We start from the raw sequence: 115343 nt of genomic DNA on the forward strand, positions 1-115343 counted from the left end.
GTGCTCTCGCTGGAGCTGGCCGCGGGACTGGTGAGCGCCGGCGTGCAGGGCTCGCGCCCGGACCCGTACGAGGTGGCGGTCAGGGTCGAGGTGTACGCCGAGGCGCTGTGGGCCGAACTGGAGGCGGCGATCGCCGGGCAGGCGGTGCACCGGGCCAAGCTGCTGGCCGGGGAGATGCCGGCGGAGATCGAGGAGGTCTTCGCCGCGATGGGCGTCGACCTGTTCCCGCGCGATCTGGACATGGAGTGCTCGTGCCCGGACTGGGGGTTTCCGTGCAAGCACCTGTCGGCGGTGCTCTACCTGCTGGCCGAATCGTTCGACGACGACCCGTTCCTGGTACTGGCGTGGCGGGGCCGTACCAAGGAGCAGTTGCTGGGGTCGCTGGCCGATGACGGCGGGACGGGCGGCGACCCGCTCGCGGTGACGGACGTGCCGTTCGCCGACCGGCCGGCCGACTTCTACGCGGCGGGCGCGAGCGTGCGGCGGCCCGAGCGGCGGGCGGCCGGCGCGCCCGATCTGCTGCTGCGGTTGTTCCCGCCGCCGGAAGGGCTGGCGCACCAGCTCGGACCGGCCTATATCGGCATGGCCGCAGATCTTGAGGCACCCGCCGGCGAGACCTAATATGAGGGCCCTCTCGCCCCGAACCGGAGAGGACTCCTCGTGAGCTCACCCGCGTTAACGGCAAAGGTCTCCGGCGGTTGGACGGCACGGCTCGCCCTTGCCCAGCTCGGGCTGATGATGGGCTGGTTCACGCTCATCCAGATCGTGCTCCCCCAGCACATGGTGGTGGTGGACGACGCGAACAAGGAGGCGTCGCTGGCGGTGGTGTTCGCCGTGGGAGCGGCGGTGTCGATGGTGTCGAACGTGGCGTTCGGCGCGCTGTCGGACCGCACCCGCGGCCGCTTCGGCAGGCGCCGCCCGTGGATCATGTTCGGCGCGCTGACCGGCGCCGCGGCCCTGGTGCTGCTCGGCACCCAGCAGACGGTGCTGGGCATGACGATCGGCTGGAGCCTGGTGCAGCTGACGTTCAACGCGGCGTACGCCTCGACGGTCGCGGTGGTGCCGGACCGGGTGCCGGAGTGGCAGCGCGGCCGGGTGCTGGCGGTGGCGGGCGCGGCGCAGGCGGCGGGACCGCTGCTGGGCGGGCTGGTGGTGGCGCTGGTCGTCACCGGCGTGCTGCCGTCCTATCTGGCGATGGCGCTGCTGCTGCCGGCGACCGTGCTGCCGTTCGCGCTCGCGACCGGCGAGGGGCCGGTGCCGGACGCGGCCAAGGCCCGCTTCGACTGGCGCACGCTCTGGGTCAGCCCGCGCCGCCACCCCGACTTCGCGTGGGCGTGGGTGACACGTTTCCTGCTGAACCTGTCGATCTCGATGGGCACCGGCTACCTGCTCTACTACCTGCGTGACGCGATCGGCTACGAGCGGCTGTTCCCCGGGCACGGTGTGGACGAGGGCGTGCTCATCCTGCTGGCGGTCTCCACGGTGGCCGGCATCGCGCCCACGCTGCTGTCCGGCTGGCTGTCGGACAAGATAGGCAAGCGGCGCCCGATCGTCAGCGTGGCGGCGCTGCTGACCGCCTCGGCGGGGGTGCTGCTGGCGTTCACCACGTCCTGGCCGACGGTGATCGTGGCGGCGGTGATACTCGGGGCGGGCAGCGGCGCGTTCCTGGCCGTGGACCAGGCGCTGCTGACCCAGGTGCTGCCCACCGACCTCGACCGGGGCAAGGACCTCGGCGTGCTCAACCTGGCCTCTGCCGGGCCGCAGGTGCTCGCGCCGGTGCTGGCCGCGCCGCTGGTCACGCAGCTGGGCGGCTATCCGGCCCTCTACACGGTCACGGCCGCCGTGGGCATCGCGGGCGCCCTTCTGGTGTGGAAGATCCGCGGGGTGCCGTAGCGTCGGCGCATGCTGATCGAGACGGCCGAGCGGGTGGCGCGGGAGTTCGGGCTGGGCGAGGTGGCGGCGGAGCCGGTCTACGCGGCACGCGGCGAGCTGGGCCTGATCTGGCGGGTGGACACCGACCGGGGTTCGTGGGCGGTCAAGGAGTCGCTCATCGACGTGGCCGAGCACGACGCCGCCGCCGACGTGGCCTTCCAGCGCGCCGCCGCCGCGGCCGGAGTGGTGCTCCCGGCTCCGGTCGTGGACCGCGGCGGGCGGGTGATCCTGCGGGCGCGGCCGTACGACCTGAGGGTCTATGAGTGGGCCGATCTCGCCGCCGGCGAGATCACCGCCGCCCAGCTCGGCGCGGCGACCGCGAGCGTCCACCGGGTACGGCACGCCGCCCGCGGCCCGGTGCCCGCCTGGTTCGCCGCCCCGCTGGGCGCGGAGGGGTGGGCGGGGATCGCCGCGAGGTCGCGGCGCCAGGAGTGGGAGGACGCGCTGCGCACCTGGCTGGACGACCTCGTCGCGGTGGAGGCGATCGTCGTCGCGCCGGATCCGGCACGGGTGACGACCTGCCATCGCGACCTCAACGAGGAGAACCTGCGCATGTCGGCCGCGGGCCTGCTCACCGTCCTGGACTGGGAGAACTGCGGCCCGGCCGTGCCCGCCTGGGAGCTGGCCGCGATCGTGGCCCGCGATCCCGAGGTCTACCCCGCCTACGTGGCGGCTGGCGGTCCGGCCCGGGTGACCCGGCCGGAGGACTTCTCGATGCGCGTGGCCGTACAGGGGCATCTGCTGGAGTTCTACGCACGGCGGGCGAGCGACCCCGCGGAGGGCGAGGAGAACCGGGCGCGCTCGCGCGCCCGCCTGCGCGAAATGCTGACGCGGCCGCTCACGCTGGAGCGGATCTCAGCGGTCCTCGAAGGTCTCCGGGACCATCACGCGCACCCCGTTGGGCACCACGCGCAGCCTGATGGGGGTGCGTAGGCGCACCTCGCCGTCGACGTCGGCGGCCATCGGCGGGTCGGTCTCCAGGAGCATCTCGCGGCCGGTCACGAACGGCCCGCCCGCCATGCTGCGCCAGCGGCCGGACGCCGCCCGCACGAGCGTCTCGCCGAGCAGCCGCAGTTTCTTGCCGGAGCCGAGCTGGTAGGCGACGAGCTGGCCGTTGTCGATGCTGATGTCCTTGGCCACCTGCCAGCCGCCGTGGAAGCGGCCGTTGGCGATGTTGAGCTGGTGGGTGAGGAGCTCGTGGCGCTGGCCGTCGACGGTGATGAAGGCGCGGAACGGCCGGTGGCCCGGCAGGATCGTCAGCGCGGTCAGCGGGTAGGCGGGGCGGCCGATGATGCGCTTGAGCCACGGCTTGACCTTGCCGGCCACCTCGACGGAGACGCCGAAGCTGGCCAGGTTCGCGAACGGGCGGTCGTCGGCCATGCCGAGGTCGATGTCGGCGACCTTGCCGGTGGCGAAGACGTTGATCGCGCCGGCCAGGTCGAGCGGCAGGCCGAGGCTGCGGGCGAAGTTGTTGGTGGTGCCGAGCGGGAGCACGCCGAGCGCGACGTCGCGGTGGGCGATGTGGCGCACGGCCGACGACAGGGTGCCGTCACCGCCCCCGACGATCAGCAGGTCGGGCTGGGTGGCCAGCGCCCTGTCGAGATGCTCACGCAACCGCTTGGGCTTGAGCACCGAGAACTCGGCGAGCGGTTCGAAGCCCAGACCGTGGATGAGGTCGAGTGCCTCGAAGTAGTGGCGGCGACCGCGGCGCGAGCGTGTGTTGATCACCACGGCCACCCGGCGCTCACGCCGGATGGCCGCGGTGTGCTCCGCCTTGGTCCTAAGGTCCGTCATGGTCCCTCATCGTAGGGCCGCCGGAGCGGCCCCTACGATCACTTCTTGGGCGCGATGACCTGGACGATGGCTCCGAGGTTGCCGGGCAGGGGGCTGACCAGCTTGAACTGGACGCCCAGCGCCTTGCCCTCGTCACCCGGGTTGCCGGTGCCGAGCTTGTGGCCGTGGCCCATGTCGGTCCCGTACAGGTCGGGGGCGGGGGTGCCGTCGAAGTTGACGACGCGCGTGCTGTACTGCTGGTCGCCCTTGGCGGGGACGACCGCCGAGGCGTCGAAGTCGCGGTAGAACAGCGAGCCGTTCTGCAGCTCGAAGCCCGGGTACCAGGTCTTCGCGTCGGTGAAGTTCGGCACGCCCTTCAGCGCGGCGATGTCCGAGCAGTACTCGCTGAACGGCTCGTCCGGCGCCTCCAGGCACTCCTTGAACGGGTAGGTCTTGTTGAAGGAGAACGCGGCGTTGGAGGTCTGGGAGCGGCCTTCCAGGTTCTTGTTGCGGCTCGGGTCCTTGGCCGCCGCGGTCCCGGTACGGCGCAGCGGCTCGTAATGGGAGTCCACGACCAGCAGGCTGCCCTTGGCTCCGATGCTGGGCAGCTGCTCCAGGCTCGGGATGATCACGTTGTTGGTGTAGGTCGAGTCGCGGAGCCAGACCAGCAGGCCGGGCGCGTTGTACTTGACCTTCTGCACCTTCCAGGCGCCGTCGCGCGAGTAGGTGGTGTCGTAGGCGTACTGCAGGCCCTTGTCGAAGCCGTCGAAGTTACGCCACTCGGCGAGGTAGAAGCGGGAGATCTCGCGCGAGCCGTTGTTCACGGTCCAGCCCTGGCCGCTGGTGTTGGTGAACGTGCCGCCGGTGGCCTTCCAGCCGTTCTCGCCGCCCTCGACGTCGTCGCTCCAGACGGCGGTGCCGCCGTTGGTGAGCTGGAAGTCGTCGGCGTGCCAGCCGCGCGGGGTGGAGGCGGCGTCGGTGTTGTAGGCCAGGCGCAGCTTGACGGTCTGGCCGGCGAACGGGGTCAGGTTGACGTAGTCGTGCCGCCAGCCGTCGGTGTTGCCGGTGAGGCCGTACTTCTTGTTGCCGAAGGTCTTGAGGTTCTTGTTCGGGTCCGGGTAGTCGTCCGGGGTGGTGACTTCCTGGCCGGCCTCGTTGAAGACCTTCTGCTGGGTCCAGGTGTTGCCGCCGTCGGTGGAGACCTCGACGAAGCCGTAGTCCCAGTCGGCCTCGATCTCGTAGTTGTTCCACATCCAGAAGCGCAGGTCGCTTCCGGCGGGCACCTGCACGTCGCGGGTGACCTTGACGTTGGCCCACTCCTGGTCCATGCCGGACCACCAGGCGTTGGTGCCGCTGTGGGCGTCGATCATCTTCAGCGGCTGGCTGGCCAGGTTGACCCGGATGCCGTCGGCGGTGAGCTTGGGCGTGCGCGAGGACTGGCCGACGGTGACGAGCTTGCTCGCGTCACCGGGGTTGAGCGTCTTGGGGTTGGCCCAGCCGAGGACCCACTTGTCCCACAGGCCCATGTGCGTCGGCATCGACTGGAAGATCGGGCCGGAGTGCGAGCCGCTGGACATCAGGTCCCAGAAGTCGACGGCGGAGCTGCCCGCGCCGCTGGTGTCGTACAGGTCGGGCAGGCCGAGGTCGTGGCCGTACTCGTGGGCGAAGACGCCGACGCCGGAGTCCTCGGGCTGCACGATGTAGTTCGAGATCTTCTTGTCCGTGCCGGGGACCTGGTAGCCGCCGGCGACCGCGCTGGAGTGCGCCCAGATCGCGTAGGTGCCCTCCTTGCCGCCGTCGGAGGACTTGTCCTTGCCGGCGTGGACGAGCACGAGGTGGTCGATCACGCCGTCGGGCTCGGCGAAGTTACCGTCTCCGTCGGCGTCGGAGGTGTCCTCCTGGTCGTACTCGGCCCAGTTGAAGCCGGGCTGCGTCTGCGCCAGGACGTTGACCGCGTCGATGGCGAGCTGGCCGGCGCCCAGCGGGTTGTCCGGGTGGCCGGACATGTCCTGGGGAGCGCCACCGCAGGCGGCCGCGCCGTACCACGCCTCGGAATGCGGGGCCTTGATCCAGCCGACGGCGGAGCCGGTGACGGAGTAGGCGCCCTTGGACATCTCCTCGTACATCTTCTTCATGGTGTGGCCGGAGATGTCGATGCCGGGCCGGCCGTCGCGCGGGTCCTTGAGGTCCTTGCGCACGCGCTCGGTGATGCCCTTGTCGGTGTAGAGCATCTTGTTGAAGTGCGCGGGGCTGAAGTCGGGAACCCAGAAGGAGTTGTTGTCCTTCTGGGGCAGGCTCGCCGGGTCGGGGATGTTGTTGTGGAGCGGGCCGTTCATCTTGGTGCCCGGAGGCTCCACGACGCAGTCGTCGGGGGCGCTGTCGGGAGTGCGCAGGCGGTTGTAGCCGGAGAAGTCGTCGTTGGCGTTCTCGTTGAACTCCACGAGCAGGGTCAGCAGCTTGGCCGTCTTGGTCTGCTTCGACTTCTTGAAGATCCAGTCGGCGGGGTTGCGGCCGGTTCTGATGGCCTCGTTCTCCCGGGCGGCCAGGACACGGCCGGCGACCGGGTTGCCGCTGGTGAACTTCTGGTCGAACTTCTGCGCGGGGGAGAGGCTGCGGGCGGCGGGCGAGCCCGGCGCCGGCGGCTCCGAGAGGGGCTTCTCCACCCGGGGCGGCGCGTAGTTGATGTAGGCGTCTGCCGCGCTGGGGACGTACCTCGCGATAGAGGCGTCCGCGGGTGCGACGGCGAGTCCCGTGGCGATGAGGGTGAGCGCGGGGACTGTGGCTAAGTAGCGTCTGCTTGGCACAAAGCGGACGCTAAGCCCAAGGTCAAGTGATCGTAAAGCCCTTTCGGGAAATGTGATGTATCAGTGGGGTATTTCAGAACAGCAGAAGCACGGCTAGTGTGCCGCCCGCAATAGCGCCGCCATAACAGAGCAGCGCGATGAACACGTCGAATCTGGCCACGCCCAGAAGTTCTTCACTGGTGTGCCGGATCCGGTGCGCCGCGTGAAACAGGCACAGGACGATGACGGCCACCAGGGCCAGCCGTACCGGAACCGGGTCAAGAAGCGCGGTCAGATGCGGCGTGGACGGCCAGTCGAGCACGCCGAGCGGCATGAGCACCCCGAACAGCAGCACCAGCACGGGCAGCAGGAGCGCGGCCACCACTCCCCCGCCGCTGAACAACAGCCACAGATAGGGCTCGGCCGTGCGCCGCCGGCTCATGGCGTCCTCAGCACGAAGTAGGCGATGACCGCCGAGATCAGCAGCCAGGCGGAGTGGTTGCCGCCCTGGATCATCCAGGCGGGCAGGCGGTAGCCGTCCAGCCGGACGACGGTGGCCTTGGGGGCCAGGTTCAGGAACGTCACCGCGTGGAAGGTCGTGGCTGCCAGCGCGACCACGTTGAGCGCGATCACCCACGGCTGCCCGGCGAAGGCGGCCGGGTCGCCGCCGTTCAGCACGGCGTCGATGACGACCATCAGGAAGACGATCGCCCACGCCACGAACACACTGGTCAGCTCGCGCGCCACGAACAAGGCGCAGGTGCGGTTGCGCAGGAACCACGCGTGGTCGCGCGGCGGCCGGTACGCCGTCGTCATCGCCTGCTCCACGGGAGGATGGACCGCATCGCGGCCGTGACCTTGTAGCGCTGGATCGCCTCGGCCGGATCGACGTGCTTGGGGCAGACCCGGGTGCATTCGCCGACGAACGTGCACCCCCACACCGCCTCGTTCAGGTTGAGCAGGTCGAAGCGGTCGCCCATGTCACGCGAGTCGAGCTCGTAGCGCTGGGCCAGCGCGATCGCGGCCGGGCCGAGGAAGTCGGGGTCGAGCACGTAGACCGGGCAGGCCGAGTAGCAGAGCATGCAGTTGATGCACATCGAGTACTGCTTGTACGCCTCCAGCTGCGCCGGGGTCTGCGCGTGCTCGGTCGTCAGCGGCAGCTCCTCACCCTCCCTGATCAGCCACGGCTTCACGTGCCGCAGCTTGTCGAGGAAGTCGTCGACCTCGACCACCAGGTCGCGGATGATCGGGAAGCCCTTGAGCGGCTCGATCCTGATCGGCCCGTCGCCGAACTCGGTGAAGAACGTGCCGCAGGTCAGCCGGGGCTCGCCGTTGACGTTCATGCCGCACGAGCCGCAGATGCCCATCCGGCACGACCATCGGAACGACAGCGTCCCGTCGAGCTGGTCCTTGATGTAGTTGAGCCCGTCGAGCACCGCCCAGTCGTCCATGAGCGGCACGTCGAAGCTCTCCGGCACGGGCACGCTGTCCTGCCCCGGCCGGTATCGGGTGACTTCGAGCGTGATCGTGCGCGTGGTGGCCTGGCGCGCCTCGTGGTGTTTCGCCTCAGTCACGGCCATATACCCTTTCGCCGGGAGGCCAGCGGGTGATCGTCACGGGCAGCAGCCCGACGGACGGCGCGCCGTCGGGCGCGCGGTAGACGAGCGAGTGCGCCAGGAACTCCGTGTCGTCGCGCGCCTCGTAGTCGGTGCGCTGGTGCGCCCCGCGCGACTCGCGCCGGTTGAGCGCGCAGGCGGCGATCGTCTGGGCCACGTCCAGCATCGTGTGCAGTTCCTGCAGGTTGATCAGCTCGGTGTTGAAGGTGGCGCTGGTGTCCTCCATCCGCGCGCCGTCCGCCCGCTCGCGCAGCTCGGCCAGCGTGTCCACCGCCTTGGCCAGCTCGGCGCCGGTGCGGTAGATCCCGGCCGCGCCCTCCAGCGTGTGCTGCATCCGCTCCCGCAGGTCCGCGATGCGATCGCCGCCGTGGTTGCCCTCCCGCGCGCGCTCCAGCCGCCGTCGCTCGTCCTCCCCCTGCGCGCGTACGGCGGGCGGCTCCGCCTGCCGGTGCGCACGGGCGAAGGCGGCGGCGGCCGTACCGGCTCTGCGGCCGAAGACGAGGATCTCGGGCAGCGAGTTGGAGCCGAGCCGGTTGGCGCCGTTGATGCTGACGCAGGCGGTCTCACCCGCGGCGTACAGGCCGGCGATCGGGGTGGCGCCGTCCAGGTCGGTGTGGACGCCGCCCATCACGTAGTGCACGACCGGGCGGACCGGGATGAGGTCGGTGGCCGGGTCGAGGTTCTGGTAGCTGCGGCACAGCTCGCGCACGAACGGGATCCTGGCGTCGATCCTGCCCTCGCCCAGGTGGCGCAGGTCCAGGTAGACGACGGGGCCGTAGGGCGTCTCGACGGTGCGGCCGCGCTGCTGCTCGTGCACGAACGCCTGCGAGAGGCGGTCGCGTGGGCCCAGCTCCATGCTGCGCAGCCTGGGCTTCTCCGTCGGCTTGCCCAGGTCGTAGTCCTGCAGGTAGCGGTAGCCGTCCTTGTTGATCAGCCAGCCGCCCTCGGCGCGGGCCGCCTCGGTGATGAGGATGCCGGTGAACGGCAGGCCCGTCGGGTGGTACTGGATGAACTCCATGTCCTTCAGCGGCGCCCCGGCCCGGTAGGCCAGGGCCATGCCGTCGCCGGTCTTGATGGCGGCGTTGGTGGTGAAGGGGAAGACCCGGCCGCAGCCGCCGGTGGCCAGGATGACGGTGCGGGCGGCGATGGTCTCGATGCGCCCGGTCCTGATCTCGACGGCCACGACGCCGTGGACGCGGCCGTCGTCGACGATCAGCCGGGTGACGTACCACTCGTCGTAGCGCCGGATCTCCCCGTACTTCATGGTGGTCTGGAACAGGGTGTGGAGCAGGTGGAAGCCGGTCTTGTCGGCGGCGTACCAGGTGCGCTCGCGCTTCATCCCGCCGAACGGCCGCACGGCCACCCGCCCGTCGCCCTCCCGGCTCCACGGGCAGCCCCAGTGCTCCAGCTGGATCAGCTCCCGGGGCGCCTCGGCCACGAAGGCCTCGACGGCGTCCTGGTCGCAGAGCCAGTCACCGCCGGAGACGGTGTCGTAGCAGTGCTCGTCCAGGGAGTCCCCCGCCGCGATCACCGCGGCGGCGCCGCCCTCGGCCGAGACGGTGTGGCTGCGCATCGGGTAGACCTTCGACACGACCGCCACGCTCAGCTCCGGGTCGGCCTCGGCGACCGCGATGGCCGCGCGGAGCCCGGCGCCGCCCCCTCCGACGATGAGCACATCGATCATGGGCGTCACTTCCCGTGGTCGGGTTCGATGGGGTCCTTCACCCGCTTGCCGTCGTGCCGGATGGCGGACAGATGGATGCTGCCGTCGTGGTACTCGTGGCGGATCCTGCGGCAGCCGCACTCGAAGAACTGATCCCTGATGACCAGGCCGTAGCCGTCGTCGTCGACGAGGCGCTCACCGCCGGATCGTTTCCCGCAGGGGGCCTGTTCTGGAGTGAAGGGGATTTTGGTGCCCGTCATCGCCGATCTCCCTAGAAAGGCGAAATGTCATCTCCACACAAGCACCACGAGGACCTCCTGAATAGGTCAGATGTCTCTCCCGGTTTGCGGCTGCTCGACCGCCGGGGGCTGGGCCGGCGCCGGCTCGCGGGGATAGTGCAGGTCGAAGGCGGGACGCTCGGAGCGGATCGGCGGGATGCTGACGAAGTTGTGGCGCGGCGGCGGGCAGGACGTCGCCCACTCCAGCGAGTTGCAGTAGCCCCACGGGTCGTCCAGGGTGACCTTCGCCCCGTGCCTGGCGGTCTTCCAGACGTTGTAGAGGAACGGCAGCGTCGATGCGCCGAGCAGGAACGCGCCCACCGAGGAGATCTCGTTGAGCGTGGTGAAGCCGTCGGCGGCGCCGAAGTCGGCGTAGCGGCGCGGCATCCCGAGCGTCCCCAGCCAGTGCTGGATCAGGAACGTCGTGTGGAAGCCGGCGAAGAGCGTCCAGAAGTGCACCTTGCCGAGCCGGTCGTCGAGCATCCTGCCGGTCATCTTCGGCCACCAGAAGTAGAAGCCGGAGAACATCGCGAACACCACCGTGCCGAAGACCACGTAGTGGAAGTGGGCCACGACGAAGTAGGTGTCGGAGATGTGGAAGTCCAGCGGCGGCGCGGCCAGGATGACGCCGGTCAGCCCGCCGAGCAGGAACGTCACCAGGAACCCGACGGCGAACAGCATCGGCGTCTCGAAGCTGAGATGGCCCCGCCACATCGTGCCGATCCAGTTGAAGAACTTCACGCCGGTCGGCACCGCGATGAGGAACGTCATGAAGGCGAAGAACGGCAGCAGCACCTGCCCGGTCGGGAACATGTGGTGTGCCCACACGGTCATCGACAGCCCGGCGATCGCGATCGTCGCCCCGACCAGTCCCATGTAGCCGAAGATCGGCTTGCGGCTGAAGACCGGGATGACCTCGGTGATGATGCCGAAGAACGGCAGCGCGATGATGTACACCTCGGGGTGGCCGAAGAACCAGAACAGGTGCTGCCAGAGCATCGCCCCGCCGTTCTCCGCCGCGAACACCTGGGTGCCGAGCTTGCGGTCCGACTCCAGCACCAGCAGCGCCGCCGCCAGCACCGGGAAGGCCATCAGCACGAGCATGCTGGTCAGCAGCGTGTTCCAGGTGAACAGCGGCATCCGGAACATGGTCATGCCGGGCGCCCGCATGCCGATGATCGTGGTGATGAAGTTGACCGAGCCGAGGATCGTCCCGAGCCCCGACAGCGCGAGACCCATGATCCACAGGTCGCCGCCGAGCCCCGGCGAGTACGTGGCGGTCGACAGCGGCGTGTAGGCGAACCAGCCGAAGTCGGCCGCGCCACCCGGCGAGACGAACCCGGCCAGCACCATGATCCCGCCGAACAGGAACAGCCAGTACGCGACCGCGTTCAGCCTCGGGAACGCCACGTCCGGAGCCCCGATCTGCAGCGGCATCACGACGTTGGCGAACCCGGCGAACAGCGGCGTCGCGAACAGCAGCAGCATGACCGTGCCGTGGATGGTGAACAGCTGGTTGTACTGCTGCTGGCTGACCAGTTGCATCCCCGGCTGGGCCAGCTCGGCCCGCATCACCATGGCCATCAGCCCGGCCACGAGGAAGAACACGAACGAGGTGATCAGGTACAGGTACCCGATGACCTTGTGGTCGGTGGTCGACATCCAGGAGACGATCACGGTGCCCGTACGGCGGCGCCGTACATGCTCGATAGAGGTCTCGCGGACGGTCGTCACGGCAGCTCCCTCCGACGCGGTGCCCCCGATGACCCCATTCCACGCCAACCGCAGCATTGGCGCAATTACCCTTGCGAAGATCGGATTACGGAAGGGCAGAAGATGAAGCGGGTCGCGCTGGTGTGCGCCGGGGTTGTGCTGGCGGGGTTGTTCACGGGGCAGGCGGCGCAGGCGAAGCCGTCCATTCCGAAGAACTTCCTCCTTTATGAGAAGCAGGCGCGCGCCGGCGCGGGCGGCGAGCACTGGATCCTCGTCGAGGGCGGCAAGCACGAGGACGTCTGGAACGCGCAGTGCCGCCCCGCGACCCTCAAGGGCTGGTCGGCGCGGCGTGACCTGACCTATGACACCGAGATCGGCGGCGGCGAGAAGACCAACGCGATCCGCGGCGAGCAGGTGTTCGTCTACACCAAGGCGAGCGGGGCGCGGGCGATGATGGCCGGGATGCGCAAGCTGATGAAGGGGTGCGCGCAGATCAGGGCGAGCGCGCCGCGGATCGGCGACGAGGCCGTGGGCGGGGTGCTGAAGGTCAGGGGCAAGATCCCGCAGACGCAGCAGTTCGTGGCGGTACGGCGGGGCGCGGCCGTGGCCCTCTACTGGGACCTGGCCAACGCCGCCAAGCCCCTGCGGACCATGGCGTGGCACGAGCGGGACGCCAGGCGGATGGCGGCCAAGTTGTGCGCGATCGGCGGCTGCTGACCCGCGCGGACCCGGCGTCTTCTATCCTTCGTAGCGACTCGATCGGAGGAGATCACGTGAACGCACAGCGCGACTACGACACCCTGGTCAGCCGGGGCCTCAAGCTTGACCTCACCAGGGGGAAGCCGTCGCCGCGCCAGCTCGATCTCGCCGACGCGATGCTGACGCTGCCCACGTCCCACGTCGCCAGGGACGGCATGGACGGGCGTAACTACGGCAACCTGCAGGGGCTGGCCGAGCTGCGGGAGCTGTTCGGGCCGCTGCTGCAGGTCCCGGCGGAGCAACTGGTGGTGGGCGGCAACTCGAGCCTCACGATGATGCACGACACGGTGGTGCACGCGCTGCTGAGCCCGGTGCCGGGCGCGCCGGTGCGGTGGGTGGAGGCCGGCGAGATCACCTTCCTCTGCCCCGTTCCCGGATATGACCGGCATTTCACGATCTGCGAGCGGTTCGGGATCAAGATGGTCGCGGTGCCCATGAACGCCGACGGGCCGGACATGGACGTCGTCGAGCGGCTCGTGGCCGAGGACGCGAGCGTCAAGGGCATGTGGTGTGTGCCGAAGTACAGCAACCCCTCGGGGATCGTCTACGGCGACGAGACGGTGCGGAGGTTGGCGTCGATGCGCACCGCCGCCCCCGATTTCCGGATTTTTTGGGACAACGCCTATGCGGTGCATCATCTGACCGAGGACCACGCCGAGATCGCCGACCTGCTGGCCCTGTGCGCCGCGCACGGCAACGCCGACCGGGTGTTCGTCTACGGCTCGACGTCGAAGGTGACGATGGCGGGGAGCGGGGTGTCGTTCTTCGGCTCGTCGCCGGCGAACGTCGCGTGGTTCCTGGCCAACACGGCCAAGCAGTCGATCGGGCCCGACAAGATCAACCAGCTGCGGCACGTGGAGTTTCTGCGCGACGGCGCCGGGGTGGCGGCGCACATGCGCAAGCACGCCGAGCTGATCGGGCCGAAGTTCGCGATCGTGGACCAGATCCTGTCGAAGGAGCTGGACGAACTCGCCTCCTGGACCAGCGCCAAGGGCGGGTACTTCATCACTCTCGAGGTGCCGAACGCGGGGCGGGTGGTGGAACTGGCCAAGAACGCCGGCATCGCCCTGACGCCCGCGGGCGCCACCCACCCGTACGGCCACGACCCGTCCGACCGGTTCATCCGGATCGCCCCCACGTTCCCGAGCCTGGACGAACTCGAACAAGCCATGCAGGGCCTCGTCACCTGCATCCGCCTGGCCGCGACCCCGGCCACCTGACTCGTAAGTCCGCCCCAATCCACGCCGCACGGGCCTGCTGCGCCGCTGTCCCGTGCCGCCGTGAGCCTGGCGCCGCACGAGTCTGCTGCGCCCTTATCCGTTACGGCGCAGCCCAGTGGGCGCCTCCCGCCGTCTCGGCGCGGAAGAGCGACAAGCATGGGTACACCCGCAAGGATCTGACGCTCCGCAGACACCCCACCGCCGGCCCACCCCCGGCGCCGCCCCTGCCCTCATCCCCGCGCCGCGTGGATTCCGCCGACACGCGTGCCCGTGGCCGGATGGGTGTCAGCGGCGGAAGCCGAAGATGTATTCGCGGGTTTCGCTGGGGTGGAAGGACACGCCCACTCCGGGTTCGAAGGCGGCGTTGTCGCGGGTGCAGTAGTACAGGCCGTGCCACACTTCTATCGCGCGTTCCCTGGCCGGGGTTTCGGCGTCGTCGCGTTTGCGGGCGCCGTATGAGCCGACCACGAAGAACGTGCCGAAGATCCAGAAGAGGCCGGTCAGGCAGAACGGCGCCAGCAGTACCTCGCCCCAGGACGCGTTTCCGCCCATCGCGATGACCAGCGCGACCACCAGGTGCACCAGTGCGGCGCCCAGCAGCATCAGGTAGCCCTGGTTGCGGGCCCATGGCGTGTAGTGGCGGCTGGGGAAGGAGAGCCACACCGCGAGCTGGGTCCGGCTCATCGCGCGCTTGGAGACGCCCAGCGCGGGGGCGGTGGGCAGATCATGGACTTGTTTGTCGCCCGGCAGGCGTACCCGTCCGATTTTGTACGTCGTGCCGGCGGCGACGACCCCCGGCACCGAGGCCACCTGATCAGCCTGGGAACACACCGGGCACGTCACATCCACCTGGTGCAGTCTGGCCGGAAGCCGTGGCCAGCGCAAACCGTAAGGTTCTCCTGTGAGCGTGATTGATACCTTGATCGACCGCCTTCCGGACGGACGCGTACTTACCGACCCTGATGTGATCGACTCCTACGCCCGTGACAAGACGTTCTGTGAGCCCGGCAAGGCTCTTGGCGTGGTTCTCGCCGGGTCGCGTGAGGACGTGGTGACCACGCTCCGGTGGGCCAGTGAGCACCGGGTGCCCGTGGTGCCGCGCGGTGCCGGGACGGGGCTGGCCGGGGCGGCGACGGCGGGCGACGGTTCGATCGTGCTCTCCCTGGCCAGGATGACGGCCATCCGCGAGCTGTCGCCGGCCGACGAGATCGCCGTGGTCGAGCCGGGGGTGATCACCGCGGATCTGGACCGGGCGGCGCGCGCGCACGGCCTCATGTACGCGCCCGACCCCTCCTCCTACGAGATCTCCACCATCGGCGGCAACCTGGCCACGAATGCCGGCGGGCTGCGCTGCGTCAAGTACGGCGTGACCCGCGACTCCGCGCTCGGCCTGGAAGTCGTGCTGGCCGACGGCCGGGTGCTGAACACCGGCCGCCGCACGATGAAGGGCGTCACCGGCTACGACCTGACCGGCCTGTTCGTCGGCTCCGAAGGGACGCTCGGGGTGATCACCGCGGCGACCGTACGCCTGCGCAGGGCACCGGAGGCGCCGCCGGCGACGTTCGCGGCCGAGTTCGGCTCGCTGCGCGAGGCGGGCGCCGCGGTGTCGGCCATCATGGCGGCCGGTTGCCAGCCGTCCCTGCTGGAACTGCTCGACCGCGCCACGCTGGAGGCCATCGACGACATGCGCAGCATCGGCCTGGAGGCGGCGACGATGGCGATGCTGATCGGCCAGTCCGACGCCACCGACTCGGCCGCGGCCGTCGCGCGCATGCAGGAGGTCTGCGAGGCGCACGGCGCGGCCTTCGTGGCGGTCTCGTCGTCGCCGGCCGAGGCCGAGGAGCTGATCGGCGTGCGCCGCATGGCCTACCACGCCAAGGAACGCCTGGGCGCCTGCCTCGTGGAGGACGTGTGCGTGCCGCGCTCGGTCCTGCCCGACATGATCGGCGCGATCGAGGCGGCGGCCGTACGGCATGGCGTGAAGATCTGCACCGTCGCCCACGCGGGGGACGGCAACCTGCACCCGGTCTTCATCTTCGACCGCGGCGCCGCGGAACCCCCGCCCGAGGTGTGGGCGGCGGCCGACGAGGTGTTCACCCGCGCGCTCGCGCTCGGCGGCACGCTGACCGGTGAGCACGGCGTGGGACTGCTGAAGAGGCGATGGCTGGCGCTGGAGACGGGCGAGGTCGTGGAGGAGATCCATCACGGCATCAAGGCGGTTTTCGACCCGCTGGGCATCCTCAACCCCGGCAAGGCCATCTGATCTTTTTCCGGTACGGCCACGCCTGGCCGGCCCCCGGATTCGCGGTTGTCCGGCTCGCCGGAGTGATCGGGTAAACGGCTTCTTGACTGGCAGGTGGGGTGCGTTGGCGCCGGGTTAAAACGTGAAAGATCTCTCAGGTCGGCAGACGCACCAACTAGCACACTGGTAGCGTTTTGCCCCATCTATTGATGACTTATGGGGGTCCGACGTGAATCAGTACCAGCCGTTGGCGGCGGACGACCCGCGACGGCTGGGTGCGTACGACATCGTCGCCCGGCTCGGCGAGGGTGGCCAAGGCATTGTTTACCTGGGCAAATCTGACTCGGGTGAGCAGGTCGCGGTCAAGCTGCTGCATCATGCCCTGGCCGCCGATCCGACCGCTCGTGACCGGTTCCTCCGGGAGGTCGCGGTCGCGCAGCGGGTGGCCCGGTTCTGTACCGCTCCGGTGCTTCATGCCGATCTGGAGGGCAGCCGGCCGTACATCGTGAGCGAGTTCGTGGCCGGGCCGTCGTTGCGTCAGCTCGTCGACCAGGAGGGGCCGCGGCGCGGCGCGGCGCTCGAACGGCTCGCCATCAGTACGGCCACCGCGCTCGCGGCCATCCACCGCGCCGGGATCCTGCACCGGGACTTCAAGCCCGCGAACGTCCTCATGGGGCCCGAAGGTCCTGTCGTGATCGACTTCGGTATCGCGCGTGCTCTGGACTCTCCCGGCGCCACGGCAACGGGGATGGCCATGGGGACGCCGTCGTACCTGGCTCCCGAGCAGTTGAGCGGCGCTCCGGTGTCCGAGGCGGCGGACGTGTTCGCGTGGGGCGTCACCATGGTGTTCGCCGCGTCCGGGCGGCCCGCGTTCGGGTCCGACTCGATCCCCGTGGTCATGAACCGGATCCTCCACCAGGAGCCCGAGATCGTCGGGCTGGACGGGACGATGGCCGAGCTTGTGGCCGCCTGTCTCTCCAAGGACCCCGCCGTCCGGCCGACCGCGGACCAGATCATCGTCCGCCTCACCGGCCAGCCGGTCCCCAGCGCCGCCGTCGAGCCCGTCACCGGCCCCACGGCCCAGGTCCGCCCCAACCCACCCGCCCCCGGCCCCCAGCCCGGCCCGCAGCCTGTGGCCGGTATGCAGCCCATGCCCGGCCCTCAGCCCATGCCCGGCCCTCAGCCCGTGGCGGGCCCGCAGCCCATCTCCGGCCCTCAGCCTGTGGCCGGTATGCCCGCTTCCGGGCCCAGCGCTCCTTCCGGCCCTCAGGCCGTGCCAGGGGCCGTCGCCGGTGCTCAGGCGGCGTCCGGTACGGCACCTGGCCCCGGTGCGGCGCCTGGGCCGAACACCCCGGGCCCGCATGCCTCCGGGCCACACGCTCCCTCCGGCCCACACGCTCCCTCCGGCCCACACGCTCCCTCCGGCCCACACGCTCCCTCCGGGCCGCAGGGTCCCGGGCAGGCGCATCCTCAAGGCGGGCAGTTCGGGCCGCCCGGAGTACCCCCGCAGGGTCACCCCACCGCACCTGGACAGCGCGGGGGGCCCGGACCCGGTGTGCCCGCGCAGGGTGGGCCCATGGCGGCCGCGGTCGCCGGGCAGCAGGGGCGCGACGGCGGCAAGGCCGACCCCGCCTCCCGCGGCCGCCGGACGCTGACCTACGCGCTGTCCGGCGTGGCCGCGGTGGCGCTGCTCGTCGTGGGCGGTGTCGTCATCGCCGCGCAGAACGGCCAGACGCCGGTCACGCTGGTCAACGCCCTCGGTTCCGACGAGTCGCCGACCCCGGCGGGCGACGGTTCCGGAGATGCCGGGCAGCAGCAGCCGCCGGTGGTGACGGATCTGCCCGCCGTACCCTCGAATGACCCCACGCAGGGCGAGCCCACCGAGTTGCTCCCGAGCGAGGACCCGACGTTCGAGGAGCCGTCGCTGGAGACGCTGCCGGAACCGGTGCAGTCCAGGAACCAGCAGCCCAACCCGACGAACCCGCCCAAGCACGAGACGCGCCCGTCGGACAAGCCCTCCTCGAAGAAGCCCACCACCACGCCCAGCAAGTCCGAGAACCAGGTGGATCCCGGCGGCGAGACCACCGACCCGCCGTCCGACCAGCCCAAGCCGACCACGAAACCCACGACCAAACCGACGACCAAACCGACGGCCAAGCCCAAGCCGACTCCGAAGCCGACGACCAAGCCCAAGCCGACCCCCAAGCCGACTCCGAAGCCCAGCACCAAGCCGAACCCGTACACGGTCGGCCAGGTCTGCGGCTCCGGCTTCAAGACGGTCAACTCCCACGCGCTGGGCGACAAGGCGACCATCTACCTGATGTACAACTCGGCCCAGGGCAAGAACTGCGTCGTCACGATGTCGCGCCTGCAGTACCCGGGCAAGATGGCGATGAACGCCATCCTCCAGGTCAAGGGCGGCGCCTCCGGCTCGAACCCGGGCTCGTTCACCGCCTACGCCGGCCCGGTCCGCCTGGCCGCGCTCAAGAAGTGCGTCATCTGGGGCGGTTCCTGGGGCAACCTGTCCTGGAAGTCCGGCTGGAGCCACTGCGGTTAGACCCCCTCCCGGCGGCGCCGCTCCCCTCTCCGGGGTGCGGCGCCGCCGTTATTTCCGCCCAGGTGGTACGGCGAGCGGTGTCTTGTTCGTGCTGGTTGGGTCTTCCGCCGGCCAGGACGGCGAGCGGTGTCTTGTTTGCGCTGGTTGGGTCTTCCGCCGGCCAGGACGGCGGCCGTAGGGTAGTTGACGTGATCGTCAAGTCTGAGGTGCTGACCGCCCGTGGCCGCAGGACCAGGGCCGCCCTGGTCGACGCCGGCCGGGAGGCGTTCGCCGCGCAGCCGCTCGACGCCGTCCGCATCGACGACGTGTGCGCCCGCGCGGGCGTCTCCCACGGCACCTTCTACACGTACTTCGACTCCAAGGAGGCCCTGTTCAGGGAGGTCGCCGGGGTGGTGGTGGGCGAGATGTTCACCGCCAGCGTCGTCGGCCCGTCGGCCTCCGGCGCGCCGTACGAACGGATAGAGGCGGCCAACCGCCTCTACCTGCGCGCCTGGGCGGCCAACTCCCGCCTGGTCAGGATGCTCGAACAGGCCGCCACCACCGACGAGAGCTTCGCCGGCCTGCTGCTGGAACTGCGCGAGGTGTTCGTCCGGCGGGGCGCCGAGGGCCTGCGGCGTCTCCAGGACCAGGGACTGGCCGACCCCACGCTCGACCCCAGGCTGACCGCGATCATGCTGGGCGGCATGGTGGAGCATTTCGCCCACGTATGGCTGGACCTGGGTGAGCACGCCGACGAGGCGGCCGCCGTGGACCTGCTGACCAAACTCTGGGCCCGCGCCATCGGCTTGACGCCAACGTCAACTTCACCGCCCTTCCACCCCGGCACGTCCGCCGGACGTCATCCCGCCGAGCCGCTTTCGCCTCCCGGCGCAGACACCCTGGAGCCGCCCCGATGATCACGAGCAAGCTGGACACGGGCGGCGCGGAATACCGGGAGCGGCGCGCGGCGATGCTCGCCAAGCTGGCCGATCTGGACGCCGAGCACGCCAAGGCCGTCGCGGGCGGGGGTGAGAAGTACGTCGACCGGCACCGCGAACGCGGCAAGCTCCTCGCCAGGGAACGCATCGAACTCCTCGTCGACCCCGACTCACCGTTCCTGGAGCTGTCGCCGCTGGCCGCCTGGGGCAGCGACTTCCCGGTGGGCGCGAGCGTGGTGACCGGGATCGGGGTGATCGAGGGTGTCGAGTGCGTGATCACGGCCAGCGATCCGACGGTCCGGGGCGGGGCGTCGAACCCGTGGACGCTGAGGAAGACGCTGCGCGCGTCGGAGATCGCCCTCCGCAACCGCCTGCCGTACGTGAATCTGGTGGAGTCGGGCGGGGCGGACCTCCCGACGCAGAAGGAGATCTTCATCCCGGGCGGGCAGATCTTCAGGGAGCTGACGCGGCTGAGTGCGGCGGGCATCCCGACGATCGCGCTGGTGTTCGGCAACTCCACGGCGGGCGGCGCCTACGTGCCCGGGATGAGCGACCACGTGGTGATGGTGAAGGAGCGCGCGAAGGTCTTCCTCGGCGGTCCGCCGCTGGTCAAGATGGCGACCGGCGAGGAATCCGACGACGAGTCGCTCGGCGGGGCGGAGATGCACGCCCGCACGAGCGGCCTGGCCGACTATCTGGCGGTGGACGAGCATGACGCCCTCCGCATCGGCCGAAATATCGTGAAATCGCTGCGCTGGCGCAAGCTCGGCGCCACCCCCGGAACCACCCACGACCCGAAATATCCGGCCGACGAGCTTCTCGGCATCGTCCCCGAGGACCTCAAGATCCCGTTCGACCCCCGCGAGGTCATCGCCAGGATCGTGGACGGCAGCGCCTTCGAGGAGTTCAAGCCCCTCTACGGCCCCTCCCTCGTCACCGGCTGGGCCACCCTCCACGGATACCCGGTCGGCATCCTCGCCAACGCCCGCGGCGTGCTGTTCAGCGAGGAGTCGCAGAAGGCGACGCAGTTCATCCAGCTCGCCGACCAGTCGCGCACCCCGCTCCTCTTCCTCCAGAACACCACCGGCTACATGGTCGGCAAGGAGTACGAGCAGGGCGGCATCATCAAACACGGCGCCATGATGATCAACGCGGTGTCCAACTCCAGCGTGCCGCACCTGACCGTCACCATGGGCGCCTCCTACGGCGCCGGCAACTACGGCATGTGCGGCCGCGCCTACGACCCGCGCTTCCTGTTCACCTGGCCGAGCGCCAAGTCGGCGGTCATGGGACCGGCCCAGCTCGCCGGAGTGCTGTCCATCGTGGGGCGGGCCTCGGCGACGGCGCGCGGCCTGCCGTACGACGAGGAACAGGACGCGGCCATGCGTGCCATGGTCGAGGCGCAGATCGAGGCGGAGTCGCTGCCGTTCTTCCTGTCGGGCCGCCTCTACGACGACGGCGTCATCGACCCCCGCGACACCAGGACCGTGCTGGGACTGTGCCTGTCGGCGATCAACAACGCGCCGGAGCCGGAACCGCAGAGATATGGGGTGTTCCGTCCATGACCGTGATCACGCGCCTGCTCGTCGCCAATCGCGGGGAGATCGCCCGCCGCGTCTTCCGCACCTGCCGCGAGCTCGGCATCGAGACCGTCGCGGTCTTCTCCGACGCCGACGCGGACGCGCCGCACGTGGCGGAAGCCGATCACGCGGTACGGCTGAGCGGCGTCACCCCCGGCGCCACCTATCTCGACATCTCCCGGATCATCGAGGCGGCCCGGGTGTCCGGCGCCGACGCGATCCACCCCGGCTACGGCTTCCTTTCGGAGAACGCCGCCTTCGCCCGTGCGGTCCTGGACGCGGGCCTGACCTGGGTGGGCCCCTCCCCCGAGTCGATCGCCGCCATGGGCTCCAAGGTCGGGGCCAAACGCCTGATGACCGAAGCGGGCGTCCCCGTCCTGCCCTCCCTGCCTCTGCCCACCCCGAAAGCGACACACCCCGGCCCGCCGGATGGCACGGCGGGCATCGACGCGGCAAAGGCGGAACCAGCGGACGAGACCGGGGCGTACACCGCCGGGGCGGATACGGCGGCCTTGGACATCGGCGCCCTTGGCACGGATGTGCCGGCGGAGGCGCACGTGGGCGTGGCCGACACGGTGACGGCCGGGGCGGACGCGGTGGGCCTGCGCGCAGGGGGCCCTGGCGTCGAGGCGGCGGGGGTGCGGTATCCGCTGCTGGTCAAGGCGTCGGCCGGGGGCGGCGGCCGGGGGATGCGGGTGGTGCGCTCTGCCGGCGAGCTTGAGCGGGAGGTGGCCTCGGCGCGGCGGGAGGCGGAGGCGGCCTTCGGCGATGGCACGGTGTTCGTGGAGCCGTTGCTGGAAGGCGCCCGGCACATCGAGGTACAGATCCTGGCCGACACCCACGGCACCGTCTGGACCCTGGGCGAGCGCGAGTGCAGCGTCCAGCGCCGCCACCAGAAGGTGCTGGAGGAATGCCCGTCCCCCGCGATCTCCGGCGAGATGCGGGACAGGCTCCAGCAGGCAGCCGTCAGCGCCGCCCGCGCCATCGGCTACACCGGCGCCGGCACCGTGGAGTTCCTGGTCAAGGACGACACCGTGGCATTCCTGGAGATGAACACCCGCCTTCAGGTGGAGCACCCGGTCACCGAACTGGTCTACGGCGTCGACCTGGTCAGGCTTCAGTTGCGGGTCGCGGAGGGTGCCGCGCTGCCCGAAGCGGCCCCGGAACCGGCGGGCCACGCGGTCGAGGTCCGTCTGTACGCCGAGGACGCCCACTATGTCCCGCAGTCCGGCACCCTGCACAGGTTCGAGATCGACGGCCCGGTCCGGGTGGATTCGGGGGTCGAATCGGGCTCCGTGGTCTCCACCCACTACGACGCCATGCTGGCCAAGGTGATCGCTCACGGAGACACCCGGATCGAGGCGATCAGGAAGCTGACCGGCGCCCTGAAACACGCCAAAATCCACGGCCTCACCACTAACCGCGATCTTCTCCTCAATATCCTGAAAAATCGGGACTACATCGCAGGCGCCACCCACACCGGCTTCCTCGACCAGCACGATCTCACCGCCACCCCGGAACCCACCGAGCTGGAAGCCCTGGCCGCCGCCCTCGCCCTCGCCGCCGCCAACCGGGCCGGGGCCAAGGTCCTGGCCACGCTGCCCGCCGGCTGGCGCAATGTCCGTTCGCAGGAGGAACGCGCGAGGTTCGCCGAGATCGAGGTGGTCTATCGGCCCTTGCCGGAGGGGGTCACGGTCGTGACGGCGACGCCGTACCGCGTGGTGCTGGAGCGGGACGGGATCAGGCACGCCCACGACGTCGCCCGCTACGGCGACGCCGTCTACGTCGGCTCCGCCCGCCTGACGCCGCTGCCGCGGCTGCCCGAGCCGGTCGAGCACGTGGCCCCGGGATCACTGCTCGCGCCCATGCCCGGTAGCGTGCTGCGCGTGGAGGTCGAGCCCGGCGACCACGTGACCAAGGGTCAGGTGGTGCTGGTGCTGGAGGCCATGAAGATGGAGCATCAGATCGCCGCACCCGCCGACGGCGTCGTCGCCGGCCTGCGCGTGGAAAAGGGGCAGCAGGTGGAGGCGGGCAGCGTGCTGGCGATCATCCAGGAGGGGGACGAGTGAGCAGTCTGGTCCACAAGGAGCTCGACGGCGGCATCGCCACGATCACGCTGGACTCTCCGCCGAACCGCAACGCCCTGTCGGTGCGCCTGCTCGGCGACCTTGAGGCCAGGCTCAACTGGGCGCTGGCCGAGCCGGAGGTACGCCTGATCGTGCTGACCGGCACCGGCCCGGTCTTCTGCTCGGGCGCCGACCTGAAGGAGCAGCGCATCGAACCGGCCGCCGGGGCGGGGGACGCGCCGGTGACGGCGTCCTTCCCGGAGATCCTGGGGCTGATCTGGGAAAGTCCCAAACCGGTCATCTGCCGCCTCAACGGCACCGCGCGGGCGGGCGGACTCGGGCTGGTCGCCGCGTGCGACTTCGCGATCGCCCCGGACACCGCCTCGTTCGCCTTCACGGAGGTACGGCTCGGCGTCGTACCGGCGATGATCTCGGTGCCGGTGCTGCGCAGGATGGACCCCCGGGCCGCCGCCGAGTACTTCCTGACCGGTGAGGTCTTCGACGCCGCCCGTGCCGCGGAGATCGGGCTGCTGACGCGGGCCGTACCCGGGGACAGGCTGGACGCCGAGGTGGCGCGCTACGCCGAGATGCTCCTCAGGGGCGGGCCCGAGGCGCTCGCGATCACCAAGCGGATGGTCCGCGACATCCCGCAGGTGTCGTTCGAGGAGGGCCTGCGGCAGATGACTGCGTTGTCCGCGCAGCGCTTCACCTCGGAGGAGGGCCAGGAGGGCATCGCCGCCTTCGTGGACAAGCGCCCGCCGAAGTGGGTGCCGTGACCCTGCGGGTGGCCAACTGCAGCGGCTTCTACGGCGACCGCCTGTCCGCGGCCCGCGAGATGGTCGAGGGCGGCCCGATCGACGTGCTGACCGGCGACTGGCTGGCCGAGCTGACCATGCTCATCCTGGCCGGCAACCGCCTGAAGGGCCGCCCCGGTTACGCCCCGACCTTCCTCAGGCAACTGGAGGAGGTGCTGGGCACCTGCCTGGACCGAGGCATCAAGATCGTCTCGAACGCCGGCGGACTCGACCCGGAGGGCTGCGCCGCCGCCGTCACCGACCTGGCCGATCGCCTGGGGCTACACGCCTCCGTGGCCGCGGTCAGCGGCGACGACCTCACCGGCCGCGACCTCGACCTCACGAACGCCGACACCGGCGAGAAGCTCGACGCCACCCCGCTGACCGCCAACGCCTACCTCGGCGGGCGCCCCATCGCCGCCGCCCTCACGGCCGGCGCCGACGTGGTGGTGACCGGCCGCGTCACCGACGCCGCCCTGGTCACGGGCCCCGGCATCTGGCGGTACGGCTGGCGCCCCACCGACTACGACGCGCTCGCCGGTTCGGTGGCGGCCGGGCACGTCATCGAGTGCGGCTGCCAGGCCACCGGCGGCAACTACGCGTTCTTCACCGAGATCCCCGGCCTGGCGCACTGCGGCTTCCCGATCGCCGAACTGGAGCCCGACGGCTCCTCGGTGATCACCAAGCACCCGGGCACCGGCGGCGCCGTCACGGTCGGCACCGTGACCGCACAGCTCCTGTACGAGATCGCCGCCCCCCGCTACCTCGGCCCCGACGTCACCGCCCACTTCGACACCATCACGCTGGAGCAGGAGGCGCCCGACCGGGTCCGCGTCAGCGGCGTACGCGGCTCGGCGCCGCCGGACACGCTGAAGGTGGCCGTCAACTACCTGGGCGGCTACCGCAACACGATGACACTGATGCTCACCGGCCTGGACCTGGAGGAGAAGGCGCGGGTGGCGCAGGAGGCGATCTGGGCCCGGGTGCCGCGCGAGGCGTTCGACGACGTGGACGTGAGCGTCGATCCGCCACTGCTGCGGATCACCGTCATGTCGGCCGACGCGCGGGTGGCCGGGCGCGCGTTCTCCTCGGCGGTGGTGGAGACGGGGCTGGCCAGCTATCCGGGCTTCTACGGCCTCACTCCGCCGGGGAACGCCTCGCCCTATGGGGTGTACTGGCCCGTTCTCGTGCCCGCCGATTCGGTACGGGCGCGGGTGACGGTGAACGGGACACCGGTGGAGGTACCCGTCGCCGAGCACGCGGCGGGCGGGTACGACGGGGTCGTGGCCGGGACGCCCGCCTACTCCGGTGGTGCGACCGTGCGGGCGCCGCTGGGCAGGGTGGCCGGGGCGCGATCGGGTGACAAGGGCGGGAACGCGAACCTGGGTGTGTGGGTACGATCCGCCGACCGGTACGGCTGGCTGGCGGCGTACCTGACGGCCGACCGGCTCCGGGAGTTGCTCCCCCGGCTGGCCGGATACCGCCTCGACCGGTACGAACTGCCCAACCTGAACGCGGTCAACTTCGTCGTCCACGGGCTGCTGGGGCGAGGCGTGGCGGCCAGCCCGCGGCTCGACCCGCAGGCCAAGGCGCTGGGCGAGGAGCTCCGGGCGCAGCTGGCCGACATCCCGGCGGAGTACCTGACCTGACCGGACACCACGCACTCCGCGACCCGGCATGATCGCCCCCGCCCGGTCAGGGCATCATGTCCGGATGCACGTCCGGCGACTCACCCACGACGACCTTCCCGCCTGCTCCCGCCTGGCCGTCTCCCGCCATTGGGGCGCGGAGGAGCACAAGTGGCGCTTCCTGTTCGACGTCGGCGAGGTCTACGGCATCGACGCCCCCGGCGGCGGCCTGGCCTCCACCGCGCTCCTGGTCCCCTACGGGCCGGACGCCGCCGCGGTCAGCATGGTCCTGACCGCGGCGGGACACGAGCGCCAGGGCCTGGCCGGCCGCGTCGTCCGCCACCTCCTCGACGTCGCGGGCGAGCGCACCGTCTGGCTCTACTCCACCGCCAACGGCCGCCCCGTCTACGAGCGCCTCGGCTTCCGCGCCGTGGGCCGCGTGGAGTCCCACCGCGGCCCGTTCACGGGCGCGCCGTCCGGCGCGACCCGCCCCGCCACCGAGCGCGACCTGGACGACATCCTCGCGCTGGACGCGAAGGTGTTCGGCGCCGACCGCTCCGGCCTGCTGCGCCGCATGCCCTCCTTCCACGGGCGGGTCAGGGTGCTGGAGGCGGGCGGCAGGATCGAGGGGTACGGCGGCGCGTGGCGCAACGACACCCAGATCGTCATCGGCCCCCTCATCGCCCGGGACACCGGGCAGGCCACGGCGCTCATCGGCGACCTGGCCGCGGGCTGGGACCTGCCGGTCAGGCTCGACCTCGACATGAGCCGTCCCGAACTGGTCGCGTGGGCGGTGGAGCGTGGGCTCGGCTCGCCGTTCCCGAACACGGTGATGGTGCGGGGCGGCGAGCTGCCGGGCGACCACGCGCGCCGGTTCCTGCCGCTGATGGTCTCGCTGGGTTGACCTTCGGCGAAGGGCGGCCGTAGATTCACGACTAGAATTTGATTCTGATCTGGGTCCGAAGGGTGCCATGACCTCCACGCACATCGACGTCGGCACGATCGACTTCGACGCGCTCGGGGCCTGGATGGACGGGCAGGGCCTGCCCGGCGGGCCCATCGGGGACGTCGCGCCGGTGCTCGGCGGCACGCAGAACGTGATGGTGCGCTTCTCGCGGGGCGGCCGGCCGTACATCCTGAGAAGGCCGCCGCTGCGGCCGCGGCGCAAGAGCAACGAGGTGCTGCGGCGTGAGGCGAGGGTGCTCGCGGTGCTGCGCGACACCGCGGTGCCCGCGCCGCGGCTGATCGCCGCGCAGACCGCGGACGAGCCGGTCTACTACCTGATGGAGCCGGTCGACGGCTTCAACCCCTCGACCGGGCTGCCGCAGCCGCACGCCTCGGACGCGGCGATCCGGCACCGGATGGGGCTGGAGGCCGCGGTCGCGCTGGCCGAGCTCGGGCGGGTGGATCCCGGGCGGCTGCCGGGGTTCGGCAGGCCGGAGGGGTTCCTGGAACGGCAGGTGCCGCGCTGGACGGCCGAGCTGGAGTCCTACGGCGGGCTCGACGGCTACCCGGGCCCCGAGATCCCGCTGCTGCGCGAGACCGCCACCTGGCTGGAGCGCCACCGGCCGGCGTCGTTCACGCCGGGGGTGATGCACGGCGACTACCACTTCGCGAACCTGATGTTCGCCCACGACGGCCCGCGCGTGGCGGCCATCGTGGACTGGGAGATGTGCACGGTCGGCGACCCGCTGCTCGACCTCGGCTGGCTCCTGGCGACCTGGCCGTCGAACGCCGGGCACGTGCCGGGACTGCCGTCCGAGGACGAGATCGTCGCCTGCTACGCGGCGCTGACCGACCGGGACATGTCGGCGATCGACTGGTACGCGGTCATGGCCTGCTTCAAGCTCGGCATCGTGCTCGAAGGCAGCCACGCCCGCGCCTGCGCCGGGAAGGCGCCCAAGGACATCGGGGACCTCCTCCACCAGACCACCCTGGACCTTTTTGCGAGGGCACAGACATGGATTTCGCGGTAGAGCCGGAGTTCCAGGCCAAGCTCGACTGGATGGACACGTTCATCCGCGAGGAGGTGGAGCCGCTCGACCTGGTCTTCCCAGGCCAGGCGTACGGCACGCCGGACGAGCGGCTGCGCAAGATCGTGGATCCGCTCAAGGAGCGGGTCAGGGCGCAGGGCCTGTGGGCCTGCCACCTCGGCGCCGAACTCGGCGGCCAGGGCTTCGGCCAGCTCAGGCTGGCCCTGATGAACGAGCTGATCGGCCGCTCCACCTGGGCCCCGGTCATCTTCGGCTGCCAGGCGCCCGACACCGGCAACGCCGAGATCATCGCCATGTACGGCACCGCCGCCCAGAAGGAGCGCTATCTGCGTCCCCTGCTGGACGGCGAGGTGTTCTCCGCGTACTCGATGACCGAGCCGCAAAGCGGATCGGACCCGAGGCTGTTCACGATGAGCGCGGCCAGGGACGGCGAGGAGTGGGTCCTGGACGGCGAGAAGTACTTCACCTCCAACGCCCACAACGCCGCCTTCTTCATCGTGATGGCGGTGACCGACCCCGAGGCGCACCCGTACAAGCGGATGTCGATGTTCCTGGTGCCGTCGGACACCCCGGGCGTGGAGATCGTCCGCAACATCGGCACGATGGGCGACCGCTCCGGCCACCACGCGCACCTGCGCTACACCGGCGTGCGGGTGGGCGCGGACGCGCTGCTCGGCGAGGAGGGCGGGGCGTTCGCGGTGGCGCAGGCCCGGCTGGGTGGCGGCCGGGTGCACCACGCGATGCGCACGGTCGCGGCGGTCAAGCGGGCCTTCGACATGATGTGCGAGCGGGCGCTGTCGCGGGCCACCCATGACGGGGTGCTGGCCGGCAAGCAGCTCGTGCAGGCGGCGATCGCCGACTCCTACCTGCAGATCCAGCAGTTCCGGCTGCTCGTGCTGCACACGGCGTGGCTGATCGACCAGTCGTCGACGCGGGAGGCGCGCACGCAGATCGCGGCCTGCAAGGTGGCGGCGGCCCGGGTCTTCCACGACGTGGTCTACCGGGCGATGCATCTGCACGGCGCGCTCGGCGTCTCCAACGACACGCCGCTGGCGCGGCTGTGGCAGGCGGCGCCGCTGATGGGCATCATGGACGGTCCGACGGAGGTGCACCAGGCCTCGATCGCGCGCCGCGTGCTGAAGGACTACGAGCCCGCGCCGGGTTTGTGGCCCACGGAGTACCTGCCGGACAAGATTGCGGCCGCTCGGGCGAAATACGCCGATATCTAGCTGATCGAGGCACTACGGTGGGACGTCATGAGACTCGTCCTCGCAGCGTCCCTGGCCGTCCTCCTGTCCGGATGCGGCGGTACGGCAGGCGGCACCGCCGCCCGGGAGCAGCTCAAGCCCGCGGCCGAGTCTCCCACCACCAAGCCCCAGGGCACCTCCCAGAACGCGCCCGGCAACGTCCCCGCTCCCGGCACGCCCATCCCGGCGGATCCCGCCAAGCTGGCCGCCGACCTGAAGGCCACCACCACCGCCCTCTACGCCGGCATCGACGCCTGGACCAGGAGCAAGGCCGCCCAGCCGCCACCGGAGGTCGTCCTGTACGCCCTCCACCACCAGCGCGTCTACCGCAAGCTGGCCAGGAACGCCACGCTGGCCCGCGCCGTCATCGCCAAGCTGCCCAGGCCGATGGCCGCCGAGGCCCGCGACAACGCCAAGGCCGTGGGCAAACTGCTGGCGATGGCCCGCCCGATCACCGCGGCCCGGCGCGCGAAGATGCGCCTGGCGCAGGCCGAGCCGGCCGGGACGCTGCGCGGCCACATGGTCAAGGCGGAGAAGCGCTTCGGCGTCGAGTGGGAGGTGCTGGCGGCGATCATGCTGGTGGAGACGAAGTTCGGCCGCGTGCGCTCGGCCAGTTCCACGGGCGCGCAGGGGCCGATGCAGTTCATGCCGGGCACCTGGAAGATGTACGGCATGGGCGGCGACGTCCACAAGTCCAGGGACTCGATCATGGCCGCCGCCAACTACCTGAAGGCCACCGGCGCTCCCGGGAACTACCGCCGCGCCGTCTTCGCCTACAACCACGACGTGCGGTACGTGGACGCGGTGCTGGCCCACGCCGCCCAGATCAAGCGCGACCCGCGCAGCTTCTACGCGTACTACAACTGGCAGGTCTTCGTCCTGTCGGCGAAGGGCGACGTCCGCCTGACCGGCCCCCGGTGACCGACTCATACCAATTTGAACTAAAACGATCACATAAATCCCTGGAGCTCCTACAATTGCTCGCAATTGCAGGATTGATCGGGGAAGGATCGTCATGCGTATGCGGTTTCTCGGCTCCACTTCGGAAGCCGGGGCCTGTCCCACTCTCTACGAGACCGACCGCGGCACCATCGTGGTGCAGGGCCTCCAGCTCACCGACCCCGAGGCGCTCGCCGATCTGCGCGACGTCCTCGACGGCGAGACGGCGGTCGAAGTACCACGCGAGCTGCTCGTAGACATCGCCCGCCGAGTCCTCTGACCCCTTACGGACGCTCGCCCGCCCCGGAGCGCCCCTCCTGCCCGCGTCACCCCTCGGCGCGGGCATTCCGCTTTCCGGCCGACGGAAAGCCACGCGCCGCGACCGATTGATCACAATTGCGAAACCGGGCCTGGCATGATCCATGCCCACAGGTCTAGCCTCTAGCGGCGTGACGTCCTTTCAGCAGGCGCGCATCGACCTCGGCGCCCAGCTTCGCCATCTGCGCGAGGCGGTGCACCTGTCCGGCAAGGATCTGGCCGAGCGGCTTGGCTGGCAACCGTCCAAGGTCTCCCGGCTGGAGAACGCCCGCCAGACCGCGACGGAGGACGACGTGGTGGTGTGGGCGACCGCCGTACAGGCTGCTCCGGAGGTGACGGACCAGTTGATCGGCCAGGCGATCTCGCTGCTGGAGCGGCACGACGACTGGAAGCAGCGGCACCGCAGCGGGCTGGCCGCCATCCAGGAGGACATCCGCGACCTGGAGGCGCGCACCCGCCTGTTCCGCGTGTTCGAGCCGGGCATCGTGGTGGGCCTGCTGCAGACCACCGAGTACGCCCGGCACGTCTTCCGCAAGGTCAAGCGCCTCTACAGCGCCCCCGACCAGATCGACGCGGCGGTACGCGTGCGGATGCAACGCCAGGAGATCCTCTACGACCCGACGCGCACCTTCCGCTTCGTGGTGCCCGAGGCCGTGCTCCACACCAGGCTCGCCCCGATCGACGTGATGCGCGGCCAGCTCGACCGCCTGCTGGCCGTCAGCACGCTGCCGAACGTCGAGTTCGGCGTGATCCCCTACACCGCCGAGCTGCCGTCCTCGCCGATCAACGGCTTCTGGATCTACAACGAGGCCATGGTCGGGGTCGCCACGATGACCAAGGACCTGGTCCTCCGCGATCCCGATGACATCGCCTTCTACGTGAGCGCGTTCGACGAGTACTGCAAGGTCGCCCATTTCGACGAATCCGGAAGGGCCCTCATCATCCGGATTCTTCACGAATACGGGAAACAATCCTCACTTTAATCCCTGCAATTGCTTGCCCCGCGAGCGAAGATCGTGCAATTCTGTGGCGCGAGACGTTGCGGAGGTGACGCCTGATGCTGGACACCACGCTCTGCCTGGAGCGCTTCGCCTGGTACGCGGGTCGCCACGCCGACCTCTCGGTCCAAAGCGTGGCGCTGGCCTGCGATCCCGCCTATGTGTCGGTCCGTAACCGCTTCTCCACCACGCTCACCGAGACCGTCACGTGCTCCGACGAGGGCGCCTTCGTCACCTCCTGGGGCTACCGCCTGGGCAGCACCGACGACGTGGAAGCCGCCGCCGCCCGCCTCGCCTTCCTCCTCGCCGCGCTCCCCGCGTAAATCCCCACATAATCTCCTCCCCCGCGCATCTCTCCCGCGCGCACCCCTTCCCCGCGCATCTCCTCCCCGCGCATCTCCTCCCCGCGCATCTCCTCCCCGCGCAATTTTCCCCGCGAGGACTTTCTCCTCCACAGGCTTTCTCGCAACAAAGCGCCTCGCCTTTCCCTTCTCTCCGCGCGGCCATCCACCTTCCCTCCCTACGCGCGGGCATCCCGCCTCCTGCCCCACCGCGCGGGCACCCCGCCGTCTCCCCCGTCGTGCGGGTGTCTCGCGGGTGCTTGGGGTTTCCCGCTCGTGTCCGGCCTTCCGGGGTTACGGCAAGCCGCCCCCACCCCACCCGCCGCACGTGGCTGGGCCCTGCCCAGGGGGACGGTCGTCCGGCGCGCGGGGCCGCCGCCGTGACGACTCCGAAGCCGGCCCGCTGAGCGGGAAACCCCGTGACAACCTGGCCTGACGAACGTAACGTTGGCGCGTCAAGCACAGCACAATGAGTGGTCATGCGAACACCAAGAGTGCTGTTCGGCGGATCCAGCGAGGGTGAGGTGCCCATTGGCTAGCGAAGGCATTCTTCGGTTCATCACCGTCCGGCCGGCCAAGGCGCGTGTCCAGCCCCCGCCCAATGTGCTGATCCCGGCGGCCGGGCTCTTCCAGCAGCTCGCCGCGGCCGTGGCGAGCGGGGCGGACCGGGCCGGGCTGCGGGAGATCGCCCGCGGATACAGCGCCGCCGCCGACCATCCCGAGCCGCTCGACACCGCCGCCCTGCGCGAATGGTTCTACGCCAACCAGGACCGCCCACTCGAAGACGCCGACCTGGACGCGCTGGTACGCCATGCCTACGGGACGGCGCTGCCGGAGCTGGTGGCCGGGGAGCGGTTCGCCGCCACACGGGCCCGGGTCACCGACCAGGTACTGACCACCGCGCTGCTCGGCGACCCGGCGGGCGACGGCCAGCGCCATCTGCTCGACGCCAAGCTCCTCGCCCTCGCCGCCACCCTCTCCGCCACCCCGGGCCAAGGCACCCCAGACCGGAGCGCCTCGGACCGGAGCACCCCGGGCCAGAGCACCCCGGGCCAGAGCACCTCGGGCCAAAGCACCTCGGATCAGGCCGTCCCTGATCGGGCCATCCCGGATCTGACCGCCCCGGGACATGCGATACCGGGGCGTGCGATCCCGGAGCAGGCGATCCCCCGCCAGGCCGCCCATGGGGACGTAGGTCCGGGGGACGCGGCCGACGGGGGTGTGGATCATGGGCAGGCGGAGCACGGGCATCCGGGTCAGGGCCAGGACACAGCGGGCGAAGGTGCCGTCGGGGGTGGAGACGTGGCGGCCCGGAGCGGGGGTGTGGAGGGTCGCGGCGTGGGAGGTGGGCGCAGGACGCTGGGGGACGTGATGGGTGGGGTCGTCGTGGTGTTGCCCGGGTTCCTGGGGCGGGCCCGGCAGGAACCCCTCCCGGTGCCGCCGTCCCTGCCCTCCGGCGACGCGGATCAGGAGGCGCGTGACTGGCTGGCGAGCCTGGAGGAGGCTCGGCGGGAGCTGGTGCGCATGGTCACCGACGGGCGGCATGTCGAGTATCCCGACGTGCTGGCCCCCGTCGTGCCGGACGGCGATGTCGAGCGGCAGCTGGCCGAACTGCGGGCGGCCGATGCCGGGCGGCCCCGGCTGTCGGCCTCCGGGATGGAACGGCTGAGCGGCACCACCACCGGCGTCCTGGAACGGCTGGGTCAGCTCGACGGCGAGGTCCTGCCGTTGCGGGCGGTTCCGGTCATCGAGGAGGAGATGCGGCGGGCCGGCGCCCAGGTGGGGACGCGGGCCGTACCCGATGGGGTGCTCGCCTTCGACGGCGGCGAGATCGACCTCGGACGCTACCACCGCGCCCTCGGCGACTCCCCTGCCGTCACCGACCCGCCGCCGGTTCCCCAGCACTCGCAGGCGGGCGTCGCCGACCTGCTGGTGGTCCGGCAGAAGATCAAGGCCTACGAGCTGGGCGAGTACGCCCACATCGAGAACGTCATGGCCGGCGAGTCCCGCGAACGCTCCACCCGCCGCCTCACCCAGGTCGAGGAGATCATCGAACGGGAGACCGAGACGGAGACGGAAACGGAGAAGGACCTGCAGTCCACGACCCGCAACGAGCTGCAGAACGAGGCGGAGAAGCACGTCAAGAGCCAGCTCGACATCGAGGCGGGCCTGCAGGTCAGCGGCAGTTACGGCCCCGCGGTCTCCTTCACCTCCAGCCTCAAGGCGGGCTTCTCCACGACCACCGAGGAGTCGCAGCGCAAGGCGTCGTCGTTCTCGCAGGAGGTCACCCAGCGCACGGTGGAGAAGGTGCGCGAGAAGGTACGCACGCTGGTGCGCAAGCGCACGCTGGAGGAGTTCGAGGAGAACAACCGGCACGGCTTCAGCAACAACCTGGCCCGCCACGTCCGGGGCGTCTACCGCTGGCTGAACAAGGTCTACGACGCCCAGGTCTTCAACTACGGCCAGCGCATGATGTTCGACTTCGTGGTGCCGGAGCCGGCGGCGTTCTATCTGTACGGCCTGGTGGAGAACCCGCCGCAGGACAGCGAGCTGGTCAAACCGGCCCCGCCGACCGTCGCGGGCAACCCGCTGACCCCCGGGCAGATCGACGCAGGCACCTACGGCCCGCTGCTGGCCCGCTACCGGGTGACCGACGCGCCCCCGCAGCCGCCGGAGCTGCGCACGGCGAGCTTCTTCGCCAAGTACGACGGCGGCAACTACACCTCCACCGGCGCCGCGGGCAAGGTCGAGATCCCCGACGGCTACCGCGCCTACCGGGCGACCGTGCAGGCCACCCACATCTGGGCCGCCGACATCCAGCTGCACCCGTTCCAGATCGTCTTCGACGGCAAGATGTACGACTTCCACGACACCTGGGGATCGCAGGGCGGGCCGACGAGCTGGCTGGAGAAGGACGCGTCGGTCTCGATCTCGGTGGCGGCGAACGCGTGGGCGGTGGCGATCGACGTCGACTGCAAGCTCTCCCCCGAGGCGTATGCGAGCTGGCAGCACGCCGCCTTCGACGCCATCATCGCCGCCTACCAGCAGCAGCTCGCCGAGTACAACGAGCGCAAGGCGCAGCGCGAGCTCGAACGCAGCAACACGCGGCAGTTCGGCCGCAACCCGCTGGCCAACCGGCGGGTGGAGCGCGACGAGCTGAAGAAGTGGGTCATCATGATGCTGGCCAGGCAGCCCGAGCTCAACCTCGACTCGTTCAAGAGCCCGACCGGCGCGCCCGTCCTCGATCTCGACAAGGCCAACGCCAACGGCCGCTACATCCGGTTCCTGGAGAACGCCTTCGAGTGGCAGAACATGCTCTACGTCTTCTATCCGCACCTGTGGGGGCGGCGGGCGCGCTGGGTGCCTGCGCTGAACGTCACCGACCCCGACCCGGACTTCGCCGCCTTCCTGCGGGCCGGGGCGGCGCGTGTGCAGGTGCCGGTGCGGCCGGGGTTCGAGCGCGCGGTGGCCTACTTCGTGCACACCGGCAACGTGTGGGACGGCAACGACGTGCCCACGGTCGAGGACGAGCTGTACGTGCCGATCATCGACGAGATCACCACCAACCTCGGCAGGATCGACGGCGGCGTCCCCTACCCGGCCGGGTCCAGGCCGTGGGAGGTGGTGGTGCCGACGGACCTGGTGCTGGTCCAGGACCTGTCCGAGGTGCCGCCGCTGCGGGACGCGCTGCGCCCCGGCGCCCACGTCACCCTCGACGCCGGCGAAGGCTGAGGTGTGCGCCTACCGCCTGCACGCCGACTACGACCGCACCGGGCGGCTGAGCGGGGACGCGGCGGAGTGGGCCGGCAGGAAGCGCGAGCCCGGCGCGCTGGTGCGCGCCAACCTGGACGCCGACGCCAGGAGGCTGCCCGCGTCGGTCGCCAGGTCGGGCCCCGCCACCCCCGACCGGGAACGGCAGGCCAAGACGGCCGGGGACGACGAGCCGATCAGGATGCAGGTGCAGGAGGTGAGCCACGAGCCAGGCCCGCTGTTCGTGGTCCTGCAAGGGGCCGATCCGCAGCGGATCGCGGTCGTGGACTCGACCGGGGTGCGGATCCGGCCGGTGCCGAAGCGGAACCTGGCCCGCTATCCGCTGCCGGCGGGGCCGTTCCCGAAGAGGCTGGCCCTGGAGGCGGTGGACCTGGCGGCCAGTCCCGCGACCAACAGGCTGCTGGTCCCCGGAGCGGGTCCGCCGACCGGCGCCAGGATCGTGGTGCGGCTGGAGCGCGACGGCGCGGGCGGCACCGTGGTCGAGGACGAGGCGGTGGTGACGCTGGCGCCGTTCGTGCTGATCGGCAACGCGGGGCGGCTGGAGCGGCTCTACATGTGCGCGGTGCGCGAGGACGACCCGGCCAGGTCGCTGGACGACAACGGGCCCGCCGTCGCCGACGTGCGTGCCGCGCTCGCCCCGCTGCGCGTGCCGCTGGTGCTCATCCCGCAGGAGGTGCACGGCGGGGACAGCTGGATCCAGGACCAGTATCAGCTCGGCTACACGCGAACCCCGGACGGGGTGCAGCGGGTGCTCCTGCACACGCCGCGCACCCGCTCGGACGCCTCCAGGACCGGTGGCCCGAACCTGGGCGGCGTGCTGGCCGGGCATTTCCTGAGCAAGGACATCGGGGTCTGCCAGGCGTTCTGGGACCGCGAGCTCACCGTCCCCGGCCCGGACGGCGCACCCGCGCGGATGGGCTTCGCCGAGAGCGACCGCCTGCTGACCGTGCTGACGAAGGTCCTGGTCCTGCGCCGCCACATGGTGGAGATGGTGTCCAGGATCGGCACCGCGGAAGACCTCGCCCGCATGCGCAGGGCGATCGGCCCGGCGCGGGCTGACGTGTGGAAGTCCCGCTCGGAGCTGGAGCTGCTGCTGAGCCTGTTGCGCGGTACGGCACGCGCGGCGCTGACCCGCCCGGACACCCCGTGGAAGAAGGATCTGATCGACCCGCTGCTCGACGACGCGAGCCGGCAGGTCGCCGCCGTGACGGCCGAAATGCCGGTGGCGGGCGGTCGGGCCCGGCTGCGGCTGCCCGCCACCGGCCCGCGCCCGGCCCGGGAGTTCGTCCTGAGCGCCGACGAGCTGGTCACGCTCGACCGGCAGCTCGGCAACTGGCACTCCGGGCACAACTACGGCGGCAACATCGAGGTCGGCCCGCCCTCCAAGAACGGCTCCGCCGGAGTGGTCGTCGTCGGCAACACCACCCAGCGGGCCGACGACGGCTCCACGCTCACCGACATGGACCCGGACCTGCTGGCCTTCCTGCGCGGGCAGGCGCACGGCCACCAGAGCGTGGTGGAGGTGGACACGAGCTGGCTGGACGTGGGCCACGTGGACGAGATGCTGGCGTTCGTGCCGGACCCGCGCGACCCGCGCGGCCTGGGCACGGTGCTGCGCGCCGCCCCCGCCATGGCACTGCTGATCATCACCGAGGCCAAGCGGGAGTTCCTGAGCGGGCTGAACGCCCGCGACCTCGCCGAGTACACGAACTGGCAGTACATCAGCTCCAGGAGCCGCCACACGATCCAGGGCACCAAGCCGATCACCCACCTGCTGCGGGGCCTGCGCTGGCTGCAGCATCACGAACCGGGCCAGACGCTGCCCACCGAACCCCCGGAGATCTACCAGCGCCTCGCCCGGCAGAACGCCTCGGGCCCGACCGCACACGACATCCCGCTGCCCGTCTCGCCCTGGAGCACCCGGCCCGCGCCGGTCTATCCGGCGGGCATCTCGGTCTACGAGATGTACTACTTCAGCGACAACCTCAACGAGGACCTGGAGGCGGCGCCGGCACCCGCCAGGAGCGGCCCGGACGGGACGGAGATCCCCGCGGCGGGCCAGCTCACCGAGGCGGTGGAGCGCATCACCACGGAGTACGACGGCAGGATGCCGATCCACGGCCTCCCGGTCTTCTTCGACCGCCGCTCCCCCGCGAGCGGCCGCAGCACCGCCTTCACCCCGAACCTCGCCAACCTGCAGGTGGCCGGAGACCGCCTGCTCATCCCCCGCCCGCACGGGCCGCGCATGTCACCGGAGTCGGCGGCCCGGGTGCTGCGCGCGGTGGCCGCGCGCTTCCCCGAGGCCGTGCGCGCCGCGCGTCTCACGCCGCAGTGGCTACGCGCCCGCGGCCTGCACCGGACCACGTTCTGGGCCCGCCACCAGTCAGTGGGCAAGCCGACCGCCACCGACCTCGCCAACCTGGCGTTCGCCTTCGCCGACGGCTTCCCCCGCGGCATGCCGGAGGCTCAGATCCGCCGGCACATCCTGCGGGCCAACGCGAACGCCTTCGACGCCGCCGGGCGGCTGAAGGGCGGCGGCTGGCGCCAACTGGTGATCCCGGAGAACAAGGTGGACCTGTTCGAGGCCTGGACCGAAGCGGTCGCCGACAAGCTCGGCTACCGCGTGCAGTGGGTGGAGGCGTGGTATTACCACGTCCGCCTGGGCTCGATCCACTGCGGGACGAACGTGCTGCGCACCGCCCCCGCCGACCGGCCGTGGTGGCGTTAGGCGGGCCGCCAGGCGGCCGCGGTGTGGCCGTCGCGGCCCCGGGTGGGCACCGCGGCCAGGAGGCTGTTGAGCACCGACTCCTCCACCGCGTCGAGGGTGGCCTCGAACAGCGGGCTGAGGTGCCGGTCGGCGACGTGCCCGCCGGTGGCGGCGGTGGAGAAGGCGAGGCCGTAGTCGCCGCTGCCGTTGGAGTAGGAGGCGCCGACCCGGCCGAGGGCGTAGACGCCGCGCTTGGCGACCCGGGTCAGCTGACGGCCGTCCAGGCGGGCGTCGGTGGCCACGACGATCATGCAGGAGCCGTCGTCGGGCGGCGTCTCCAGGCCGAGGAGCTCCAGCTCGGAGGCGGATTCGGCCTCGTGTGTACGCGCCCCGGTGCGCAGCGTGCCGCCGAAGTTGGCCTGGACCAGCGCGCCGACGGTCACCTGACCGGCCCCGGCCAGGTCGAGGGTGCGCGAGGCGGTGCCGATGCCGGCCTTGAAACCCAGGGCGACGGTGCCGGTGCCCGCGCCCACGCAGCCCTCCTCGACCGGCCCCGGGCGGGCGCCGTCGAGCGCGGCGAAGACATGCTCGGCGGTGATCGGGCGCGCGGGCATGTCGGACAGCCAGCCGTCGTTGCACTCGCCCACGACCGGGTTGACCGACGGCAGGCCGGGGTCGCGGGCCAGCATCCAGCTGATCAGCGCGTCGGCCACACGGAAGGTGGACAGGGTCGCGGTCAGCAGGATCGGCGTCTCGATCACGCCGAGCTCGGCGATCTGGGTGGTGCCGACGAGCTTGCCGTAGCCGTTGCCCGCGTAGACGCCGGCGCTGAGCGGCAGCCGGTCGGGGACGACCGCGGTCACGCCGGTGTGGATCGCGGGCTCGCGCCGCAGCGTGGTGTGGCCGACGCGCACGCCGGGCACGTCGGTGATCGCGTTGTGCTCCCCCGTCCGGTACGGCCCGCCGGCCAGACCGTGCTCACGCGCGCGCATGGCCGTCATGCGGAGAACGCCTCGGGAGACAGCCCGACCTCGCGGGCGGCGGCGGTACGGGCGTGGGCGAGCAGGCGCTCCTGGGTGAGCACGTCGGGGTGGAGCGTGTAGCGGATGGCCAGCCCGTCGAGCATGGCGTCGAGGCGTTCGGCCGCTCCGGCCGGGTCGTCGCAGGCGAACTCGCCGCCGTCCACCCCGTCGGTGATCACCCGCTCGATCGCGCGCAGCCACGTCGCCTCCAGCTCCAGGACGATCGCGTTGACCGCGGGCTCGCGCAGGGCGGTGTTCCAGGCGTCGAGCCACAGCAGCCAGCTCTGGTCGGCGCGCGACTGGGGGATGTAGTAGTCCAGGACCCGGTCGAAGCGGCGCACGGCGGTGCCGGGCCCGCGCACGATCTCCTCCAGCCGGGCGCTCTCCACGTCGAGCGTGGCCCTGAGCATCGCGGTGATGAGTTCGTCCTTGGTGGCGAAGTGGTAGTGGATGAGGCCGCCGCTGACGTTGACCGCCTTGGCGATGTCGGCGATCCGGGTGTTGGCCAGCCCTTTTTCGAGGACGACGCGCCGGGTGGCGGCCAGCAGCTCGGCCCGGCGCTGGTCGGCCTGTTCGGCTCGGGAGGAAGCACTTCGCACCACGAAATCCTATCGCCGGGCCGTACGCCGGTATCCGTCAGCATCCTGCCTTGTACAAGACCTTCCGCACGTCGGGGGTGTCGACGTTCTCGCGGGTCACGATGGTGGCGTCGGTCGGGATCGAGGCGGTCACCTGCTGTCCCTTGACCGCGGCGAACGCCTGCTCCACGCCTTTCGCGCCGATCTCGCCGGGCAACTGGGCGATGAGCGCCTGCACGACGCCGTCCCTGAGCTGCTTGACCTGGGCCGGGCCCGCGTCGAAGCCGACCATCTTGACCTGGCCGAGCTTGCCCGCCTGCTGCAGCGCCGTGCCCGCGCCGGTCGCGGAGTTGAGGTTGGTGGCGAAGACGCCGGCCAGGTCGGGGTCCTTCGCCAGCGCGGCGTTGACGATCTTTGAGGCTTCGCCGACGTCGTTGTGCGAGTACTGCACGCCCAGCGAGCTCACGCCGGGATGGGCCGCCTTGATCTCCTCCTCGAAGCCCTTGATCCGGGCGTCCACCGTGCTCACGCCGGGGTCGGTGGAGATGACGAGCACCTTGCCCTTGCCGCCGATCTGCTCCGACAGCGCCTTGGCCGCCGCCGCGCCGCCCTTGACGTTGTCGGTGCTGATCCTGGACAGGCCGATCGAGGCGTCCTCGACCACCGTGTCCACCAGGATGATCTTGATGTTGCGCTGCTTGGCCTGGGTGAGTGGAGCGATCATCGCCTTGACGTCGGTGGGCGCGATGAGCAGGGCGTCGGGCTGGGCGGCCACGACCGAGTTCACGATCGGTGTCTGCAGGGTCGGGTCGAACTTCTGCGGTCCCTGCACCTCCAGCTCGACCCCGAGCTCCTTGGCCTTGGCCCGCGCGCCGCAGGCCATCGTCTCGTAGAACTCCTCCCCCGCCAGCCCCTGCACGAGCGTCACCCTGACGGCGCCACCGGCGCCGGGCTGGCCGCAGGCGGCGAGGGCGAGCAGGAGGGCGGCGGCGAGGGCTTTGCGCATGTCGAGTCTCCTCATGGGTCGCGGCGGGCGCGTTGCCGCTGGTCGACGTAGACGGCGGCGACCAGCACGGCGCCGACCACCACCTGCTGCCAGAAGGGCCGCACGCCGAGGATCTGGAAGCCGTTCTGCAGCACCGCCGGGATGAACACGCCGATGACGGTGCCTGCCACGGTGCCGACGCCGCCGAACAGCGACGTGCCGCCGATCACGACGGCGGCGATGGCCTGCAGGTTGTCGGTGGAATGAGCCGACACGCCGGTGATGCCGTACTTCGCCAGTGACAGGTAGCCGGCAAGACCGGCCAGCAGTCCGGCGAGGCCGTACACCGTGACCAGGTGCCTGGCGACGCGCACGCCGGCGCGGCGGGCGGCCTCGGCGTTGGAGCCGATCGCGTAGGTGTGGCGGCCGAAGCGGGTGCGGGCGAGGGCGAAGCCGAGCACGGCGGTGATGGCGCCACAGATCCACACGAGGTGCGGCACGCCGAGCCAGCGTGCCAGGCCGAGGCCGAGGTTCAGCTCGCCGGGCGCGCGCAGGTCCACGCCGCCGGTCAGCAGCAGCGCGGCGCCGAGCGACATGCCGAGCGTGCCGAGGGTGACGATCAGCGCGGGGATCCGCCCGTGCGCGACGAGCACGCCGTTGAGCAGACCCCACCCCAGCCCCGACAGTACGGCTGCCGCCGCCCCCACCAGCAGCGACCCGGTGGCCTCGGCCGTCAGGGCGGCGGCCACGGCCGAGAAGACCAGCACGCCGCCGACCGACAGGTCGATCCCGGCGGTGATGATCACGTAGGTCATGCCGGTGGCCAGGAGCAGGAGGATGGCGGCGTCGCTGACCAGGTTCAGGAGGTTGAAGGGGGTGGCGAAGCTGCCGGGCCGCAGGAGGGCGAAGGTGGCGAGCAGGCCCGCGAGCACGAGCCCGATCCAGAACACCTGCGCCGACGGCAGCCGTCCGCTCATCCGATGGCTCCCGTCATCGCGCCGACCAGTTCTTCCATGGAGACCTGCGCGGTGTCGAAGCGGGCCACCCTGCGGCCGAGCCTGAGCACCTCGACCCGGTCGGAGACGGCCTTGACGTCCTGCATGTTGTGGCTGATCAGCAGCACGGTCACGCCGGAGTCGCGCACGCCGCGGATGAGGTCGAGCACGCGGCGGGTCTGGACGACGCCGAGCGCCGCGGTCGGCTCGTCCATGAACACCACGCGGCGCGCCCAGGTGACCGCCCTGGCCACGGCGACGGCCTGCCGCTGTCCGCCGGAGAGCGTGGAGACCGGCGCGGCCGGCGACTTCAGCTCGATCCCGAGGCGCTCGCAGGCCTGCCGGGCGCGCTCGCGCATGGCGGTGTCGTCGAGCAGGCCGAGGCGGCCGAGCAGGCCGGGCCTGAGCAGCTCGCGGCCGAGGAAGAAGTTGGCGGCGGGGGTGAGGTCGGCGCAGAGGGCGAGGTCCTGGTAGACGGTCTCGATCCCGGCGGCCCTGGCGTCCTCGGCGGAGGAGAAGGCCATGGGCCTGCCGTCGAGCAGGATCTCGCCGTCGTCGGGCGGTTCGACGCCGGACAAGATCTTGGCGAGGGTCGACTTGCCCGCGCCGTTGTCCCCGATCAGCGCGACGACCTCGCCGGGCGGCAGCGCGAGGTCGGCTCCGCGCAGCGCCTCGACGTGGCCGTAGCTCTTGACGATGCCGCGGGCTTCGAGCAGCGGTCCGGCCATAGATCTATCAAGAGCGGGGTTGACATCGTTGTCAACCCCCGATCAAGAACAGTCGTGGAGGCCGTCCTGGCCCTGCACGGCCACGCAGTTCTCCTGGACCCACGAGGTGGCCTGGCCGCCGCCCCTGCCGCCACCGGTCATCACGTAGCGCAGGCGGCCGGAGGAGGTCAGCTCCTCCAGGCGAGCGGTGGTCATGGCCGGGTCGGAGCCGGTGAAGCCGCCCATGGCGATGACGGGCCGGCCGGTGGACAGGATCAGCGAGGCGGCCTGCTGGGCACTGCCCACGGCGACCAGCCACTCGGCGTTCCCCCGGTTGGCCAGCAGATGGTTGGTGAGCTCCGCGCTGACCCCGCGCCCGCCGGGACCGCCGGAAAGGCCCTGGTTCCCGCGACCGCCTGTGGGTGTCCCCTGATCCCTGGGCGGGCGATCACCTGTAGGCGGGCGACCGCCTGGCATGCCCGTCGGGCCGCCGAAGCCTCCCCTTCCGGTATTGGGTCCCGCGGTCGGGTTGGTGCCGTTCACCGGGGACTGGAGCGGGGTGACCGCGTACGCGGCCGGTCCGGCCAGACCCGCGACCAGGGCAAGGATGAGGCCGGTGACGGTGAGCGCGGCGCCGCGCCGTACCCGGGCCAGGACCAGCGCGAGCCCGGCCAGGACGGTGGCGGCGAGCACGGCCCAGGCCAGCCACGGAGTCCACTCCGGCGTACGGCGCAGCACCGCGAACGCCCACCCGCCGGTCACCACGACCGCGAGGGGCAGCGCCCAGCCCAGCGCGTGTCCCTCACGGTAGAGCCGCCACATGAGCACGCCGCCCATCCCGGTCAGCGCCGCCACCGCCGGTGCCATGGCCGTGCTGTAGTAGGGGTGGAAGGTGCCGCTGGAGAAGCTGAAGACCACCACGTGCACGGCCAGCCAGCCGCCCCACACCAGCCACGGCCCCCAGGTCCACGTCCGCTCGGGCCCACGGGCGCGCAGCCCCGCCGCGAGCGCCACGAGCAGGGCGATCGCGCAGAGCGGGAGCAGCCACGAGATCTGCCCGGCCATCACCTCGTTGAACAGCCGCCCGGCCCCCGGCTCCCCGCCGAACGTCGGCCCACGCCCGCCGCCCTGCCCGAAGATCCGGCCGAGGCCGTTGTAGCCGACAACCAGGTCCCGGACGGTGTTGTCGGTGGACCCGCCGACGTAGGGACGGGATGCGGCGGGCCACAGGTCGACGATCAGCATCCACCAGGCGCTCGACACCACGAGCACCGCCCCGGCGGCCAGCAGGTGGCCGATCCGCCGGACGAGGCCGGTGCGGGCGCAGAGCAGGTAGGCGAGGGCGAAGGCGGGCAGCACCAGGTACGCCTGGAGCATCTTGGTGGTGAACCCGAGGCCGACGAAGACCGCGCAGAGCAGCAACCAGCGCGCCCGGCCGGTGCGCAGCGCCTCCAGGCAGAACCAGGCGGCCGCGGTGAGCAGCAGCACCAGGAGCGTGTCCGGGTTGTTGTCGCGGTTGATGGCCACGGTGATCGGGGTCAGCGTCATCGCGACTGCCGCGACGAGCCCGGCCGCTTCCGCCCGCCGTTCACCGAAATATCCGGACATGTTGCGGCGGACCGCCGAGGAGACCACCGCGATCGCCGCCACGCCCGCCAGCGCCTGCGGCACCAGCATGCTCCACGTCGAGAACCCGAAGATCCGCGCCGACAGCGCCATCACCCACAGCGCCAGCGGCGGCTTGTCCACGGTGATGAACGATCCGGCGTCCAGCGCGCCGAAGAAGAACGCCTTCCAGCTCTGGGTGGCCGACAGGACGGCGGCCGAGTAATAGGTGTTGGCCATCCCGCTCAGCGCCCACGTGTACAGCACCAAGGCGAGTGCCAGCACCCCGGCGAGCGCCCATCGTGTGCGCGTCACCGGCCCGCCCTCCGCGGGTTGAACACCCACACGCGCAGCAGCAGGAAGCGCACCAGCGTGGCCAGCGCGTTGGCGAGCACCACCGCGGCCAGCTCGACGCCGTGCGAGACCCCGCCGGGCAGCAGCGCGAGACCTCCGGTGGTGAGGGCCAGCCCCACGAGGAAGGCGATCAGGCCCTCGAACTGGTGGCGGACGACCCCCGCTGACCCGCTGATCCCGAACGTGAAGCGCCGGTTGGCCGCGGTGTTGGCCACGGCGGTGACCAGCAACGCGATCGTGTTGGCCGGCATGGGGGCGAGCGCCCCGCGCAGCAGCGTGTACAGCCCGAGATAGGCCAGCGTGCTGACGACGCCCACGACCGCGAACCGCGGGAGCTGCCTGGCCAGCCCGCGCGGCACCTCCCGCGAGGGGATCGGCGCGCGCAGCGCGTGCGCGCGGGCCAGCCTGGCCATGCCGCGCAGGTCGTCCAGCGCGGTGCGCACGACGTCGACCCGGCTGTCCGGGTCGTCGACCCAGTCGACCGGCACCTCATGGATGCGCAGCCCGTGCCGCTGGGCCAGCAGGAGCAGCTCGGTGTCGAAGAACCACTGCTCGTCCTCGACCGCGGGCAGCAGCGCCTGGGCCACCTCGGTACGCGCCGCCTTGAAGCCGCACTGGGCGTCGGTGAAGCGGGCCCCGAGCAGGGCGCGCAGGAGCAGGTTGTAGCAGCGGGAGATGACCTCACGCCTGGGCCCGCGCTCCACGCGCGCCGCCGGTGCCAGCCGGGTGCCGATGGCCAGGTCGCTGTGGCCCGACAGCAGCGGCGCGACCAGGGGCAGGAAGGCGTCCAGGTCCGTGGACAGGTCCACGTCCATGTAGCTGACGACGTCCGCGTTACTCCGCGACCACACCCGGCGCAACGCCCTGCCGCGCCCCTTCTCCTCCAGGTGTACGGCCCGCACGTGCGGCAGCTCGGCCGCCAGCTCCCTGGCCAGCGGCCAGGTACCGTCCGTGCTGGCGTTGTCGGCGATCGTGATGCGGAAGCCGTACGGGAAGGTGGCCAGCAGATAGCCGTGCAGCCGGGTCACGCTCGCGCGCAGGGCACGCTGCTCGTTGTGGACCGGGACGACCACCTCGACCAGCCGCGTCTTGATGGATGTTGGCATGCTCCCCAGATCACCGGCCCGGTCTTTAGCCGGACTTAGCCGATGATGAGAGTGGGGTGAGACTTCCCGGCAGCCGCACCGTGGCGATCACTCCGCCGCCCTGCGCGTTGTCCAGCCGGACGCTCCCGCCCGCCTCCGCCACGGCCTGCGCCACGATCGCCAGCCCCAGGCCCGAGCCGGGCAGCGCGCGCGCCGACGGGGAGCGCCAGAACCGCTCGAAGACGTGCGGCAGTTCCTCGCGCGGGATGCCGGGCCCGTGGTCGCGCACGGTCAGCACGCCTGCGCGCAGCTTCACCTCGATGCCGTTCTCGCTGAACTTGCGGGCGTTGTCGATGAGGTTGAGCACCGCCCGTTCCAGTGAGGCGGCGTTGCCGACGGTGTACCACCGGCCGAGGTCGGTGCTCAGCTCCGCGCCGCGCAGCCTGGCCCGCTCGGCGGCGGCCCTCACCACCTCGTGCAGGGCCAGCTCCACGTGCGGCTCGTGGTCGGTGTCGCCCCTGGCCAGCATGAGCAGGTCGCCCACCAGCGCCGACAACTCGGCGAACTGGGCCTTCACGTTGACCAGCAGCCGCTCCTTGGCGGCCGGATCGAGCTGCCTGCCGGTCTGCTCACTGCGCAGCAGCAGGTCGATGTTGGTGCGCAGTGTGGTCAGCGGGGTGCGCAGCTCGTGGCCGGCGTCGGCGACGAGCTGGCGCTGGCGGTCGCGGGAGCCGGCCAGGGCGGCCGTCATCGCGTTGAAGGAGGCGCTCAGGCGGGCGATCTCGTCGTCGCCCTTGACGGGGATGGAGGTGTCGAGGTCCTCGGTGGTGGCGATGTGCTCGACCGCCCTGGTCAGCTCGCCGACCGGGCGCAGGGCCGTACGGGAGACGAACAGGCCCGCCGAGGCGGCGCCGAGCACGCCGAGGCCGGCCACGCCCGCGAGCAGGGCGGCCAGCGTGCTGAGGGAGTTCTGCAGGCGGTCGAGGCGGCGGGCGCTCATGACCGCCACGCCGGGCGCGACCCACTTGGTGACGACGCGGACCTGCGCCCCGTCGCTGGTGGCGCTCGTGTGCAGGCACTGGCCGCCGGAGCGGGCCACGCGCAGGTCGTCCTCGGTCACGCGGATCGGCGTGCCGAACGAGCAGGTCGGGCTCCGGTCGGCGTAGATGATCTGCTCGGAGTACGGCGGCGCGTAGGCGTCCGCGCGCGGCGGCTCGGTCGAGCACCTGACCAGGAGCTTGCTCAGGTCGGGCCGCTTGCCCGGCGGACCCTCCAGCTCATGGTCGAGCTGGCTGAGCAGCTCCATGCGCACGATGGAGAAGCACAGGACCGCCGAAAGCGCGACCGCCAGCGCCACCGCCGCCGTGACCAGCAACGTCATCCGGGCGCGCAGGCTGCTCCATCTCACGGCGCGTTCCGCAGCACGTAGCCGACGCCGCGCACGGTGTGGATCAGCCGGGGCTCGCCGCCCGCCTCGGTCTTGCGCCTCAGGTACATCACGTAGACGTCGAGGGAGTTGGAGGTCGGCTCGAAGTCGAAGCCCCACACCTCGCCGAGGATCTGGTCGCGGGTCAGCACCTGGCGCGGGTGGCTGAGCAGCAGTTCGAGCAACTGGTACTCGGTCCTGGTCAGGTCGAGCCTGCGGGCGCCGCGGGTGACCTCGCGGGTGGCCGGGTCCATGCGCAGGTCGGCGTAGGCGAGCAAGCCGTCCTGCGGCACGGCGCCGAGCGCGCTGCGCCGCAGCAGCGCCCGGACCCTGGCCAGCAGCTCGTCCAGCTCGAACGGCTTGACCAGGTAGTCGTCCGCGCCCGCGTCCAGGCCGGAGACGCGGTCGCCGACGGCGTCACGGGCGGTCAGCATCAGCACCGGCACGTGGTTGCCGCCCTGCCGCAGCCGCCGGCACGCGGTCAGCCCGTCGAGCCTGGGCATCATGACGTCCAGCAGCACCGCGTCGTACGCCTCGCGGGCCAGCTCCTCCAGCGCGGCCTGCCCGTCCACGGCCGTGGCCACCCGGTAGCCCTCGAACTCCAGGCTCGACTGCAGCGCCTCGCGCAGCGCCGGCTCGTCGTCCACCACCAGGAGTCTCATGGGCTCACTCATGGGCCAACGCTATGCCGCCATCATGAGAACTCGCTGAAGGTCAGGTCAGCAGCGACATGGCGGCGTTGTGGCCGGGGATGCCGCTGACCCCGCCGCCGCGCCGGGCCCCGGCCCCGCACAGCAGCAGCCTCGGGTGCCCGGTCTCGACACCCCAGCCGCCCTCGTCGGCGTACGGCCAGCTCAGGTCGCGGTGGAAGATGTGCCCGCCGGGCAACCCGGCCTCGTTCTCCAGATCGACGGGCGTCTTGGCCTCCAGGCAGGGCTCGCCCGCTGGGGTGGTGGCCAGGCAGTCCTCGATGGGCTCGGCCAGGACGGAGTTGATCGAGCGGAGCGTGGCGTCCAGGGCGTCGCGCCGCGACTTCTCCGGGTCGTCGCGGAAGAGGCGGGCGGGCATGTGCAGCCCGAACAACGTCATCGTCTCCCCGTCCTGGCCGAGGATGGACCGGTCGGTCAGCGAGTGGCAGTAGACCTCCGCGGGCGGCAGCTCCGGGATCTCGCCCCGCGCCGCCTGGGCGAAGGCCCGCGCGAGCTGCTCCCGGCTCTCGTTGATGTGGAAGGTGCCGCTGAAGGCCGCGTACGGCTCCACGCCGGTGTCCTTCAGCCGCGGCAGCCGCCGCAGCACCATGTTGACCTTGAGCTGGGCTCCCTCGGGCGTGTCCGGCTCGCGTCCCAGCAGCCGATCCAGTACGGCCGGCGGCACGTTGGCCAGCACCCGCTCCGCGGACACCACGTGCTCGGCCTCCCCCAGCCGGAAGGTCACCTCCCCGGCCTCCGGGTCGATCCCGATCACCTCGGCCCCGGTCCTGATCTCCGCCCCTGCCTCGCGGGCCGCCGTGGCCAGCGCGCCGGACACCGCGCCCATGCCGCCGACGGGGACGTTCCACTCCCCTGTCCCGTCCCCGACCACGTGGTAGAGGAAGCACCGGTTGGCCAGCAGGTCGGCGGCGGGGTCGGCGAACGTGCCGATGAGCGCGTCGGTCAGCACCACGCCGCGCACGGTGTCGTCGCCAAAGCGTGCCTCCACCGCCCGCCCGATCGGCTCGGCGAACATCTCCCCCCAGGCCCGCGCCCCGACCCGCCGCTCGACCTCGCGCGCCGAAGGCAGCGGCCCGAGCAGCGTGGGTGCCAGCGCCCGCGCCACCTCGGCGGTCATCCCGTAGAACTCATTCCAGGCCCGGTAGTCGCGTGCGCCGCCGGTGACGGCGCGGAAGGACTCCTCGGTACGGCCGGCGTCCTCGTTGTCCACCAGCAGCCCCGTCCGCCCGACCGGCGTGTAGGAGGCGTAACGCCGGCGCCGGAGCTCGACCCGCAGGCCCAGATCCGTGACGATCTTCGTCGGCAGCAGGCTGACCAGGTAGGAGTAACGCGACAGGCGCGCCTCGACCCCGGGAAAGGCCTGGGCCGAGATGGCCAGCCCGCCGACGTGGGCGAGCCGTTCGAGGACGAGCACCCGGCGACCGGCGCGGGCGAGATAGGCGGCGGCGACGAGCCCGTTGTGCCCGGCGCCCACGATGACGGCGTCATAACGCATGAGAGGTCCTTAAGCAGGAGGCAGGGATGGGACGGTGCGAACGACGCGCCGCTACAGCCCCGTCTGCCAGTGCGGCTCCGGCCGCAGCAGTTCCTCCCTGGACACCATGCCCGGGACCTTACCCGTCACGGATCGGTCAATACCACCTCCACATATCTGCGGTCCGGGGTGACCGCGACCACCCGGACCTTCAGCACGGTGTCCACCGCGTACTCCGTGGGCAGGCTCGCGCCCACCGCGGCGGTGCCCTCGAACCAGACGGGGTTCTGCTCGCCGTGCCAGGCCAGCACGGGGCGGCGGCCGATGGAGTGCACGACCACCGCGGGCTGGACGGCGGCGTCCTGGCCGAAGCGGGCGCGGTACTCGACGGTGATCTCGCCCTGGCTGGTCGGGACCACCGCGAGCACGGGGTCGTGCAGGTTCGCCTGGCCGAAGGCGGCCAGGCGGATGCGCGGTGAGGTGGACAGGTCCGGGCGGAGCACGCTGCTGGACGCGGCGAACTCCGGCACGTACCGGTAGAGGGCGGCCGGCGACAGGTTGCGGTCGCTGCGGAAGAAGCCGGGCGAGATCACGGTGACGCCGACGAACGCGGGCGGCGTCGGGACCGCGCGGTCCTGCACTCCGGTGAAGCCCATGACCGAGTAGTCGTCCTGGTAGACGTAGTCGCCGCAGGGGCCGAAGGCGTGCTCGAAGCCGATCACGTGGCCGATCTCGTGGTCGTAGAAGGACAGGAACCCGCCCTGGTCGAGGACGGCGGCGCCGCCGATGGCCCCGGAGTTGCACGGCGGCGGGTGCATGAACACCACGACGCGGTCCACGCCGTCGAAGCTGACGCCGTCGCGCTCGGCCTGCGCGCGGGTCTGGTTGACCATGCCGCCGCGGTCGTCGCGGTTGCCGACCTGCGAGATGCCGGTCAGCACGCGCCACGGCTCCACGCTGAAGCGCAGTTCGCGCAGCCGCAGGGTCGAGGCCGACCAGAAGTCGAGCATGCTCCAGCCGTTCGGCGCGTCGAGGACCTCGCTCAGCGCCGCGTCGGGCCAGACGGGGTGGACGTTGGCGTCGGGGGCGTTCGTCGCCCACGTGTAGCGCAGCACCTTCACGTTGAGTGGCCGCGTGTGCGTGCCGGTACGGCGCAGCAGTTCACGCACCGACACCTGGCCCGGCAGTCCCGCCTCGCGCCCCAGGGTGCGGACGCTGATCGGAAGCGACCGGACCGCCTTGCTCAGTCGTACGGAGAGCACGGCATTCCTCCAGCGGGGTCAGCGGAGCAGGACGAGGATCGGGATCAGCCCGATCCCCCGGTCGAGCGCGGACATGGCCTTGCCGATCACGGCGCCGAAGGAGCGGCCGGGATCGAGCGCCTTCATCGCGTGGCCGGGCGTGTCGGAGGTGGTGAGCAGGTCGCCGACGCCGACGGGGGCGTAGGAGGCGTCGACCCGGCAGTAGACCTTGCCGACGAGCGCGAGCGGGTAGCGTCCCGCGCGCTGGTCGCGGTGGTCGAGGATGACGCCGGGACGGTAGTCCCCCGCCCCCGAGACCACTCCGGCGACCTTGGAGTCGTAGGCGCTCGTGCTCATCCGTACCCGGTCGATTCCGTCGATCACGACGACCGTGCCGGGCACGACCTCATCGGTCTCGGTTTCCGCGAGCGAGAAATTCTCGGCCAGATCGGCTCCGGTGAGAAGGACGTCGCCGGTGACGATGACATTTCCCTTGAAGAATCCGGCGGGGCCGACGCCGCGATGGTCGGCGTAGAGCGCGGCACCGGTACTGTCCGCGTTGAGATTATAGGCGGCGATAGCCGCGGTATTAGGGGAATTGGTCTCGGCGTGAACGGCTTCATAAGCCTCACTTCTGGCGTCCACCGCGGCGCCGATCCCGGTCCTGACGAACACGCCGGGCCCGCGCCCGCGATTGTCGGCGAACAGCGAAGCGCCGGTGCCCGCCGGATTGACGTTGTAGGCGGCGATGGCGGCGACCTCGGCGGCGTTGGTCTCGGCGTGAAGCGCCTCGAACGCCTCACTCCTGGCGTCGAGAGCCGCCCCCGCGCCCGTCCGCACGAAGAGGCCGGGCCCACGCCCCCGGTTCTCCCCGACCAGGATGGCCCCGGTGCCCTCGGAGTTGAGGTTGTAGGCCGCCACGACCGCGGTGCCCGGAGAATTGGTCTCGGCGTGGACGGCCTCGAACCCTTCGCTCTTGGCGTCCACCGCGGCGCCGACACCCGTTCTGGCGAACAGACCGGGCCCGCGGCCCCGGTTCTCGGCGAACAGGGTGGCGCCGGTCCCTTCGGCGTTGAGGTTGTATGCGGCTATGGCGGCGTTCTGCGGGGAATTCGTGGTCGCGTGCACCCCGTCGAATTCCTGGCTGATGCCGTGAATTCCGGGGCCGCTCTTACTGGTGCCTTTAACCGCGGCTTCGCCGGGGCGCGAGGTCTCGCCGTGCAACGCAGGCATTGGGGGGCCTTTCATCGGACGCCTGGGTTCTTCAATATGTCACCCGGTTATCCGGCCAGCCAGGAGATAATCACCTTACTCGTTTATCAATTCGCCATTTAGCGGGATTTATAGACCACTTGGCCGGCCGGCGGGGGCCGTCGCGGCGGGACATGTGTCCGGCGTGGGAAGCGACCCCCACGATCGGCGCCCGCCGGCGGCGGCGGGTGGGGTGGGGGCGGCTTGCCGTAGAGGAGAGATTGAGAAGGGTCAGGGGCGGCTGGCGATGGAGAGAAGCGTTGCGGCGGGAGAGGGGAGCGTGCGGCCGCGGCGCCAGACCGCGCGCAGGCTGCGGACCAGGTTGAGGCCGGCCAGCGGCACCTCGACCAGCCGCCCGGTCGCGAGGTCGGCCTCGACGGCGTAGCCGCTCAGCACCGCGGGCGCCGCGCCCGCGGAGGCCGCGCCCTTCACCGCCGAGTTCGAGCCGAGCTCCAGCCGGGGGCTGGCCTGGTGAAGGTCGCGGAAGGCCAGGTCGAGCGTCTCGCGCGTGCCCGAGCCCGGCTCGCGCACCACCAGCGGCGTCGCGGCCAGTTCCGCCCCCCGCAGCACGGTACGGCGGCGCGCCCACGGATGCCCCGGCGCCACCACGACCACCAGCCGGTCGGTCCCGACCACACGCGAGTCCAGGCCCTCGGGCACGTTCGGCCCCTCCACGAAGCCCAGCTCGACCGACCTCGGCGTCCCGTCCGCGCCGGCCAGGACCAGCGCGGCCACCTCGGCGGAGTTCACCACGTCGAGCCCCACCTGCACGTCCGGCTCGCGGTTCTGGAACTCGCCCAGCCACCGCGGCACCAGATACTCGGCCACCGTCATCGATGAGGCCACCCGCAGGTGCGCCGCCTCGCTGAGCCGCACGGCCGCCGCCGCGCGCATGAGCTCCTGCGCCGCCGACAGCACCTGCGAGGCCCAGCCGGCGACCATCTTCCCCTCGGCGGTCAGCGCCGATCCACGCGGCGTACGCTCCAGCAGCGGCAGCCCGAGACGGCGTTCGAGCTGGGCGATGCGCTTGCTGGCCGACGGCTGGGCGATGCCCGCGGCGCGCGCGGCACGGCCCAGGCTGCCGAGCTCGCCCACGTCGACGAGGAGCTTCAGCGAGTCGAGATCCGGCAACGCGCTCATAGCCTAAGGCTATGACCTGCCAGGCAATGCCTGTCTACTGGGAGGTCCCGGACGGCCGGAGACTCGGATCATGGTCTCCCTCACCGTCACGCGCGCCTGGCCCCGCCTGCATCTGCCCGGCATCGCCCTGGCCGCGGCGGCGGTCGCGATGGCGCTGGTCGTGAGCCGGTTCCTGCCCGCGCTCAGCCCGGCGATCATCGCCGTGACGGCGGGGGCGGCCTTCCACAACCTCGGCTGGCTGCACGAGCGGCTGCGGCCGGGACTGCAGTTCGTCGCCAAGCGGGTGCTGCGGGTGGCGATCGTGCTGCTCGGCCTGCAGATCGCGCTGCCCCAGGTGCTCACGCTGGGCGCGCCGACGCTGCTGATCGTGGCGGCGGCGACCGGCCTCACGTTCGTGCTCACGCCGCTGCTCGGACGGTGGCTGCGGGTCGCGCCCGGCACGGCGCTGCTCATCGCCGCGGGGGTCAGCATCTGCGGCGCCTCGGCCATCGCCGCCATGCATGAGAGCGCCGACTCCGACGACGACGACGTGGCCTCCGCCCTGGGCGTCATCACCGTGTACGGCACCGCCGCCATCGTGGCCGTCCCGCTGCTGGCCGCCTGGCTGGGGCTGACGGGACGCCAGCTCGGGGTGTGGGCCGGGGCGGCGGTGCACGAGGTCGCCCAGGTGGCGGCGATCGGCGCGGCCTCCGGCGCGGCGGTGCTGGGGGTGGCGATCACGGCCAAGCTGGCCCGCGTGGTCCTGCTCGCGCCCATGGTCGCGGCCACCACCCTGCGCGCCCAGGCCGGAGCCACCTGCCGTACCCCGTCCGCGCCCGCCCGCCGGGGTGGGCGCCCGCCGATCATGCCGTTGTTCGTGGCCGGGTTCCTGGCGATGGTGGTGGTGCGCAGCCTCGGCGTCCTGCCCGAGGCGCTGACCTCGGCGGTGCCGCCGGTGACGAGCGTGCTGCTCGCCGCCGCGCTCTTCGGCCTCGGCACCAACATCGACCTGCGGAAACTGGCCAAGGGCGGGCGGGCCGTACTGCTGGGCGGGATCTCCACGGCGCTGATCACCGGCATCTCGCTGGCAGGGGTGGCGCTCCTGGTGTGATCTCGGGTGGACGCGTCAGGGATCGCCCCGTAACGTGCTCACTTTGGAACAACATCAGGAAATAGACCGTTCCAAAGAGTGCCACGTAAAAGGTCCCACAAGGAGCACATACCCGATCATGCGCACCACCGCCGACCCCATTCTCCAGCCCTCCGACGAGGTGTCCGCGGCCCTGGCCGAGGGCTCGCCCGTGGTCGCGCTGGAGTCCACGATCATCTCGCACGGCCTGCCCCAGCCCCGCAATCTGGAGGTGGCCAGGGAACTGGAGGCGGTCGTCAGGGACGCGGGCGCGGTGCCGGCCACGATCGCGGTGCTGGACGGCATTGCCAAGATCGGCCTGAACGAGGTCGAGCTGGAGCGCATCGCCACCGAATCCGGGCTGCGCAAGCTCGGCCAGCGTGACCTGCCGGTGGCCGCCGCGCTCAAGGCCAGCGGCGCCACCACCGTCTCGGCCACCTCGTTCCTGGCCGCGCGCGCGGGCATCCGGATCTTCGCCACGGGCGGGCTGGGCGGGGTCCACCGCGGCTGGACCGTGGAACAGGACGAGTCGGCCGACCTCGACACGCTGGCCCGCACCCGGATCACGATCGTCTGCGCGGGCGTGAAGTCCATCCTCGACGTGCCCTCGACGCTGCAGCGGCTGGAGACGCGCGGCGTGACCGTCGCCGGCTACCGCACCGACACCTTCCCCGGCTTCTACCTCCACACCTCCGGCGAGCCGATCGACTGGCGCATCGACGCTCCCGAGCAGGCCGCCGCCATCATGCGCGGCCAGGACGCCTTCGGCGGCCCAGAGACCGCGCTGATCGTGGCCAACCCGGTGCCCGAGGACCTGCAGCTCGACCCGGCCCTGCACGACCGCGTGCTGGGCGAGGCGCTGGCCGCCGCCGACCGCCAGGGCGTCACCGGCCAGGCGATCACCCCGTTCCTGCTCGACTACCTCGTGCGCGGTACCGGCGGCGCCTCCCTGGAGGCCAACCTCGCCGCCGTCCGCGGCAACGTCGCCCTCGCCTCTCGCATCGCCCTCGCCTGGGCCCAGTAGTGGACGGCGGGAGTGCCGAGGGCCTGCTCGTCATCGGCGACGTCGTCACCGACGTGGTGGCCGTGCACGGCACGCCGGTCGCCACGGGCACCGACACCGAGGCCGACATCGTGCTGCGCCCCGGCGGCTCGGGGGCGAACACCGCCTCCTGGGCCGCCCACCTGGGCGCGCCGACCGCCCTGCTGTCCCGCGTCGGCTACGACAGCAGCGAGTGGCACACGAACGAGCTGGTCAAGGCGGGTGTGCGCCCGCTGCTTTCCGTCGACTCCGACCATCCGACCGCGGTGGTCATCGCGATGGTCGACCGTACGGGCGAGCGGTCCATGCTCACCAACCGCGGCGCCAGCGGCCGGATCTCCCCCGCCGACTGGTCGCCGTCGATGCTGGACGGCATTCGCCATCTCCACCTGTCCGGGTACACCTTTTTCGCGGACCAGGGGCTCCAACTTGCCCGAAACGTGATGGCGGAGGCGGCCGGCCGAGGCGTCTCGATCAGCATCGACCCCGCCTCCACCGGACCATTGCGCGCCTTCGGCGTCGAACGGTTCCTGCGCGAGAGCGCCCCCGCCGGCCTCGTCATCCCCAACCGCGACGAGGCGCTGCTCCTCGCGGGCGCCACCACGCCAGAACGCGCCGCCGAACTGCTCAGCCAGAGGTACGGCACCGCGGTCGTGAAACTCGGCCCCGGCGGCGCGATCGCGGCCACGGACGGGCGGATCGTGGCTACGGCAGAGGCGCTGCCGAGCGAGGCGGTGGACTCGACGGGAGCCGGTGACGCGTTCGCCGCCGGGTATCTCACGGCCCGGCTTTCCGGGGCCGGAGAGGGGGCCGCGTTGCGGGCAGGATGCCGTGCGGGTGCCGATTGTGTGGCCCTAGTGGGGGGCCGTCCACGGTACGGTTTGCAGTTGAACCATCTTTACCCTATTCACACCGATTGATAGCTTTCCGCGTAGGCTGCACCACCAGCCACATGCATCACTCTGGGGAGGATACGGTCCGCCGATGGACGTCGAGTCATCGATCTGCCTGAGCGACCTGGTCCCTGCCCTGCGCTGGAGCCGTCCTCAGCAGGTAGCGGAGATCTTGGCCGATCCTCGGCTGCCGGCAGGGTGGTGGAGCTCGCTGGCGTTGTCCCGGGCACTCGGCGCGACGGGCCTCGACTGGGTGTGCGAGCGGCTCGCCCGCCTCGCCTCGGCTCGATGGGACCATCTGTCCCTCGCCGACGTACTGCCCGCGCTGACCGTCCATCACGTGGACCCGACGCTGCCCGGCTGGCCGGAACCGACCCGCTCGGCGATCAACGGCCTGGGCGGGTGGCACCGGCTGCGCCGCCTGTGTCCTGGCGACCTGGCCACGCCCGGTACGCCCGGGGAAGCGGTGATCGGCTCGGTCTTCCGCGAGATCCTCGCCCAGATCCCGATCCAGACCGGCCCCCTCCCTGCCCAGACCGGCCCCCTGCCCGTCCAGACCGCCCCCGGCGCCAAACCCCGGCCGGGCGCCTCCCATCCGGGCACGGCACCGTCCCACCCGGGCGCCACGTCCCACCCCGGCACAGCGCCTTCGCAACCAGGCGCCACGCCCTCCCAACCGAGTGGCGCACCCTCCCAACCGGGCGGCGCGCCCTCACAGCCGGGCGCCCTTCCCGCCCGCCCAGGAGCCCCGGCGCAGCCGGGCGCCGCGCCCACCCACCCGGGAGTCCCCTCACAACCAGGCGCCACGCCCGCCCACTCGGGCGCCATGCCCGCACAGCCGGGCACCGGACAACCGGGCGCCGCCCAGCCCGGTGGCGGTCAGCCCGGCGCCGCTCAGCCCGGTGGCGGTCAGCCCGGTGGCGCGCCTTCCCACCCCGGTGCCGTACCCAGTACTCCTTCTCGTGCCGGTGCACCCGCGCAGGCCGCGTCGCCCGCCGCGCCCGCCGACGGCCCGACCCGCCCGGTCGGTAGCACGCAGCCCTCCTCCGGAGCTCCATCGGTGCCAGGAGCGCCGGGAGGCACCGTGCCCGGCCGGGCACCAGCCGCCGGCCCCGGCCAGAACGCCGCGATACCGGGCCAGACCGGCGCCGGCCAGGGCGTCACCTCCCCTGGGCAAGCAGTCCCCGGGCAGGCAGCCCTTGGGCAGGCAGCCCCTGGGCAAGCGGCTCCCGGACAGGCGGCTCCCGGACAGAACGTCGCGGGCCAGGGCGGTGCCGGTCAGGCTGGTGCGCCACCGGCCGGCCCCGGTGCTCCCGGTTCCTCCGGCGCGCTGCCCCAGCGCCTGCCCGGCGCCCCGCTCCCGAGCCCCACCCCGGAACCGTCGGACACCGACCACGCCATGGTCCGCGTGGTGGACGGGCTGTTCCGCGCCATGGACCGCCTCGAACTGGCCGTGGCCACCCACCGGCTGTTCGCCGAGGACCCGGTCAGCCTGCGCACGCTGGCCCACAAGATGCTCGTCGAGCGTGACGTCCTGTCCCAGGCCCAGCGCATGGCCGAGGAACGTGTCCTGCACTGGCTGCGCTCGTCGGAGTCCGCGCCGGTGACCGGCCACATGTTCCGCCTCACCGAGTGGCTCGGCGCCGCCGCCACGCAGGAGCAGCTGATCGGCGCCGACCCAGCCCACCCGGTGATCGTCCCCTCGCTGCGCAGCCCCCTGTGGCGCGTGCTGGTCACGCTCATGCCCGACCGCCGCCTGCAGGACGGCTGGCTCGTCGTCGGCGACCTGCACGGCCTGCAGAACCGCACCCGCCAGCTCCTGGCCACGGCCCCGAACGACACGGACCGCCACGAACTGCTCGAACAGCTCGGCATCCGCCGCCACTCCGCGCAGGCCTGGCTGGACGCCCTGCCGCCGGAGTCACCCCGCCGCCCGGCCGCCCCGGCCGCCGAACCGGCGCCGCAGCAGCCGCTGCCCCGCCGTACCCCCGGAGCGAACGGGCACCACCACCGGGGCGGCACGCCGATCCCGGCCGCGCCCGCCGGGAACATCGACCCGTCGGCGGCGCTCGCGACGCTATCGGCGCTGTCGGGCGGACGCTCGCCGATGCTGGCCGGCACGCCCTCGACGCCGCCGCCCCCGCCGCCGAGCCCGACGTCGGATCCGCGCCGCTGGCAGCGCATCGAGGTCACGCCCGAGCACCTGCGCGGCGGCCCGGTACCGGTGCCGGAGGGGTACGCGGCCCAGCTGGGCATGCGGCCCGGCACGCTGCTGTCGGTCACCGGGCCGGGCGACAACGCGATCGTGCTGGTCTGGCAGGGGCACCAGCCGGTGTTCGACTCGCTGCAGCCGGTGCTCATGCGCCTCAACGCGCGGCCCGGCGACCAGGTCTACGTGACCGTCGACGGCTACCGGCTGGAGGCCCAGCTAACCGGCTGAGCCCTCGAACAGTCCCGTGCGGTGCGCGGTGGCGGCCGCCTCCCCGCGGGAGGAGACGCCCAGCTTGCCCAGGATGTTCGAGACGTGCACGCTGACGGTCTTGACCGAGATGAACAGCTCGCCGCCGATCTCCCGGTTACTCTTGCCGTCGGTGAGCAGCCGCAGTACCTCCAGCTCGCGCGCGGTCAGCCCGAACTGCGGCGCCTGCGGCTCCGGCTCGTCGGCCACCGCGATGCGCGCCCGCCGCGCGAACGAGTCGAGCTCCTCCAGCAGCGTCCGCGCGCCCAGCCGCTCGGCCCGCTCACGCGCCCTGGTCAGCCGCTCGGCCGCGTCCTTGCGCGCGCCCGCCGCGTGCGCGGCCCTGGCCGCCCCCGCCAAAGCCCTGGCCTCCTGGTACGGCTGCCGCAACCCGGCCCAGGCCTCCGCGGCCGCGTCCCAGGCGACCAGATCGTCGGCCGCCCCCGCGATCGCGTTGAACGTCAGCCGCTCCGCCTCCTGCAGCACGCCCTCGGCCGTCATCCACCGCGCCTGCGCCTTGGCCTCCTCCAGCACCGCGCCGCCCAGGAGGGCGCACGGGATGAGCACCGGCCACGCGTAGCGGGGGCTGGCGGCCAGGTCCTGCTCGCGCAGCACGCGCATGGCCGCCTCCGCCGCCTCCTCCATCCGCCCCCGGGCGGTGTGCAGGTCGATCTCGCGGGCGGCGACGGGCAGCATGTGCTGGTCGCGGTAGATGGCGCGCTTGATCACGCTCTGCTGCGCCGCGAACATCGCCTCGGCCTTGTCGAGGTCGCCGCGCCACAGCGCGATGTCGCCGACGAACCCCTGCAGGCTCGCCCGGTACGGCGCGGGCGGCGCCAGGTCCAGCGCGTGCTCGATCACTTCCAGCGCCTCGTCCCACCGGCCCAGCGAGACCAGCGGCTCGGCCAGGTTGATCGCCAGGAACGTGCCCGAGGTGCGGGCCAGGCCGTACTCCTCGGCGTCGGCGATGCCGCGGCGGGCCACCTTGACCGCCTCCTCGTGCCAGCCGGCGCCCTCCAGCCGGTCGGACTCGGAGATCGCGGTGCGCATCAGCGCGTTGTAGGCCTTGTCGCCCATGGCGATCTCACGGGCTTCGGCGAACTTCACCAGCCCCGCCTCCACGTCGCCGAACCTGAACCTGCCCCACGCCAGGGTCGTCAGCCCGTGCGCCTCGGTGGCGCCGTCGCCGACGGCACGCGCGATGCGTACCGCCTCCTCGGCGTAGGCGATCTTGTCCGGCCACATCTCGCGCGTGTTGCACATGCGCGCGAGCGACTCGGCGATCTGGGCGCGCAGCTTGGTGGGCGGCTCGGCGGGGACCAGCTTCGCCGCCGCCTGCAGGTCCTCCAGGTTGCCCGTGCGGCCCAGGTCGTAGCGGAGCAGCCCGCGCAACCTGAGCAGCAGCGCGGTGCGCACCGGGTCGGTGACCGGGTCGACCTCCTCCAGCGCGGCGCTGGCCAGCGAGATGCCGCGGTCGAACTCCCCGGCGTTGAAGGCCACCGCGGCCGCGGCGCGCAGCACCTGAACGCGGTCGGCGCCGATGCGTTCGGCGGCGTCGGGGACCTTCGACCACAGTTCGAGCACGCGCGAGAGCATCCGCAACTGCTCGTCGTAGGCGGCCGACTTGCGCGCGGCGGCAGCCGCCTTCCAGGCGCTGACCAGCCCCCACAGCGCGTCGTGCGCCGCGTGCCAGTGGTGGGCCAGTTCGATGGCGCCGCGCGGGGCGGGCAGGATCGCCAGGTCGCGTTCGAGCGCCTCGGCGAAGCGGGTGTGCAGCCGGGAGTGCTCGCCGGGCAGCAGGTCGTCGTGGAGCGCCTCGCGGATCAGCGCGTGGCGGAAGGCGTAGCCCTCGCCGTCCACCACCAGCACGTTGCCCGCGACGGCCGGCCGCAGGGAGCGCGAGAGTTCGCCGTCGTCGAGCCCGGTCACCGCGAGCAGCAGGTCGTGCTCGATGCGCTGGCCGCCGGCGCTGGCCACCCGCATGAGCTCCTGTGTCTCCTCCGGCAGCCGTTCGACGCTGGCCAGCAGCAGGTCGCGCAGCGATTCCGGCAGGCTGTCACCGCCGCCGCCCTCGCTCAGCAGCGCCTCCACGAACAGCGGGTTGCCCTCGCTGCGGGCGTAGATCTCGTCGATGGCGACGGGCGACGGCTCGTGTTCGAGGATGCTGGCGGCCTGGGCGACGACCTGCCTGCGGGTCAGGCGGCCGAGTTCGATCCTGGTCACCCAGTCGACGCGGCCCAGCTCGGCCAGCAGGGGGCGTAGCGGATGGGTGCGGTGCAGTTCGTCGGTGCGGTAGGTCACGACGATGAGCAACGGCACGTCGGTGCGCTGGTAGCGCACGAGGAAGGAGAGCAGGTCGCGGGTGGATCGGTCGGCCCAGTGGGCGTCCTCGATCACCATGAGCACCGGCCGCTGCTCCGCCAGGTGCTCCAGCAGGCCGAGCACCAGCTCGAACAGCCGGGCGCGCGCCTCGGCGCCGTCGCCGTCCGGCTCGCCGAAGTCGGGCAGCAGGCGGGCCAGGCCGCGCGTGTTGCCACCGGGCACCAGCGCGGACATGCCGTCGTGCCCGATGTCGCGCAGCAGCCGCCGCAGGACCGCGGTGAACGGCGCGAACGGCAGGCCGTCCGTGCCCAGTTCCAGGCAGTGACCGACGAGCCGGCGGGCGTCGCCGATCCGCTCGGCGAACTCCTTGATCAGGCGGGTCTTGCCGACGCCCGCCTCGCCGCCGACCAGCACGGTCGAGGCCGACCCGGACCGGGCGCGGGCCAGCGCACGACCGAGCGCGCCGAGTTCACTCGCGCGCCCGACGAACCGGGGGCTCACCGTATGGATGCTCACGCCCCATAGGATGCCACCTGACTAGGACAGAACGGTCACCTAAGTACCTTGCGGAAGAACGTCGCCGACTCCTCGTAGCCCAGAGCGGAGTAGAACTCGGGCGCCCGGCGGGTCGCCATGGCCACGTATCCCGCCTCGCGCTCGCGCGCCCAGCGCTCGAAATCCTCCAGCAGCGAGCGGCCGATGCCCTGGCGGCGCGAGCCGGTCTGCACCATGGCCTCCTCGACCCAGGCCACGGGCCCGTTCGCGAAGAGCGTCAAATGAACGAAGCCGAGCAGGTATCCGGTGACCCGCCCGCCGGCCACCGCCGCCAGGAGCAGCGCGTCCTCGTTGCGCAACAACTGCGGCAGGGCCACGTCGAACGCCTCACGCTCCGGGCGGAACGTCATCCCGAACTCGCGGGCCAGCGCGAAGATCTCGTCCGCGTCGCCCTTCTCGGCCCGCCTGATTACAAGATCGTCAGATGTCACCCTGCGCACCCTACTTCACCGATGCCGATTTATAGCTCTGCAACCGGACAATCACGAATTGTGGTCAAGGCAGGGAGAATAGCGAACGCAGGGTGCTCTACACCACCACCCAGCGTCATAGATCGGACAGGCCGAGCTGGCGGGCGATCAGCATGCGCTGAACCTCGCTGGTGCCCTCGCCGATCTCCAGGATCTTGGCGTCGCGGTAGAAGCGGCCGACCGGGAACTCGTTCATGAAGCCGTAGCCGCCGAAGATCTGGGTGGCCTCGCGGGAGTTGTCCATGGCGGCGTTGGAGGAGACGAGCTTGGCGATCGCCGCCTCCTTCTTGAACGGCTGACCGGCCAGCATCTTCTCCGCCGCGTGGTAGTAGGCCAGGCGGGAGGTGTGGGTCCGCGCCTCCATGTCGGCGATCTTGAACTGGATCGCCTGGTAGTGGCCGATCGGGTGGCCGAAGGCCTGGCGTTCGCGGACGTAGCGCAGGCACTCGTCCACGCAGCCCTGGGCCAGGCCGACGCTGAGGGCGGCGATGGCGATGCGGCCCTCGTCGAGGGTCTGCAGGAACTGCGCGTAGCCCCGGCCGCGCTCGCCCAGCAGGTTCTCGGCCGGGACCCGGCAGTCGGTGAAGGACAGCTCACGGGTGTCGGAGGCGTTCCAGCCGACCTTGGAGTACTTCTTGGAGACGGTGAAGCCGGGCGTGCCCGCCGGGACCAGGATCGTCGAGATCTCCGGCTTACCCCCACGCGTGTGGGGAGCGGCTTCACCACCGGAGTCACGGTACCCCGTGATCGCCGCCACGCCGACGAATCCGGTGATGTCGGTGCCCGAGTTGGTGATGAACGCCTTGGTCCCGTTGATCACCCACTCGCCGCCGTCCAGGACGGCGGTGGTCCGCATGCCGCCCGGCACGTCGGAGCCGCCGCCGGGCTCGGTGAGACCGAACGCGCCCAGCATCTCCCCGGTGGCCAGCTTGGGCAGCCAGGTGGCCTTCTGCTCGGCCGTACCGAAACGATAGATCGGCATCGCGCCCAGCGAGACCGCGGCCTCCAGCGTGATCGACACGCTGGAGTCGACCCGCGCCAGCTCCTCCAGAGCCAGGCACAGCGCGAAGTAGTCGCCGCCCATGCCGCCGTGCTCCTCCGGCAGCGGCAGCCCGAACAGGCCCATCGCGCCCATCTGCCGGACGATGTCGTAAGGGAACTCCTCGCGCTCGTAGTAGTCGCCGATCACCGGCGCCACGACCTCGCGGGCGAACGCCTCGACGGTCTTGCGCAGCTCGGAATACTCGTCGTTGAGCATGGCTAGTCCTTTTGGGAGGGGGCCGACTGGGTTGGGGCCTTCTGCGAGAGGGCTTGGACGACGCGGGATGGGCTCGGCCGGCCCAGCCGTTCGGCGAGCCAGACGCTTGTGGCGACCAGCTCGTCCAGGTTGAGCCCGGTCTCGATGCCGAGACCGTTGAGCATCCAGACCAGGTCCTCCGTGGCGAGGTTGCCGGTGGCCGATCCGGCGAACGGGCAGCCGCCGATGCCGCCGGTCGAGGCGTCGACCACGGTGACCCCTGCCTTCAGCGCGGCCATCGTGTTGGCCAGGGCCTGGCCGTAGGTGTCGTGGAAGTGGACGGCCAGCCGTTCGGGCGAGCCGAACGCCTCGACCAGCGCGGTGGCGTGGCCGGGGGTGCCGACGCCGATGGTGTCGCCCAGCGACAGCTCGAAGCACCCGAGGTCGAGCAGCCGCGTGCCGACGCCCACGACCTGCTCGATCGGGGTCGGGCCCTCCCACGGGTCGCCGAAGACCATGGACACGTACGCCCGCACCCTGAGCCCGTGCTCCAGCGCCCCGGCGATCACCGGCTCGAACATCTCGAACTGCGACTCCAGGCCGCGGTTGAGGTTGCGGTTGGCGAAGATCTCGGTGGCGCTGGCGAAGACGGCGATCTCCTCGACGCCGCTCTCCAGCGCCCGGTCGAGCCCCTTGAGATTCGGCACCAGCACCGGATAGCGGATGCCGGGCACGCGTTCGAGCCTGGCCAGCAGCTCACCGGAGTCGGCCAGCTGGGGCACCCACGTGGGGTGGACGAAGCTGGTCGTCTCGATCACCGTGTGCCCGGCGGCGGCGAGGCGGTCGATGAACTCCGCCTTCACCTCGACGGGGACGACCGCCTTCTCGTTCTGCAGGCCGTCGCGGGGGCCGACCTCGTAGACGGTGACCCGCTCCGGCAGGCCGTCGAGCTTGTGCATCACGCCTCCACCACGGCGAGGACCGCGTCCATGTCCACGGACTGGCCCGCCCGTACCGGGAGTTCGCGCACCACGCCGTCCACGGGCGCGGTGACGGTGTGCTCCATCTTCATCGCCTCCACGACGACCAGCGGCTGGTCCTTGGAGACCTGGTCGCCGACGGCCGCCTTGACCAGCAGGACCGTGCCCGGCATCGGGCTGCGCACGACGCCGTCGCCGCCGCCCGCCGCGCCCGGCCGGTCGCCGGGGTCGCCGATGCGGTGTCTGGTCAGCGCCCATGCGCCGCCGTCGCGCCCGATCCACACGGTCTCGCCGTCGCGCGCGAACGTGTAGGAGGTGACCCGCCCGCCGAGCGTCAGCACGGCCCTCTCCCCCGCGACCCGCACCTTCGCCGGTACGGCTCGCGCCCGCACGTCCGCCCCCGGCACGGCTTCGTGCCCGGCCGGTGGCTCCTCGGCGCCGCCTGGCAGCCGGATCTCCGCGCCGGTGGCGGGCAGGCCGCGTACGGCCACCTCGTGCACGCCCTCGCGGGACTCCAGCCGCAGCGTCGTCCAGGCCCGCTCGCCCATCCGCCAGCCGTCGGCCACGTCCCACGGATCGCGCCCGGCCGGAGCGCCGTGGAAGATCAGCGCGCCCACGGCCAGCACGTCCGCCGGGGTCGCGGCGGACAGGTCCAGGCCGGGCAGGACGCGTTCCACCAGCCCGGTGTCCAGCTCGCCCGCCACCACCTCGGGCCGCGTCACCAGCGCCCGCAGGAACGGGATGTTGGTCGTCACACCCAGCACCGTCGTGCGCCCGAGCGCCCGGTCGAGCGCCCTGAGCGCCTCCTCACGCGTGGGCGCCCAGGCGACGACCTTGGAGAGCATCGGGTCGAAGTCGCTGCCGACCACCGTGCCCGCCGCCAGCGAGGAGTCGACCCGCACGCCGGAGGGCTCCGCCAGCGCGAGTACCCGGCCGCCGGTGGGCAGGAAACTTCTGGCCGGGTCCTCGGCGTACACGCGGGCCTCGACGGCGTGGCCGCGCAGCCATACCTCGGGCTGGGTGAACGTCAGCGGCTCGCCCGCGGCCACCCGCAGCTGGAGCTCCACGAGGTCCATGTCCGTGACCAGCTCGGTGACGGGGTGTTCGACCTGGAGACGGGTGTTCATCTCCATGAAGTGGTAGTCGCCGGTGGTGCCGTCGACGATGAACTCGACCGTGCCGGCGCCGGTGTAGCCGACCGAGCGTGCCGCCTCGACCGCCGCCGCGCCCATGGCGGCGCGCGTCTCGGGGGTGACGAAGGGCGAGGGCGCCTCTTCGATGATCTTCTGGTGCCTGCGCTGGAGGCTGCACTCGCGCTCGCCCAGGTGCACGACGGCACCGTGGGTGTCGGCGAGCACCTGGATCTCGATGTGCCTCGGGTTCTCGATGAAGCGCTCGATGAGCAGGGTGCCGTCGCCGAAGGCGTTCACGGCGGTGCGGCGCGCCGACTCCAGGGCCTCGGGCAGTTCCGCGGCCGTACGGACGAGCACCATGCCCTTGCCGCCGCCGCCGGCCGATGGCTTGATCAGCGCGGGGAAGGCGTTCCAGGCACGGAGGTCGTCGGCGGGCTCGGCGCCGCCGGGCACCACGGGCACCCCGGCAGCGGCGACCGTGGCCTTGGCGCGGATCTTGTCGCCCATGGCCTCGATGGCCTCGGCGGGCGGCCCGATGAAGACCAGCCCTTCCTTCGCGCAGAGCCGGGCGAACTGCGCGTTCTCCGCGAGAAACCCATAGCCCGGGTGTACGGCTTGCGCGCCGGTGTCACGGGCGGCGGCCACGATAGCCCCCATGTCCAGATATTTCGGGACCTGGAGGGCTTGGTCCGCCTCGCGGACGTGCAGGGCGCCGGCGTCGGCCTCGGTGTAGACGGCGACGCTCGTGACGCCCATCGTGCGCAAGGTCCGGATGATCCGGACGGCGATCTCGCCGCGGTTGGCGATCAGAACGGTGGAGAACATCGTCACATCCTGAAGACGCCGTAGCCGATGGGTTCCAGCGGCGCGTTGGCCGCCGCCGACAGCGCCAGCCCGAGCACCGTGCGGGTGTCGGCCGGGTCGATCACGCCGTCGTCCCAGAGCCTGGCGGTGGAGTAGTAGGGGTTGCCCTGGTCCTCGTACTGCGCGCGGATGGCGTCGGCGTCGGCGTTGCCCACGGTCGTGAGCACGTTGGCCGCCTGCTCGCCGCCCATGACCGAGATGCGGGCGTTCGGCCACATCCACAGGAACCGCGGCGAGTACGCCCGCCCCGCCATCGCGTAGTTCCCGGCGCCGAAGGAGCCGCCGATGATCACCGTGAACTTCGGCACCCGCGCGCACGAGACCGCGGTGACCATCTTGGCCCCGTGCTTGGCGATGCCGCCCGCCTCATATGCCTTGCCGACCATGAACCCGCTGATGTTCTGCAGGAACACCAGCGGCACCTGGCGCCGGTCGCACAACTCGATGAAGTGGGCGCCCTTGAGCGCCGACTCGGCGAACAGGATGCCGTTGTTGGCGATGATCCCGACCGGGTGGCCGTGGATGTGGGCGAAGCCGGTGACCAGCGTGTGCCCGTACTCGGCCTTGAACTCCTGGAAGCGCGAGCCGTCCACGACCCGCCCGATGACCTCGCGCACGTCGTACGGCTGCCGCGTGTCCGCCGGCACGATGCCGTAGAGGTCGCGCGGGTCGAGCAGCGGCTCCTCCGGCTCGGCGCTCGCCCAGGGGCGGGGCTGCCGGGGGGCCAGCGTGGCGACGATGTCCCTGACGATGGCCAGCGCGTGGGCGTCGTCCTCGGCCAGGTGGTCGGTGACGCCGCTGATCCGGGCGTGCAGGTCGCCGCCGCCCAGCTCCTCCGCGGTGACCTCCTCGCCGGTGGCCGCCTTGACCAGCGGCGGGCCGCCCAGGAAGATCGTGCCCTGGTTGCGGACGATGACCGCCTCGTCGCTCATGGCCGGGACGTAGGCGCCGCCGGCCGTACAGGATCCGAGGACGGCGGCGATCTGCGGGATGCCGCGCGCGGACATCGTGGCCTGGTTGTAGAAGATGCGCCCGAAGTGCTCGCGGTCGGGGAAGACCTCGTCCTGCTTGGGGAGGAAGGCTCCGCCGGAGTCGACGAGGTAGACGCAGGGGAGGTTGTTGTGGAGCGCCACCTCCTGGGCACGCAGGTGCTTCTTGACCGTCATCGGGTAGTACGTGCCGCCCTTGACCGTCGCGTCGTTGGCGACGATCACACATTCGCGGCCCGAGACCCGGCCGATGCCGGTGATGATGCCCGCGGCGGGCGCCTGATCGTCGTAGAGCCCGTTGGCCGCCAGCGGCGACAGCTCCAGGAAGCGCGAACCCGGGTCGAGCAGCCCGTCCACGCGGTCGCGCGGCAACAGCTTGCCGCGCTCCACGTGGCGTTGCCGCGAGCGCTCAGGTCCGCCGAGCGCCGCGCGGGCGAGCCTGTCGCGCAACTCGGCGGCGAGCCGCTCGTTGAGGTCGGCGTTGGCCTTGAAAGCCTCGCCCCCGAGGTCGGCGACCGTTTTCAGCACCGGCCAGTGAGTCATGCTGGAAAGGTTAGTCATCATTAACGTCTATGTCTAGAATGTGAGACATGAGCACTCCTACCCGCAGCCGAGGGGCCAGACGCGCCGAGATCCTCGACGCCGCCGCCCGGCTCTTCGCCGAACGCGGCTTCCACGGGGTCTCGATCGAGGAGCTCGGGGCCGCGGTGGGAGTGTCGGGCCCCGCCCTCTACAAGCACTTCAGCGGCAAGGAGGCGTTGCTGGCCGAGATGCTGCTGGGCATCAGCTCCCGGCTGCACAGCGGGGCCGGCGACCTGGTCACGGCCGCCGGGACGCCGGAGGAGGCGCTGTCCGCGCTGCTGCGTGGGCACATCGCGTTCTCGCTGCGGGAGCCGTACCTGATCACCGTGCACGACCGGGAACTGGGCAACGTGCCCGAGCCGCAGCGGCGGCAGATCCGCCGCCTGCAGCGGCTGTACGTGGAGGAATGGGTCACCGTCCTGACCGAACTGCGGCCCGGCCGCCCCGCCGCCCGGCTGCGCGCGGCCACGCACGCCGTCTTCGGCCTGCTCAACTCCACCCCGCACAGCGCCGGCGACCTGCCCGCCGACGACACCGCCACCCTGTTGTACGAGCTCGCCCACACCGCCCTGGTTAACATCCCCTAACCAGAGCAGCATCCCCGCGCACCTTGCCGCGGCGCCTCTGCCCGCCTCGCGCCGGAGATCGCCTTTGCCCTGGGCGCTTTGCCCTGGGCCCCCTTTGCCCTGGGCGCCGTTGCCCTGGGCGCCTTTGCCCTGGGCGCCTTCTCGCGGCGCGGTCCGCCTGTGGCCGCCCCGCTCCCCTGAGTCACCGATGGTCCGGTTAATTGCTTGCGACTGCCAATTATCTAGATATATCTTTGAAGCATCTAGATAGTAGAAGGGTGATCATCGTGCATGAATCCGATGACTGGCCCGAGGCGTTCGCCCCCTTGGGCACACCGTTCCACGCGACGGGCCCGCCGATCCCCGCGACGGCCCCGCGCGTACGGCGGGGGGACGTGCGGGCGGCGTTGCTGGCGCTGATCCACGAGGGGCCGCGCAACGGGTACCAGATGATCCAGGACATCGCCGAGCGCAGCCGCGGCGTCTGGCGGCCGAGTCCCGGCTCGGTCTATCCGGCGCTCCAGCAGCTTGAGGACGAAGGCCTGGTCAGCGGTGGCGAGTCCGGCGGCAGCCGTACCTTCCAGCTCACCGAGCAGGGGCGTGAGCAGGCGGAGCGGCTGGCGACGGGGTGCGCGCCGTGGGACGAGGTCGCGCGCACGGTCCCCGAGGACCGGCACGAGCTGCGGCTCCTGTGGGGGGCGCTGGGCGAGGCGTTCGTCCACCTGACCCATACGGCCAACGACCGTCAGGTCGCCGAGGCCAAGAAGCTGCTCCGGCAGACACGCAAGTCGGTGTTCCAGATCCTGGCGGAGGATTAGATGACGTTAACTCCGGCGGTAGCCGTACAAGATCTGAAAAAGAGCTACGGAAAGGTCGACGCGGTCAAAGGCGTCAGCTTCGAGGTCCGGCCGGGAGAGGTGTTCGGCTTCCTCGGCCCGAACGGCGCCGGCAAGACCACGACCATCAGCATGCTCTGCACGCTGGTCAACCCCACCGGCGGCAGCGCCAGCGTGGCCGGCCACGACGTGGTCGGCGCCCGCGACGAGGTGCGGCGCAACATCGGGCTGGTGTTCCAGGACCCGACCCTCGACGGGTACCTGTCCGCGGAGCAGAATCTCCGCTTCCATGCCGAGCTGTACGGCGTGCCGCGCCACATCGTCGGCGACCGGATCCGCCAGGTCATGGAGATGGTGGCGCTCTGGGACCGCAAGGACGCCAAGGTCATGACGTTCTCCGGCGGCATGAAACGGCGCCTGGAGATCGCCCGCGGCCTGCTCCACTCGCCCAGGGTGCTGTTCCTGGACGAGCCCACGGTCGGCCTCGACCCGCAGACCAGGGCCGCCATCTGGGGCTACATCAACAAGCTGCGCCTGAGCGAGGACATCACGATCTTCATGACGACGCACTACATGGAGGAAGCCGAGTACTGCGACCGCATCGCCATCATCGACCACGGCGAGATCGTCGTCGTGGACTCCCCCGAGGCGCTCAAGGCCAGCGTCGGCAAGGACCGCGTGCAGATCCACACCGGCGATGACGAACGTGCCATCACCGCGCTGCGCGAGCGGTTCGGTCTCGAGGCGACGGTGCACGAGGGGGCGGTGACGTTCGCGGTCGCCTCGGGTGAGGAGTTCGTGCCCCGGCTCTTCGCCGAACTCGGTCAGCCGATCAGGTCGGTGAGCGTCTCGCGGCCCTCGCTCGACGACGTCTTCATGTCCTACACCGGCTCCACCATCAGGGACGCCGAAGCCGACGACAAGAACGCCTGGATGAGAGCGATGGTGCGCCGATGACCACCGGAACCATCTCGGTCGTGGTGCCGGCCCGCAGCGCCGGGCACGACCTGCGCGCGGTCAAAGTGGTGCTCCACCGCGAGATGCTGCGCTTCCTCAGCGACCGTACGCGGATGTTGTCCATGCTCTTCCAGCCGGTGCTGTGGTTGTTCGTCATGGGCACCGGGCTGGGGTCACTGGTGCAGGGGAGCATCCCCGGCGTCGACTATCGCACCTTCATGTATCCCGGGATGATCTCGATGACGGTCATCATGACCGGGATGTTCTCGGCCGGGTCGATCGTGTGGGACCGGGAGTTCGGCTTCCTGCGCGAGATGCTCGTCGCGCCGGTCTCCCGTGGTGCCATCGTGCTCGGGAAGTGCCTCGGCGGCGCCATCGTGGCCACCGCGCAGGGCGTCGTGATCCTCGCGATGGCGGGGCTGGTGGGCGTGCCGTACTCCGGGACGCTGATGGTGACGTTGCTGGCCGAGATGTTCCTGGCGGCGTTCACGATCACCGCCTTCGGGGTGATGCTGGCGGCGCGGATGAAGAACATGCAGACGTTCTTCGGGCTGATGCAGATGGCCATCATGCCGATGATGTTCCTGTCCGGGGCGATGTTCCCGCTGGCCAACCTGCCGTCGTGGCTGCACGTCCTGACCGTGGTCAACCCGATGACGTACGCGGTGGACCCGATGCGGCAGGCCGTCTTCTCCCACCTTTCCGTGCCGCCGGAGGTGAACGCGATGCTGAACCCGGGCGTGCAGTGGTTCGGGTGGCAGGTGCCGGTCCTCCTGGAGCTCGGCGTCGTCGCCGGGCTGGGGGCGGCGTTGCTGGGGGTGGGGATCATCCAGTTCCGGCGGGCCGACTGAGTCTCCATGCCGGTTCGATATACCGCACCGCGTTCTGTCGGTGACGGAGGGTATCTTTCCCGATGGCATCTTCGCCCCCTCCCTTTCGAAGGAGACGCCTGTGCATGTCAGCGAGATCGACCTTCCGCTTCTGGAGCGGCGTGTCACTGTACTGGAAGGAGCTATATTCAGCGGCGTGCCTATGCTGAGCATCGCCGACCGGTTCGACGCGCTGCACACGCGCATCGACGAGACCAGCCGCAACATCATCGAGAAGATGGAAGAGCGGTTCGACGCGGTCGACCTCAGGTTCGACGGCATCGACCAGCGGTTCGACACGCTGGAAGCAAGCATCAACGAGCGGTTCGAGAAGGTCGACGAACGGTTCCAGAAGATCGACGAACGGTTCGAGCAGCTGGAAGACCGGATGACCCGAGTAGAGGGTCAGCTGGTCGACATCAAGGCCATGCTGATCAGTCTGGGTGCCAAGAACCCCAACTAGCCCGATTCCCTGATGCCCCGGGCTCGATGGTGGGCCCGGGGCGCCGGGGGTCCTCCGAATGGGGGATGCCGGGTGGCGGGGTGGGGGATGCCGGGGGGCGCGACCGGACGCGAGCATCGCCGTATGACAGCGATAACAGTGCGCGACCTGCGCAAGGCCTACGGCGGGGTGGTGGCCGTGGACGGGGTGTCGTTCGAGGTCGCGCGGGGTGAGACGTTCGGCGTCATCGGGCGCAACGGGGCGGGGAAGACGACCACGGTCGAGTGCCTGGTCGGGCTGCGCAAGCAGGACGCGGGCAGCATCCGGGTCCTCGGGATCGATCCGGCGCGGCGGCGGGAGCTGGCCAGGAAGGTCGGGGTGCAGCTGCAGGACAGCGCGCTGCCCGACCGGATCAAGGTGGGTGAGGCGCTCCGGCTGTTCGCCTCGTTCTACGCGCGGCCGGCCGACCCAAGGAAGATCATGGGCACCTGGGGCCTGGACAAGCTCAGGAATCGCGCCTTCAGCGACCTTTCCGGAGGTCAGCGGCAACGGCTGCTGCTCGCGCTGGCCCTGGTGGGCGATCCCGAGCTGGTGGTGCTGGACGAGCTGACCACGGCCCTGGACCCGGTGGCCAGGCGCGAGACGTGGGAGCTGGTCAGGGGGCTCAAGGCGGCGGGTACGACGATCGTGCTGGTCAGCCACTTCATGGACGAGGCGGAGGAGCTCTGCGACCGGGTGGCGGTCTTCCGCGACGGGCGGATCGCGGCGGTCGGGAGCCCGGCCGAGCTCATGGCCCGGGCGGGCGCGGCGTCGCTGGAGGGTGTGCTGTGAGGGCGTTCGTCCAGTTGTCGCTCAACGAGCTGCGGCTGCTGGCCCGCGATCCCGGCAGTCTGTTCTTCATGGTCGCCTTCCCGCTCATGCTGCTGGTGCTCAACAGCGGCAACAAGCGGCTGGAGATCTTCCTGCCCAGCTACATGGCGATGATCCTGGCGATCGGCGGCATCGCGGCGCTGCCGGGGATCGTGGCCACCTATCGGGAGCGCAAGGTGCTGCGGCGGCTGGCGGTCACGCCCATCTCGCCGGTCATGCTGCTGGGGGCGCAGGTCGCGGCCCAGATGGTGATGGGTCTTGCCGGGTCGCTGGTGGTGATCGGGGCGGGCATGGTGGTCTTCGGGGTGGCGCCGCCGGCGCACCCGCTGCCGCTGGTGCTGGCGTTCGCGCTGAGCGCGCTGATGACCTGCGCGATCGGGTTCGTGATCGCGGCGGTGGCGCCCCGGGCGCGGACGGCTGATCTGCTCGGGCTCATGGTCATGTTCCCGATGATCTTCCTGGCCGGGGCGGCGATCCCGCGCGAGGGCCTCCCGGTGGCCCTGCGGACGGTCGGGGACTACCTGCCGCTCACCCAGGCGGTGACGGCGATGCGGGAGGGCTGGTTCGGCACTCCGGCCGCGCCGCCGTTGCTGCTGCTCACGGGGATAATCATCGTATGTACGGCGATAGCCGCGTTCACGTTCAGGTGGGAATGAGCCGCTGGCTCCACGCTTTCCACCTTCTCTTCTACGCCTGCCTGACGTTCCCCACGGCGGTGGTCGCGCTCATGGGGACCGGCGGCGGCCGGCCGCTCACGCTGGGGCTGGCCGCGGCGATGGGGGTTTACTACTGGCTCTTCGTGGTGCGCAGGAGCGAGGACCTGGAACGCCTCAACCCCATGGCCTGGCACTTCCTGGTCCTGCTCTGCCTGCTCTTCCTTCTGCTCCGCCGCGAGCCGGTCTTCGAGCTGGTCCAGTTCGGCATGTGCCCGCTGCCGTACGTGCTGCTGCCCGGCCGTTGGGGCTACGCCGGAGCGGTGACGCTGGTGCTGATCACGTTCGTGGCGAGCGGCCGGGTGACCGAGCTGGCGGTGAACCCGGGCGTCCTGGGCGGCCTGCTCGCCAACGCCGGACTGGTCACGATCATGGGACTGTTCGCCCACCACCTGGTCAAGGCCGGTGAGGTCGGGGTGCTGCGGGAGCGGGCCCGCCTGGCCAGGGAGATCCATGACACGCTGGCACAGGGGCTCAGCGGGATCATCACCCAGCTGGAGGCGGCGGAGCAGGCGATCGACGATCTGCCGGCCGTACGGCAGCGCATCGCCGTCGCCAAGCGGCTGGCTCGCGAGAACCTCGGCGAGGCGCGGCGCTCGGTGGACGCGCTGCGGCCCGAGCCGCTGAACCGGGCCAGGATCGACCTCGCCCTCGGCGACGTGGCGGCGCGCTGGTCGTCGGCGAGCGGGGTGCCGGCCACGGTGGCGGTGGACGGGCCGCGCCGCCCGCTGGAGCCGGAGGTGGAGACGACGCTGCTGCGCGCGGCGCAGGAAGGACTGGCCAACGCCGCCAAGCACGCGGGGGCGCGGCGGGTGGCCATCACGCTGTCGTACATGGAGGACGGAGTGACGCTGGACGTGCTGGACGACGGCGCCGGATTCGACGCGGAGGCGGCGCCGGGCGGTGGATACGGGCTGGCGGCGATGCGCGAGCGCGCGGCCGCGGTCGGCGGCACGGTGACGGTGGAAACGGCACCGGGAGAGGGGACGGCGCTGTGCGTGAGCATCCCGTCCGCCTGATGATCGTCGACGACCATCCGGTGGTGCGGGACGGCCTGCGCGGCATGTTCGACGGCCTGCCCGACATCACGGTGGTCGCCGCCGCGGCCGACGGCCGTGAGGCGCTCGCGCTGGCCAGGAGCACCGAGCCGGACGTCGTGCTCATGGACCTGCGGATGCCGAACCTGGACGGCGTCGGCGCGATCCGCCGGCTGCACGCGGCGCATCCCGCCACGAAGGTGATCGTGCTGACCACCTACGACACCGACGGAGACGTCAGCCGCGCGCTGGCCGAGGGCGTGGCGGGCTACCTGCTGAAGGACACGCCGCGCGAGGAACTGCACCGCGCGGTCCGTACGGCCGCCGCGGGCGGCAGGGTGCTGTCACCGGCGATCGCCGGGCATCTGATGGCGGGCAGGAGCCAGCAGCCGAAGGACCCGAGCCCGCGCGAACTGGAGGTGCTGCGCCTGATCGCCAAGGGCGCGGGCAACAAGGAGGTCGCCAGGACGCTGCTGATCAGCGAGACGACGGTGAAGACGCATCTCAAGCACGTCTTCGCCAAGCTCGGCGTGGAGACGCGGGCGGCGGCGGTGGTCGCCGCGATGGAACGCGGCCTCCTCTAGAAACGGCGGTGGCCTCCTCTGGAAACAGCCCGACGCCGCCACCCTCAGCTCCGGAGAAACGCGGAAGGCGCGGGCCCCCTGGATCGGAGGCCCGCGCCCGGGTCGTGCCGGCGGTTACCGCTTGACGCGCACGTAGTCGCTACGGCTGGTGTCGCCGTAGGCGTCGGAGTCGCCCTGGAAGACGAACCTCCAGGTGCCCGACTTCGAGGCCTTCACCTTGGTGTAGATGTTGCCACTGCTGTTGGACCAGGTGGCCTTGTAGTAGTACCACTTGCTGGAGCCCTTGGGCTTGAAGTACAGCCGGATCTTGGCTCGGTGGCCGTCCCAGCCGTCGTCGAGGATCTGCAGCTTGCCCTTGAACTTCAGGTACTTGCCGCGCTTGACGGGCTCGGGGTAGGCGTTGAACTTGATCAGCCTGCTGTCGGCCTTCTCCGGCGGCGGAGGCGGCGTGTGCCGCTCCACGCGGACCCAGTCGGCGTCGCTGGCCGAGCCCCGGATGCCGGAGGAGCCGCCGTACACGGCCCGCCACCAACCGGAGGTGTAGGCCCTGGCGTCGGCCCAGAAGCGGCCGTTACGGCCGGTCACGTCGCTGGTCACGTGCTCCCAGCGCGAGGATCCGTGGGCCTTGAACTGGATGGCCACCCGCTGGCCGGGCAGGCCTTCCCAGCCCTCGACCTGCAGGTTGCCGCTGAGCGCGAGCCGGTCGCCCTTGTCCACGGGCTCGGGCGAGGCGTCGAAGCCGATGATCCGGCTGGACCGGTCGGCGGCCTTGACGTCCACGCGGTCGGTGTCGCTGACCGAGCCCCTGGCGGAGCCGGTCTTGTCGAACTCGGCCCGCCACCAGCCGGTGGCCTCGGCCTTGACGCCGGTGGAGAACCGGCCGGAGCGGCTGGTGCCGGTCTTGGCGATGTGGCGGTAGGCGTCGGTCCCCTTCTCGCGGAAGGTGATCGTGACCTGCTGCCCGCCGTACCCCTTGCCTTCGGCGAGGAGACGGCCGGAGACCTTGATCGTCGAGCCCTTCGCCACCAGGTCGGGGCTGGCGTCGAAGTCGACGATCTTGGTGTCGAGGGCCTTCTTGACCTCGAACGAGCCGCGCGAGGAGCTCTCGCCGTCGCCGTGGGCGATGGCGAGGATGTTCCAGCGTCCGGCGCTCTTGGCGTCGAAGGACTTGGTGCCGGTCCACTTGGTCCATTCGCCGTGCGGCGCGGACTTGAGGTCGACCGGTGTGGGAACGCTGACGTCACCGGGCGCGCGGAGCTGGAGTTCGGCCTTGCCCGCGCCCTTCGTGGTGAAGCTGAACGTCGCCGTGACCGAGTCGTCGAACACGACGACCGGCGACGGACTGACGTCCACGTCGGAAATGCTGGGGGCCTTCGCCCCGGCCGATGCCGACGCCGGTGAGGCCAGAGCGATCGCTCCGGCTCCCATCGCGAGCGCGACGGCTACGGCACGGATGCGTTGCGACATGCGGGTTTCCGTCCCTTCTGGAGTCCGCAAGTGGTCAACGCGGCATTGAGGGTGCCACGTGTTTCTCTCTAGTAGACGTTTAGGACGGGCAAAAGGTTCGTAAAGCTGACACGCCGTAACGAAAATGAGTCAGTTACACCGGTCCAGAACATGTCACCTCCCGACGAGGCCTCTGGGGGGCATAATCGGGCTTGTGGCGCGCGACACAGTTGAGACTCACTTCCTCGAAGCCGTAGCCGACCTCAAGATGGGCACCCCTCGTGACCCGTCGAGACCAGTCCGCGAAGGCAGCACGCTCAGCGGCCGGCTCTGTCTCGACCTGTACCGCCGCCAGCTCGACAGCCGGCTGCTCGACATCGCGGCCCGCTGGCTGCGCGAGCAGGACCAGGGCTTCTACACGATCGGCTCGGCCGGCCACGAGGGCAACGCCGCGCTGGCCGCCGCGCTGCGCGTCGACGACCCGGCCCTGCTGCACTACCGCTCCGGCGCGTTCTACCTCACGCGTTCCGCCCTGGCCGGGCGGCTGCCCGAGCAGGGCATCCGTGACGTGCTCCTGGGCCTGACCGCCGCCGCTGAGGAGCCGATCGCGGGCGGCAGGCACAAGGTGTTCGGGCACCCCGAGCTCGCGGTCATCCCGCAGACCTCGACCATCGCCAGCCATCTGCCCAGGGCGGTGGGCGTGGCCTTCGCCATCGAGCGGGCCCGCGCGCTCGACGTTCCCGCCGCGTGGGCCGGCGACGCGATCGCGGTGTGCAGCTTCGGCGACGCCTCCATCAACCACGCCACCGCGCAGTCCGGCTTCAACACCGCCGCCTACGCCACCTACCAGGGCCAGGCGGTGCCGATCCTGTTCGTCTGCGAGGACAACGGCATCGGCATCAGCGTCCGCACGCCCAAGGGCTGGGTCGAGGCGGCGGCGAACCGGCCGGGCATCGAGTACTTCGCCGCCGACGGCTGTGACCTGGCCGCCGCCTACGACGCGGCCGCCCAGGCGGTGGCGCACGTGCGGGCCAACCGCTCCCCCGCCTTCCTGCACCTGTCGACGGTGCGGCTGATGGGCCACGCCGGCTCCGACGTCGAGGTCGCCTACCGCACCCAGCGCGAGATCCGCGCGGACATGGAGCGCGACCCGCTGCTCCGCAGCGCCGCGATGCTCGTCGAGGCGGGCCTGGTCACCCCCGACGAACTGCTCAAGTCATACGAGTCCACGCGCGAGCACGTGCTGCGCATGGCGCTGGAGACCACGCGCAGCCCGCGGCTGTCCACGGCCGAGGAGGTCATGGCGCCCATCGCCCCGCGCAGCGAGGACGTGATCGCCAAGATCAGCCCGGTGGCGGCCGAGCCGTCGGCGCGCGAGAAGGCCTTCGCCGGCGCGCTGCCCGAGAACGACAAGGCGATGACGCTGTCGCAGGCGATCAACAGGACGCTCTCCGACGCGCTGGCCGTCTACCCCGAGATGATGGTCTTCGGCGAGGACGTCGCCAAGAAGGGCGGCGTCTACGGCGTCACCCGCGGCCTGCAGAAGCGCTTCGGCGCCGCCCGTGTCTTCGACACCCTCCTCGACGAGCAGGCCATTCTCGGCCTCGCGCTCGGCTCGGGCGTCGCCAAGCTGCTGCCGGTGCCCGAGATCCAGTACCTGGCCTACCTCCACAACGCGCTCGACCAGATCCGCGGCGAGGCCGCCACGCTCTCCTTCTTCTCCCGCGGCGCCTTCACCAACCCGATGGTCGTACGCGTGGCCGGCTACGCCTACCAGAAGGGCTTCGGCGGCCACTTCCACAACGACAACGCCATCGGCGCCCTACGCGACATCCCCGGCCTGGTCATCGCCTCGCCCTCGCGGCCCGACGACGCCTCGGCGATGCTGCGCACGTGCCTGGCCGCGGCCCGTACCCAGGGCGCGGTCTGCGTCTTCCTGGAGCCGATCGCGCTCTACCACACGCGCGACCTGTTCGACGAGGGCGACGGCGGCTGGCTGGCCCCGTACGCGCCGCCGACCCGCTGGTCCGACACGCACGTGCCGATCGGGCGGGCCCGCTCCTACGGCGACGGCCGCGACCTGACCATCGTCACCTACGGCAACGGCCTGCGGATGAGCCTGCGGGCCGCGGTCCGCCTGACCCAGGAGGGCTACAGCTGCCGCGTGCTGGACCTGCGGTGGTTGTCGCCGCTGCCGGTCGAGGACCTGGTGCGGGCGGCGGAGCTGACCGGCAAGGTGCTGATCGCCGACGAGACGCGCCGCTCGGGCAGCGTCTCGGAGGGAGTCGTGGCCGAGCTGGTCGACGCCGGGTTCACCGGGCAGATCGCGCGGGTGACGTCCTCCGACAGCTTCATCCCGCTCGGCGAGGCGGCCGGCCATGTGCTGCTGTCGGAGGAGGAGATCGAGGCGGCCGCCCGCAAGCTGCTCAGCTAGCCGGACGCCCCTGAGGGACCGTCAGTACGGTGACGGCCCGCCGAACATCTCGGCCACCCGCGAGGCCAGCGTGACGTCGCCCTCCACCCGCAGTCGCCCGGACATCAGCAGGTCGGCCGGGTTGACCGTACCGGCGAGGACGCGCAGCAGGTCGGCGGCGGGCATCGCCAGCACCAGCGCCGGGTCCCCGTCGCGGCCCTGTGCCATCCTGGCCCGCTCGCCGCGCACGGTGATCGTCCAGGTGGCCGCCGGTTCGAGCCGGAACTCCAGCGTCCCCTGGAACCCGCCGGCCTTGGCCGGGTCGAAGGAGCGCGCCATCAGCCCGAACAGCAGCCGCTGCTGCCCGGGCCCGAACCACCGCTCCAGGTCCCGGTCCGCGCGCCCGCCGACGAAGCGCGCCAGCAGCCCCTGCCCGCCGCGCCGCGCCGCCTTGCGCGCCGCCCGCAGCCGCTCCCCCGGCCCGGCCGGCGCCCGCCGCCCGATCCGCGCGACCTCGGCGTCCTCGTCGATCCGGTACGGCCGCGCCATCACCCTGACCGGAGCCCGTCTGGCCAGCGCCGCCCCGATCGCGGGCGCCAGCCGTTCCGCCTTGGCCCGCTCCCGTTCCTCGCGACCGTCGGCGAAGACCGGCAGGACCTTCTTGCCGAACAGCTCCAGGCTCTCGCAGATGTGCTCGTGCCGGTTCGGCCCCGCCTGGAGCACGAAGATCATCTGATCGACGCCGGCCTCCTCGTAGCGGCGGATCAGCTCGACGAGCTGCCGCGGGCTGCCGAGCGCCCCGGCCAGCGGATCGTCGCCGCGCGCCCCGAGCGGGGGCCGGCGGGCGGTGAAGTCATCCCAGATGGAGCCCCGGCCCGGCTCGTGCCTGGACGGCCCGTAGTAGTGCGCGAGCGCGTAGGCGAAGAACCCGGCGCCGGGCGCGCCGCGCCGCCTGGCCTCCTCCGGGTCCTCGTGGCACATCATCGGCAGCACGACCGCGAGGTTGGCGTTGACCGCGAACCCGGCGGGCACGCACTCCTCGGAGGCCAGCAGCCGGTAGTAGTCGCGCGACCAGGTGGCCGCGTCCTCGGGGTGCACGAACGCGAACGACAGCGCGCCGATCCCGTTGCGCGCGGCCAGCCGGATCGTCTCGCGGCGCGAGCAGGCCACCCAGAGCGGCGGGTGCGGCTTCTGCACGGGTTTGGGGATCACGTTGCGCGGCGGCATGCGGAGGTGGGGCGAGTTCCACCCGGCGAACGGCTCCTCGGTGAACATGCGGGTGACGCAGTCGAGCGCGTCCTGCCACATCTCGCGTTTGAGCTCGCGCGCCACCCCGAACCCGCCGAGCTCCGCGGCGGAGCTGGCCTCGCCGGTGCCGAAGTCCACGCGCCCGCCGGAGACCAGGTCCAGGGTGGCCACCCGCTCGGCCACCCTGGCGGGGTGGTTCACCTGCTGCGGGAGCTGGATGATGCCGTGGCCCAGGCGGATGTTCGTGGTGCGCTGGGAGGCGGCGGCCAGGAACACCTCCGGCGCCGCCGAGTGGGAGTACTCCTCCAGGAAGTGGTGCTCGACCTCCCAGACGTAGTCGAAGCCGGCCCGGTCGGCGATCTCGATCTGGTCCAGGGCGTCGTGGTAGAGCCGCTGCTCGCTGTCCGGTTTCCAGGGCCGAGGCAGCTGGTGCTCGTAGAAGATTCCGAACCGCATTCTCGGACGGTAAGTGTGTTCTGACATCCTGTCCAGATCCGGACAGGGTTCACAACCACGGCCCGATCGACGGCGCGCCGGGCTCCGGCGCGGGGCCGCGGCCGGTCAGCCACGCGGCCAGCCGGGCCGCGCTCCCGCGCACCAGCGCGACCCGCTCGACCAGGTCACCCTCGTCCGGCCTGCCGCCGGGGTGGACGCGCCAGGTACGCGCCCGGTCGAGCGGGACCAGCAGCAGCGCCGGGCCCTGGGGGCGGTTCTCCATGGCCGTGGTGACGTCGCTGAGCAGCGCGTCGACCATGCCGTCGGGAAAGTCGTCGAAGGACCCGCCGGCGCCGAGGTCCACGGCGTGGATCCACAGCTCGCGCGCCCGCATCCAGGGGACATCGGAGGCGGGCACGATCTTGCCCTGCGCGGTGCGGACCTTCGTGTTCCACTGCAGGTCCGACAGGCCCGCCAGGTCCTCGCGCAGCTCCCGGTCGCAGTCCGCCGACAGGGCCGCCAGCTCCGGCGCGGGGATGCGGGCCGTCTCCTCGATCTCCGCGTCGCGGGCCTCCCTGCTCGGGTACATCGCCCGCTCCTCGCCGGTCCTGGCCCAGTGGACCAGGCGGGACAGCGCCCGCGCGTTGCAGGCCACGTGCGCCACCACGTGGCGGCGCCGCCATCCCGGTAGCTGCGAGGCCCCGTCCAGTCCCGCCTCGACGGCCGCGTCCACCTTGCGGGCGAAGTACTGGCCGCCCGCCTCCATCCACCCGAACTCACTCATGGACACCACGCTAGGACCACGCGCCCCGCGCGGTCCGGCAGACCCCTACAGCCAGTCGCGTCTCTTGAAGACGATGTACAGGATCAGGCACACCCCGCCCATCAGCACGACGGCGAACGGATAGCCCAGCGTCCAGTGGGTTTCCGGCATGAAGTCGAAGTTCATGCCGTAGATCGTGCCGACCAGCGTCGGGGCGAAAAGAATGGCCGCCCAGGCGGAGATCTTCTTGACCTCCTCGCCCTGCCGGATGCTGGCCTCGGTCATCTTGGCCATCTCGGCGTTCTGGGCCTGCGTGACCAGGGTCGAGTTGATCACGAGGATGTCCTGGAGCATCTGGCGGAAGGCGGCCACGCGCTCCGTCACCGTGATCGCGTGGTCGGCCACGTCGCGCAGGTAGCTCTGGAGCTCCTCGTTCACGCCGTACTTGGTGGCGCCGGCGATGAAGCCGTCGATCATCTTCAGCAGCGGCGCGGTCGCCCGCTGGAACTCGATGACCTCGCCGCTCAGCTCGTAGACGCGGCGCGAGACCGCCGGGTCGCCGCTGAACACCTGGCCCTCGATCTCCTCCAGGTCCTTCTGCAGCCCGGCCACGACCGGGGCGTAGCCGTCCACGACGGCGTCGAGGATGGCGTACAGCACCGCCTGGGGGCCCTGGCGCAGGAGGTCGGGGTCGGATTCCATGCGTTTGCGCACGGCCTGGAGGTCGGGGGCCTCGGCGTGCCGTACCGTGATCACGAAGTTGGGGCCGACGAAGACGTGCAGTTCGCCGAAGGCGACCTCCTCCACGTCGTCGAGGTAGCGCGCGGCGCGCAGCACGACGAAGAGCGTGTCGCCGTAGCGGTCGGCCTTGGGGCGCTGAGAGCCGACGATGGCGTCCTCGAGTGCCAGCTCGTGGAGCTGGAACTCCTCGCCCAGCTTGACCAGTTCCCACTCCTTCGGGCGGTACAGGCCGATCCAGGCCATGGTGCCCGGCATCTCCTTGAGCCGTTCGAAGGCGTCGGCCAGCGAGCCGGGGTTGTCGATGCGCTCGCCGTACTGGTAGATGGCGTTGTCGATCACAGTGGGGCGGTAGGGGGCTTCCTCCTCCACGGCCCGGGGATCCATGGAGTGCTCCGGCGCCTGCTCGCGGATGCGACTGCTCTGCAGGAAGCCCTTCATGCGTGCCATGCGCTCACTCCTTTACGACACCTCGTCGAGCGCCTGGTGGGCCCGGTCCCTGATCGTCTTGCGGAACATCGGCGTCCAGCCGAACAGCAGGCCGGCCGGTCTGCCGAGGGCCATCCTCGACCACCGCTTGAAGTCGAACTCGTCGTGGTGACGCACGATGAGCCCGTCCTCGAAGCGGAAGAGCGCGGTGACCTCGTTGACGACCTCGCGCCCCGTGCCGCTGAAGGTGTAGCGGGCCGTCCAGGTGGCGCTGCCGGTGTGGGCGTCGGCCCGCACGTCGCGGAAGTCCGAGCGCAGCCCGTCGCGTACGCCGAGCTGCAGCCGCCACATCGCCATCACCCGGTCGCGTCCCTCCACCTCCTGGAAGACCGGATCGCCGAAGCTGACGTCCGGATGGTAGCAACGCTCCATGACCTCGAGGTTGCCGCGGCCCAGCGCTTCGTAAAAGGCGCGGACCAGCGCCTCGTGCCGATCGTTCACCCCTCCATCAGATCATGTCCGACCCGTTGTGCCAGCACACGGCCCTGACCCATTCGTCCCCGAGGCCGAGCCGGTCGAGCGCGTGCAGCTGGTGCGCGTACGAGTGTGGAATGTTCGGGAAATCGCTACCCAGCACCACCTTCCCCGCATGACCCAGTTCACGCAGCGCGGGGCGGAGCGCGGCGGGGAAGGGCATGCCGAGCTCGGCGAAGTCGGTGAAGGCCATCGTGGTGTCGAGCGCGACCCGCTCGTAGCGCTCCGCCAGGTCGAAGAACGGCTCGTACTCGGGCATGCCGAGGTGGGCGATGACCAGGCGCAGGCGGGGGTGCCTTTTCAGGAGGCCGGCGATGGGTTCGGGGCCGATGCGGCCGCCGGGCACGGGGACGGAGCTGGCGTGGACGACGACCGGGAGCCCGGCCTCGGCCAGCAGGCCCCAGATGCCGTCCAGTTCGGGCAGGCGGGGGTCGAAGTCGCCCACCTGTAGGTGGATCTTGAAGATGCGGGCGCCGGCGTCGACGGCCTGCCGTACATAGGACAGAGCGCCCGGCTCGGGGTAGAAGGTCGCGGAGGGGACGCACTCCGGGGTACGGCGGGCGAAGCCGAGCGTCCAGGCGTTGAGATCCCGGGCCATGTCGGGTTTGTGGGCGTAGGCCAGGGCGGAGAAGCGCGTGACGCCCATCTCGCGCAGCCGGGCCAGGCGCTGTTCCACGGGCCACTGGTAGGTGACCTTCCAGCCGTCGCCGAGCAGCGGGCCGCCGTGGTTGAAGTGGTGCCAGACGCGCCGCTCCATCCGTTCGGGCAGGAAGTGCACGTGCAGGTCGATCAGGCCGGGCAGCCCGCGCGCCGTCCGCCAGGCGGGAACCTCGGAATCAGAATGAAGTTCTGTGACCACGGCGGTGACTTTACCCGGATAGGGTCTCTACTCGATGGACAAGTTCCTGGCACAGCTCGTGGAGGTCCAGCCCGCCCCCGAGCCATGGGTGATCGTGGTGTCGGCGGTGTTCGCCTTCGCGGTGGTCTCCTACACCACCTCCTGGCATCTCACACGAGGGCTCGTCACGATCGCGCACGAGGGCGGGCACGCGCTGATGGCCCTGCTCACGCGGCGCAAGCTGGAAGGCATCCGGCTGCACTCCGACACCTCCGGCGTGACTCTGACCAGGGGCAAGCCCACCGGGCCCGGCATGGTCCTGACCGCGCTGGCGGGGTATGTCGCGCCGTCACTGCTGGGGCTGGCGGGCGCGTGGCTGACCGACCAGGGGCGCATCACACTGCTGATCTGGGTCGTCCTGTTGTTCCTGGTCTGCATGCTGCTGCTGATCCGCAACCTCTACGGCGCGCTCATCCTGCTGGCGACCGGGGGCGCGATCTTCGCTCTGTCCATGTACGCGCCGGACGACATCCAGCAGGTCGTGGCCTACGTGGCGGTGTGGTTCCTGCTGTTCGGCGGCGTCCGCCCGATCATGGAGTTGCAGCGCAAACGCCGCCGCAGGCAGGCGGGCAACTCCGACGCCGACCAGCTCGCCAGGCTCACGGTGCTGCCCGGCGGCTTCTACGTCTTCTTCTTTCTGCTGGTCGCGGGTGCCTCGATGTTCGGCGGCGCGTACCTGATGTCGCCCTTCTGACGCCCACACCCGGGCAAATCGCTAAACTCGCCCCTGACAGGGGGGAAGCACTGTGCAGCACGTCGAGGACGCCCCCGGCTATCGGGTGCTCGATCAGGCCGGTCAGGGCGGATTCGCCATCGTCTACCGGGCCTACCAGGAGCGTCTCGACCGGGTCGTGGCGCTCAAAGTGCTGTCCGTGGACCGGGTCGACAGCAAGACGATGCGCAGGTTCCAGCGCGAACTCCAGCTCACCGGCCGCCTCACCGGCCACCCCAACGTGGTCACCGTCTTCGACACCGGCACCACGCGGTCCGGCAAGCCGTACATCGCGATGGACTTCTTCGAGAACGGCTCCCTGCGCGACCGCATCCGCAACAACGGGCCCCTCCCCCTGCAGGAGGTGCTGCGCTCGGGCGTCAAGCTCGCCGGGGCGCTGGCCGCCGTCCACGAGGCCGGGGTCCTGCACGGCGACATCAAACCGCAGAACATCCTCATCTCCCGGTACGGCGAGCCCGCCATCGCCGACTTCGGGGTCGCCCGGGTCATCGACACCGCCGAGGTGTCCGCCTCGACTCACGCGTTCACCCCGCTGCACGCCGCGCCCGAGGTCCTGAGCGGCCACCAGCACACCGCCGCCACCGACATCTACTCACTCGGCTCCACCCTCTACCACCTGCTGGCCGGCCAGCCCGCCTTCCACAGCCCGACCGACCCGTCGATCGCGCCGCTGATGTTCCGCGTGCTGAGCAGCGACCCGCCGCCCATCAACCGCGCCGACGTGCCCGCCGTGGTCTTCTCCACGGTCCTGCGCGCGATGGCCAAGGACCCTCAGCAGCGGTACGGCACGGCCCGCGAGTTCGCCGAGCGGCTGCGGCAGATCCAGGCGGAGCTCGGGCTGCCGGTCACCGACCTGCTCGGCGCCGACCCCGGCCCTTCCCCCGCGCCGCGGCCCGACGCGCCGTCCGGCCCGCAGACCCACCCGGCCACCTACCCGGCGACCGCCCCTGCCGACCCGAGCGGCCCCGGCCAGGCTCCCGCCTACCCGCCTGCCGGCCCCAGTCCCTGGGCGCCGGGCTCCACGTATCCGGTGACCGGCGCCGCCGCCCCGGTCAGCCCGTGGGCCCCGCAGGGCGGCCCGGCCCCCTCCGAGACCCGGCACGCCACCGGTCAGGCTCCGGCCGGTCCCGTGGGCGGGCAGGCCACCAGTCCGTGGGCACCTCAGGACGCTCCGCCCCTCGCCCCCCAGGGCGGTGCGCCCCTTGCCGCGCGGGGTCCCTCGGCTCAGCAGCATGGCGCTGGCGGTCCGACGGCGCCGGCCGGGCGGCGACGGAAGGGCGGTGGCTCCCCGGGGCGCGGCAAGATCGTGATCGGGGTGACCGTGGCGGCGGTGGCCCTGGCCGGTACCGGGGTGGCCGTCTACCTGTCGCAGCGCCCCTCCGGCACGGTGCCCACGGCCGGCCGTACGCAGCTGAAGCAGCCGAGCACCCCGACCGTCGACCGCGAGTCCATCGACGCGCTCCGGCCGCGCGTGCTCAAGGTGAGCAAAGATCTGGGCGTGTCGGTCACGCTGACCTGGCGCCTGCCCGGCGGCGCGCGCGAGTACCCGATCGTGGTCCAGCGCGAGCCATCCGACAACGAGCCCCTCATCCCGCTGCCCGCCGGCACGACCTCCACCCGCGTGACCGGCCTCACCAAGGGCGTCGGCTACTGCTTCCTGGTCGGCGTACCCCTGCAGTTCTCGCAGAAGACCAGCGTCGCCTGGTCCAAGCCGGCGTGCATCCGCGGCGCCCGGCCGGGCGGCCTCCAGCCCAACGACGCCGCCGCCCCCAACGCCGCCGCGTCTACCTCGGAGTGAGCCGCCGTCCCAGCGTTCCCAGCCGGTAGCCCTCTCCCGGCGTGGCCTCCACCAGGCCTTCGCGGCACATCGTGGCGCACAGCGCGTGCACCGTGCTGCGCGGGATTCCGGTACGGCCGGCGAGTTCGCGCACCGACAACGGGCGCTGGGTGCCGGCCAGCGTGCGCAGGACACACGCGGCCTTCGAGACCGACTGAACGTGGGACATGGCCCACCCTGCCCACCGTCACCCGCCCCGATCAACCCCGGGTCCCGCGACACGGAACCTGAACGTCGGCCCGGTCCTTCACCGCTCCGGCCTCATTTGGCCTGGCGGCGGCGGGGCTTGGCGGGAGCCGCGGTCTCCGCCTCCTCCGACAGCACCTCGATGATGCGGCGGGAGACGATCTCCAGGTGCTCGTGCAGGTGGGCGACGGCGGCGTCGACGTCGCCGCGGGCGGCCAGGGTGGCGAGGTGGCGATGACCGCCCTGGTCGTGGCCGACACGCAGGCCGAGAAGGTAGCGGCCGACGGAGTTGCGCAGGTCCTCGATGATGCCGACGGCGACCGGGTTCTCGCCCGCGTCGTACAGCTCCCGGTAGAAGGCGGCCCGTTCCTCGGCCAGCGAGCTGCTGACGTGGGGCTCGTCGAGTGCGGTGCCGAGCTCGCGCAGCCGGGCCGCCCGCGCGGAGGTCATCCTGGCGATGGACTTGCGCAGGGCGTGCGACTCCAGCAGGACGCGCAGCTCGTAGATCTCGCGGACCTGCTCGACGGTGAGGGTACGCACCACGGCGCCGCGGTGCGGGTGGAAGGAGACCAGCCCCTCGGACTCCAGTTGCATGAGCGCGGTGCGCACCGGGATGCGCGAGACGCCGAGGCGCTCGGCGAGCTCCTCCTGGCGCAGGTGCTCGCCGGGTGCCAGCACGCCGGTGATGATGCACTCGCGGATGACGTCGTAGGCCATCTGTCCGACCGTTTTGTATCCAGCGGACATTCGGCCGACGACATCGTCGAACGAGGGCTTGGTCGCGGTCTCCACGCTCACGCCTCTCCCGGGGATCCGGTTATCGGATCCAATCCAAGCACAGGTGTCCGGCCATGCGGGACACTACCGGAGTCTGGGCAGTACCTCGGTCCCGAGCAGGTCGATCACCTCGAACCAGCGGGGGAAGGAGAAGCGGAAGTCGAAGACGAGGTGCTCGACCCCGGCCGCCTCGAACTTCTTCACCTCGTCCACGATCTCGCCCGGGTCGCCGACGATGAGCTGGCCTTCGAGGTCCTCGACCGTCTCGAATCGGCCCGACGGCGGCCTGACCGCGAACTTGGCCTTGTTCGCCCAGGCCAGCAGGCCAGGGACGTTGACGTCACGCAGCGCCTCCTCCCTGGTCGCGGCGACGGAGGTGGGCGGGATGACGGCCACGGTCGGCAGCTTCCTGCCGTTCTCCTCGCAGATCTCGCGCATGCTCTCGACGCGGCGGCGGATCGTGGCCAGCGAGATGCGGCCGGGCATCCAGCCGTCGGCCCACTCCGCGGCCAGGCGGGCGCTGCGGGGGGTGGCGCCGCAGTACCAGAAGGGGACGGGGCCGCCGGCGGGCTTGGGTTCGATGCTGACGCCGGTGAAGGTGAAGTTGTCGTCGGAGTAGCTGACGTCGTTCTCGACGGCGACCTTGCGCAGGATCTCGGCGTTGGAGCGGACCAGCGAGACGCGGTCCCTGTCGCCCCAGCCGATCGCGTCGAACTCGTGCTGGAAGGTGCCCGCCCCGAACCCCAGGATGAGCCGGTCGCCGACGAGCTGGGTCATGGTGCCGAGCTGCAGCGCGGTGGTCAGCGGGTGGCGGAAGGGGATCAGCGAGCCGGTGCCGAGCTGGATGCGCGAGGTCACCGCCCCGATGGCGGTCAACGTGGTGAGCGCGTCGTAGAACTCCCGGTTGGGCGACTCCATCTCGCCGTGCGGCTCGAAGACCAGGTGGTCACGCACCCAGACGGAGTCGAACCCCAGTTCCTCCGCCCGTTGCGAGCCACGGAGCAACCGGTCTCGGGAGGCGAACTCACCAAAGTGGGGAAGCAAGAGGCCGAATTTCACGACAAATCTCCTTAAATCCATGAGGTACGGCTACCGCCCCCCGCCCCTGAACCTTCGGGACCAAACCCTGGAACCCCCTGGCCTCTCAAGGCCTTGGGCCCTCAACCCCCGGGCCCCGGCACTCCGGGTTCCTGGCCTCCGGGTCCCGTGGGGTTTCCGGCGGGTCCGGAGGTACAAGGGCGGATCGGCGCCCGGGACCGGCCGTGGAGAGCCCGGACAGCGGGGCAACGGTGGGCACGGGCGACGTGGAGGCGGTGAGCAGGGCGGGAGGCGGCGGGCACGGGGAGGCGGCGCGAGCTGGGCGGTGAGAGAGGGTGAGGTCGAGGTGATGGACGCAGGGCGGGTGGTGGAGGTGAGGCGGGGGTCAGGGGCGGGGGGTGGAGTCGGCGTGGAGGTGGAGACGGGGCGGGGGTGGAGACGGGGCGGGGGTGGAGACGGGGGCGGAATGGGAGTGGAGGTGGAGACGGGGCGGGGGTGGGGGGAAATTGGGGTGGGGTGGGTCAGGCTTGCTGGCCGTGGCCCGGGGGGCCGACGACCTGGCCTTCGCCGTACACCTCGACTCCGCGGACGAACGTGCGGTCGATGCGGACCCCGCACGTCACCCCCGCGTAGGGGGTCCAGCCGACCCTGGACAGGACGTCCGCGTCGGTGATGGTCCACGGCGCGTCAGGGTCGGCGATCACGATGTCGGCGTCGCGGCCGGGGAGCAGGGCGCCCTTCATGGGGAGGCCGAACTTGCGGGCGGGGGCCGCGGCGGCCATGTCGACCACGCGTTCCAGGGTGATCCGGCCGGAGAGGGCGGCGTCCAGGAGGAGAGGGTAGAAGTACTGGATGCCGGGGGTTCCGGTGTGGGAGCTCCACATGCGGGTCCAGCCGATCTCCTTCTCCTCCCGCGTGTGCGGTGCGTGGTCGGAGGCGGCGATGTCGATGGTGCCGTCGCGCATGCCGTCCCACACCGCCTCGCGGGCGTCGTCGGGCACCCAGTACGACAGCGCGTACGGCCCGAGCCGCTCGACGTGCTCCCATCGGGACAGGAACGGCATCCAATGGTTGACCTCGCACGTCACGTCCACGCCGCGGGCCTTGGCCCGGCGGACGGCCTCGACGGATCGGCGGGTCTGCATGTGGGCCAGGTGGACGGGACAGCCGCTGGCCTCGGCCAGGCGGAGGACGACGTCGATGGCGGTGTCCCAGATGACGCCTTCGCGCTCGGCATAGGCCTGGGCGTAGGCCCGCGGGGTGTTCTCGCCGCGTTCCAGGTAGCTGCCCTCGATGTAGTCCATGAGCGCCTGGTCGTGCGGGTGGACGATGAAGCGTTTGCCGGTGGCGGCGATGGTGTCCATCATGCGCAGCAGGTCGCCGTGGTCGTGCATGCCGGTTCCGGCGGGGTGCGGGTAGGTGCGGCCGGTGTCGACGACCATGTACACCTTGTAGGCCCTGATGCCCATCTCGGCCATCTTGGGGACCTGGTCGGTCAGGGTGGCGGCGGGGTTGTGGTTGTAGTCCACGATCGAGGTCGCCGCGTATCGGGACAGGACGTCCTGCAGCGCCTCGGCGGTGGTGGTGGGCGGGTCGAGGTTGGGCATCCCGAAGATCGTCGTCACGCCTCCGGCCGCGGCCTGGCGGGTGGTGGTGAGGATGTCCTCCTTGTGGGTGAAGCCCGGTTCGCGGGTGTGGACGTGCACGTCGACCATGCCGGGCAGGACGAGCTTGCCGGTCGCGTCGACCACCTGGTCTCCGGTCTCCACCTCCCGGGAGACGAGTCCGGCGATCTTGCCGCCGGACACGAGCACGTCGGCGTCGAGGCGGCCGGCGGGGGTGACGACCGTTCCTCCGGCGATCCTCATCATGCGGGCGCCTCGATCCGCGCGTCGCCCTCGGGGGTGGAGACCACCAGGTGGGCGGGTCCGAGATGGCGGTCGAACCAGGCGACGACCCTCGGGGTCACCTCGGTCCAGTAGCGGTCGTAGGCGGCGTAGTGGGTGGTGTGCCGCTGCATGATCAGCTCGCGGGGGCCGCGGGCGGCGGCGTACACCTGCTCGGCGTGGTCGGTGGGTGTGGTGGCGTCGTTCTCGATGCCGATGACCAGCAGCGGGGTGCGCAGCGTGGCCGCCGCGGGCCGGTAGGCGAGGATCTCCTCCACCGCGGGGGCGAACGCCACCTGGGTCGGGATGCGCTCGTCCACGTCGGCCTTGACGGTCGTGGCCCGCCGTTCCTTGGTCGGGACCATGATCTCCTCGCGGGGATGGACGAGGCGGCCCTTGCCGGTGCGTACCCGGTCGAGGCGGTCGGACTCGACCTCGGCCAGGAACTCCAGCCACTCGTACTCGCTGCGCATCCGGTGCAGCCAGTCGGCCCCGTCGGCGACGGGCAACTGGCTGACCGCGGCCCGGACCCGCCGGTCGGCGGCGGCCAGCAGCACGGCGTTGCCGCCGCCGGTGCCGCCGCTGCCGAAGACGCCGATGCCGTCGGGCACCACGTCGTCGCGGCCGGTCAGGTACGTGACGGCGGAGCGCAGGTCCTGCAGTTGCCGGACCGGCGACAGGATCGACCGGTCACCCTCGGAGCCGCCGAAGCCCCGGTAGTCGAAGACCAGCACGGCGAAGCCCGCCGCGGTCAGTGCCTCGTGATAGCGGACGTAGAGTTTCGCGTCCTTGAGCCCCAGCCAGCCGGGGCCCTGGACGATGGCGCGGTACGGCCCCGCCCCCTCGTCGGGGGTACGCCACAGGGCGCTGATCCGGTCGCCTTCGCTGTACCAGCTCACTTCTTCTGTGCGCATGCCCACAGCCTGGATTTCGTATCCAATCTTGTCAACACTCTCTTAAGAACGCCCGAGAGAGGGGGGTTGACCGTGATTTAGGGCCATGAATAATGTAGCCATCTCGTTCCCCTGGGAGTACGGAGCCGTTTATGGCGACCGATCCGATCATCCAGATCCGCGACCTGTCCGTCCGGTACCACGTCGCCAGGACGGGCAACCGGCTGATCGCCGTGCAGGACGTCGACCTCGACGTCATGGAAGGCGAGTTCCTGACCGTCCTCGGGCCCAGCGGCTGCGGCAAGACCACGGTCCTCAACTGCGTGGCGGGCCTGCTCACCCCGACAACCGGCACGATCCTGGCCGGCGGCCGCCCGGTCACCGCCCCGGGCCCCGACCGGGCCGTGGTCTTCCAGGACTACGCGCTGCTGCCCTGGCGTACCGTCGCCGACAACGTCCGATTCGGGCTGGAGATGCAGCCCCGGCTGAAGGAGGGCGCCGCCGACCGGATCGCCGAGGCCATCCGCCTCGTGGGCCTGTCCGGATTCGAGAACTCCTACCCGCGCGAACTGTCCGGCGGCATGCAGCAGCGCGCCGGGCTGGCCAGGTCGCTGGTCGCCGATCCGCGCATCCTGCTCATGGACGAACCGCTCGGCGCGGTCGACGCGCTGACCCGCGAGGTCATGCGGGCCGAGCTGAAGCGCATCATCGACGCCACCGGCAAGACCGTCGTCTTCATCACCCACAGCATCGACGAGGCCGTCCAGCTCGGCGACCGGATCGCGGTGTTCAGCTCGCACCCGGGGACCATCAAGGAGATCGTCTCCGTGACGCCGGGCAACCGCGACGGGCTGCGCGACCAGCTGTGGAAGTCGCTGGAGTCCGACGCCGTGGCCGCGGCCCGCGGGGCCGCGGAATGACCGCGCGCACCGCCCCCGCCAAACCCGTGCGCGTCCGCCCATCCAGTACGGCCCGCCGCCCGTGGAAGTACCGCACCCCGCTCATCGCCCTGGCCGACCTGGTGGTCTTCGTCGCGCTCTGGCACGTGGCCGTGGTCGAGCTCGAGCTGGTCAACCGTGTCTTCTTCCCCTCCCCCGGCGACGTGGCGGGGGCGCTGGCCACGCTCGTGTCCAGCGGCGAGCTGGCCGGTCACCTCGGCACCAGCGCCAGAAGCTGGCTGATTGGATACAGTCTCGGCGCGGCGGCCGGAGTGGTCACCGGACTCGTGACCGGGAGCCTGCCGTGGGCCAACCGGCTGCTCATGCCGCTGCTCTGGTCCCTGTGGGCGACACCGCTCATCGCGCTCCAGCCCACGCTCACCGCGTGGCTCGACTACGGCGACGGGCCGATCATCGTCCTGGTCTTCCTCAGCACGATGATCCCGGTGGCGCTCAACACCGCGACCGGCGCGGCGCAGACCAGCCCGTCGCTGATCAGGGCGGCCCGGGTGTTCGGCGCGGGCCGGATGGCGGTCTACCTGAAGATCCGGCTGCCGTGGGCGGTGCCGTACGTGATCGGGGGGCTGCGGCTGGCGGTGCCCACGTCGATGATCGGCCTGCTGGTCGGCGAGATGGTGGGCTCACCCAGCGGCGTCGGGTCGATCATCGTCAACGCCACCGCGCGGTTCAGGACCGGCGAGGCGTTCGCCGCCATCGGGGTCTACGTCGTGCTGTCGGTGGTGCTGGTACGGCTGCTGGACCTGGCGGAACGCCGGGCCGGCGGGTGGAGGAACCATGCGTGACCTCAAGAGGTGGGCGGTCGCCCTGGAGGTGGCGGCGCTGTTCGCCCTGTGGGAGCTGGCGATCAGCGGGCTCAAGCTGGCCAGCCCGTCGTTCGTGCCGCCGCCCAGCGCGATCTGGACGGCGTTCACCGGGATGCTGGCCGACGGCTCGCTGCCGGAGCACGCCTGGTTCAGCACGCAGAACGCGGTGGCCGGGTTCCTGCTGGCGGTGGTCGTCGGCGTGCCGTGCGGGCTGGCGCTCGGGTCGTCGCGGCTGGTCAGCGATGTGGCCGGGCCGCCGTTCTGGACGGCCTACGCGATGCCGAGGATCGCCTTCCAGCCACTTCTCGTGCTGTGGCTCGGATTCGGGGCGGCACCCAAGATCCTCATCATCTTTCTCATGGCGGTCTTCCCGATCGCGATCAACACCATGGACGGCATCAGAGGCGTGGATCCCTCGCTGGTGCGGGCGGCGCGGGTGTACGGCGCCGGCCGTATCCAGGTGTTCCTCAAGGTGCAGCTCTGGGCGGCGCTCCCGCTGATCCTCACCGGGATCCGCATGGGCGTGGCCAGGGCCATGGTCGGCATCGTGGTCGGCGAGTTCATCGGGGGCAGCCAGGGGCTCGGTTACCTGATCTTCCGCAGGTCGGCCGACTTCGACCTGGCATCCGCGCTGGCGCTCACGCTTCTGCTGGTCGTCATCGCCAACGTGTTGATGGCGCTGGTGAGCCTCGCTCGCCGGATCGCCGCTCCCTGGTATGCCGAAGGAGTGTCATGAAACGTCTGATCGTGCCGCTGGCCGTACTCCTGATCGCCGGATGTGGCGGCAACGCGCCACAGACGCCCGCGCCCGCCGCGACCGGACCCATCGGCGCGCCGGAGAAGACCGCCCTGAAGATCGGCATGCGGCTGCCGAATCTGGACACCAACGCCCCCGTCGAGATCGCCCTCGACAAGGGCTTCTACAAGGAAGAGGGGCTGACGGTCGAGCGGGTCGAGGTGCAGTCGATCAGGGAGGGCCTGGTCGGCGGGAGCCTCGACTTCGGCGCCGAGGCCTCGCCCGACGTGGTCGCGGCGGCGACGGCCGGCACCGGACTGAGGATCGTGGCCGGATACCGCAACCGCGAGCCGTTCGTCGTGGTGGTGCGGCCGGAGATCGCCAAGCCGCAGGACCTGGCGGGCAAGCCGGTGCTGCTGGGCGCCAACCCCGGCACGATCGAGTACGACGTGCGCATGCAACTGCTCAAGGAGGCCGGTTTCGACCTGACGGGCGTGGCGGTGAAGCCGGTGAACCTGCCGGGCGGCTCGAACGCCTGGGTGGAGCAGTTCAAGCAGGGCAAGCTGGCGATGACCGTGATCTTCCCCCGGCACAAGAAGCTGGTGCAGGGCCGCATGGTGCTGGACGTGATGAAGGAGTGGCCCAACGACAGCCTGACCGCGCTCAAGGACTTCGTGGACCGCAACCCGAACACCACGGCCCGCTTCATCCGGGCGACGATCAAGGGCATCAAGGTCTACAAGGACCCCGCCCAGCAGGCGTACGTGCAGAAGCTGATGCGCGCCAAGGGCTTCACCGTGACGCCGCTGGAGGAGGAGCCCGAGGTCTACGCCAACGGCCCGCTGCTCTACGACGACGACATGGGCCTGAACCCGAAGGGCTTCGAGGAGTTGCTCGCCGTGCTGAAGCTGCCGCCGGCGCCGTTCGCGTCGTTCACCCATCTCGGCCAGCTCACCCGCGCGCAGGACGCGCTCGGCGTGGCCAAGCGCCCATGAGGGCGGCACGCTGGGACGGTTCGCGGCTGCGCGTCGCCGACGTACCGGTGCCGGAGCCGGGGCCGGGCGAGGTGCTGATCGAGGTGCGCGCGGTCGGGGTCAACCAGCTCGAACGCCAGGTCATGGCGGGCGCGCCACTCGGCCCCGGCGTGCTGCTCCCCCGCACGATCGGGCTCGACCCGGCGGGCGTCGTCGTCGCCTGCGGGCCGGGCGTCCCCGACCGCGTGGGGGCGCGCGTCGCGGTCAAGCCGAACGTCCCGTGCGGCGGATGCGGCGCGTGTACGGCCGGCCGCGAGGCCGACTGCCCGGCCCAGACGGTCGTCGGCATCCACCGTGACGGCGGCGCCGCCGCGTACGTGGCGGTCCCCTCCCGCGTGGCCTTCGACGTCGGGCCGCTGCCGTTCACGAGAGCCGCGGCGGCCGTGCACAGCGTGCCCATCGCGCTGCACATGATCCGCCGCTCCGGCCGGGGCGTGCCGCGGAAGGTGCTGGTGACCGGGGCCACCGGGGCGCTCGGCTGCGCGGCGGTGCAGGTGGCGGCCGCGCTGGGCGCGGAGGTGACCGCGGGCGCCCTGGAGGGCGAGCCGATCGGCGACCTGCCCGGCCTGGGCGCGAGCGAGGTGGTCACCTATCCGCGCGAGGGCGCCGGCGAGGCGCTGGAGAAGGCGCTCGACGGCAGGTCGCCCGCCCTGGTGCTGGACGCGACGGGCAGCGGCGAGCTGATCTCGGCGGCACTGCGCCGCGTGGCGTGGGCGGGCGCGGTGGTCGTGGCCGCGGCGCTGCCGGACTCGGCCGTCGAGATCGACACCCGGTCCTTCTACACCCGCCGGGTCACCCTGTACGGCTGCGCCGCCGCGGACTACGCCGACGTCCGCGACGGCCTGGACCTGGTGGCCCGCGGCCTGGTCAGACCACCGGTGGCGGCGGAGCTGCCGCTGGAGGAGGTCGGCGCGGCCTTCGCCATGGCGGGCCGGCGCGACCATCTCGGCAAGGTGATGCTCGTGACGAACCCGGCGACGTGATGCCCGTGACGAAGGAGGAGCCGACATGCCCCTGAGCGGGCTGCGCGTGATCGAGGCCGGCCAGTACATCTCCGCGCCGTACGCGGGGAAACTGCTGGCCGACCTCGGCGCGGAGGTGACGAAGGTGGAGCCGCCCGGCGGCGATCCGATGCGGCGCTGGCAGGGTGGCGGCGGCCGGCCGTACAGTCCGCAGTTCGCCGCCTACAACCGGGGCAAGCGCTCGGTGACCCTCGATCTGAAGGACCCGGACGGGCTGGCGGCGCTGCTTGAGCTGGTCTCCGGCGCGGACGTGCTGATCGAGAACTTCCGGCCCGGGGTGGCCGACCGGCTGGGCTTCGGCTGGCCGGTCATGAAGGTGCGCGAGCCGCGGCTGGTGTACTGCTCGATCACCGGGTTCGGGCCGAGCGGGCCGTACGCGAAGCGCCCGGCGTACGACACGATCATCTCCGCGATCGGCGGCATGTACGGACATCTGGTGCCGTTGGATGACCCGCGCCCGGCCGGGCCGGCGTTCTCGGATCTTCTGTCGGGCATGTCGGCGGTCCAGGGCATCCTGGCGGCGCTGCACGCGCGTTCGGCCTCCGGCGCGGGCCGCCGCGTGGAGGTGTCCATGCTCGGGGCGCTGACCGACTTCCTGACCGAGCCGATCGCCACCTACCTGGAGACGGGTACGGTCGCCGGGCCTTCGACCAGGGCAGCGCGGGCGCAGGCCTACGGGTGCGTGAGCTCGGAGGGGCTGCCGTTCGTGATCCATCTGTCGGTGCCGGAGAAGTTCTGGCTCGGGCTGCTCAAGGTTCTGGAGCGTCCCGATCTGGCGGAGGATCCCCGCTTCGCCACCCGTGAGCTGCGCTTTCGCCACTACGCGGAGCTGGAGGAGACGTTGCGGGCCGAGACGGCCAAGCGGCCGCGCGATGAGTGGTTCGAGCGCCTGACCGCCGCCGACATCCCGCACGGGCCGCTGAACACCGTCGCCGACCTGGTCCAGAATCCGCAGGCGCTGCACCTGGGCCTGATCGACGACGAGACCACCCGGCCGGGCACCCGCTTCTCCACGCACGAGCGGCGGCTGCCGCGTCCCGCCACCAGACCCGCACCGGAGCTGCAGTGAAAGCCATCGACGTGCACACCCACCCGCAGACCGAGGAGTTCCTGGCCGCGATGGGACACCGCCGCGGCCAGATGGGCGCCCATTTCGGCAAGGAGCGCACCCCGATCTCGTTCGCCGCCCAGGCCGACCTCTACCGCGAGCGCGACATGATGGCCGTGATCGTGAACTCGGCCGGGCTGCCGGAGCTCAACGACGCCCTCGGCCGGGCCCAGAGCGAGCACGCCGACACCTTCATCGCGTTCTGCGGCATCGACCCCTGGTCGCCGGACGCGGCGCGGGAGATCCGGCGCTGCCACGGTGAGTACGGCATCAAGGGCGTGGGCGAGCTCAACCCCGGCCGCCAGCGCTTCTTCCCCAACGACGAGCGCTTCTATCCGATCTGGGAGGTCTGCGCGGAGCTGGGGCTGCCGGTCATGTTCCACGGGGGCTTCCTCGGCGCGGGCGCCGGCACCCGCGGCGGCATGGGTTACAAGCTGGAATACACCCGGCCGATCCCCTATCTGGACGACGTGGCCGCCGACTTCCCCGAGCTGACGGTGATCGCCGCGCACCCCGGCTGGCCGTGGCACCTGGACAACCTGGCCGCCTGCTGGCACAAGGCCAACTACTACCTCGACCTGTCGGGCTGGGCGCCGCGCTACTGGCCGGCCGAGGTGGTCCACTACGCCGACAGCGTGATCACGAAGCGCGTGCTGTTCGGCACCGACTGGCCGGTGCTGGGCCCCGAGCGCTGGGCGGCGGAGTTCGATTCGCTCGACTTCAAGCCCGCCTCGCGGCAGCGGATCATGCTGGACAACGCGAGGGAGCTGTTCGGCCTTGGCTGAGATCGTCGGCGTCTACGGCACCACGCACAACCCCCTGCTGTGGCGGGCGCGGGGCGACGACCTGGCCGCCACGCGCGCGGGTTTCGAGCGGTTGCGGGTACGGCTGGCCGCCGCGAAGCCGGATGCCGTGGTCGTGGTGGCGACCGACCACCTGACGCAGTGGTTCTACGACACGATGCCCGCCTTCCTGGTGGGCAAGGCGCCCCTGGTGCCGGCGACGTTCTGGAACGAGGAGCGGGAGTTCGGCCTGCCGTACCGGGAACTGCTGGGAGACGCGGAGCTGGGGCGGGAGTTGCTGGGCGGCGGGATCGAGCGCGGGGTGGACTTCGCCGCCTCCGACGCCTTCCGCGCCGACCACAGCGTGCTGCTGCCGCTGCTGTACCTGACGCCGGAGCTGGAGGTGCCGGTGGTGCCGGTGTTCACCAACTGCATGGCGCCGCCGCTGCCGTCGGCTGCCCGGTTCTTCCGGGTGGGCGAGGTGCTGCGGGAGGCGCTTGAGGACTCGCCGGTCGACCGGCGGGTGGCGGTGATCGCCAGCGGGCACCTGGCCACGGAGGTGGGCGGACCGCGGCACTTCGCGGGCTCGCCGTCGCGGGCCTTCGATGAGAGGGCGGTGGAGTGGGTGGCCTCGGGCGACGTGGACGGGGCGCTGGGCGAGCTGACGTACGAGCGGCTGACCGAGGCGGGGAACGTGTCGCACCAGTTCCTGAACTTCCTGGTCGCGATGGGGGTGGCCGGGGGGAAGCCCGCGTTGTCCGCCGAAGGGGCGGTGTCGCGGTTCGCCACCTCGCCGTTCTTCGAGTGGGCGCCATGAGCCGCTACGGGGTCAACGCGTTCATGCGCGAGGTCAACATGTCGCCTGACTGTCTGGCGGCGTACACCGGTGACCCGGCGGCGTACGCACGGGAGTGGGCAGGCGGCCCGCTGACCGGCGAGGAGCGTGCCGCGCTGGCCCGGCGCGACTACGGGGCCCTCTATGGGATGGGCGCGCATCCCTACTTGTTGTGGAGCTTCACGGAAGCGGTATGGGTGCCGGAAATTTCACGACCTGAGCTGGTTGAACGCTTTCGACAGGCGGCCGCCGCGCACGGATACCCTGATATTTCGACCTAGCTCAGGAAGCGACGGATATCCGCGATCTCGTCGTCCAGCGGCGGCAGCTCCCCGAACGGCTCGACCGTGACGGCACTGCCCTTGCGCGTCCAGGTCCCGCGAACCCGGCCGTCCACCAGCACGGACGGGCGCAGGATGCCACCGCCGGGGAAGACCTTGCGGGCGTGCTCCGGCGCCAGGATCGGATCGCGGGACTTCCACCCCATCAGAAACTCATCGAAGGCCGGCAGCAGCCTGACCACCCGCCCGGCCGGCTCCTCCCGGGCGGGTGCCGACGTCGCCTTCCACCCCAGACGGGCCTCCCCCAGCGGCACACCCGACCAGGCGGCCAGATCCTCTGGCTCGGCGGGGATGTGCGAGCGCCGATACCGGACAGCCAGCTCGGCCAGCGCCTTGTCCCGATCGGTCTCGAACACGATCGGCCCGCCCAGCCAGTCGGCAGCGTGAACGTACGTGGGCTTGCCGCCACGCGACGGCCCAAGCACCGCAAGCCCGTGGGAGGCGGCCAGTCCGACCAGGTGGACGATGCCCTGCCCGCCCGCGCGCCCGCCCAGCCGCGTTTCCAGCTCGGCCTTGGTCAGCGGCCCCTGCCCGTAGAGGGCGCCCTCGATCAGCGGCAGCAGGTCGTCGCCCCGTACACCCTCCTGGGACAGCCGCAGCAGCGACCCCGTCCGGCGGCTGGTCAGCGCGAGCAGCCAGGCAAGGTCGTCATGATGGACGTAGTGGAGCGTCCCTCGCGGACCCCACGCCCGCACGATCTCACGCCGCTCCACGGCCGCGTCGATCTCTGCCCGGGTGACGGTGGCGGAGCGCGCCCGCAGAGCGAGCTGAGCAGCCCCCACGTCCTGCGCCTGTACGGCCAGCAGCTGCCGCACCATCTCCCCGGCACCCCGTCCGGCCGGCCGGTGAATCAGCTGCGCCTCAACACTTCGCACCCCGAAATCCTCCCAGACCCCGGCACCAGACCACCCACCCGGCGACCGCCCCCGGAGAACACGATGCCCCGGGAGGGGCCTCTCCGGAGACGGCCGCTCCTGAGGGGCATGCGCGGCGAAGGGCGACCCCGGGAGGGCACGGCTCCCTGGGTGGCCGGGGAGGGGCACCCAGGCCAGGCGCAGGTCGTGGGAAGACGCGGAGGTAGGGAGCGGGTTGGGGAGGGCGGCCGTGGAGGTGGGGAGCGGGTTGGGGAGGGGGGCCGTGGAGGTGGGGAGCGGGTTCGGGAGGGCGGCCGTGGAGGTGGGGAGGGGTCAGCGGAAGAGCAGGCGGCGGCGGAGGCGGTGTTTGAGTGGGGTGCTGCGGCGGACCTCGGCGCGGACCGCGTCGCTGCGGCGCCACGCCTCGTCGGCGGCCTGGTCGGCGATGGCGCTGTCGGTGCTGTCAGTGCTGTCAGTGGGGGCGTAGCGGACGAAGTTGGAAATCTCGGCGAGAGGCCGGAGATGGTGGGAGATGGCCTCGGGATGACGGGAGACGACCTCCTCGGCCGTCAGCGCCTTGTCGTCCTTGAGGCCCAGGTCGTCGCACGTCTGAACCCAGGCACCGAGCACCCGCCCCTCGGCCCCGGCCGCCGTACGCCTGCGACGCCGCCGCCACCACGGCAGCGCCATCGCCACCACCGCGTAGATCGCGAGCACGCCCGCCCCGGCCGCCGGGATGATCACCCACAGCGGCGGCCCCTCGCCGGTCCTGCGCGACCCGCCGGTGGACGACTTGGCCGACGGCTTGGGCTTGTTCACCCCGCCCTGGGTGAACTCGCCCTCCAGCCGCTCGCTCTCCTCGATCGCCGACGACACCACGTCGTGGTCGTCCTTGGAGCCGCTCTTGCCGGGCGTCGGGTAGAAGGGCAGCCACCCCAGCCCCTCGAACTTGACCTCCGCCCAAGCCACGACATCTCCGGACATGACCCGGTAGACGCCATTCGACTGCTGCCCCGGCCGGAAGCCCACCACGACCCGCGTCGGCAGCCCCAGTGTCCGGGCCATCAGCGCGAACGTCGAGGCGAACTGCTCCGACGTCCCCCGATGCGTGGTCTCCAGAAAGAACTCCAGCCCCTTCAGCGAGTGCCCAGGCGGCGCGGTCGGGTCGTTGCTCGCGGTGGTCCGCAGGTACTTCTGCAGCCGGTACGCCTGCTTGATCGGCGCGTCCGCCCCCTTCGTCGCCTGCTGCGCCAGCTTCCGGAACGCCGCCTCCTGCGGCCCGTCGGGGAAGGCCGTGAGCGCCGGATCGTGCACCGGCACCGCCCCGACCAGGTCCTCCTTCGACGGTCTCGGCACCCGCGAGCTCACCTGGTAGGCGAACCCCTTGCCGGGCTTGGCCGAGACCAGCAGCGCGCCACTGCTCGGGTCCACACCCAGGCCGGGCACGCCGGTGACCTCGGCGGGACGCTCGGCCGCGGGCAGCCAGCCGCCCGGCAGGCCGTCGATCGTGACGCTCTGCCGTACCGTGTCGGCAGCGCCCGTCCACTCACCGGCGGGCACCCGCCCGCCGGTCGGCTGGAAGCGCGCGCCCGACGTCCAGCGCACGCCGTCATAACGATCCAGTACGGCCAGCCGCCAGTTGGCCGGTTTGTCGGCCTTGACGGTGAACAGCGGGCGGTCGGGAAACTGCAGCCACGCCGAGACGCGGTCGAGCGGGCTGACGCTGTCGACGCGGACCGGGGGCGGCAGTTCGGCGTTCTGCCGAGGGTTGTACGGCTCCGCCGCGACGGGCAGGAACTGCCCCGCGACCAGCGCCGCGCCCGCCAGCAGTGCCGCCGCGGGCAACCCCGCCAGCAGCCAGCGCGCGGGACGGTCGTCGCGCACCATGGCCAGCGCTGCCGTGAGCACGACCAGCGCGGCGGCCACGGGCAGGTTCGAGCCGTCGCCGTCCACGCCGAGCAGCAGGGCCAGCCCGAACGCCGCCATCGCGGGCAGCGCGGCGGCGACCCGGGTCGCGCTCCGCACCGCCGTCTCGGCCCCGGCCATCGCGGCCAGCCAGACCGCCGCGTGGACCAGGATGAGCAGACGCGGTTCCGGCTGGGCGGGCAGGAGGGTGGTGAGAAGGGCCTGCCAGGAGTTGGCCAGGTCCTTGACCATCCCGGGCGCGACGCCCTTGTAGAGCGGGACGGTGGCCGCGAACCACAGGACCACGTTGAGCGCCAGCGCCAGCCAGAGCGGCCGGTTCCTGGTGAGCAACGCCACCAGCGGCGGCACCAGGGCGGCGGGGGCCAGGGCCAAGAGCAGAGGCTGGGCGGGAAAGACCCGATGGAACCCCCATCCCGCCACCCCGGCCAGCCCCGCCACCAGCAGCAGCGCCACAACCAGCCGCCACCCGAGCGGCCTGCCCGCACGATCCTCCGCCCGGGGCTCCCCGGCCTTGCGCGCCCGGCCCGAGCCCGCCGGCGCCGCGCCCCGCCGCCGCGCCCGCCGCCCACCCGCCTCCATGGACTCCCCCGACTCCCCGGGCTCCCCGGGCTGCCCGGGCTGCCCGGGCTGCCCGGCCCACGACCCGCCCGCCATCGCATCGGACGGCCCAAAGCCCTGGCCGGGCCCGGACCTGCCCGCGGGCCGGTCAGAGCCGGGGTAGAAGCCGGGGTCCGAACCAGGCTGACCGGGAGCAGGAGGCTGAGGCTGGGGGTGGGGGTGGGGGTGGGGTGCCGGGGTCGCGTGGGTCATCGGGCGCTCCAGGCCAGGGGAAGAGCGTTGAGGTCGGACATCGGGACCAGGGTGACGCCGGGTGTGGCCGGACGGCCGTGGCCCAGGTACACGCAGATCACGCGGTCGAAGCGGCGCCGTACCCCCGCGCACCGCCCCACCTCCGCCGGGTCGGCGGTGACGACCACCAGCGAACCCCCGCCCCGCGCCAGCCGGACGGCCTCGGTGACGCCCGAGGTTCCTGAGGCGACCAGGGCGAGCCGGTCCAGCAGCATCTCGGCGTCGGACTTGGTCTCGGCCAGCGGGCCGTCGCCGGTCAGCACCCGTACCGGGAAGCCCGCGCGGGCGGCGGCCACGGCGGCGGAGGCGGCGGCGTCGACGGCGGGCTCGGTCAGGTCGCGGGTGTCCAGGACCACGGTCGTGGTGGGCAGGCTGGCGTCGATGAGCTGGCGGACCATCAGCGTCCCGGTGCGCGCGCTGGACTTCCAGTGGACGTGGCGCAGGTCGTCGCCGACCACGTACTCGCGCAGGGTGTGGAAGGTGGCGGTGCCGCTGGGCGCGTTGTCGCTGGTCGGGCCCTCCAGATGGTGGGCGCGTCCGGACGGGGGCACGGGCAGTGCCACGGTGCGCGGGCGGACCAGGAGGGTGGCGGCGGCGCCGTACTCGCGGACTCTGCGGGTGAGCCCGAGCGGGTCGGCGCGCACGAGCCGCAACGGACCGACGGGAATCTCGCCGCGCACGGAGGTCGGCAGCGGGTAGGAGACCATGCGCGCGCCCTGGCGGGGCAGGCGCGGCAGGTCGACGCTGTGCTCGGCGGCGCCGATGCGGTCGTGCGCGCGCAGGCCCGACAGCGCCCAGCGGCCGAGGTTGCGCACGTTGAGCACGGCCACGGCGGCGTCACCGCGCGGCACCTTCAGCGGCGTCACCTCGCGGCTGACCTCCAGCCGCGGCTTGGGCGCGGTCCAGACGAGCGCGACGCCGAGCGCGAGCAGCCCGCCGGTGGCCAGCACGACGGGCTCGGTGTAGCCGAGCAGGAATCCGGCCGCGTACAGCACCAGGGACCCGCCCAGCGTCCCCCATCCGAGCGGTGTCAGCATCTCAGACCGCCTGCGGCACCGGCATCCCGGTGAGGATCTCGCCGAGCACCTGTCCCGCCGTCAGCTCGCGCAGCTCCGCGTCGGGCGTGCGGATCAGACGGTGCGCGAGCACCGGTACGGCCAGCGCCTTCACGTCCTCCGGCACCACGAAGTGCCGCCCCGCGGCGGCGGCCTTGACCCGGGCGGCGCGCAGCAGCGCGAGACTGCCTCGCGGGCTCGCCCCGAGCCGCAGCGCCGGATGGTTCCGCGTGGCCCCGCACAGCGCCACGATGTAGTCGTAGACCGGATCGGCCACGTGGATGCGGGTCGCGAAGTCGATCATCCCGGCCACGTCGGCGGCTCGGGCGACGACCGGCAGCCGCTCGACCTGGGGTCCGGACGGCCCGCCCTTGAGCACCTCGACCTCGGAGGCGTGGTCGGGGTAGCCGACGGAGATCTGCATGAGGAAGCGGTCGAGCTGCGCTTCCGGCAGGGGGTAGGTGCCGTCCATGTCGACGGGGTTCTGCGTGGCGACCACGAGAAAGGGCCGCGGCACCTGGTGCGGCTCGGAGTCGACGGTGACCCGCCGCTCCTCCATGACCTCCAGCAGCGCCGACTGGGTCTTGGGCGAGGCCCGGTTGATCTCGTCGGCGAGCACGATGTTGGCGAAGACCGGCCCCTTGTGAAACTCGAACTTCTGGTACGCCTGGTTGAAGATCGACACGCCGGTGATGTCGCTGGGCAGCAGGTCGGGCGTGAACTGGATGCGCCGCCACTCGGCGTCCACGCTGGCCGCGATCGAGCGGGCCAGCGTGGTCTTGCCGGTGCCCGGCACGTCCTCGATGAGCAGGTGTCCCTCGGCGAACAGGCAGACCAGCGCCAGCTCGATCGCCTCGCGCTTGCCTCTGATGACGTGCTCGATGTTGCCCGCGAGCAGCTGGAAGCGCTGGGCGAACTGTCCCGCGAGCTGTTGCTGCTGGTACGGCTGCGCGGTCTCTTCCAGGTGATGATGGCTCACAGCTGAGTCCCCCTTCTCAGTCCGTGCATTCGAACAACGGCGCCGCCGGGAAGGCGCCACGCGGTGAGTCCATCAGCGTCACGCTGAGGTAGGCCACACCGCCGTTCCACTCGATCCGGTTCCAGACGTCGCTGGTCTCCTTGGTCTCGTCCTCCGTGACCGAGGCCCCCTTGACCTGGCAGATCACGGTCAGGCTGATGTACTGGCCCTTCGGGATCGTGCCCGCCTCCCCGCTCTTGGACGGTCCCGGCCGGACGAGCGTGTTGGTCTGGTTGTTGTTGGCGTTCTTGTAGGCCTGACGCGGATAGGCCAGGTCGGCGGTGGCGGTGGCCACCTCCTGGCTCTCCCCCGCCGCGTTCTTGGCCTTCAGCTTGAACTCGTACTTCTTGTTGTTGTCCAGCCCGTCCACGTTGAACGAGGTGCCGCTGATGGAGCTGTCCGACTTGGCGCCGGACAGCTCGTACGTGGTGCCTTCCCCGGCGTTCGACGGCGCGCTCCAGCTCAGGTCGGCGCCGCGGTTCTTGGCCTTGGCGGCGAAGTTCGACGGTGCGCCGGGCGCCACGCAGGGCTTCACCCCGGCGCTCGGCGCGGACGGCACCTCGCCGCCCTTCCAGTGGGCGACGACCGTGAACGTGTACTCCTTGCTGCAGTCACCGCCGCTGAACTCGAACTGGAACGGCCCGTTCGCGTCCACCGACTGCGGTGACACGCGCCCGTCGCCGCCGTTGACCTGGACGGTGTAGCGGTCGGGCTTGCCGCCGGTCGACGGGCTGAAGGTGATGTCGATCTTCCCGGGCCCGGACTTGGCGCTGACCGAGCCGGGCTTGGTCGGCGGGCTCGGCGTGGGCGTCGGGGTGGGCGTGCGGGTCGGCGTCGGAGTCGGAGTGCGGGTCGGGGTGGGCGTCTGCTCGGGCTCCTCGGTGGGCTTCTTCGAGGGCCTGTGCGTCGGCTCGGCCTCCTCGGTCTCCGTGGGCTCCGGGTCGGCCGTCCTGGTCGGGTCGGGCTGGCGGCCGGACGCGGTGGGCTCGGGCTTCGGCGTCTGCTTGGGCTTGGGCGTGTTGGTCGGGCCGGGGACGTCGCTGTCGTCCTTGTCGACCGGGTGCTTGCGGCCCTCGGGGTCGACGACGACGGCCTTGTCGCCGTTCTCGTCGTTGGCCCACAGCAGGCCGTCCTTGACGAACATCTCGATCGGGCCGGGCTGTTCGGCCACCTGGATCGTGGTCGGCCGGCCACCCGCCGCGCTGTCCCAGACGATGAGGCCGCCGCTGGCGCTGTCGGGGACGTACACCTTGGAGCCGAGCACCTGGGGCACGCCCAGCGCGGTGGGTTCGTCGGACTCGAGCTTGGTGGTCTGGACGGCGTTGGACGCGGTGTCGATCACCACGAGCAGCCCGTCGGGGCCGGGCGCCAGGATCGGCACCAGCGAGCCCTCGGTCGTCGACGGGGTGAGCGCGCCGCCCTTGGCCGACTGCGCGACGCCCTTGGGCAGCAGGATCTCTCCGGCGCCGCCGTCCGAGCCGATCACCACGGCGGTGGAGGCGCGTGTGTTGACGATCACGGGCAGGCCGCCGGCGATCGTGACGGCGAGTTCCTCGCCGGGCTCGCCCGCCTTGACCGCCTGTTCGGCGACGCCGGCCGCGACCGGGACGACCTCGCCCTTGGCGGGTACCGGGACCCACAGCTTGCCGCCGCCGTCGATGCGCGCGGCGCCCAGCGGTCCCTGCAGTTCGAGCGGGGCGCCGAGGGAGTTCAGTGTGGCCGGGTCGATGCGTTGCACCGTTCCCTTCGGGTTGACCGCGTAGGCGGACTTGCCGGTGACCACGAGCTGCATCCCGGCGGCGCCGAAGTCGCGGCTCTGGGCCACGCTGAGCTGGCTCGGCTCGATCCGGCTGACGACGCCGGTGCGGTCGTCGACGAGCAGGACCGTCTGGCCGTCCTGAACGATGCGCAGCGGCCGGCCCGCCTTGTCGTCGAGGTACCCGTCGACCTCTCCGGACAGGCCGTTGACATGGACGATCTTCCCGCGGACCTTGGTCCAGAGCCAGGCGCCCACGTCGGCCAGCTTCGGATTGGCGCTCGACACGCCGACGCCGAACACCGCCGCCACGACGACGAGGCAACCGGCCACCACTGCGGCGATCACAGCGGTGGCGCGGTCGCCCCGGAGAATGCGGACGCGCATGCGTCACTCACCCCGTATGTACGATTACTAAGCGTTTGCCCCCGTCTTACCGGGCATCACGATAGCGTGCAGCCGTACCAGGGCGCATGCCTTGCTCAGAACGTGTCGATGTTCTCGATCTTCCATCGGTCGCCGTCGAGCACCGCGCCCACCGCGAACATCGCCGGAGCGTAGGAGGCCTTGCCCGGCTCCGCCGTCGTGCTGTGCTGGTCGGCGAAGATCAGCAGCCGCGCCCGGTCGCCTTCCAGCAGCGTCACGCCGCTGTCGGTGACCGTGGTCGTCAGCACCAGCTTGTCGCGCAGCGCCTGCTCGCGGACCAGGCCGAAGATGCCCTGGTACTGCTCCACCGCCTTGCCGGTCAGCAGGTCGCGGGCCGCCTGCTCGGTCTTGGCGACGTCGGCGTGGTCGTAGGAGAAGACGGTGTTCACCGCATCGATGATCTGGCTCTTGACCTGGCCGGTCCGGGTTTGATCAGTCATGGCCGTGTTCCGGGTCGTGGTCGTGTCGCGGAGGTCGTGCGCTTTCGTCGCGGCCAGCCCGGCCACCCCGCCGAGGAGCACGGTGGTGAGGGCCAGCAGCGCGGGCAACCGGCGGGTGCGGGCGGCGGCCCAGGTCATGCTCATGGCGTGAGCCGCCGCAGGAGGCCCCCCGCCACCGAGCCGGCGACCAGCCAGACGGCGGCGGCCAGCCCGTGGTTGACCAGCGCCTCCCACCGGGCGTCCGCCAGATCGAACAGACTGGTCAGGCCCAGCGACAGCGTGCCGGCCAGCGAGTCGACGACCTGGTACCAGGTGTTGGCCGCGTTCGCCTTGAAGATCGAGAAAGCGGCGTGCAGGAGCAGCACCACCGCGACCAGCCGGGCGGCCACCTTCACCGCCCAGATGAGCAGTGCCGACACCCGCCGCCAGATCGATGCAGCGAAGGACAGCACCGGCCTGGCCCGCGCCGCGAACGAGACCTTCTCCACGGGCGGCAGCGGCGGGAACGGCGGCTCCACCGGCCCCGGCTGGGCGGGCACGAGGACGGGCACGGGCTCCACCGGCGGCGTGTACACCAGGCTGTCGCCCGGCTGGGGCTGCGGCTCGGGGTCGCGGATCATGGGGGGCTCCTTGTCGTCGCTGGTCATGAGGTGGTTCCGTCCGGAGCCTGGGTGAGGGCCGCGAGCTTCCAGCCGCCGGAGGTGCGGGTCAGCTCGCCGACGAGGCGGCTCTTCTTGACCACCGGCTCCCCCTGGGGCGGGACCACGGTGATGCGCACCGCGGCGATGATCCGCGCGGTTCCCGCGGCCTCGTCGAGCTCGGTGAGCGCCGCCTCCAGGACCTTCGCGCTGGTGGCCGTGCCCGCCTTGGCGATCTCGGCGGTGAACGCCGCACGTCCCCGCACGATCTGCTGGTGCAGCTGCGCCGCCGTGGAGTCCTCCCACAGCGCGAGGTCGCGCTCGACGGTGCGGTGGCTGAGCGTGTTCAGATTCTGTACGGCCTGCGAGCCGCCACGCACCACCTCGTCCCGCAGCCGGGAGTAGCGCAGCCCGTCGTCGCCGACGGCGTCGATCCACGCCCACCCGGACCAGGCGGCCCCGGCGGCCGCGAGGGCGCAGAGCACCACCGCCACGCGCGCAACCCACCCCGTCCTGTCGCCGGTCCCGGTCTCCTCCGGGAGGCCGGACTCCGGGTCCGTGGTTTCTTCGGTCACTTCCTGGATGCTCGTCATCGCTTCGCCTTGCCGGAGGTGATCTCGGTGATGCGCCAGCGGTCGTCGCGCAGGCGCGCGCTCACGGTGAGCTGGGCGGCCACGGCCGGTCCCGCGGCCTTGCCGGAACGGGTGGCCGTCTGGTCCAGGAAGACCAGCAGCCGCGCGGTGTCCCCGGTCAGGGCGACGACCCCGGCGCGTACCACGCGGGTGGTGAGCGTGGCCTGCTGGGTCACCACGTCCCGCCGGATCTGGGCGATCAGCCGCGTGTACTCCCCGGCCGCCCGCCCGTCCAGCGAGTCCCGCGCGGCCCGCTCGGTCGCCTCGATCTCGGCAGGCGAGTACGTGAAGATCCTGGCCAGCGCGTTGCTGACGTCACCGGCCACGCGCGTCGTGCCCGCCTGGTCGAGCAGCGCCCGGTTCCCGGCGGCGGCGTCCCGGGCGGGCGCCGCGGCCCGCACGGCCAGCCCGGTCACGAGCAGCACGATCGCGATCGCCGCGAGCGCGGCGGGCCTGCCCACCCGCGCGCGCAGTCTCTTCTCCGGTACGGCGTGCCGTCTTTTCTCCGGTACGGCGTGCCGTCCCCGCCGTCCGGCGGCCTCAGGCTCGGCGACCAGGGTCGACTCCGTTTCCACGCGGACCTCCTCGTCACCCGCCCACGGCGGGAATCGCGGTGAACGACTTGAGCTTCCAGCCGCCGTCCGTCCTGGTCAGCCCGGCCTGGAACCGTTTGCGCTCCACCGAGGCCCGCCCGCCCCGCCCGGTGAGCTCGATCTCGACGGCGGCGATGATCTGCGCGTCACCGGCTTCGGGGTCGAGGGCGGTGAGGGCGGCCTCGATCACGGTGGCGCGGGAGGTGGCGCCGGAACGTTCGACGGCCTGGCGGGTGCCCGCCCGCGCGGCGGCCAGTTCGTCGCGCAGCGCCCCGGTGGTGGCCTCCTGCCAGCGGGCGAGACCGGCGTCCACGGCGGCCGCGTCCATGGTGTTGAGGATGGTGAGCTGCCGCCGTCCGGCCTCCAGCGCCCGGTCCCGCTCGGCCGCGAAGGCCGTGCCCGGGTCGCCGGCCGCCTGCCAGGACACCCACCCGGACCATCCGCAGAACGCCGCGGCCAGGACCAGCAGCACGACGGCGGCCGGTCCCGCCCACCGCCTGCGCGGCGGCGGGTCGCGGTCGGACGCGGGCGGGGTCAGCGGTCGGGGTCGGGCCACAGGAGCTCCTCCATGTCGTTGCCGGGCTCGTCGGCGGGCGGATCGGGCAGGGTGTCGTGGCGGCCGGGCAGTTCGTCGAGGCTGAACGAGCCGGGCTTGGCCGCTTCGGGCACCCCGCCCTTGGGCGCGTTGGCCGAGCCGCGCACGCCGACCCCGGTGGAGGGCGGTGACAGGCAGCGGGCGCCGGTGTTCAGCGACGTTCCGGGGCTGGTGTCGAGGCCGTTGCGGTAGGGCGTCCTGCCGTAGCCGCTCACGCAGGGCAGCGGGTTGAAGAAGGTGTTGGTCAGGCCGAAGGTGAACGTTCCCGACCTGGCGGCGGTGGTGCCCGCGGCGACGAGTTGCGGGAGCCGTACCAGGAGCTCCTCCATGCCGCGCCGGCGCGTGAGCGTGAGGTCGGACGTCGTGAGGAGGTTGGCGACCAGGACGCTGAAGCCGGGGTCGAGCTCGCGCACGAGCTCGGCCACCTCGCGGGTGGCGCCGGGCGCTTCGGTGATGAGCGTGCGCAGGTCGGCGTCGGAGTCCTTGAGCTGCTTGGCGAGCAGGCGGGCGTTGCGCCCGAAGTCGCGCAGGGCCCGGCCCTCCTCGTTCTGGGTGCGCAGGACGAAGGTGCCGTCGGTGAGCAGGCGCGTGGTGGGGACGAGGTTCTCGTCGGCGGCGGAGACGAAGCTGCTCTGGTAGTCGAGCAGGGCGCGCAGGTTGGGTCCCTGGCCCTGGAACGCCTTGCCCAGCTCGTCGACGAAGGTGCGCAGCGAGTCCAGCGGCACCGAGGCGGCGAGCGCGTTGACGTTGCCGAGGATCTCGGTGACCGGCGCGGGGGTGGTGCCCTTCGCGATGACCGAGCCCGCCCGCAAGAACGGGCCGTCGGCGGTGGAGGGGCGCAGGTCGACGTACTGCTCGCCGACCGCCGAGAGGTTGGCGACGACGGCCCGCAGGCGGGCCGGGATGGGCGGGGCGGCGTCGTCGATGCGCAGGTCGGCGACCAGGCCGTGCTCGGTGAGCGTCATCTCGCCGACGCGGCCGACGGTGACGCCCCGGTAGGTGACGTTCGCGTCGGGGAACAGGCCGCCGGTCTCGGCCAGCTCCAGCTTGACCACGTAGTGGCCGGGGCGGCCGAACAGCCTGCCGAGCTTGGCGTACTCGACGCCGATGAAGCCGATCACGACGATCGCGATGGCCAGGAAGATCGCGACCCGGATGCGGGTGGCGCGGGTCAGCATCTACTCCTCCTGTCCGGGGGTGAGGGTCGGCGTCGGCTCGGGGGTGGGCGTCGGAGTGGGTTCCGGCTCGGGTTCCGGCGTCTTCGTCTTCGACGGCGAGGGCGTGGGTGTAGGGGTCTTGGACTTCGACGGGGACGGCGTGGCCGCGGGCTGCTTGCCCGCCTTCTGCTTGACCATGTCGAACGGCAGCTCCGGCCAGTCGTCCTTCGGGTCGGCGTTGATCGAGATGGTCGGCACGATCGGCTCGACGTCGGGGCCCGCGGCCATCGACAGGTAGGCGTTGAGGTAGTCGCCCTTGACCGCGTTCGTGATCTCGTCGGTGAACGGGTAGGTGAGCGCCACTTCCAGCGCCTTCGGCAGGTCGCGTCCGGCGGCGGTCAGGTTGCGCAGGATCGGCTCCAGCGCGCGCAGGTCGGCGACGACGTCGTCCTTGCTGCGGTCCACGACGTCCACGGCCACGTCGGAGAGTTTCTCCAGTTGCGCCAGCATGGTGACCAGCGCGCCCCGCTGCTCCTCCAGATCCTTCAGGCCGGGGCTCAGGTCGTCCAGGACGGTGTTGACGTCCTTCTTGCGCGAGTCGAGCGTCTTGGCGAGCCGGTTGAGGCCGTCGAGCGCGTCGATGATCTCCTGTTTGTGGCGGTTGAGGTTGCCGGTCAGCGTCGAGAGCTTCTTGAGCAGGTCGCGGATCTCGGCCTCGTTGCCGCCGAGCGCCTTGTTCAGCTCGCGGGAGATGGTCCTGACCTGGGCCAGGCCGCCGCCGTTGAGCAGCAGCGACAGGGCCCCGAACACCTCCTCGACCTCGGCGTTCCTGACGGTGCGCGTGAGCGGGATGTGCGCGCCCTCCGCCAGCGTCCCGCCCGTGCCGCCGCGGCCGGGGGCGGCCAGCTGCACGTACTTCTCGCCGAGCAGGCTGGTCTGCTCCAGCCTCGCCTCGGCGTCGGCGGGCAGCTTCACCGCGCCGTTGACCAGCATGGTGACGCGGGCCGTCCAGCTGTCCTTAGGCAGGCTGATCTCGGTGACCCGGCCGACCGCGACGTCGTTGACCCGCACCGCCGCCTGCGGCACCAGGTCCAGCACGGTCTCGAACTCCGCCGTCACCGTGTAGGGCCGCTCGCCCAGCTCGGCGCCGCCGGGCAGCGGCACGTCCCTGATCCCGCCGATCCCGCACCCGGCCAGCGTCCCGGCCACGACCACAACCGCGACCACCCGGCCTTTCCCGGTACGGCCCGGCGTGCGTGACCCCGTTTCCCGGTGAATGGTCATCAGCGCTCCTCCTCGCCGGGGAGCTCGTCACCGGGCGTCGGCGTCGGCTCCTTCGTCTTGGCGGTGCCGCTCGGACTCGCCGTCGGGCCGGGCGACTTCGGGCCGGGCGACTTCGGGCCGGGCGACTTCGACGGCGACGGCGTCGGGCTCGGCGACTTCGGGGCCTCCGGGGTGGCGCCGGCCGTCGGGGTGGGAGCCGGGTCCACGATCTGCTTGGGGTCGAGCGCCCTGGCCGCCGGTCCGAACATCAGCTCCAGCAGATCCCCCCGCCCCATGACCGTCCGGGTCTCCGGGTCGTAGGCGTTGACCACGTTCGTGGCCGCCAGCGGCAGGCTGTCGAGGGCCTCGGCCAGCGAGCGCCGCTGGTTGACGAGGGTCTGGGTGAGGTCGGCGAGCTTGTCCACGTTCGTGGCCAGGAGCGTGCGGTTCTCCGCGACGAACGTCTTCACCTCGCCCAGCGCCCCGGCCAGCTCGTGCAGGGCGCCGCCGATCTCGTCGCGGTCCGCGGCCAGGAATCCGGTCACGTCGGCCAGCTGTTGTTCGGCCAGCCGTACCTGATCGTCGTTGGCGCGCAGCATGCGGGAGAAGTCGGCGAGGTGCCGCACGGTCGCGAACAGGTCGCCGCTGGAGTCGGCGAGCGTCTTGGAGGCCTTGCCGAACTCGGCGACCATGGTGTTGATGTCACGTCCGTTGCCCTTGAGGTTGGCGGCGCCGACGTCGAGCACGCGGGAGAGCGAGCCCTCCTTGTTGGCGCCGGTCGGGCCGAGCGCCCGGGAGAAGTCGCTGAGCGTTTCGTACAGCTTGTCCAGCTCCATCGGCACCGCCGTGCGGTCGGCGGGCAGGACGGCGCCCGGCGCGAGCTTCGGCCCGCTCGTGTAGGCGGGGCTGAGCTGGATGTAGCGCTCGGCCACCAGGGCGGGGGCGACCACGACGGCCGTGGCGGCGGCGGGCACGTCGACGCCGTCGTCCAGCGTCAGCACGGCCCTGACCTGTGTGCCCTCGGGCGTGACCGACGCGATCTCGCCGACCTTGACGCCGAGCACCCGCACGTCGGAGCCGGGATACACGGCGACGGCGGAGTGGAAGTAGGCGGTGATCTGGTCGTCGGGGGCCGGCCGTGGCGCGGCGGCGCCGGTGAGCGCGACGACCAGCGCCGCGGTCAGGGCGAACGAGCGCCTTCGGCGGGCGGTCATCGCTCGTCTCCGGGAGTGGAACCCGCGGTGGGGCTGACAGTGGGGCTGACGGTGGGGCTGACGGTGGGCGTGCTCGTGGGACTGACGGCCGGGGTCGGGCCGGGCTTCTGGGGTCCGCCCGGTTTGGGGGGAAGGCAGCCCTTGTCGGGCACGCCGTCCGGCAGGTAGTGCTTCGGGACCACCCCGCACAGATAGCCGTCCAGCCATCGCCCGTTGCCGATCGTGTTGCCGACCAGTCGTGTGTACGGCCCCGCCAGCGCCAGCGCCCGGTCCAGATCGCGCTGGTTGCGCAGCAGCACGTCGCTCACCCGCTCCAGCGCCCGCAGGGTCGGCGCGAGCTGCTTCCTGTTTTCCCTGACCAGCCCGACGAGCTGGGCCGACAGCTCCCTCGTGCCGGTGAGCAGGGCGTGGATGGCGGCCCTGCGCTTGCGCAGCTCGTCCAGCAGCAGGTTGCCGCTTCTGAGGAGCTCGGCGAAGTTGTCGTTCTGGGCGGCCAGCGTGCCGCTGAGCTTCTTGGTCCCGGCCAGCAGCCGGGCGAGTTCCGCGTCCCTGGAGGAGATCGTCTTCGAGAGCGCGGACAGGCCCGTGACGGCCTGTTTGACGTGCGGCGGCGTCCCGGAGAACGTGGCCGAGATCGTGTCCAGGCTCTCGGCGATCCGGTCGGTGTCCAGCCGGGCGACGGTGCGGCCGAGGTCGTCGAAGGCGGCGGTCACGTCGTAGGGGGCCAGCGTGCGCGTGACGGGGATGGCCTGCGCGGGGTTCTGCGCCTCGGGGCCGAGCGGGTCGAGGGCGAGGTACTTGGCGCCCAGCAACGTCCTGATCATGATGGCGGCGGTGGTGCGGTTGCCGACCCAGGCGTCCTTGACCCGGAACTCCACCCTCACCTTGCCCCGGTCGAGGGCGACGTCGTTGACCTTGCCGACCTTGACCCCGGCCACGCGTACCTCGTCACCCCGGGTGAGTCCGGCGGCCTCGGTGAAGTAGGCGGTGTAGTCGGTGCCGCCGCCGATGATCGGCAGGGCGTCGGCCCGGTAGGCGGCGGTGCCGATGCCGCCGATGAGCAGCAGACCGGCCAGGCCGACCAGGATGGGGTTGCGCTCGCGCAGCCGCTTCACTGCTTGCACCTGCCTTGGGTGTTCGGGATGCCCGTCGGCGCCGGCCGGCCGTCGGTGTAGGTAACCCCGCTGATCAGGGCCTCGCACAGGTAGAGGTTGAACCAGGAGCCGTAGGAGGCGGCGCGGGTGATGACCTCGGCCTTGTCCGGCAGCCGCCGCAGAAACCGCTCCACGAGCGGGGCGTCGGCGTTCAGGTTGCCCGACAGCCTGCCGAGCTGGTCGATGTCGCGGCGCAGCGGCTCGCGGCTCTCGGCCAGCAGGCCCGCGGTGCTCGTGGTGAGCTCGCCGAGCGCGCCGATCGCCTGCCCGATGGGCTTGCGGTCGGCGGCCAGGCCGCTCATGAGCCTGCGCAGGGTGACCACGAGCGTGGTCAGCTCCTTGTCGCGGGCGTTGACGGTGGCCACGACGGTGTCGAGGTTCTTGATCACCTCGCCGATGAGGTCGTCCTTGGCGGCCAGGGAGCTGGTCAGCTCGCCGATCGTGCGCAGCAGGCCCTCGACCGTGGCGCCCTCGCCCTGGAGCACCTGGATGAGCTCGCCGGCGAGCTTGTTGACGTCGTCGGGCGACAGTGCCCGCATGAGCGGCTGGAAACCGCGGAACAGCTCGGTCAGGTTGATGGCCGGGGTGGTGCGATCCAGCGGGATCGTGGCGCCGGCGGCCAGGGCGCCGCCCGCCGCGCCCTCGCCCTGGGCCATGTCGATGTAGCGCTGGCCGACGAGGTTGAGGTACTTGATCGTCGCGGTGGCGGAGGCGGGCAGCCGGCGGTCGCGTTCGACGGAGAACTCGACCTCGGCCACCCGCCGGTCCACGATGGCGATCGACTCCACCTGGCCGACGCGTACGCCCGCGATGCGGATGCTGTCGCCGGTGTTGAGCCCGGCCACGTCGGTGAAGCGCGCCCGGTACGTGGTCCGCTCGCCCAGGTCGCTGTTGGCCACGCTGATGGCCAGGGCGAGCGTGGCCAGGACCGTGACGACCACGAAGGCGATCGACTTGATCAGCGGCGCGGTGACTTCCCTCATCGGATCCTCACCTCGATGCCCCGGTAGAGCGGCCCGGCCAGCACGCTGCTCCAGTCGGGCAGGGTGCTCGGGTCATCGCCGTACTCCAGGGCGAGCAGTTCGTTGACGAGACGGCTCTCGGCGCCGGAGTTGGGCGGGCCGTAGGAGCCGCCGAAGGCCTCGGCGGGGCTGGTGGGCGTGGCCGTACCGGATGGCGTGGCCGTGCCTGTGGGTGACGCGGTGCCTGTGGGTGACGCGGTGCCGGTCGGTGACGCGGTGCCTGTGGGTGACGGCGTGGCCGTCGCGGACGGCGAGGCGCTCGCCGACGGCGCGCCCGTGGGGCGGGCGCCGTCGCCCGTGTAGGGGATGGTGTAGCAGCGCGGGCCGCCGGTCGCGCTGTAGACCGGGCGGTCCTTGCCCGGCAGGTAGCGGCCCTTGCTCTGTACCGCGATCACCTTCACGTGCAGGCCGGGCTCCTTGGTGCCCTTGCCGAGCACCTTGTCCATGAGCGGGACGAAGTCGGCGAGCATCTCCAGCGTGCAGGGGAACTCCGGCGAGTAGCGCGCCAGCAGTTCCAGCGTCGGGCGGCTGTGGGCGGCCAGCCGGATGAGGTTGGCCGAGTTCGCCCGCAGGAACGTGGTGAGGTCCTGGGAGGCGGCGGTCACGCCGGCGTACAGCTCGCTGAGGTTCTCGCGCTGGTCGGCGATGGTCTTGCTGGTGGTGGTGAAGTCGGCCAGCGCCCGCAGGATGTCGGGCGCGGCCTCGCTGTAGAGGTGGCTGAACTCGATCAGCTCGCGGACGTTGGCGTTCAGCTCGGGCAGGTGCGGGTTGAGCCTGGTGAGGTAGCGGTCGAGCTGAACCAGCGTCCGGCCGAGCTGCTCGCCCTTGCCCTCCAGGGCCTGGGCCATCGCGTTGAGCGTCGCCGACAGCTTGGCCGGCTTGACCGCGGTGAGCAGCCGCAGCAGGTTGTTCAGCACCACCTGCAGCTCGATGGCGTTGGCGGTGCGGTCCTCGGCGATCA

Annotated in this window: 101 protein-coding genes (2 of these 101 running past the window's edge); 46 read left to right on the top strand and 55 right to left on the bottom strand. The window is 71.5% G+C overall.

Annotated features, from left to right (window positions below):
• The 3 genes in view from ACIBKY_RS15180 to ACIBKY_RS15190 are tightly spaced (at most 39 nt apart) and all read left to right on the top strand, a layout consistent with a single transcriptional unit that may run on beyond the window.
• Positions 1 to 621 carry the 3' portion of an SWIM zinc finger family protein gene (locus tag ACIBKY_RS15180; RefSeq protein ID WP_397097251.1) on the top strand. Its footprint begins 189 nt before the window's first position, so the window shows 621 of its 810 coding nt (coding positions 190-810); its start codon lies off the left edge, out of view; it ends in the stop codon at positions 619 to 621.
• 39 nt (positions 622 to 660) lie between these two features.
• A complete protein-coding gene (locus ACIBKY_RS15185; protein WP_397097252.1) occupies positions 661 to 1893 on the top strand; it encodes an MFS transporter in 1233 nt (410 codons plus the stop codon).
• A gap of 9 nt (positions 1894 to 1902) precedes the next feature.
• Entirely contained in the window at positions 1903 to 2865 is a 963-nt protein-coding gene (locus ACIBKY_RS15190; protein WP_397097253.1) for a phosphotransferase, read from the top strand.
• Here the strand turns inward: ACIBKY_RS15190 and ACIBKY_RS15195 are convergent.
• The 8 genes from ACIBKY_RS15195 to ctaD all read right to left on the bottom strand — a co-directional run bounded on the left by ACIBKY_RS15195 (position 2788) and on the right by ctaD (position 11779).
• On the bottom strand, positions 2788 to 3726 hold the full coding sequence (locus ACIBKY_RS15195) for a diacylglycerol/lipid kinase family protein (protein ID WP_379613317.1): 939 nt from the start codon (positions 3724 to 3726) through the stop codon (positions 2788 to 2790). The genes ACIBKY_RS15190 and ACIBKY_RS15195 overlap by 78 nt on opposite strands.
• 38 nt (positions 3727 to 3764) lie before the next feature.
• Positions 3765 to 6509 carry an immune inhibitor A domain-containing protein gene (locus ACIBKY_RS15200; protein ID WP_397097254.1) on the bottom strand — a complete coding sequence of 915 codons (2745 nt, stop codon included), beginning with the start codon at positions 6507 to 6509 and terminating at the stop codon, positions 3765 to 3767.
• 73 nt (positions 6510 to 6582) lie between these two features.
• Positions 6583 to 6930: a fumarate reductase subunit FrdD gene (frdD, locus tag ACIBKY_RS15205; protein ID WP_397097255.1), complete on the bottom strand. Its 348-nt coding sequence runs from the start codon at positions 6928 to 6930 to the stop codon at positions 6583 to 6585.
• The gene (locus ACIBKY_RS15210; protein WP_397097256.1) at positions 6927 to 7304 is read right to left on the bottom strand and encodes a hypothetical protein; all 378 of its coding nucleotides are present in this window, start codon (positions 7302 to 7304) and stop codon (positions 6927 to 6929) included. The genes frdD and ACIBKY_RS15210 overlap by 4 nt, the downstream gene beginning before the upstream one ends.
• On the bottom strand, positions 7301 to 8062 hold the full coding sequence (gene sdhB, locus ACIBKY_RS15215) for a succinate dehydrogenase iron-sulfur subunit (RefSeq protein ID WP_397097257.1): 762 nt from the start codon (positions 8060 to 8062) through the stop codon (positions 7301 to 7303). Before sdhB ends, ACIBKY_RS15210 begins: the two co-directional genes overlap by 4 nt.
• On the bottom strand, positions 8055 to 9788 hold the full coding sequence (gene frdA / locus ACIBKY_RS15220) for a fumarate reductase (quinol) flavoprotein subunit (RefSeq protein ID WP_397097258.1): 1734 nt from the start codon (positions 9786 to 9788) through the stop codon (positions 8055 to 8057). The genes sdhB and frdA overlap by 8 nt, the downstream gene beginning before the upstream one ends.
• A gap of 5 nt (positions 9789 to 9793) precedes the next feature.
• Positions 9794 to 10027 carry a hypothetical protein gene (locus ACIBKY_RS15225; RefSeq protein WP_184962500.1) on the bottom strand — a complete coding sequence of 78 codons (234 nt, stop codon included), beginning with the start codon at positions 10025 to 10027 and terminating at the stop codon, positions 9794 to 9796.
• Positions 10028 to 10093: 66 nt separating this feature from the next.
• Positions 10094 to 11779 carry a cytochrome c oxidase subunit I gene (gene ctaD / locus ACIBKY_RS15230; protein ID WP_397097259.1) on the bottom strand — a complete coding sequence of 562 codons (1686 nt, stop codon included), beginning with the start codon at positions 11777 to 11779 and terminating at the stop codon, positions 10094 to 10096.
• A gap of 102 nt (positions 11780 to 11881) precedes the next feature.
• Between ctaD and ACIBKY_RS15235 the strand changes: the two genes are divergently transcribed.
• Positions 11882 to 12475, top strand: a complete 594-nt coding sequence (locus ACIBKY_RS15235; protein WP_397097260.1) for a hypothetical protein — start codon at positions 11882 to 11884, stop codon at positions 12473 to 12475.
• A gap of 56 nt (positions 12476 to 12531) precedes the next feature.
• A complete protein-coding gene (locus ACIBKY_RS15240; protein ID WP_397097261.1) occupies positions 12532 to 13737 on the top strand; it encodes an aminotransferase class I/II-fold pyridoxal phosphate-dependent enzyme in 1206 nt (401 codons plus the stop codon).
• A gap of 285 nt (positions 13738 to 14022) precedes the next feature.
• On the opposite strand, the gene ACIBKY_RS15245 is transcribed toward ACIBKY_RS15240, so the two are convergent.
• The gene (locus ACIBKY_RS15245) at positions 14023 to 14547 is read right to left on the bottom strand and encodes a hypothetical protein (RefSeq protein ID WP_379613326.1); all 525 of its coding nucleotides are present in this window, start codon (positions 14545 to 14547) and stop codon (positions 14023 to 14025) included.
• Between the two features lie 91 nt (positions 14548 to 14638).
• On the opposite strand from ACIBKY_RS15245, the gene ACIBKY_RS15250 reads away from it, so the two are divergent.
• From ACIBKY_RS15250 to ACIBKY_RS15325, 16 genes are all read left to right on the top strand, one after another.
• The gene (locus ACIBKY_RS15250) at positions 14639 to 16000 is read left to right on the top strand and encodes an FAD-binding oxidoreductase (RefSeq protein ID WP_397097262.1); all 1362 of its coding nucleotides are present in this window, start codon (positions 14639 to 14641) and stop codon (positions 15998 to 16000) included.
• Positions 16001 to 16208: 208 nt separating this feature from the next.
• Positions 16209 to 18536 carry a protein kinase gene (locus ACIBKY_RS15255; RefSeq protein ID WP_397097263.1) on the top strand — a complete coding sequence of 776 codons (2328 nt, stop codon included), beginning with the start codon at positions 16209 to 16211 and terminating at the stop codon, positions 18534 to 18536.
• A 188-nt stretch (positions 18537 to 18724) separates the two neighbouring features.
• Positions 18725 to 19432, top strand: a complete 708-nt coding sequence (locus tag ACIBKY_RS15260; protein WP_397097264.1) for a TetR/AcrR family transcriptional regulator — start codon at positions 18725 to 18727, stop codon at positions 19430 to 19432.
• Positions 19429 to 21018, top strand: coding sequence for an acyl-CoA carboxylase subunit beta (locus ACIBKY_RS15265; RefSeq protein WP_397097265.1), 1590 nt, complete (start codon positions 19429 to 19431; stop codon positions 21016 to 21018). Before ACIBKY_RS15260 ends, ACIBKY_RS15265 begins: the two co-directional genes overlap by 4 nt.
• 2 nt (positions 21019 to 21020) lie before the next feature.
• Positions 21021 to 23102: a biotin carboxylase N-terminal domain-containing protein gene (locus ACIBKY_RS15270; protein WP_397097677.1), complete on the top strand. Its 2082-nt coding sequence runs from the start codon at positions 21021 to 21023 to the stop codon at positions 23100 to 23102.
• A complete protein-coding gene (locus ACIBKY_RS15275; RefSeq protein ID WP_397097266.1) occupies positions 23099 to 23875 on the top strand; it encodes an enoyl-CoA hydratase-related protein in 777 nt (258 codons plus the stop codon). Before ACIBKY_RS15270 ends, ACIBKY_RS15275 begins: the two co-directional genes overlap by 4 nt.
• On the top strand, positions 23872 to 25542 hold the full coding sequence (locus tag ACIBKY_RS15280) for an acyclic terpene utilization AtuA family protein (RefSeq protein WP_397097267.1): 1671 nt from the start codon (positions 23872 to 23874) through the stop codon (positions 25540 to 25542). The genes ACIBKY_RS15275 and ACIBKY_RS15280 overlap by 4 nt, the downstream gene beginning before the upstream one ends.
• Before the next feature lie 64 nt (positions 25543 to 25606).
• Positions 25607 to 26425 (top strand): GNAT family N-acetyltransferase, encoded by an 819-nt coding sequence (locus ACIBKY_RS15285; protein ID WP_397097268.1) that lies wholly within the window; start codon positions 25607 to 25609, stop codon positions 26423 to 26425.
• A gap of 67 nt (positions 26426 to 26492) precedes the next feature.
• Positions 26493 to 27497 (top strand): phosphotransferase family protein, encoded by a 1005-nt coding sequence (locus tag ACIBKY_RS15290; protein ID WP_397097269.1) that lies wholly within the window; start codon positions 26493 to 26495, stop codon positions 27495 to 27497.
• Positions 27482 to 28744 (top strand): acyl-CoA dehydrogenase family protein, encoded by a 1263-nt coding sequence (locus ACIBKY_RS15295; protein WP_397097270.1) that lies wholly within the window; start codon positions 27482 to 27484, stop codon positions 28742 to 28744. Before ACIBKY_RS15290 ends, ACIBKY_RS15295 begins: the two co-directional genes overlap by 16 nt.
• Before the next feature lie 27 nt (positions 28745 to 28771).
• A complete protein-coding gene (locus ACIBKY_RS15300; RefSeq protein WP_397097271.1) occupies positions 28772 to 29683 on the top strand; it encodes a transglycosylase SLT domain-containing protein in 912 nt (303 codons plus the stop codon).
• Positions 29684 to 29777: 94 nt separating this feature from the next.
• A complete protein-coding gene (locus tag ACIBKY_RS15305; RefSeq protein ID WP_184962524.1) occupies positions 29778 to 29981 on the top strand; it encodes a hypothetical protein in 204 nt (67 codons plus the stop codon).
• A gap of 169 nt (positions 29982 to 30150) precedes the next feature.
• Positions 30151 to 31002 carry a helix-turn-helix domain-containing protein gene (locus ACIBKY_RS15310; RefSeq protein ID WP_379613338.1) on the top strand — a complete coding sequence of 284 codons (852 nt, stop codon included), beginning with the start codon at positions 30151 to 30153 and terminating at the stop codon, positions 31000 to 31002.
• A gap of 74 nt (positions 31003 to 31076) precedes the next feature.
• Entirely contained in the window at positions 31077 to 31340 is a 264-nt protein-coding gene (locus ACIBKY_RS15315) for a hypothetical protein (protein WP_184962528.1), read from the top strand.
• A 549-nt stretch (positions 31341 to 31889) separates the two neighbouring features.
• Positions 31890 to 35090: a hypothetical protein gene (locus ACIBKY_RS15320; protein ID WP_397097272.1), complete on the top strand. Its 3201-nt coding sequence runs from the start codon at positions 31890 to 31892 to the stop codon at positions 35088 to 35090.
• Position 35091: 1 nt separating this feature from the next.
• On the top strand, positions 35092 to 37857 hold the full coding sequence (locus ACIBKY_RS15325; protein ID WP_397097273.1) for a protein-arginine deiminase family protein: 2766 nt from the start codon (positions 35092 to 35094) through the stop codon (positions 37855 to 37857).
• Here ACIBKY_RS15325 and ACIBKY_RS15330 read toward each other — a convergent pair.
• The 13 genes from ACIBKY_RS15330 to ACIBKY_RS15390 form a co-directional block, all read right to left on the bottom strand.
• Positions 37854 to 38837, bottom strand: coding sequence for a P1 family peptidase (locus ACIBKY_RS15330; RefSeq protein ID WP_397097274.1), 984 nt, complete (start codon positions 38835 to 38837; stop codon positions 37854 to 37856). The genes ACIBKY_RS15325 and ACIBKY_RS15330 overlap by 4 nt on opposite strands.
• Complete coding sequence (locus ACIBKY_RS15335; protein WP_397097275.1) at positions 38834 to 39457, bottom strand: TetR/AcrR family transcriptional regulator; 624 nt, start codon at positions 39455 to 39457, stop codon at positions 38834 to 38836. The genes ACIBKY_RS15330 and ACIBKY_RS15335 overlap by 4 nt, the downstream gene beginning before the upstream one ends.
• Positions 39458 to 39494: 37 nt before the next feature.
• Entirely contained in the window at positions 39495 to 40442 is a 948-nt protein-coding gene (locus tag ACIBKY_RS15340) for an ABC transporter substrate-binding protein (protein ID WP_397097276.1), read from the bottom strand.
• A gap of 11 nt (positions 40443 to 40453) precedes the next feature.
• Complete coding sequence (locus tag ACIBKY_RS15345; RefSeq protein WP_397097277.1) at positions 40454 to 41398, bottom strand: ABC transporter permease; 945 nt, start codon at positions 41396 to 41398, stop codon at positions 40454 to 40456.
• Positions 41395 to 42144, bottom strand: coding sequence for an ATP-binding cassette domain-containing protein (locus ACIBKY_RS15350; protein ID WP_397097278.1), 750 nt, complete (start codon positions 42142 to 42144; stop codon positions 41395 to 41397). Before ACIBKY_RS15350 ends, ACIBKY_RS15345 begins: the two co-directional genes overlap by 4 nt.
• A gap of 42 nt (positions 42145 to 42186) precedes the next feature.
• Positions 42187 to 44043, bottom strand: coding sequence for a glycosyltransferase family 39 protein (locus ACIBKY_RS15355; protein ID WP_397097279.1), 1857 nt, complete (start codon positions 44041 to 44043; stop codon positions 42187 to 42189).
• Positions 44040 to 45188, bottom strand: coding sequence for a glycosyltransferase (locus tag ACIBKY_RS15360; RefSeq protein ID WP_397097280.1), 1149 nt, complete (start codon positions 45186 to 45188; stop codon positions 44040 to 44042). Before ACIBKY_RS15360 ends, ACIBKY_RS15355 begins: the two co-directional genes overlap by 4 nt.
• A gap of 25 nt (positions 45189 to 45213) precedes the next feature.
• Positions 45214 to 46575, bottom strand: a complete 1362-nt coding sequence (locus ACIBKY_RS15365) for a sensor histidine kinase (RefSeq protein WP_397097281.1) — start codon at positions 46573 to 46575, stop codon at positions 45214 to 45216.
• On the bottom strand, positions 46572 to 47255 hold the full coding sequence (locus tag ACIBKY_RS15370; RefSeq protein WP_397097678.1) for a response regulator transcription factor: 684 nt from the start codon (positions 47253 to 47255) through the stop codon (positions 46572 to 46574). Before ACIBKY_RS15370 ends, ACIBKY_RS15365 begins: the two co-directional genes overlap by 4 nt.
• A gap of 52 nt (positions 47256 to 47307) precedes the next feature.
• Positions 47308 to 48798, bottom strand: a complete 1491-nt coding sequence (locus ACIBKY_RS15375) for a phytoene desaturase family protein (protein WP_397097282.1) — start codon at positions 48796 to 48798, stop codon at positions 47308 to 47310.
• A 125-nt stretch (positions 48799 to 48923) separates the two neighbouring features.
• Positions 48924 to 50039, bottom strand: a complete 1116-nt coding sequence (locus ACIBKY_RS15380) for a hypothetical protein (protein ID WP_397097283.1) — start codon at positions 50037 to 50039, stop codon at positions 48924 to 48926.
• An 18-nt stretch (positions 50040 to 50057) separates the two neighbouring features.
• Positions 50058 to 51251, bottom strand: coding sequence for a hypothetical protein (locus ACIBKY_RS15385; RefSeq protein ID WP_397097284.1), 1194 nt, complete (start codon positions 51249 to 51251; stop codon positions 50058 to 50060).
• 249 nt (positions 51252 to 51500) lie between these two features.
• Positions 51501 to 52409: a LysR family transcriptional regulator gene (locus ACIBKY_RS15390; protein ID WP_397097285.1), complete on the bottom strand. Its 909-nt coding sequence runs from the start codon at positions 52407 to 52409 to the stop codon at positions 51501 to 51503.
• Positions 52410 to 52479: 70 nt separating this feature from the next.
• On the opposite strand from ACIBKY_RS15390, the gene ACIBKY_RS15395 reads away from it, so the two are divergent.
• From ACIBKY_RS15395 to ACIBKY_RS15410, 4 genes are all read left to right on the top strand, one after another.
• Positions 52480 to 53499, top strand: coding sequence for a YeiH family protein (locus ACIBKY_RS15395; RefSeq protein WP_397097286.1), 1020 nt, complete (start codon positions 52480 to 52482; stop codon positions 53497 to 53499).
• Positions 53500 to 53617: 118 nt separating this feature from the next.
• The gene (locus tag ACIBKY_RS15400; protein ID WP_397097287.1) at positions 53618 to 54541 is read left to right on the top strand and encodes a pseudouridine-5'-phosphate glycosidase; all 924 of its coding nucleotides are present in this window, start codon (positions 53618 to 53620) and stop codon (positions 54539 to 54541) included.
• Positions 54541 to 55479 carry a carbohydrate kinase family protein gene (locus tag ACIBKY_RS15405; RefSeq protein ID WP_397097288.1) on the top strand — a complete coding sequence of 313 codons (939 nt, stop codon included), beginning with the start codon at positions 54541 to 54543 and terminating at the stop codon, positions 55477 to 55479. The genes ACIBKY_RS15400 and ACIBKY_RS15405 overlap by 1 nt, the downstream gene beginning before the upstream one ends.
• A 64-nt stretch (positions 55480 to 55543) precedes the next feature.
• Complete coding sequence (locus tag ACIBKY_RS15410; protein WP_397097289.1) at positions 55544 to 57892, top strand: hypothetical protein; 2349 nt, start codon at positions 55544 to 55546, stop codon at positions 57890 to 57892.
• Here ACIBKY_RS15410 and ACIBKY_RS15415 read toward each other — a convergent pair.
• The 6 genes from ACIBKY_RS15415 to ACIBKY_RS15440 all read right to left on the bottom strand — a co-directional run bounded on the left by ACIBKY_RS15415 (position 57881) and on the right by ACIBKY_RS15440 (position 67003).
• Positions 57881 to 60748 carry an AAA family ATPase gene (locus ACIBKY_RS15415; protein ID WP_397097290.1) on the bottom strand — a complete coding sequence of 956 codons (2868 nt, stop codon included), beginning with the start codon at positions 60746 to 60748 and terminating at the stop codon, positions 57881 to 57883. The two genes, ACIBKY_RS15410 and ACIBKY_RS15415, sit on opposite strands and share 12 nt — an antisense overlap.
• 35 nt (positions 60749 to 60783) lie before the next feature.
• Positions 60784 to 61218, bottom strand: a complete 435-nt coding sequence (locus ACIBKY_RS15420; RefSeq protein WP_379613378.1) for a GNAT family N-acetyltransferase — start codon at positions 61216 to 61218, stop codon at positions 60784 to 60786.
• Between the two features lie 115 nt (positions 61219 to 61333).
• Positions 61334 to 62515, bottom strand: coding sequence for an acyl-CoA dehydrogenase family protein (locus ACIBKY_RS15425; RefSeq protein ID WP_397097291.1), 1182 nt, complete (start codon positions 62513 to 62515; stop codon positions 61334 to 61336).
• A gap of 2 nt (positions 62516 to 62517) precedes the next feature.
• Entirely contained in the window at positions 62518 to 63453 is a 936-nt protein-coding gene (locus ACIBKY_RS15430) for a hydroxymethylglutaryl-CoA lyase (RefSeq protein WP_397097292.1), read from the bottom strand.
• Positions 63453 to 65432, bottom strand: coding sequence for a biotin carboxylase N-terminal domain-containing protein (locus ACIBKY_RS15435; RefSeq protein WP_397097293.1), 1980 nt, complete (start codon positions 65430 to 65432; stop codon positions 63453 to 63455). Before ACIBKY_RS15435 ends, ACIBKY_RS15430 begins: the two co-directional genes overlap by 1 nt.
• A 2-nt stretch (positions 65433 to 65434) precedes the next feature.
• Entirely contained in the window at positions 65435 to 67003 is a 1569-nt protein-coding gene (locus ACIBKY_RS15440) for a carboxyl transferase domain-containing protein (protein ID WP_397097294.1), read from the bottom strand.
• 47 nt (positions 67004 to 67050) lie between these two features.
• On the opposite strand from ACIBKY_RS15440, the gene ACIBKY_RS15445 reads away from it, so the two are divergent.
• The 9 genes from ACIBKY_RS15445 (at position 67051) to ACIBKY_RS15485 (ending at position 73916) form a co-directional block, all read left to right on the top strand.
• Positions 67051 to 67629, top strand: a complete 579-nt coding sequence (locus ACIBKY_RS15445; RefSeq protein WP_397097295.1) for a TetR/AcrR family transcriptional regulator — start codon at positions 67051 to 67053, stop codon at positions 67627 to 67629.
• 266 nt (positions 67630 to 67895) lie between these two features.
• A complete protein-coding gene (locus ACIBKY_RS15450; RefSeq protein ID WP_397097296.1) occupies positions 67896 to 68426 on the top strand; it encodes a PadR family transcriptional regulator in 531 nt (176 codons plus the stop codon).
• Positions 68427 to 69401: an ATP-binding cassette domain-containing protein gene (locus ACIBKY_RS15455; protein ID WP_397097297.1), complete on the top strand. Its 975-nt coding sequence runs from the start codon at positions 68427 to 68429 to the stop codon at positions 69399 to 69401. It begins immediately after the preceding gene.
• Positions 69398 to 70252, top strand: a complete 855-nt coding sequence (locus ACIBKY_RS15460) for an ABC transporter permease (protein ID WP_397097298.1) — start codon at positions 69398 to 69400, stop codon at positions 70250 to 70252. Before ACIBKY_RS15455 ends, ACIBKY_RS15460 begins: the two co-directional genes overlap by 4 nt.
• A gap of 100 nt (positions 70253 to 70352) precedes the next feature.
• A complete protein-coding gene (locus tag ACIBKY_RS15465; protein WP_397097299.1) occupies positions 70353 to 70733 on the top strand; it encodes a hypothetical protein in 381 nt (126 codons plus the stop codon).
• 123 nt (positions 70734 to 70856) lie between these two features.
• Complete coding sequence (locus ACIBKY_RS15470) at positions 70857 to 71543, top strand: ABC transporter ATP-binding protein (RefSeq protein ID WP_397097300.1); 687 nt, start codon at positions 70857 to 70859, stop codon at positions 71541 to 71543.
• Positions 71540 to 72238, top strand: a complete 699-nt coding sequence (locus tag ACIBKY_RS15475) for an ABC transporter permease (protein ID WP_397097301.1) — start codon at positions 71540 to 71542, stop codon at positions 72236 to 72238. The genes ACIBKY_RS15470 and ACIBKY_RS15475 overlap by 4 nt, the downstream gene beginning before the upstream one ends.
• The gene (locus ACIBKY_RS15480; protein WP_397097302.1) at positions 72235 to 73314 is read left to right on the top strand and encodes a sensor histidine kinase; all 1080 of its coding nucleotides are present in this window, start codon (positions 72235 to 72237) and stop codon (positions 73312 to 73314) included. Before ACIBKY_RS15475 ends, ACIBKY_RS15480 begins: the two co-directional genes overlap by 4 nt.
• Positions 73290 to 73916: a response regulator gene (locus ACIBKY_RS15485; protein WP_397097303.1), complete on the top strand. Its 627-nt coding sequence runs from the start codon at positions 73290 to 73292 to the stop codon at positions 73914 to 73916. Before ACIBKY_RS15480 ends, ACIBKY_RS15485 begins: the two co-directional genes overlap by 25 nt.
• Positions 73917 to 74030: 114 nt before the next feature.
• Here ACIBKY_RS15485 and ACIBKY_RS15490 read toward each other — a convergent pair whose 3' ends face one another.
• On the bottom strand, positions 74031 to 75383 hold the full coding sequence (locus ACIBKY_RS15490; RefSeq protein WP_397097304.1) for a hypothetical protein: 1353 nt from the start codon (positions 75381 to 75383) through the stop codon (positions 74031 to 74033).
• A gap of 193 nt (positions 75384 to 75576) precedes the next feature.
• Between ACIBKY_RS15490 and ACIBKY_RS15495 the strand changes: the two genes are divergently transcribed.
• On the top strand, positions 75577 to 77796 hold the full coding sequence (locus ACIBKY_RS15495; protein ID WP_397097305.1) for a thiamine pyrophosphate-dependent enzyme: 2220 nt from the start codon (positions 75577 to 75579) through the stop codon (positions 77794 to 77796).
• A 21-nt stretch (positions 77797 to 77817) separates the two neighbouring features.
• Here ACIBKY_RS15495 and ACIBKY_RS15500 read toward each other — a convergent pair whose 3' ends face one another.
• Genes ACIBKY_RS15500 through ACIBKY_RS15520 form a run of 5 tightly spaced genes read right to left on the bottom strand, consistent with a single transcriptional unit; the run spans position 77818 to position 82781 of the window.
• Positions 77818 to 79479 carry an LLM class flavin-dependent oxidoreductase gene (locus ACIBKY_RS15500; protein ID WP_397097306.1) on the bottom strand — a complete coding sequence of 554 codons (1662 nt, stop codon included), beginning with the start codon at positions 79477 to 79479 and terminating at the stop codon, positions 77818 to 77820.
• Positions 79480 to 79528: 49 nt separating this feature from the next.
• A complete protein-coding gene (locus ACIBKY_RS15505) occupies positions 79529 to 80242 on the bottom strand; it encodes a maleylpyruvate isomerase family mycothiol-dependent enzyme (protein WP_397097307.1) in 714 nt (237 codons plus the stop codon).
• Between the two features lie 45 nt (positions 80243 to 80287).
• Positions 80288 to 81409: a magnesium and cobalt transport protein CorA gene (locus ACIBKY_RS15510; protein WP_397097308.1), complete on the bottom strand. Its 1122-nt coding sequence runs from the start codon at positions 81407 to 81409 to the stop codon at positions 80288 to 80290.
• Between the two features lie 12 nt (positions 81410 to 81421).
• On the bottom strand, positions 81422 to 81889 hold the full coding sequence (locus ACIBKY_RS15515; protein WP_397097309.1) for a nuclear transport factor 2 family protein: 468 nt from the start codon (positions 81887 to 81889) through the stop codon (positions 81422 to 81424).
• Between the two features lie 7 nt (positions 81890 to 81896).
• Positions 81897 to 82781 (bottom strand): amidohydrolase family protein, encoded by an 885-nt coding sequence (locus tag ACIBKY_RS15520; RefSeq protein ID WP_397097310.1) that lies wholly within the window; start codon positions 82779 to 82781, stop codon positions 81897 to 81899.
• 34 nt (positions 82782 to 82815) lie between these two features.
• On the opposite strand from ACIBKY_RS15520, the gene ACIBKY_RS15525 reads away from it, so the two are divergent.
• Both ACIBKY_RS15525 and ACIBKY_RS15530 read left to right on the top strand, forming a co-directional pair.
• Positions 82816 to 83514, top strand: a complete 699-nt coding sequence (locus ACIBKY_RS15525; protein WP_379633404.1) for a M50 family metallopeptidase — start codon at positions 82816 to 82818, stop codon at positions 83512 to 83514.
• Positions 83515 to 83566: 52 nt separating this feature from the next.
• Entirely contained in the window at positions 83567 to 85351 is a 1785-nt protein-coding gene (locus tag ACIBKY_RS15530) for a protein kinase (protein ID WP_397097311.1), read from the top strand.
• Here the strand turns inward: ACIBKY_RS15530 and ACIBKY_RS15535 are convergent.
• From ACIBKY_RS15535 to ACIBKY_RS15555, 5 genes are all read right to left on the bottom strand, one after another.
• Complete coding sequence (locus tag ACIBKY_RS15535; protein WP_397097312.1) at positions 85338 to 85559, bottom strand: helix-turn-helix domain-containing protein; 222 nt, start codon at positions 85557 to 85559, stop codon at positions 85338 to 85340. The two genes, ACIBKY_RS15530 and ACIBKY_RS15535, sit on opposite strands and share 14 nt — an antisense overlap.
• 92 nt (positions 85560 to 85651) lie before the next feature.
• Positions 85652 to 86374 (bottom strand): GntR family transcriptional regulator, encoded by a 723-nt coding sequence (locus tag ACIBKY_RS15540; RefSeq protein ID WP_397097313.1) that lies wholly within the window; start codon positions 86372 to 86374, stop codon positions 85652 to 85654.
• Positions 86375 to 86437: 63 nt separating this feature from the next.
• Positions 86438 to 87412 (bottom strand): LLM class flavin-dependent oxidoreductase, encoded by a 975-nt coding sequence (locus ACIBKY_RS15545; RefSeq protein ID WP_397097314.1) that lies wholly within the window; start codon positions 87410 to 87412, stop codon positions 86438 to 86440.
• A 500-nt stretch (positions 87413 to 87912) separates the two neighbouring features.
• A complete protein-coding gene (locus ACIBKY_RS15550; protein WP_397097315.1) occupies positions 87913 to 89262 on the bottom strand; it encodes a dihydroorotase family protein in 1350 nt (449 codons plus the stop codon).
• Positions 89259 to 90191, bottom strand: coding sequence for an alpha/beta hydrolase (locus tag ACIBKY_RS15555; protein ID WP_397097316.1), 933 nt, complete (start codon positions 90189 to 90191; stop codon positions 89259 to 89261). Before ACIBKY_RS15555 ends, ACIBKY_RS15550 begins: the two co-directional genes overlap by 4 nt.
• Positions 90192 to 90322: 131 nt before the next feature.
• Here ACIBKY_RS15555 and ACIBKY_RS15560 point away from each other — a divergent pair, with 131 nt between their 5' ends.
• Genes ACIBKY_RS15560 through ACIBKY_RS15600 form a run of 9 tightly spaced genes read left to right on the top strand, consistent with a single transcriptional unit; the run spans position 90323 to position 97730 of the window.
• Positions 90323 to 91090 carry an ABC transporter ATP-binding protein gene (locus ACIBKY_RS15560; RefSeq protein ID WP_184962610.1) on the top strand — a complete coding sequence of 256 codons (768 nt, stop codon included), beginning with the start codon at positions 90323 to 90325 and terminating at the stop codon, positions 91088 to 91090.
• Positions 91087 to 91911, top strand: a complete 825-nt coding sequence (locus tag ACIBKY_RS15565; protein ID WP_397097317.1) for an ABC transporter permease — start codon at positions 91087 to 91089, stop codon at positions 91909 to 91911. Before ACIBKY_RS15560 ends, ACIBKY_RS15565 begins: the two co-directional genes overlap by 4 nt.
• On the top strand, positions 91904 to 92668 hold the full coding sequence (locus ACIBKY_RS15570) for an ABC transporter permease (protein WP_397097318.1): 765 nt from the start codon (positions 91904 to 91906) through the stop codon (positions 92666 to 92668). The genes ACIBKY_RS15565 and ACIBKY_RS15570 overlap by 8 nt, the downstream gene beginning before the upstream one ends.
• Complete coding sequence (locus tag ACIBKY_RS15575) at positions 92665 to 93663, top strand: ABC transporter substrate-binding protein (RefSeq protein WP_397097319.1); 999 nt, start codon at positions 92665 to 92667, stop codon at positions 93661 to 93663. Before ACIBKY_RS15570 ends, ACIBKY_RS15575 begins: the two co-directional genes overlap by 4 nt.
• Positions 93660 to 94685, top strand: coding sequence for an alcohol dehydrogenase catalytic domain-containing protein (locus ACIBKY_RS15580; RefSeq protein ID WP_397097320.1), 1026 nt, complete (start codon positions 93660 to 93662; stop codon positions 94683 to 94685). Before ACIBKY_RS15575 ends, ACIBKY_RS15580 begins: the two co-directional genes overlap by 4 nt.
• 25 nt (positions 94686 to 94710) lie before the next feature.
• Entirely contained in the window at positions 94711 to 95793 is a 1083-nt protein-coding gene (locus ACIBKY_RS15585; protein ID WP_397097321.1) for a CaiB/BaiF CoA transferase family protein, read from the top strand.
• The gene (locus tag ACIBKY_RS15590) at positions 95790 to 96617 is read left to right on the top strand and encodes an amidohydrolase family protein (RefSeq protein ID WP_397097322.1); all 828 of its coding nucleotides are present in this window, start codon (positions 95790 to 95792) and stop codon (positions 96615 to 96617) included. Before ACIBKY_RS15585 ends, ACIBKY_RS15590 begins: the two co-directional genes overlap by 4 nt.
• Positions 96610 to 97431: an extradiol ring-cleavage dioxygenase gene (locus tag ACIBKY_RS15595; RefSeq protein ID WP_397097323.1), complete on the top strand. Its 822-nt coding sequence runs from the start codon at positions 96610 to 96612 to the stop codon at positions 97429 to 97431. Before ACIBKY_RS15590 ends, ACIBKY_RS15595 begins: the two co-directional genes overlap by 8 nt.
• Positions 97428 to 97730 (top strand): hypothetical protein, encoded by a 303-nt coding sequence (locus ACIBKY_RS15600; protein ID WP_397097324.1) that lies wholly within the window; start codon positions 97428 to 97430, stop codon positions 97728 to 97730. The genes ACIBKY_RS15595 and ACIBKY_RS15600 overlap by 4 nt, the downstream gene beginning before the upstream one ends.
• Here ACIBKY_RS15600 and ACIBKY_RS15605 read toward each other — a convergent pair.
• The 16 genes from ACIBKY_RS15605 to ACIBKY_RS15680 all read right to left on the bottom strand — a co-directional run.
• Positions 97727 to 98608 (bottom strand): winged helix DNA-binding domain-containing protein, encoded by an 882-nt coding sequence (locus ACIBKY_RS15605; RefSeq protein ID WP_397097325.1) that lies wholly within the window; start codon positions 98606 to 98608, stop codon positions 97727 to 97729. The genes ACIBKY_RS15600 and ACIBKY_RS15605 overlap by 4 nt on opposite strands.
• A 369-nt stretch (positions 98609 to 98977) precedes the next feature.
• On the bottom strand, positions 98978 to 101380 hold the full coding sequence (locus tag ACIBKY_RS15610) for a DUF3488 and transglutaminase-like domain-containing protein (protein WP_397097326.1): 2403 nt from the start codon (positions 101378 to 101380) through the stop codon (positions 98978 to 98980).
• On the bottom strand, positions 101377 to 102456 hold the full coding sequence (locus tag ACIBKY_RS15615) for a DUF58 domain-containing protein (protein ID WP_397097327.1): 1080 nt from the start codon (positions 102454 to 102456) through the stop codon (positions 101377 to 101379). Before ACIBKY_RS15615 ends, ACIBKY_RS15610 begins: the two co-directional genes overlap by 4 nt.
• A 1-nt stretch (position 102457) precedes the next feature.
• Complete coding sequence (locus ACIBKY_RS15620; protein ID WP_397097328.1) at positions 102458 to 103453, bottom strand: AAA family ATPase; 996 nt, start codon at positions 103451 to 103453, stop codon at positions 102458 to 102460.
• A 16-nt stretch (positions 103454 to 103469) separates the two neighbouring features.
• A complete protein-coding gene (locus tag ACIBKY_RS15625; RefSeq protein WP_397097329.1) occupies positions 103470 to 105635 on the bottom strand; it encodes a fibronectin type III domain-containing protein in 2166 nt (721 codons plus the stop codon).
• A gap of 95 nt (positions 105636 to 105730) precedes the next feature.
• Complete coding sequence (locus ACIBKY_RS15630; RefSeq protein ID WP_397097330.1) at positions 105731 to 106258, bottom strand: hypothetical protein; 528 nt, start codon at positions 106256 to 106258, stop codon at positions 105731 to 105733.
• Positions 106255 to 106761 (bottom strand): hypothetical protein, encoded by a 507-nt coding sequence (locus ACIBKY_RS15635; RefSeq protein WP_397097331.1) that lies wholly within the window; start codon positions 106759 to 106761, stop codon positions 106255 to 106257. Before ACIBKY_RS15635 ends, ACIBKY_RS15630 begins: the two co-directional genes overlap by 4 nt.
• Entirely contained in the window at positions 106758 to 107345 is a 588-nt protein-coding gene (locus ACIBKY_RS15640; protein ID WP_397097332.1) for a hypothetical protein, read from the bottom strand. The genes ACIBKY_RS15635 and ACIBKY_RS15640 overlap by 4 nt, the downstream gene beginning before the upstream one ends.
• On the bottom strand, positions 107342 to 107959 hold the full coding sequence (locus tag ACIBKY_RS15645; protein ID WP_397097333.1) for a hypothetical protein: 618 nt from the start codon (positions 107957 to 107959) through the stop codon (positions 107342 to 107344). Before ACIBKY_RS15645 ends, ACIBKY_RS15640 begins: the two co-directional genes overlap by 4 nt.
• Positions 107960 to 107972: 13 nt before the next feature.
• On the bottom strand, positions 107973 to 108533 hold the full coding sequence (locus ACIBKY_RS15650; RefSeq protein ID WP_397097334.1) for a hypothetical protein: 561 nt from the start codon (positions 108531 to 108533) through the stop codon (positions 107973 to 107975).
• Positions 108512 to 109750 (bottom strand): MlaD family protein, encoded by a 1239-nt coding sequence (locus tag ACIBKY_RS15655; RefSeq protein WP_397097335.1) that lies wholly within the window; start codon positions 109748 to 109750, stop codon positions 108512 to 108514. The genes ACIBKY_RS15650 and ACIBKY_RS15655 overlap by 22 nt, the downstream gene beginning before the upstream one ends.
• Complete coding sequence (locus tag ACIBKY_RS15660; RefSeq protein ID WP_397097336.1) at positions 109751 to 111013, bottom strand: MCE family protein; 1263 nt, start codon at positions 111011 to 111013, stop codon at positions 109751 to 109753. It abuts the gene before it with no gap.
• Positions 111013 to 112206, bottom strand: coding sequence for an MCE family protein (locus tag ACIBKY_RS15665; RefSeq protein ID WP_397097337.1), 1194 nt, complete (start codon positions 112204 to 112206; stop codon positions 111013 to 111015). Before ACIBKY_RS15665 ends, ACIBKY_RS15660 begins: the two co-directional genes overlap by 1 nt.
• Positions 112203 to 113330, bottom strand: coding sequence for an MCE family protein (locus ACIBKY_RS15670; protein ID WP_397097338.1), 1128 nt, complete (start codon positions 113328 to 113330; stop codon positions 112203 to 112205). Before ACIBKY_RS15670 ends, ACIBKY_RS15665 begins: the two co-directional genes overlap by 4 nt.
• A complete protein-coding gene (locus ACIBKY_RS15675; protein ID WP_397097339.1) occupies positions 113318 to 114343 on the bottom strand; it encodes an MCE family protein in 1026 nt (341 codons plus the stop codon). The genes ACIBKY_RS15670 and ACIBKY_RS15675 overlap by 13 nt, the downstream gene beginning before the upstream one ends.
• On the bottom strand, positions 114340 to 115343 hold the 3' portion of the coding sequence (locus ACIBKY_RS15680; protein WP_397097340.1) for an MCE family protein. The gene runs 367 nt beyond the window's last position; only the last 1004 of its 1371 coding nucleotides appear in the window; the start codon falls outside the window, past its right edge; the stop codon is at positions 114340 to 114342. Before ACIBKY_RS15680 ends, ACIBKY_RS15675 begins: the two co-directional genes overlap by 4 nt.

Origin of the sequence: Nonomuraea sp. NPDC050394 (assembly GCF_044459065.1) — a bacterium.
Classification (GTDB): Bacteria; Actinomycetota; Actinomycetes; order Streptosporangiales; family Streptosporangiaceae; genus Nonomuraea.

Coding starts and splice junctions, on each gene's coding strand:
- ACIBKY_RS15625 (WP_397097329.1), bottom strand. CDS start 105,635: ATGCGCGTCCGCATTCTCCGGGGCGACCGCGCCACCGCTGTGATCGCC.
- ACIBKY_RS15610 (WP_397097326.1), bottom strand. CDS start 101,380: ATGACCCACGCGACCCCGGCACCCCACCCCCACCCCCACCCCCAGCCT.
- ACIBKY_RS15615 (WP_397097327.1), bottom strand. CDS start 102,456: ATGCTGACACCGCTCGGATGGGGGACGCTGGGCGGGTCCCTGGTGCTG.
- ACIBKY_RS15665 (WP_397097337.1), bottom strand. CDS start 112,206: ATGACCGCCCGCCGAAGGCGCTCGTTCGCCCTGACCGCGGCGCTGGTC.
- ACIBKY_RS15340 (WP_397097276.1), bottom strand. CDS start 40,442: ATGCGCAAAGCCCTCGCCGCCGCCCTCCTGCTCGCCCTCGCCGCCTGC.
- ACIBKY_RS15580 (WP_397097320.1), top strand. CDS start 93,660: ATGAGGGCGGCACGCTGGGACGGTTCGCGGCTGCGCGTCGCCGACGTA.
- ACIBKY_RS15210 (WP_397097256.1), bottom strand. CDS start 7,304: ATGACGACGGCGTACCGGCCGCCGCGCGACCACGCGTGGTTCCTGCGC.
- ACIBKY_RS15410 (WP_397097289.1), top strand. CDS start 55,544: ATGGACGTCGAGTCATCGATCTGCCTGAGCGACCTGGTCCCTGCCCTG.
- ACIBKY_RS15675 (WP_397097339.1), bottom strand. CDS start 114,343: ATGAGGGAAGTCACCGCGCCGCTGATCAAGTCGATCGCCTTCGTGGTC.
- ACIBKY_RS15195 (WP_379613317.1), bottom strand. CDS start 3,726: ATGACGGACCTTAGGACCAAGGCGGAGCACACCGCGGCCATCCGGCGT.
- ACIBKY_RS15225 (WP_184962500.1), bottom strand. CDS start 10,027: ATGACGGGCACCAAAATCCCCTTCACTCCAGAACAGGCCCCCTGCGGG.
- ACIBKY_RS15525 (WP_379633404.1), top strand. CDS start 82,816: ATGGACAAGTTCCTGGCACAGCTCGTGGAGGTCCAGCCCGCCCCCGAG.
- ACIBKY_RS15440 (WP_397097294.1), bottom strand. CDS start 67,003: ATGACTCACTGGCCGGTGCTGAAAACGGTCGCCGACCTCGGGGGCGAG.
- ACIBKY_RS15235 (WP_397097260.1), top strand. CDS start 11,882: ATGAAGCGGGTCGCGCTGGTGTGCGCCGGGGTTGTGCTGGCGGGGTTG.
- ACIBKY_RS15605 (WP_397097325.1), bottom strand. CDS start 98,608: ATGGTGCGGCAGCTGCTGGCCGTACAGGCGCAGGACGTGGGGGCTGCT.
- ACIBKY_RS15510 (WP_397097308.1), bottom strand. CDS start 81,409: ATGGCACGCATGAAGGGCTTCCTGCAGAGCAGTCGCATCCGCGAGCAG.
- ACIBKY_RS15305 (WP_184962524.1), top strand. CDS start 29,778: ATGCGTATGCGGTTTCTCGGCTCCACTTCGGAAGCCGGGGCCTGTCCC.
- ACIBKY_RS15390 (WP_397097285.1), bottom strand. CDS start 52,409: ATGAGCGCGTTGCCGGATCTCGACTCGCTGAAGCTCCTCGTCGACGTG.
- ACIBKY_RS15480 (WP_397097302.1), top strand. CDS start 72,235: ATGAGCCGCTGGCTCCACGCTTTCCACCTTCTCTTCTACGCCTGCCTG.
- ACIBKY_RS15435 (WP_397097293.1), bottom strand. CDS start 65,432: ATGTTCTCCACCGTTCTGATCGCCAACCGCGGCGAGATCGCCGTCCGG.
- ACIBKY_RS15570 (WP_397097318.1), top strand. CDS start 91,904: ATGCGTGACCTCAAGAGGTGGGCGGTCGCCCTGGAGGTGGCGGCGCTG.
- ACIBKY_RS15430 (WP_397097292.1), bottom strand. CDS start 63,453: ATGCACAAGCTCGACGGCCTGCCGGAGCGGGTCACCGTCTACGAGGTC.
- ACIBKY_RS15375 (WP_397097282.1), bottom strand. CDS start 48,798: ATGCGTTATGACGCCGTCATCGTGGGCGCCGGGCACAACGGGCTCGTC.
- ACIBKY_RS15285 (WP_397097268.1), top strand. CDS start 25,607: ATGCACGTCCGGCGACTCACCCACGACGACCTTCCCGCCTGCTCCCGC.
- ACIBKY_RS15265 (WP_397097265.1), top strand. CDS start 19,429: ATGATCACGAGCAAGCTGGACACGGGCGGCGCGGAATACCGGGAGCGG.
- ACIBKY_RS15455 (WP_397097297.1), top strand. CDS start 68,427: ATGACGTTAACTCCGGCGGTAGCCGTACAAGATCTGAAAAAGAGCTAC.
- ACIBKY_RS15500 (WP_397097306.1), bottom strand. CDS start 79,479: ATGCGGTTCGGAATCTTCTACGAGCACCAGCTGCCTCGGCCCTGGAAA.
- ACIBKY_RS15470 (WP_397097300.1), top strand. CDS start 70,857: ATGACAGCGATAACAGTGCGCGACCTGCGCAAGGCCTACGGCGGGGTG.
- ACIBKY_RS15385 (WP_397097284.1), bottom strand. CDS start 51,251: ATGCCTGCGTTGCACGGCGAGACCTCGCGCCCCGGCGAAGCCGCGGTT.
- ACIBKY_RS15585 (WP_397097321.1), top strand. CDS start 94,711: ATGCCCCTGAGCGGGCTGCGCGTGATCGAGGCCGGCCAGTACATCTCC.
- frdA (WP_397097258.1), bottom strand. CDS start 9,788: ATGATCGATGTGCTCATCGTCGGAGGGGGCGGCGCCGGGCTCCGCGCG.
- frdD (WP_397097255.1), bottom strand. CDS start 6,930: ATGAGCCGGCGGCGCACGGCCGAGCCCTATCTGTGGCTGTTGTTCAGC.
- ACIBKY_RS15360 (WP_397097280.1), bottom strand. CDS start 45,188: ATGCCAACATCCATCAAGACGCGGCTGGTCGAGGTGGTCGTCCCGGTC.
- ACIBKY_RS15300 (WP_397097271.1), top strand. CDS start 28,772: ATGAGACTCGTCCTCGCAGCGTCCCTGGCCGTCCTCCTGTCCGGATGC.
- ACIBKY_RS15370 (WP_397097678.1), bottom strand. CDS start 47,255: ATGAGACTCCTGGTGGTGGACGACGAGCCGGCGCTGCGCGAGGCGCTG.
- ACIBKY_RS15345 (WP_397097277.1), bottom strand. CDS start 41,398: ATGAGCGGACGGCTGCCGTCGGCGCAGGTGTTCTGGATCGGGCTCGTG.
- ACIBKY_RS15295 (WP_397097270.1), top strand. CDS start 27,482: ATGGATTTCGCGGTAGAGCCGGAGTTCCAGGCCAAGCTCGACTGGATG.
- ACIBKY_RS15460 (WP_397097298.1), top strand. CDS start 69,398: ATGACCACCGGAACCATCTCGGTCGTGGTGCCGGCCCGCAGCGCCGGG.
- ACIBKY_RS15315 (WP_184962528.1), top strand. CDS start 31,077: ATGCTGGACACCACGCTCTGCCTGGAGCGCTTCGCCTGGTACGCGGGT.
- ACIBKY_RS15445 (WP_397097295.1), top strand. CDS start 67,051: ATGAGCACTCCTACCCGCAGCCGAGGGGCCAGACGCGCCGAGATCCTC.
- ACIBKY_RS15490 (WP_397097304.1), bottom strand. CDS start 75,383: ATGTCGCAACGCATCCGTGCCGTAGCCGTCGCGCTCGCGATGGGAGCC.
- ACIBKY_RS15630 (WP_397097330.1), bottom strand. CDS start 106,258: ATGAGCATGACCTGGGCCGCCGCCCGCACCCGCCGGTTGCCCGCGCTG.
- ACIBKY_RS15400 (WP_397097287.1), top strand. CDS start 53,618: ATGCGCACCACCGCCGACCCCATTCTCCAGCCCTCCGACGAGGTGTCC.
- ACIBKY_RS15350 (WP_397097278.1), bottom strand. CDS start 42,144: ATGGCCGGACCGCTGCTCGAAGCCCGCGGCATCGTCAAGAGCTACGGC.
- ACIBKY_RS15290 (WP_397097269.1), top strand. CDS start 26,493: ATGACCTCCACGCACATCGACGTCGGCACGATCGACTTCGACGCGCTC.
- ACIBKY_RS15425 (WP_397097291.1), bottom strand. CDS start 62,515: ATGCTCAACGACGAGTATTCCGAGCTGCGCAAGACCGTCGAGGCGTTC.
- ACIBKY_RS15550 (WP_397097315.1), bottom strand. CDS start 89,262: ATGATGAGGATCGCCGGAGGAACGGTCGTCACCCCCGCCGGCCGCCTC.
- ACIBKY_RS15395 (WP_397097286.1), top strand. CDS start 52,480: ATGGTCTCCCTCACCGTCACGCGCGCCTGGCCCCGCCTGCATCTGCCC.
- ACIBKY_RS15555 (WP_397097316.1), bottom strand. CDS start 90,191: ATGCGCACAGAAGAAGTGAGCTGGTACAGCGAAGGCGACCGGATCAGC.
- ACIBKY_RS15640 (WP_397097332.1), bottom strand. CDS start 107,345: ATGACGAGCATCCAGGAAGTGACCGAAGAAACCACGGACCCGGAGTCC.
- ACIBKY_RS15560 (WP_184962610.1), top strand. CDS start 90,323: ATGGCGACCGATCCGATCATCCAGATCCGCGACCTGTCCGTCCGGTAC.
- ACIBKY_RS15655 (WP_397097335.1), bottom strand. CDS start 109,750: ATGCTGACCCGCGCCACCCGCATCCGGGTCGCGATCTTCCTGGCCATC.
- ACIBKY_RS15575 (WP_397097319.1), top strand. CDS start 92,665: ATGAAACGTCTGATCGTGCCGCTGGCCGTACTCCTGATCGCCGGATGT.
- ACIBKY_RS15600 (WP_397097324.1), top strand. CDS start 97,428: ATGAGCCGCTACGGGGTCAACGCGTTCATGCGCGAGGTCAACATGTCG.
- ACIBKY_RS15505 (WP_397097307.1), bottom strand. CDS start 80,242: ATGAGTGAGTTCGGGTGGATGGAGGCGGGCGGCCAGTACTTCGCCCGC.
- ACIBKY_RS15635 (WP_397097331.1), bottom strand. CDS start 106,761: ATGACCAGCGACGACAAGGAGCCCCCCATGATCCGCGACCCCGAGCCG.
- ACIBKY_RS15565 (WP_397097317.1), top strand. CDS start 91,087: ATGACCGCGCGCACCGCCCCCGCCAAACCCGTGCGCGTCCGCCCATCC.
- ACIBKY_RS15190 (WP_397097253.1), top strand. CDS start 1,903: ATGCTGATCGAGACGGCCGAGCGGGTGGCGCGGGAGTTCGGGCTGGGC.
- ACIBKY_RS15330 (WP_397097274.1), bottom strand. CDS start 38,837: ATGACGGCCATGCGCGCGCGTGAGCACGGTCTGGCCGGCGGGCCGTAC.
- ACIBKY_RS15535 (WP_397097312.1), bottom strand. CDS start 85,559: ATGTCCCACGTTCAGTCGGTCTCGAAGGCCGCGTGTGTCCTGCGCACG.
- ACIBKY_RS15660 (WP_397097336.1), bottom strand. CDS start 111,013: ATGACCATTCACCGGGAAACGGGGTCACGCACGCCGGGCCGTACCGGG.